Origin of the sequence: Catenulispora sp. GAS73 (genome assembly GCF_041262085.1) — a bacterium.
Classification (GTDB): domain Bacteria; phylum Actinomycetota; class Actinomycetes; order Streptomycetales; family Catenulisporaceae; genus Catenulispora.
The window spans coordinates 1-112,613 of sequence record NZ_JBGCCM010000002.1 but is presented as its reverse complement, the minus strand read 5'-3'; the positions used below and the strand labels follow the sequence as shown (position 1 = coordinate 112,613).

Genomic DNA, 112,613 nt, shown 5'->3' with positions numbered 1-112,613 from the left:
GACCGTCCAGGAGAAGCTGGTCGAGCCCGAGGCGGGGGTGGAGTCGCTGGCGGTGACCGTCGCCGAGCCGCTGGTCGCGGTGGTCGGGGTGCCGGAGATCAGGCCGGTCGAGGAGATCGACAGGCCGGCGGGCAGGCCGGTGGCCGAGTAGGTCAGGGTCTTGCCGGCCGAGGAGCTGGCCGAGACCTGCAGGCTGACCGCGGTGCCGACGGTCCAGGACTGCGACGGGATCGAGCTCACGGTGATGGTGTCGGTACCGCCGCCGCCGTGGTTGATGATCGCGTGCGACAGGTCGCATTCGTTGGTGTCGTTGGACCACGACGCCTGCTCGGGGTACGTGCCGTAGGAGCCGAAGGAGACGTTGCCCGCGCCGCCGGCGGTGCCGGGGGAGAGCCATGCGCACTCGTCGGAGTTCTCCTGGCCGTTGTAGGACGAGCCGGTGTTGTTGGTCCAGCCGCCCGCCGGGTTCTGGTCCGACATCATCTCGTGCCACTCGTGGCCCATGGTGATGGTGTAGCCGTCGAGAGTCCCGGGGGAGTTCACGAAGCCCACGCCGCAGCCGGCGCCGGAGTCCATGTTGTACGGCTGGTTGGAGAACGCGATGTCGCCGTAGGGCGAGCTCACGGCGCCGCCGGTGAGGGTGGAGTCACCGTTGTAGTCGTGCCAGGCGCAGTACTGCCCCTGGTAGTTGTCCGGGTTGGTACCGGTGGGGGACAGGATCACGTAGTAGGCGTCGCGGTTGGCTGCGGCGGTGGTGTTGCCGAAGTGCGCGGCGGCGTTGACCGCTTCCTGGCCCAGCTGGTGGCCACTCGCCGCGCTGGGAGAGGCGCCGGAGTTGTCTTCCCACACGCCGGCGAGCACGCCGCCGGCCTGGTAGCTGATGTACTGCGAGGCGGGCAGGTTGGTCGGGCAGGCGACCGCGCCGGTGGCCACACCCGCGCCGTCACACCACTGCGTCAGGTCCGCGGACCACGTCTCGCTGTTGGTGCCGATGCCCTTGAACATCTGCTGCGCGACCGAGGCGCCGCCGTCGGGGTCACCGGAGAACTTGGCGTTGCCGTTGGAGTCGGTGCTCTGGGTTCCCCACTGGCTGCCGTAGAAAACCAGGTAGACCTTGCTCTTGCTGCCGCTCTGCACACCGATTCCGTCGATGCCGCCGCCATAGGACAGCGTCTCCGGGCCGGTCGCGGCCTGCGGCGAGGCGTGCTGGGTCGCCCACGCCTTCATCTTCTGGTTCTGCTGGACGGTCGGGACGGCGCCGTGGCGGTACGGGTGGCCGTACTGCGGCGAGTAGGGGTTGGCCACGGCCGAGCCGTGAGCCTGCGTGGACGGCGAGGCCATGGCGGCCGCGGTCCCGGCGACGCCGAGCGCGGCGCACGCGGTGATGGCGAACGCGATGCGCGCCGTCTTGCGGCGCACGGCGTTCTTGGAGGGCTGGGACACTTCGGTGTCTCCTCGATCTCGGATGGTGCACTGGCGATGTGGGTGGCGCAGTGGAGCCGAAATCAGGGCACACGCCATCGGTGGCGCAAGGGGTGTCGCGAACCGATGTGTGGGCCGGGCGGAAGCGGGGTGCGCTTGGTGTGTTGTGGGCGAGAAGTGAGGAATCGCTTCACCACCTGACCGGGAAAGGTAAGCCCGACAGGCGGTGTCGTCAACGGGTATCGATGGTGACCCCCTCGTGGCGCCCGTCGCCGTGTTTCGCGGAGATGTCCGAGCCTTGGCCGGTTCCGGTCGCCGATCGAAGCCGGATGTAGCAGAACCTTGACTCTCTGCGATGTCGTATCTAGCATCCGCCGTGCCCGCTGAGAAGCAGCACCGCGCAGACCGTGGCCGGCCCGATGACCATGGCGCAGATCGAAGGCATGTACACCGTCGGCGGCGGCCTCGCGATGCGCGGCGGCCCGATCCGGGCGACCACCGGGCCGGTCTACGCCGCGCCCCAGCACGCGAGGGCGCCGGCGCTCAGGGCTCTGATGTAGGGCCCTCGGCGACGCCTGCTCAGGCAGGCTGAAGGGCGGGCCGTGTCCATCACTGCCGACGATGGACACGGCCCGCTCGGGTCGGGACACGACAGGCGGTCAACGGCGGCGGTTGCTCGCGGCGCGGCGCGCGGCCAGATCGGCCTGAGGATCCCGCGGCGAATCCTCGGCGATCGCTGTGAGTACCCGAGTGACGAGCCGCACACGCTCCAGCCAGAGAAGGGGACTTCCTGAGGACTGGTACAGCTGTTCGACTCAATGGTCCGGCGATGTCGTGTAAGAGTTCGGATACGCACGGGCGGGACCGGGAGGGCGCGGGCAGTGCTTTTAGGACGCGATCAAGAGTCCGCTCGGGTCGAGGAGGCGCTGGATCGGGCGTGCTCCGGCAGCGGTGAGATCCTGCTGCTGCGCGGCGATCCGGGCATCGGCAAGAGCGTGCTGCTGGCGCGGACGGTCGAGGGGGCCGCGGAGCGGATGCTCGTGCTGCAGGCCTGCGGTTTCGAGACCGATGCCGAGATCGGTTACAGCGTCCTGGCCGATCTGTGCCGGCCGCTGGACGCCGAGATCGCCGAGTTGCCGGAGCTGCTGCGCGAGGCGCTTCAGACGGCGACCGGCGCCGCCGTGGGCAGCGGCGAGGGCAGCAGCGCGTTCGCCGTCGGGCGGGCGCTGACGGTTCTGCTGCAGAACGTGGCCGCGCACCAGCCGGTGCTCATCGCCCTGGACGACGGGCACTGGGCCGACGAGGCCTCGGCCTACGCGCTGGCGTTCGCGGCGCGCCGGCTCGGGGACGCCGCGACCGCCGTGCTCATCACGCTGCGCAACGGCGAGCCGAGCGTCTTCGACGGCTTGGACGCGCCGTCGGTGGAGCTGTCGCCGCTGGAGCGCAAGGCGGCCGAGGCGCTGATCGGCTCGGAGGCGGTGCGCCGGGTCGGGCCGCGGATGGCCGAGCACATCCACCGCGCCGCGCAGGGCAATCCGCTGGCGCTGCTGGAGCTGGCCGACGCGGCGTTGAGCGGGCGGCTGGACCCGGACGACGACCAGGTCGTGCCGTCCGGGCCGCGGCTGGAGCACGCCTTCGCCACCCGCCTGCGGCGGCTGCCCGAGCGCTGTACCAGGGCCCTGATGGTGGTGGCGACCAGCTTCACCGGCGGCCTGGCCGAGACCGCCGGGGCCATGGCGCGGCTCGGGATGTCGGAGTTCGACCTGGACATGGCGCGGATGGAGCACCTGCTGTGGGAGGACGGGGACCGCTGGCAGATGCGGCACCCGGTGTTCCGCTCCGTCGCCTACCAGCACTACCCGGCCGCCGAGCGGCGCCGGGCGCACCGGGCCTTCGCCGACTGGCTGGCCGACAACGGCGGCGGGGTCGGCGGGACGTTCCTGGCCGACCAGCGGGCCTGGCACGCGGCCGCCGCGGCGCTGCCCGGGGACGAGGCGGCGGCCACGGCGGCGGCGCTGCTGGCCGAGGCCGCCGACGCGGCGCGCTCCCGGGGCGCCTTGGCGGCGGCCCGCCGGGCGTACCTGCGGGCCCGGGAGCTCAGCGCGGAGCCGGAGACCATGGCCGCGATGTCGATCGGCGCTGCCGAGTGCCTGCAGGTGTCCGGCGATGTGGAGACCGCGCAGGCGCTGGCGCGTGAGGCGTTGCGGTACTCGGGTTCGCCGGCGGTGGCCAACGCGGCCAACCGGGTTCTGCACCAGATCACGTTGGCCCGGGCCGGCGCGCAGGAGGTGCTGGAGCTGTTCGAGGCCGACGCCGACGCGTTGGGCGCGCACGAGGCCGACCTCGCCGCGTCGTACCTCGGCGCGGCGGCGGCCACCGCGATCACCGCGACCCGGCTGTACGACACGCTGCGGCTCAGCGCGAAGGGCGTCGCGCTGACTCCTTCGGGCGTGGGCACGGGCGCCGCCGCGGCCCGCACGATCAGCGCTTTCGGGCTGGTCGGCAACGGCTGCGCTCCCGAGGCGGCGCGCGTCATGGCGGACTACTTCCCGGCGTTCCGCGAGGTCGATCCGTGGCGTCAGAGCTTTGAGACGGTCGGCGTCACCGGGATGGTGCTGGTCTGGCTGGGGATGATCGGGCAGGCCGGGGAGTACCTGACCCGCACCGCGCGCCTGCTGCGCCAGGCCGGCGCCGAGGAGCATCTGCCGCTGCTGCTGATCCCGCAGATCCTGCTGGCCATCCGCAAGGGCGACCTCGCCGCCGCGCACGAGGCGGCCGAGGAGTCCCGACGTCTCGGCGGCGAACTCGGCCAGCGCCAGGTCGCCCCGCTGGCCGTGGCCCTGGCGGCGCGCCTGGCCGCGCTGCGCGGCAGCTTCACCCGCGCCCTGGACCTCGCGACCACGACCGAGCAGCTGACCGAGGCGACCGGCGCGAGCTTCTACCGGGACATCGCGAACACCGCCGTGGGCTCCGCCGACCTGGCACAGGGCCGGCACGAGGCGGCGGCGGCCGTCCTGGCCGGCGTCCGCGAGCGCCTGCACGCCGGCGGGATGGTCGAGCACAGCTTGTTCATGCCGACGTTCGGCGACTACATCGAAGCATTGATACGGCTGGGGGCCGAGGACCGGGTCCGCACCGAGGTGACCGAGGAGCTGCCGCGCGCGGAAGGCGGAGGGCTGCCGGCGTCGCTGGCGGTCGTCTACCGATGCCAGGCGCAGGCCCTGCCACCGGCGAAAGCAGGGCCCTGGTTCGACCGGGCGCTGGCCGCGCACGCGGACTCCGTCGACGCCTTCGAGCAGGCGCGGACCCAGCTTGCGTACGGTCGTTTCCTGCGCGAGGGCACGGAATCGGGCGCGGCCGGCCGCCAGCTGTCGGCGGCGGCCACGGCCTTCGCCGCGATGGGTGCCGATCCATGGCTGGAGGAGACGGAGACCGAGCTGGACTTGCTGGTCCTGCCAGGCGAGCTCTCGGGCACGAAGCTGGCCAGGCAGGAACGGCGCGTCATGCGGCTCGCGGCGGAGGGCGCGACGAACGGCCAGATCTCGGAGGCGCTGGGGATCGCGCCGCACATCGTGGACCAGTACCTGGAGCAGGTGCTGGACAAGTTGGGCGTGCGGCAGCGGTGGGAGTTGGCCGCGCTGCTGCAGAAGGGGCTGGGAGGGTAGGGCTGAGCGCGAAATGCTCGTCGCGCTCAGCCAAAACCGCCGTGGTCCTCGGGGCAGCGGCTACTTCGCCTGCATCGTCAGCAGATCGAACTCGTTGCCCTCCGGGTCGGCGAACGTGGTCCACTTCGCGCCGGGGAACGCGATCTCGTTGAGTGGCTTGGCGCCGAGGGCGGTCAGGCGCCCGTGCTCCGCGTCGTAGTTCTCCGTGAGGAGGTCGAGGTGGAGGCGGTTCTTGGCGGCCTTGGGTTCGGGCACCTTGCTGAAGAACAGCAGCGGGCCTTTCGCCGGGTCGGTCGCTTCGACCACCACGTTCTCGGGGGTCGGGCCGGGGCTGACGGGGCGGTCGAGGACGTTGCCCCAGAACTCCGCGAGGGAGGCGGGGTCGGTGCAGTCGATGCTCAGGGCGAAGACGCCGAGGCCGGCCGTCGGGGCTTGTGCGTTCATGGCTGGTTCCTTCCGATGGGGCTGTGGTCACGTCGGCGCCGTGGCCGACTGCCTTCACCCTCAGCGGTGCCCTTGAGGGAGGGTCAACCGCGGCTCGTGCGCTTGCCCCTCCCCTTGGGGGAGGGGTGAATACTGGCCCAATGCCTGTCGCGCTGACCATCGGCGATTTCTCCCGAGCCACCCAGCTGAGCGTCAAGACGCTCCGCCATTACCACCGCGTCGGTCTTCTGGCGCCCGCCGACGTCGACGCGGACACCGGCTACCGCTGGTACACCACCGACCAGATCCAGACCGCGCAGGTCATCCGCCGCTTCCGGGACCTGGACATGCCGCTGGGCCAGATCCACGCAGTGCTGGCCGCCCCCGACCTCGGCACGCGCAGCGAGCTCATCGCCGCGCACATGGCGAGCCTCGAACAGAGCCTGGCGCGCACGCAGTCCGCGGTGGCGTCGCTGCGCGACCTGCTCGCCGGTCCGTCCGGCGTCGGCCCGGTCGGGCAGCGCACGGTCGGCGCGACGATGACGGCCGCCATCACCGCCGTCGTCACGATGGCGGACCTGGTCCCGTGGTACCAGGGCGCGCTCGGCGAACTGCACGCCACGCTCGACGCCCGGGGCATGCGGCCGGTCGGTCCGGCGGGCGGGCTGTTCGCCGGGGAGCTGTTCGCCGACGAGCGCGGGGAGGCCACCGTCTTCGTGCCGACCGCGACCGAGGTCCCGCGTCTGGGACGCGTCGAACCCGTCGTCGTGCCGGCCGCCGAGCTCGCGGTCATCGAGCACCGCGGTTCGCTCGCCGACGTCGACCGGGCCTACGGCGCACTGGCCGCGCACGTGGCGAACCACGAGCTGCGGCTGGACGGCCCCATCCGCGAGTACTACCTGGTCGGCCGGCAGGACACCGCTGACGAGAACGCGTGGCGCACCGACGTCTGCTGGCCGGTGTTCAGCACGGGTGTGGCAAACGGAACAGCGACGAGCTCCGGGAGTTAACATAACGTTTGGCGTATGGCTGATCAGCAGGCGAACTTGTTCGGGGATATTGCCCCTGTGAGTGGAGAACCGACCGACCCGCAGCCCACCGATTCCTATGACGCCGCCGACGGCCCCGAGCAGCAGCACGCCTGGAACCTCGCCGACGTGACCGACACAGGCGGTCTGCGCATCGAGGAGGCGGACGACGACGACCCGATCCTCATAGGCGCCGACGGCGTGCCGGTGGACACCTGGCGCCAGGACTACCCGTACCGCGAACGCCTGGACCGTCTCGTGTACGAGCACGACAAGCGGCTGTTGCAGATCGAGCTCCTGAAGCTGCAGAACTGGATCAAGGACACCGGCGGCCGCCTGGTGATCCTGTTCGAGGGCCGGGACGCGGCGGGCAAGGGCGGCACGATCAAGCGCTTCACCGAGCACCTCAACCCGCGCGGCGCGAGGGTCGTCGCCCTGGAGAAGCCCACCGAGCGCGAGCGCACCCAGTGGTACTTCCAGCGCTACGTGACCCATCTGCCGGCGGCCGGCGAGATCGTGATGTTCGACCGCTCGTGGTACAACCGCGCCGGCGTCGAGCGCGTCATGGGTTTCTGCGACCCGGCCGAGTACCTGGAGTTCATGCGCCAGGCGCCGGAGTTCGAGCGGATGCTGGTCCGCGACGGCATCACGCTGGTGAAGTTCTGGTTCTCCGTCTCGCAGGCCGAGCAGCGAACCAGGTTCCTGATCCGCCAGGTCGACCCGGTCCGCCAGTGGAAGCTGAGCCCGATGGACCTCGCCTCGCTGGAGCGCTGGCAACAGTACACGGACGCGAAGGAGGCGATGTTCTTCTACACCGACACCGCCGACGCGCCCTGGACCGTGATCAAGAGCAACGACAAGAAACGCGCCCGGCTCGCGGCGATGCAGCACGTGCTCTCGCTGTTCCCGTACGCCAACAAGGACACCGAGATCGCCCAGACGCCCGACCCACAGATTCTCGGCTCGGCCGCGCTGCTGTCCGAACGGAGCACCGACGCCGATCCGCACCGGGTGCTGCCGCGCCTGTCCAAGGCCTGAATCCGGCAGTTCATCGGCTGGTCATCGGTCGTTTTTCTCAACTATGAGCAATAGTACCGGCGCGTAGTGCTGATGAGAGCCGAGTCACAATCGAACGCTCTAGCGACGGGAATCGCCGTCCTGTCACGATCACCACTTCAGGGATCCGGCTCCTCCACGAGCGGCGTCCGGGGCGAGTGGGGACTCGACCACCTCGGAGGCCGGACGGGGTCGGTTGGCGTGGGGCTGTCCTCGGGACGGCCCCACGTTTGTTTCGCGTGCGTCCTCGGGCCCGCCGCACCGGTCACCGCAGAAAGCCCTCGTAGTTGTGCTGCTGAAGCTGAGACTCGATCTGCTTCACCGTCTCCAGGCCGACCCCGACCATGATCAGGATCGTGGTGCCGCCGAACGGGAACGACGCGCTCGCGTGCAGCCGGTCGAGCGCGATCATCGGGATCGCCGCGATCACCGCCAGGTAGAGCGCGCCGGGCCACATGATGCGCGTCGAGGTGTAGCGCAGGTACTCGACCGTCGGCCGGCCGGCGCGGATGCCGGGGACGAAGCCGCCGTACTTCTTCATGTTGTCGGCGATCTCCACGGCGTCGAACGTGATCGACATGTAGAAGAACGCGAAGCCGAGGATCAGCAGGAGGTAGCTGAGCGTGTAGGTCAGCGGGTATCCGTGGATCGTCGTGGTGAACTGCTTGTTGATCCAGCCCTGCCAGCCCTTCGTCGCGGTCGAGCCGCCGGTCAGGCCGACCAGCATCACCGGCATCTGCAGCACCGACGAGGCGAAGATGACCGGCACGACGCCCGGCTGGTTCAGCTTCAGCGGGATGTACGTCGACGAGCCGCCGTACGCGCGTCGGCCGATCATGCGCTTGGAGTACTGGACCGGGATCCGGCGCTGGCCCTGCTCGACGAACACGACCGCGGCCACGGTCACCACGCCCACCGCCAGCACGCCGCAGAACACCGGCCAGCCGTCCAGGGTGTGCGAGGCCAGCTTGATCGCCCACAGCGAGCCGGGGAACCTCGCGGCGATCGAGGTGAACATCAGGACCGACATCCCGTTGCCGACGCCGCGGTCGGTGACCAGTTCCCCGAGCCACATCAACAGCGACGTGGCGGCCGTCATGATGATGACCATCACGACCGTGCCCTCCCACGTCACCGTGGGGTAGAAGACGGCGGTGCTGCCGCACTTGCTGCCCAGCAGGTAGCCGGGGTTGTTGCGGGCCGCCGTCAACGTCATCGTCGATTCCAGGACCGACAGGCCGATCGTCAGGTAGCGCGTGTACTGCGTGATCTTCGCCTGCCCGGCCTGGCCCTCCTGCTTCAGCGCCTCCAGTCGCGGGATCACGACGGTGAGCAGCTGCAGGATGATCGACGCCGTGATGTACGGCGTGATACCGAGCGCGAAGATGGACAGTTGCAGGAGCGCGCCGCCGGAGAACAGGTTGAGCAGGCTGAAGGCCTGGCTGCTCGTGCCCGATTGGGCTGACGCTCCGGTGCAGGCGGCCAGCGCCCTGGTGTTCACGCCGGGCAGCGGGATGTGGGCGCCGAAGCGGTAGACGGCCATGATGGCCAGTGTGAACAGTAGCTTTCTTCGCAAATCGGGCGTCCGGAACGCGCGGAAGAACGCGGTGAGCATCGACGGCCCTCCGTGGGAGATGAAGATCCAGGTCTTTTTGGGCAGCTTGAACGGATCGGGCGGCGCGAACGGTTTTACGCGGGCCCGGTCCTACAGGTCCGGCGCTACAGCCAGGCGGCCTTCCGGAGGACGGTCAACGTGCCGCGGTGCGCCGTGCGCCAGTTCGCGACGGCGTTCGCCATGGAAGCCGTGACGGTGGATGTGGGCGCGGTGGTCGTGTCAGGCGCCGTGGAGGTTGTGGAGGTTGTGGAGGTCGCGCCGGGCCCCGAAGGCGTCCGGAGTTCGGGCAGATCAGGGCCCGTATTCCCCCCGTACGTGCCGCTGCCCGGGATGTTCGTGGGCCGCGCCGACGCGCCCGATTCGTTCAGCGCGTAGGCGGTTCCCAGCCCGATCGCCGCCGCGGCGGCTGCCGACCCGACGGCCTTGCCGACCATCCGGTGCCGCCGGACCCGCTGCCCGCGATCGAGCGCGCGGCGGGTCATCGCGTCGATGTCGGGGCGGCACTCGGCTGCGGTGGCGTCGAAGGCCGCGCGCACCGTTCCCGTGCCGTCGGCGGCGGTCTCGAAGATGTCGGTGGACACTGGTGGGCCGTCCTTCCTTCTGTTGCGTCTGCTGGGGTCGGGGTGGCGGTTAGGGCGTGTTTGAGAAGTCGGGTGGGTAGTGTCCCGCAGCTGGTGAGCAGGTCGAGCGCGACGGCTCAGCGGCAAGTCTGGCAAGACGGACGGCCTGCCTCATCCTGGTTGGCTGTGGCTGGTCGTCCGGCGCCGCCAGGCGCCGCCGATCAGTCGTCGCGCCCCGCCCGACTTCTCAAATACGCCCTAGCCGGGGAGCCGTTCGGGGAACACCTCGCCGAGCGCGAGGCGCAGCCGGCCGAGGGCCCGCGAGGATTGCGTGCGGACGGAAGCGGAGCTGATGCCCAGGACCGCCGCGACGTCCTCGACGCTGAGGTCCTCCCAATACCGGAGCACGACCACGGCCCGGTCCTTGGCGGACAGGTTCGCGAGCTCCGCGAGCAGGGTCAGCCGCACCGCGGAGTCGACGTCCTCGATGACGCCCTCCGGCGGATCGGCGATCGGCTGCTCCGTCGAGCGCTTCCGGCGGCGCTGGCTGATGAAGGTGCGGGTGAGGACGGTCTGCGCGTAGGCGGCGGGGTGCTCGACCTTGCTGACCCGGCGCCAGGCCAGGTACACCTTGACGAGCGTGTCCTGGGTGAGGTCTTCGGCCAGGTGCCAGTCGCCGCAGGCCAGGAAGTACGCGGTACGGAAGAGTCGGGCCCCGTGTGCGGCAGTGAACTCTTGGAAGGCCTGCCGGTCATCCTTCATCTCCCCTTGCCCTCATCGCCCGTGCTGGTTGACGTCCACATAACGTTCAACGCGCGAGGGCGGGCGCCTTGTGACAGCTTTCGGCGAGGAATTCCGCGGCGGGTGGGAGGTGGCGTCGCGACTAACTTCTTTCGCCGTTTTTGCTGGTTAGACTGGGAGGCCAGGACAGAGCGACCGGCGAAGACGCGCGAGGAGGTTGGAACGTGTCGATGGCGACCATGCCGATGGCGGAGCCCACCGATGAGCAATTGTTGCTGAACCTGCTCAACACGACGCCCGTGGTGGACGGGCAGGAGCGGGACGAACTCGGCGACTTCGCGTCGGCGCGGGGATGGCTCGCGGCGAACGGGCAGAAGGCGACGAAGCAGGAGTGGCAGGGGCTGCTGGAGGTGCGGCCGGTCCTGCAGGCGATCGTTCGTGGCGAACGGAGCCCGACGGCGCTTGCGGCGTTCCTGGACGGGGTCGGCTATCGGCCGCGTGCCACGGTGGACGGTCTCGACTGGGATCTGCACGCTCCCGAGGGGCGCGTCGCGGCGGCGAAGGCCGTGATCGCGTGGGACGCACTGCGGGTTTCGAGCCCGGGCCGGCTTCGGGCCTGTGCGAATGCTGAGTGCCAGCTGTTCCTGATCGATCGGAGCAAGCCGAACAGTGCGAAGTGGTGCTCGATGGCCGTGTGCGGCAACCGGATGAAGGCGCGTCGGCATTACCACCGGGCTGGTGAGACGGCTTAGGCGTGTCGCGCGCCCCGCGTCTCCGCGCCTAACCCTTAAAATCGTCTTGACAGGTTAGGTCGAGCGCGGTTGACTGAGACACGTCACCGACCAGCGGTCAAGGAGATGCGAAATGAGCAACGGAGTGGACTACCGGTCTGCCCAGGTCGACGGTCTGAAGGTCTTCTACCGTGAGGCGGGTCCGGCGGGTCCGGCGGGTCCGGCGGATGCGCCGGTTGTGCTGCTGCTGCACGGTTTCCCGACCGCCGGCCACATGTTCCGGGACCTGATCCCGGCCCTGGCCGAGCGCTACCGGGTCATCGCCCCGGACCTGCCGGGCTTCGGCCAGTCCGGGATGCCGAGCCGGGAGGAGTTCGAGTACTCCTTCGCGCACATAGCGGAGGTCATCGACCGGTTCACCGAGGAGATCGGCCTCGACCGGTACGCGATCTACGTGTTCGACTACGGCGCGCCGACCGGCTTCCGTCTGGCGACCCTGCACCCGGAGCGGGTCACGGCGATCATCTCGCAGAACGGCAACGCGTACGAAGAGGGCCTGAGCGACGGCTGGACGCCGATCCGCGCCTACTGGGAGGACAGGTCGCAGGCCAACCGGGAGGCGCTGCGCACCTTCCTGTCGCCGGAGATGGTGGCGTGGCAGTACACGCACGGCACCCCCGAGACCGCGACGGTTTCCCCGGACGGATACAGCCTCGACAGCTTCTACCTCGCGCGCCCCGGTGCCGACGAGGTCCAGCTGGACCTGATGGGCGACTACAAGTCGAACGTGGAGCTGTACCCGGCCTTCCAGGAGTACTTCCGCAAGTACACGCCGCCGTTGCTCGCCGCGTGGGGCCGCAACGACCCCTTCTTCCTGCCGGCCGGCGCCGAGGCCTACCGCCGCGACAACCCGAATGCCACGGTGCGCTTCTTCGACACCGGGCACTTCGCACTTGAGACGCATGCCGACGAGATTGCCGAGGCGATCCTCGACTTCCTGGGGAACGCAGGGCTCTGAGGTACTTAGGGGTCAGTCATGACCAGCGAGGCTGCAGGTGCGGTGCGGTGCGGTGCGGTGCGGTGCGGAGGCGTACTCTGCGGCTCGTGATCCTCGAAGCCGCATATCTGCTGCCGGCCGCGGTGTGGACCGGCTCCATGACCTACAGCCTCGCCGTCGTGCAGCCGCGGAGTGCGCGGTTCTTCCGCGACGACGATCAGCTGGAGGAGTTCCTGACGGTCCTCGCGCACGGGAACCGTTGGCGCGTACTGGCGATGGCGGGGGTGTTGATCGCGAGTGCCACGGCGATCATCGTCGCGTGTCCGTGGGCCGGGGCGCGGGTGGTCTATGGCATCGCGCTCGCGTTGGACGTGGCTGCGACCGCCGTGTTCGTGCACGTGTCGTGGCGGCACTGGCCGGCGCGCGTCTTCGCGCTTCCGGAGGAGCGGCCGGACTTCCGGCGGCGGCTGCGGATGAGTGCGCGGGCGATCTGGCTGCTGGTCGGGGCCGGGTTCGTGCTCACGCTGACGGCGAGCGTGGGGCGCGGCTAGGTGCGGGTGGTCATCGCGGGATCGAGCGGGCTGATCGGCGGCGCCTTGTGTGCGGCTTATCGCGAGGACGGTCACGACGTGGTCCGGCTGGTCCGCCGACCGACGCAGGCTCCTGATGAGGTGCGGTGGGACAGTGAGCGTCCGGATCCCCGCCTCGTCGCCGGCGCCGACGCAGTCATCAACCTGGCCGGCGCCCCGCTCGGCGACCGCCGCTGGAACGCCCGCTACCGCGACCTGATCGCCTCCAGCCGCATCGACACGGCGACCGCGCTGGCCACGATGACGGCACGCGCCGCCACGAAGCCGACCGTCCTGATCTCGATGTCAGGCATCAGGTACTACGGCGTCGACCGCGGCGACGAAGAACTCACCGAGGCGAGCACGCCGGGGACCGACGGCTTCCTGCCGCGTGTCACGTCGCGGTGGGAGGCCGCCACCCGGCCGGCCGCCAAAGCCGGCGTGCGCGTCTGCCACCTGCGGACCGCTCTCGTGTTGTCGGCCACCGGCGGCCTGCTACCGCGTCTGCTGACACCGTTCCGCTACGGCCTCGGCACCACCCTCGGATCGGGCCGGGCGTATTGGAGCTTCCTGACACTCCATGACACCGTCGCGGCCATCCGCTTCCTGGCCGAGCATCCGCAGACCGAAGGCCCCTACAACCTCTCGACACCGGCCCCGACCCGCGCGGCCGATTTCACGAACGCCCTGGCATCGGCGCTCGGCAGATCGGCATGGCTACGCCTACCGGTCTGGGCATTGCGCATCGGCGTCGGACAGATGGGGCCGGAAGTGCTGGGCAGCCTGCGGGTCCTGCCGGAGCGGTTGACCGCAGCCGGGTTCCGGTTCCGTGACGCCGACATCGAGTCCGCGGTGAGCGCGGCGCTTCGGGAACGCCTGAACTCCGCGTAGCCGCCGACATCCAGCGCACCCGCACCCGAGCCCGAGTGCGCTGGCCGCGATGCCGCGCCGCGCCGCCCGAATCGCCCGCGCCGCGCTGCCTACACCCGCCCATACCTCACCGCCCGCACCGCGCCCGCAGCAGCCGCGCCGCGCCCGTGCCGCGGTCGCACTTCACCACACCGCGCCGCGCACACCGCACCGCTCACCCCCGCGCCTCGGCATCCAGCACCGTCCGGATCAGCGCCGCGCGGCTCGACACCCCCAGCTTCCGGTAGATCTGCCCGAGGTGGGCATCGACCGTCCGTCTGCTCAGGAACAGCCGCTCGGCGATCTGCACGCTCGTGACCCCCGTGCTCGCCAGGGCCGCGATCTCGCGCTCGCGGGTCGTGAGCGCCGCGAGCGCGTCGGTCGCCTCGCGCTGGACGCTTCGTTCGGCGGCCTTCTCGGCGAGGCGGGTGCGCTGCTTCGTCGTCTCGTCGACCAACAGTGTCGCCTCGCACTGCTCGGCCAGTGTCGTCGCGCGGTCGAGCCAGTCTCGCGCCTGCCGGTGGTGTCCGAGCGCCGCCGCCAGTGTGGCCGCCTCCGACAGGGTGCGGCAGACCTCGATGCGCTCGCCGCTCGCGGTGAAGCCCTCGACGGCCTGTTGGGCGCTGGCGAGGGCGGCTTTGAGGTCGTCGCGCAGCCACTGGGCTCGCATGCGCGCGCGGAAGGCGAAGGCGCGGGTGCTCGCCGAGGGCAGTTGTTCGAGGGAGGCCTCGGCCAGTGCGGCCCAGCGGTCGGCTGCTAGGGGGTCCTTCTCGCGCAGCGCAATCTCAGACAGGGCGTCGCAGGAGCGCGTCCTGCGGGCCGCTATCAGGTTGGGGAGGTCCGGGCCGCCCGCCGCCTCCAGCAGGAGCCTGCCGGCCCGCGACGTGTCCCCCGCGAGTAGGACGATCTCGGCCCGGCGGCAGCGGACCACGACCGCCCACACCGTCGTGCGGGTCTCGGTCCACGCCGCGGCCTGGTCGGCCCAGGCCAGGGCCCGCCGCTGCGCGTCGTCCTCGTTCGTCCACACCAAGGCCGAGGCGCGGATGATCGCGAGGATCGCCTTGGTCGCCGGGTTCTCGGCGTTCTCGACGTACAGGTCTGCCTCGTCGAGGGTGGCCAGGGCCCGCTTCACGCTGCCGGCGCGGGCCTGCGTGTCCGCCAGCGTCTTCAGGATCATCGGCAGGATGTACGTCTGCCCGCTGCGCCGCGACAGTGCCGCGCCACGGATCAGGTGGCGCTCGCCGTCGGCCAGGCGGGACAGCATCGTCTCGCTGAAGCCGAGCTGGTAGACGGCCTCCAGGTTCCGTAGCAGTGCGGCGTCGGAGGCCGCGTCGACGAGTTCGGCGGCTTGCGTGATCGCCACTTCGGCCGCGTCCAGTTCGTCCGAGGACAGCAGTGCCATCGCCGCCTGGGCCTGGGCCAGGGCCTCGCCGACGGTGTCGTGGACGCCGTGGGCCAATGCGGCGGCGACTTCGGCGTGCTGCCGCGCCCGCACGTAGTCGGCCTGGTCCAGGGCGTTGTCGGCCTGCATGCTGTGCAGCGCGGCGGCGGCTGAGTCGTCGTCCGGCACGGACGCCAGGCCCGAGCGCAGGATCGCGGCCGACTCGGACAGCTGCCCGAGTTGGCGTTCCAGGCGGCCGGCGACGGCCACCGCGGTCACGTCGCCGGTCGGGTTGCCGACGATCGCGGGCAGCGTGTGCAGCAGGTTGCGGCCTTCGGACGCCTGTCCGGTCAACAGTTGCGCGCGAGCCAGCAGGACCTGCGCTTCACGCTGCTCTGGGGAGTTCTCCTGCAACTGTGGGAGCGCCGCCTGCAGGTACCGCGCCGCGTCGGCGGGAGCCGTGTGGATGGTCAGGCGGGCCGCGGCCAGCAGGGTGGCCGTGTGCTCCGGGCGGCTCGGGTCGGCCGCGCGGGTCAGGTGGTGGGCCCGCCGGGCGATCGGCGCGGCCTGGCTGGCCAGCACGCTCTCGGCGCGCAGGTGGATGGTGATGCGCGAGCCGGGGTCGATCCGCCGGTACACGACCTCGCTCACGGCCGGATGGCGCACGGCGAACCGCGCGATCGTGCCGGTCGGCCGCACGATGTCCAGCCGGGTCAGTGAGTCCAGCGCGTCCAGGGCTTCGTCGGCCGACAGCCCGGCGACCGCCGCGATCAGCTGCGGGTGGGCCGGCTCGCCGAGCACGGCCAGGGTCTGCAACGTCGTCAGCGCGGTGTGGTCCAGCTCGGCGAGTTCGCCGACGACCGCGCGGGCGGCGTCCGCGTGCGGGTCGCCGTCGGCGCTCAGGATCCTGAGGTACTGCGGGTTGCCGCCGGACGCCTCGTGGACGGTGGCGAGGCGGGGGATGTCGCCGACCAGCGCCCGGGCTTCGTCGCGGGAGAGCGGGCCGAGCTCCCACACGTCGAGCAGGTCGGCGGCCACGGCGCGGGAGACGGCGGCGGCGACCGCGGGAGCGAGCTGGCGGCGGCGGTAGGCCAGCAGCAACAGCATCGGGGCGTCGGTCGCCGCCCGGATGAGGCGTTCCAGGGCCGGCAGGTCGTCGGAGGCTATGCGGTGCAGCTCGTCCGCCACCGCGACGACGGGGCTGCCCGGCGGCGTGACGCCCGCACCCATGGCCACGATGACGTCCCCGAAAGCCGGCCCCAGGACCTGGATCCCGGCCGCCCGGGCCCGTGCCGCCAGGTGCGTGACCAGCGTGCTCTTCCCGATCCCGGGCTCCCCGGCCACGGCGATCGCCCGCCCACGCCCCGCCTGCAGCCGCATCAGGGCACTGTCCAACGCGCTGACTTCGGCGGCTCGGCCGATCACCTGCCGTGGGCGGTCGGCGGCGCCGCGATCTGGGGGTGTCGGCATAAAGCCTCCTGGAGCGATCCGCAGCGAATCCATACCAGCGATCCGCCGGTCACCATATGTCAGCAGTCTTAGTGAAACGGCTGGCTCGGGAGTCGGGTTCACCAGCATGTGACCCATATAGTCCGGGGCCCGCCGGGGACGATATCAGTGCTCTTCGCACAACTACCTACAGCAGGGCTACGGTGATGTCCCGTATTTGTACCGATGCGCTGTCGGCCAATACCGCATTCACTTGGTGTGCGCGGTCGAGGCCACCTCAGGCGACGGCCCGGTGTACTACTCAGAATCAGCCACTGGATGTGCTCCATACCCCCACACCACGCTCGGTGCCTGAGAGGGCGGATTGTCATCATCAGCCCTCTGAAGTCCGTCGGTGCCCGCCTGTCCGGACCCGAGGAGTCTGACATGCCCGTGTATGAAGACGCCGACACATCCACAATCGCCGCGCCGAAGACCTTAACGGCGGCCGGGTGATCATGACTGCCGCCACCGATGCCGCGCAGGCCCGGTGGTTCCGTGACCAGAACCGGCGCGCGGGCGGGATCAGGCTGTTCTGCCTGCCGCCGGCGGGGGCCGGGGCCTCGACGTTCCGCGGCTGGCCGGAGCTGATCGGGCCCGGGATCCAGGTGACCGCGATCCAGCTCCCGGGGCGTGAGGACCGTATTCGGGAGCCCGCGTACGATCGCCTGGACGGCCTGCTCGACGAGCTGGTGCCGGTCCTGGCCGGCGCCCTGGACGGGCCGTACGCGCTGTTCGGGCACAGCATGGGCGCCCTGATCGCCTACGAGGCGGCGCGCCGCCTGGTCGCGCAGGGTGCTCCGGCGCCGGTCCACCTGTTCGCCTCGGCCCACGGCGCACCGCACGCGCCCTACCGGCGCAGCTATGTCAGCAGCCTGCCGGACCCGGAGTTCAAGCGCGCCATGAGGTCCCTGAACGGGATTCCGAAGGCGGCGGTGCAGGAGACGGCTTTTCTCAGCCTGCTGCTACCGACCCTGCGCGCCGACTTCCAGCTGTGCGAGACCTACGAATACGTCGACGGCGCCCCGCTGCCCTGCCGGCTGACCGCCCTGGTCGGCGCCGACGACGACGTCTCCCCGATGGACCTGGCGCTGTGGCGGGAACTCAACACCGGGCCGTTCCGGATCCGGGTGATCGACGGCGACGTCACCTTCGTCACGAAGCACCGGCGGCAGGTCGCCGAGGTGGTCCGGGCCGGGCTGGCGGGGGAGTTCTGAGGGCGCGGATCATCCGCATCGGCCTCTTGCCGATCTGAACGCGAACGCCGCATCATGGGTGCGGGCCGGCCGACGCCAGAGTCGGACGGCCCGAGGGGACCGGCGCACCGACGAGTTCGAGCGGACCGCTACCCGGCAGCCCACACCAAGGATGTGCCGATGTCCTCCGTTCCACAGCAATCCGGCGTGCTCGCTCCCAGGCTCGACCTCGGCGGCACGACCCCGTACGACGACTACATCCGGGCGTCCGTCCTGTCCGGCCTCCAGCAGACCCGCACCGAGGACCCCGGCGAGATGGCGTTCATCGTCACCAGCCAGGTCATGGAGCTCTGGTTCACGCTCCTGGTCCACGAGTGGCAGACCGCGTCGGCGGCCCTGCGCGACGACGACCTCCCCACCGCACTGGCGGCCCTGCGCCGCAGCCTGGACGAACTGGCCGCCCTGAACGCCTCCTGGCAGCCCCTGGCCCAGCTCACCCCGACGCAGTTCAACGCCTACCGCGCAGCGCTGGGCGACGGCTCGGGCTTCCAATCCGCGACGTACCGGCGCCTGGAGTTCCTCCTCGGCGAGCGGTCCTCCTCGATGCTCGTCCCGCACACCGGCACCCCGCAGATGCACGCCGAACTCCAGAAGGCGCTGCACGAACCGAGTCTCTACGACGAGGTCCTGCACCTCCTGCACCGCCGCGGCCACCCGATCCCGCACACAGTCCTGGACCGCGACCTCACCCGCCGCTACGAGGGTGACCCAGCCGTCGAGCAGGTCTGGGCCGAGATCTACGCCGCGCCCGACCGCGAGCCGGACCTGGTCCGCCTCGGCGAAGCGCTCACCGACGTCGCCGAGGCGATGTGGCGCTGGCGCGGCGACCACCTGATGGCGACCCGGCGAGCGATGGGAGCGAAGGTCGGGACCGGCGGCTCGGCCGGGGTTGCGTGGCTGGCTAAGCGCGCTGAGACGTTGGTCTTCCCCGAGTTGTGGACGGCCCGCAGCAGGGTGTGAGCTTGCGCGCTGTTGGGGAGCATGTCGCGATTCACGGCGTGAAACGCAGCGTGAGCACGAGCCCGCCCTCATCGCGAGGGCGGGCGGTCAGCTCCGCGCTGTGGGCCACGGCGATCGAGCGTGCGATCGACAGGCCCAGGCCGTGCCCGGTGGCCGCGGTGCGGTCGGGGCCGTGTCGCCGGAACGGCTCGAACAGGTCGGGGATCTTCTCGGGCGACACCTGCGGGCCGGTGTTGGTGACGGTCAGCGTCGAGTCGGCGGCGTCGAGGCGGACGTCGACCCGGCCGCCGGGGCGGTTGTACTGGACCGCGTTCCGCGTCAGGTTCGTCAGCAGCTGGCGCAGCAGCACCGGGTCGCCGTGCACGACCGGCGGCGGGGAGACGTCCGCGTCGACCTCGACGCGCACGTCGTTCGTCGTCGCCAGGGGCGCCAGGTCGCCGGCCACGACGCGGGCCACGGCGGCGAGGTCCACTGGCTCGGTCGACTCCAGTCCGCGATCGCTGCGGGCCAGCAGGAGCAGGGCATTGATCAGGCGCTCGGCCTCGTGGTTGGCGGCGAGCATGTCGTCGCGGACCTCGGCGAGTTCGTCGGGCAGCGGGTCGGCGAAGCCCACTTGAAGACATGTGCGCTGCACGGCGAGCGGCGTCTTGAGTTCGTGTGAGGCGTTGGCGACGAAGCGGCGCTGGCTCTCGAAGGCCTTCTCCAGCCGGTCGAGCATGGTGTCGAAGGTGTCGGCGAGCCGGTGCAGCTCGTCGTCGGGCCCGGTGAGCGACAGCCGCTGGTCCAGGTTCTGCTCGCCGATCTGCCGCGCCGCCGCGGTGATCGTGGCGACCGGACGCAGCGCCCGGCCGGCCATCCGCCAGCCGAGCAGCCCGGCGACCACCGCCATCACCACGAGGCCGATCCCCGACCAGAACACCATCTCGCGCAGGGCGGTGTCCTGGACGGCCTGCACGGTCTGGTCGATCTTCTGGATCAGCGCCGCGCCTTCGGTCCCCGGCGACGTCCGGTGGGCCGATCCGGTTGGTAGGGCGGGGGAAGAGGGAGAGAATGGCCCCGTGTCGTAGTCCGGCGCGGTGACGTAGGTGATCCCCATCCCCTGGACGTGCTGCACCGTGCCATGCCGCGCGAGCACCACGACGAACGTGAGCAGGGCGCTCCCGACCAGCAGGAAGAGCCCTGCGAAGGACGTGGCCAGGCGTACGCGGAAGGGCATGCGGCTTATCAGGGTTCGGGGGTCGAAGGGCACCTTGAAGCGCATCGTGAAGCGCTCGTCGCGGCGCACGCTTCGAAGCCGAAGCCGAAAGCTCAGTCGCACAATCGGTACCCACCCTGCCGATCAGCGACGATCACACTAGGATCGCCAAGCTTCCCCCGTAGCCGGCTGACGGTGGCCCGCACCGCACCGGTGCGGGGATCGAGGTACTCGTCCCAGACCGTCCGCACCAGTTCGTCATGCTGCACAGCGGCCCCGCGCGCCGCCAACAGCAGCCGCAACACCGCGAACTCCTTCGGCGTCAGCTCCAGCTGCCGACCCTCCACCGACACCTCGTGCCGCGTGTCGTCCAAGGTGATGCTCCCGGACCGCAACACGGTCGCGGCCGGCCGGTGCGCCCGCCGGCTCAACGCCCGCACCCGCGCGACCAGCTCGCCGAAGTCGAAGGGCTTGGCCAGGTAGTCGTCCGCGCCGAGCGTGGTGAGGCCGTAGACCTTGTCGGACAGCGTCCCGGCCGCCGTCAGCATCAGGATCTGCGGCGGGTCGACCAGCTCGCGCAGCCGCCGGCACACCTCGTCGCCGCTGAGCACCGGCAGGTCGCGGTCCAGGATCAGCACGTCGTAAGCGGTCAGCAGGCACATCCGCTCGGCCTCGTCGCCGGCCGGCGCGATGTCCACGGCCATCGCCTCGCGGCGCAGTCCGGTGGCGATCGTGCGCGCCAGGACGCGGTGGTCCTCGGCCACCAGGACTCTCATGGCTCCATGAAACCATGATCATGATGACAGCCGGATAAGAATGTCGCGACACGTTCGGCCTGGTAGAGGCACTATGCGGCGCCACGAGGTCACGACAGTGCCGATTCTTATGCTCCTGTAACAGGTTTACTCAGCCGTACGCGTCGCGCTGCTTGCATCGGCCCATGAACTTCGTCAAGCGAGCCGGCATGAGCCTGGTCGTCAGAGCCTCCAGGACCGTCGCCCTCCTGGCGATCTTCGCCGTCATCTGCACCTTGCTCCTCGGCGGCTTCCTGTTGCGCAGCGGTGCGGCGCGCCAGGAAGCGGCCGCGCAACGCGACATCGGCGTCGACGTGACCGTCCGCAAGCCCGCCGGATTCACGCCGGAACTGGCCGACCGGCTCGGCGCGTCCGGCGTGGTGCACCGCTACAACCCGGAGATCGTCGTCCGGGCCGGCGCGCGCAACATCACGCCCTTGAACTCGGGGCCGCTGACCGTCAACGGAGTCCGGGACCTGGGGCTGCTCCTACCCTTCTCCTACGGATCGATGAAGATCCTCCAAGGGCGGGGAATCCGCCCCGAGGACGCCGGCCGCGACATCGCAGTGATCGAACATCGCTTGGCCGACAAGGACCACCTCGCGATCGGCGACACCGTTCAGCTGCGCTCCACAGACGGCGAGCACACGGTGCCGGTCACCGTCGTCGGCGTCTTCCAGGACCCCACGCCGGACCCGGTGGCGCCGTCGCCGACGCCGGAACTGCCCGGCAACGCGCTGTATGTGCCGCATGCCACCACGCAGAAGCTCAGTACCGCACCGCTGAACGTGACCGAGGCGGTCTACCGGATCGGCTCGCCCGACCAGGCCGAGCAGCTGAACGCGGACGCCGACCGGCTGTTGGGCGCCGGCACTTTCAGCATGCAGGTCAACGACAAGGCCTACCGCGACCAGGTTCGTCCGATCCAGCGCGTCGGCGCCTTCGCGGGGCTGATCGTCTGGGTGATCGCGGTGGCCGGGGCGCTGGTCCTAGGCCTCATCGTCATGCTTCAGATCCGCGAGCGGCGCGCCGAACTCGGGGTGCTGCTGTCGATGGGCGAGAAGAAGTGGAAGCTCATCGGCCAGCACGTCGTGGAGATGACGGCCGTGGCGCTGCCGGCCGTGGGTCTGGCCGCGTTGGCCGGCGCGCTCGCCGGGCCGTCCGTGGGGAAGGCGCTGCTCGGCCACCAATCCGGTGCTGCCGCGTCCTCGGTGCGGGTCGAGCCGGCCGCCGTCGCGGAGGTCGCGGCGCTCGGGCTCGGCATCTGCCTGGTCTCCACGGTCGTCCCGGGCATCGGGATCCTCCGGCTGCATCCCCGCTCCATCCTCACCGACATCGAATAGCGAACACCGAATAGCGAACACCGAATAGCGAACGCCGAAAAGTGAACATCGAACAGCGAACCGGGAGAACCGACGTCCCATGAACTTCGTCAAACGCGCCGGGCTCAGCCTGTGGGCCCGCAAGAGCCGCACGCTGATCACCCTGGCCACCTTCCTCGCCATCTCCGTGATGGTGCTGGCCGGCGTCCTGATCGATCACGCGACGGCCCACGCCGAGCAGAGCGTGAAGCGTTCCGTCGGGGCCGAGGTGGACCTCGCCATGGACCTGAGCAAGCTCGGTGCCGGGAGCGGATCCCTTCAGGCGCCCCAGATCGACGCGGCGACCGTCGACAAGATCGGCGCTCTGCCCCAGGTACAGAAGTACACCTACTCGACGTCGGATCGCGCGTTCCTGGCCGGTGGCGCGAGCTTGGCCGACGGCGGGCCTCCGGCTCCCATGGGACCCGGCGGGACCGTCTATCAGGCTGTCCTGAACAGCTCCGTCCTGCCGGACTTCCGCAGCGGCATGTTCACGCTCTTGTCCGGTGCGCACATCACGCCCGCCGACAAGGACAAGAAGCAGGTGCTGATCGAGGAGCGGCTCGCGGCGAAGAACCATCTCAAGGTCGGCGACAAGCTCACGCTGACCGGCAACGACGAGAAGACCACGGCCACGTTCACCGTCGGCGGGATCTACCGCGATCCGCGCGCGGCGAGTGAGACAGACCCCGATTACTACATCAGCTGGGCGAACATGGTCTACGGGACGTTCGGCGGCCTCGACGCGCTCGACGCTGGGAGCGGCGGGCTGCCGCAGGTGAGCACGGCGACCTTCATCCTGAACGACGCCGACGCGCAGAACGCGTTCAAGAACGCGGCCAAGCAGGCCGCCGGCTCCGCTCTCGACGCCTTCAAGCTGGACGTCAACTCCAAGGCCATCCAGCAGATGACGGGCCCGTTGGGCAGCATCCGGACGACCGCGACGCTGGCCATGTGGCTGATGGGCATCGCCGGGGCGGCGGTGCTGGCGCTGGTCGCGAACCTCGCCGTCAAGCAGCGTCGCAAGGAGTACGGCGTGCTGCTGGCCATGGGGGAGAAGAAGACCAAGCTGGTCTGGCAGCAGGTGCTGGAGATCGCCGCGGTCGCGATCCTCGCCGTCGGTCTCAGTTCCCTGATCGCACCGAGTCTGACGCAGAGCGCGGGGCAGTGGTTGTTGGGCCGGGACGCCTCTGCGGCGAAGCAGAAGATCGACGCCTGGAAGCCGCCGCCGCCCGGCAGCACCGGGCTCGGCGAGGGCATCGACCCGAACGCCAAGCCGGTCGCGAACGCCGATCCCATCGACAAGATCACGGTGGCGCTCGATCCGGCGGACCTCATCGCGGTCGGCGGCGTCGGGCTGGGGATCGGGCTGCTCGCCACCGCGATCCCGGCGACCGCCGTGCTGCGCCTCAGTCCCCGCACCATCCTCACGAAGGGCAAGTGAAACCGTCATGAGCGAAACCGCTATGAGCGACGTCAGCACCCCAACGCCGGTCCTGCGCCTGGTGGGCGTCAGCCACACCTACTCCGACCAGCGCCGCCGGAGCGCGGTCCTGAACGGGATCAGCTATTCCTTCGAGCGCGGCACGTTCTACACGATCCTGGGCCCCTCCGGCAGCGGCAAGACGACGCTGCTCAGCCTGGCCAGCGGCCTGGACACGCCGACCAAGGGCACCATCAGCTTCGACGGCCGGGACCTGAAGGAGCTGGGCCTGGGCCGCTATCGCAACCGGCACGCCGCCACTGTGTTCCAGCAGTACAACCTGCTCACCTACATGACCGCGCTGCAGAACGTCACCGCAGCCATGGAGATCACCGGCGTGAAGCCCGCGTCCGGCAGCCGCCGGGCCCGGGCGTTGGAGCTGCTGGAGCGGATCGGCCTGGACAAGGCGACGGCCACGCGCAACGTCCTGCGGCTGTCCGGCGGGCAGCAGCAGCGCGTCGCCATCGCCCGAGCGCTGGCCTGTGACGTCGACATCCTCTTCGCGGACGAACCCACGGGGAACCTCGACGAGGACACCGCTCAGGGCATCATCGACACCTTCCGCGAGCTGGCCCACGAGCAGGGCAAGTGCGTGGTCGTGGTGACGCACTCGCAGCACCTCGCGGCGCAGTCCGACCGGATCCTGGTCCTGCGCAAGGGCAAGCTCTCGGAGCAGGCGAAGGCTCGATGAGCCGCCGGCGGCGACGGACGTGGCGACGGACGGTGACGTCAACGTTCTACGACCGTGACTGGTTAGCATGGCTGAGGGGTCAGTGAGCAGAGGAAGGACCTATCAGGTGGAAACGCGAGTCCTGGGCCGTACCGGCCGACAGGTCGGAGTCATCGGTCTCGGCGCCTGGCAGCTGGGCGCGGACTGGGGTGAGGTGGCCGAGGACGACGCGCTGGCCACGCTCGCCGCGGCGGTGGACGGCGGGGTGTCCTTCCTGGACACCGCCGACGTCTACGGCGACGGCCGCAGCGAGCAGCTGATCGGCACGTTCCTCAAAGCGCGGCCGGGCGAGGGCATCACGGTCGCCACGAAGATGGGGCGCCGGGTGCCGCAGGTGCCGGAGGCCTACACGCTGGACAACTTCCGCGCCTGGAACGACCGGTCCCGCAAGAACCTCGGCGTCGACACCCTCGACCTGGTGCAGCTGCACTGCCCGCCGACGGCCGTGTACTCCAGCGACGAGGTCTTCGACGCGCTGGACACGCTGGTCGCGGAGAAGCGGATCGCGGCGTACGGGGTGAGCGTCGAGACGCGCGCCGAGGCGCTGACGGCGATCGCGCGGCCCGGGGTGGCGAGCGTGCAGATCATCCTGAACATGCTGCGGCTGGGGCCGCTCGCGGACGTGCTGCCCGCCGCGCGGGAGGCCGGCGTGGGCATCATCGCCCGCGTGCCGCTGGCGAGTGGGCTGCTGTCCGGGAAGTACGATGAGCACACCACGTTCGCCGAGAACGACCACCGGAACTACAACCGGCACGGCGAGGCCTTCGACGTCGGCGAGACGTTCTCAGGGGTCGACTTCGCGACCGGGCTGGAGGCGGTGCGGCGGCTGGCGCCGCTGGTCCCGGCGGGGGTCGCGATGGCGCAGTTCGCTCTGCGGTGGATCGTGGACCAGCCGGGGGTGAGCGTGGTCATTCCGGGTGCCCGCAACCCGAAGCAGGCGGCCGGGAACGCTGCCGCGGCTGAGTTGGCGCCGTTGACGGAGACGCAGCTCGCGGCGGTGCAGGAGGTCTATGACGAGCTGATCGCTCCGCAGATCGGGCAGCGGTGGTGAGCTGAGCTGGGTTGCGCCGGCCTCGGCTGCGTTGAGCTGATAGTGATGTCGGTTGTGGCGACAGCTGTCGCCACAACCGACATTTCGTCTTTCACCCGCCGAGCGTGCTCACCATGTTCATGATGCTCTCGATCTGCGCGCCGCCGTGGATCGGGTAGTTGGTCGCCCCGAGGTAGCCCCACCAGTCCCAGCATCCGTAAGGGTTGGTCGCGCCGCTGGTGGCCTGCGGATAGAGGACGATCATGTTGTTCGTGTCGGCGTACTGGTCGAGGTTCGCGCGGTCGACGAACGCGGTGCCGACGGTGTCGTAGCCCTGTTCACAACCGTGCAGAGCGACCAGGAGGCGGCACGCGGAGCCGACTGCGCAGGACTTGGGAACGTAGGCGAATCCCGCTCCCGACATGTCCAAGGCGGCGGCCGAACCGCCGACGGCATAGGCGTTCTGGTCGAACCGGGTCAGGGTTCCGGTCAGCGGGCCGGTGTTCTCGGCGTGGACGGACCCGAGCAGGGCGGTCAGCAGATCGTGCTCGGGATCGGTGCCGCAGTTGTTGAGGTACGGCGCGGCGGTGGCTCCGCACGCTTCGGTGCCGTATGGCGTCACCCAAGCATGGCCGGCGCCGTTGCCGGTGACGGAGGTGACGTGCGCGCCGAAGTCGGACCAGAAGCGCGCGCCGTCTCTGCTCACGGACGCGGCGATAGCAGTGTCCTGCGAGCCGTGGTACACCCACACCGGCCGCCCGGAGAGGTTCTCGATCGGGTCGATCCATCCGTAGGCGGACCACAGCGAAGCGTCGGACTCCAGCGTGCCGAGGTAGTCCGGATAGGTGTTGGCCGCGCAGCCGTACAGCGCCTGAGCGGCGTTGTTCTGGGCGCAGTAGTAGGGCCCGGCACCGAAGACCGCGGTGCCGCGGACCCGGCTGGAGTAGGCCACCTGCAACTGCCCGGCCATGTAGCCGCCGGAGGAGATCCCGGCTACGTAGACCCCTGAGATCTGGTACCCGGCCAGGCCGCCGGCCGTGGGGCTCACGGTGTAGGGCCCGCTGGTCGCCGATGCCTCGGTGATCGGCACGGCCATCGCTGCGAACAGTGTCAGGGTCCATACCGCGGCCCAGCGCCGTGTGGCTCGCATCGCTGCAATCCCCTCTGCCTTACCTTGCCGATGTTTCGGGGAACGTAGCTGAGGCGGAGAGGGCCGGCCATGTGAGTGGACACCATAACGACGGTGGCCGGTGTGGGATGGGCTTATGTGTAGCTCACTCGACTTCGGCGAGGATCGCGGCGAGGGTCTTCACGGCTGAATCAGCGTCCTGTCCCTCGGCGTGCACGGTCACCGTGCCGCCGATCTTGGCACCGAGGCTCATCACGGCCAGCACGCCGGTGGGGTTGATCGACTTGCCGCCGTACTCGATGTGGATGGTGCTGGTGAACTTCGCAGCCTCCTGGGCCAGGCGGCCGGCGGGGCGGGCGTGCAGAGTCGCCGGCAACGTGACCACTGCCGACACACCTCGGGGATGGCCGGTCTCGGCGGGGTCCGAGGCCGGAGTCGCGGCTGCGTGCTCGAAGTCCTCCACCTTGACGATGCCCCGCGCCTGCCGCGCCGCCTCGGCGACGGCCGCCAGGTCCGCGCCGGCCGCGGCCGTCACGGCGGCGGCCACCGCGCCCTCCACGAACGGAGCGTCCACCAGCAGTACGTCGGCGCGCGGATGGTCCTCCAGCACGGCCAGCGTGGTGAGCACCGAGCTGCCCAGGTCCGGCAGCACGATCACGCCCGCGCCCCGGTCGGCCTCGGCGATCGCGGCCACGATCCGGTCGTAGCTGGTGCCGATTCCGCCGTCCTCGGTGCCGCCGGCCACCGCCACCGGCACCCGGTCCGAGCCGATCTGGGCCAGCAGGTCGCGCAGGCCCGACGCCAGTTGGGCACTGTGCGAAACGAGTACGATGCCGATGGACTGGTTCATGAACAGTGATGCTAAATCTCGGAACGCTGTTCAGCAATACTGAATTCACCTCCGAACGCAGGCGAGAACGAAGACGAGGGATCGACACATGGTGCAGTCGGTGCAGCGTGCGGTGCGCGTCCTGCGGGAGCTCGCCGCCGGTGGCCCGCGCCTGGGCGTGACCGAGCTGGCCGAGCGGGTCGGCGTCGCCAAGCCCACCGTGCACGCACTGCTGCGCACGCTTGAGGGCGAGGGCCTGGTGGTCCAGGACTCCGAGACCGGCCGCTACCAGCTCGGCCCCGGCCTGTTGCTGCTGGGCAACGCCTACCTGGACACGCAGGAGCTGCGGGCGCGTTCGCTGAGCTGGGCCGACACTCTCGCCACCCGAGCGGATGAGGCCGTGTGGGTGACGGTGCTGACCGGAGACCATGTCTTCGTCGTGCACCACGCGTTCCGGCCCGAAGGCGTCGTGCAGATCCTTGAGGTGGGTGCCAGCATCCCGTGGAGCACGTGCGCGCTGGGCAAGGCCACCGTCGCGTTCCTGCCGCCGGACCAGCGCAAGGCCCTGCTGGACGGCGAGCTGCCGGCGCTGACCGGCTCCAGCATCACCGATCCGGACGTGCTGTCCCGGCAGCTCGACGAGGTCGGGCGCACCGGCCACGCGCTGGAGAACCAGGAGTCGGCGCTCGGTGACGCCGGGATCGCCGCGCCGGTCTTCGACCGCAACGGTGTCGCCGGCGCGATCGGCATCATCGGCCCGGTCGAGCGGGTCCTGGACGACGGCGCGCGCCAGGACCACATCGTCGCCGTGCGCGAGATCGCGCGGCAGATCTCGCGGGAGCTCGGCGCCGGCCGGGGGAGCGCCCGCGTCGCGAGGCCCTGATGGGGCCGCACGGCGCCGCCTCCGGCCGCGCGCGATCTCTTGACACCGCCGATCCCTCGGGTTAGCTTCCGAACATCGTTCAGTGATGACGAACATGAGTCGGCCATGTGAATTTCCGCTCGCGACGAGATTCGGGTCTCCGCCAGAGCGGAATTACTCGCAGGTAGGCGCGCGGTCGCCCCTCCGCTTCGTCCGTCGCAGTGCCTCTAAAGGAGTCCCGGCATGAAGAAGCTGATCAACACTCCAGATTCCGTCCTCAGCGACGCGCTCGCCGGGATCGCGGCAGCCCATTCCGGACTGAAGGTCGACCCGCAGGCCCGCGTCATCACCCGCGCCGGCGGGCCCTCGGTCGGCCGGGTCGCTCTCATCTCCGGTGGCGGCTCAGGACACGAACCCCTGCACGGCGGCTTCGTCGGCACCGGCATGCTGCACGCCGCCTGCCCCGGGGAAGTGTTCACCTCGCCGGTCCCGGACCAGATGGTCGCGGCCGCCCAGGCCGTCGACGGCGGCGCCGGCGTGGTGTTCATCGTGAAGAACTACACCGGCGACGTACTGAACTTCGAGATGGCCGCGGACCTCGTCGGGGACGACGGCATCGAGGTGGCCACCGTCCTGGTCGACGACGACGTCGCGGTCAAGGACTCCACCTGGACCGCCGGCCGGCGCGGCACCGGTGCGACGGTGTTCGTCGAGAAGATCGCCGGGGCGCTCGCCGAGCAGGGCGCCGACCTGGCGCAGGTCGCCGAGGTGGGGCGGCGCGTGAACGCGGCCTCGCGCAGCTTCGCCGTCGCGCTGACCGCCTGCACCCCGCCGGCCGCCGGCAAGCCCGGCTTCGACCTGGCCGAGGACGAGATGGAGGTCGGCGTCGGGATCCACGGCGAGCCCGGCCGCAGCCGCGAGAAGCTGGAGCCGGCCTCGGCGATCGTCGCCAGGTGCCTCGACGCCATCTTCGCCGACCAGCCGCTGGCCGCCAGCGACGAGACCATCGTCATGGTCAACGGCCTCGGCGGCACGCCGCTGATCGAGCTGTACATCGCCTACGCCGAGGTCGCGAAGTACTTCGCCGAGCGCGGCGTGCGCATCGCGCGCAACCTGGTCGGCAACTACATCACCAGCCTGGAGATGGCGGGCGTTTCGGTGACGGTGTGCAAGGCCGACGAGCAGATGCTTGCCTTGTGGGACGCGCCCGTGAACACCCCGGCGCTGCGCTGGGGCGCCTGAGCGCCCTAGATGGACCAACGAAGGAGTCGACCGGTGGACATCCATCAGACCCGGACCTGGGTCCAGGCCATAGCCGCGGCGATGGACCAGAACAGAGACCACCTGACACAGCTGGACTCGGCCATCGGCGACGCCGACCACGGCGTGAACATGCAGCGCGGCTTCACCGCCGTCGGCGCCGCCCTGGACGGCTTCCAGGCGGCCGGCGTCGGTGAAGTGCTCGTCAAGACGGGGACCACGCTGATCTCCAGCGTCGGCGGCGCCGCCGGACCGCTCTACGGGACGTTCTTCCGTGCCACCGGCAAGCAGCTGTCCGGGCCGACCGCCGACGCCGAGCAGTTGGCCGCGGCGTTCGACGCCGGGCTCGCCGGCGTGCAGAAGCTCGGCGCCGCGGTGCCCGGCGACAAGACCATGGTCGACGCCCTGGTGCCGGCGCTGGCCGCGTTCGGCGAGTCGGCGCGCGCCGGGGAGAGCGAGGCCGTCGCGGCGGAGAAGGCCGCGGTAGCCGCCGAGACCGGCGCGCAGGACACCACGCCCTTGCAAGCCCGCAAGGGCCGCGCGTCGTATCTCGGCGCCCGCAGCATCGGACACCAGGATCCCGGCGCGACCTCCACCGCGCTCGTCTTCCGGGCCCTGGCGGAGGTGCTGAAGTCGTGAGCCGGGCGACGTTCGTCGGACAGTCGGCTTCCTCCGGCACGGCTCTGGGTCTGCTGCACCATACGGAGCTGCCGCCTGCCGTCGTTTCGGCGCCGCGCCGTCCGGGCCAGGACCCTGTCGCAGAGGTCACCGACGCGTTCGACGCCGTCGCCGAGCAGCTGGCCGAACTCTCGCAGACGCTGCGGGACTCCGGGCAGACCGACCTGGCCGACATCGTCGAAGTCAACGGCTATATCGCGCAGGACCAGGAGTTGCGCGGCGCGGCTTTGCAACATGCGCGGACCGAGCAGTCTCCTTCGCAGGCCGTCGTCCTTGCCGTCGACGAGTACGCCGCGCTGCTCGCCGCCCTGGACGATCCGACGCTGGCCGAACGTGCCGCCGACGTGCGCCAGGTCGGCCGCCGCGTCCTGGCGCACCTGGCCGGCGTCACGTCCGCCGCGCCCGACGGCCCGGTGGTGCTGGTCGCGCAGGAGATCGGCGCCGCGGACCTGCTGGAGCACGGCGACCTGGTCGCCGCCGCCTCCGTCGTCGGCGGCCCCAACTCCCACGCCTCGATCATCGCGCGCTCGCTGGGGATCCCGCTGATCCTCGGTGTCAGTCCGGCGGTGCTGGACCATCCCGACGGCGCCGAGGTACTCATCGACGCGGATCGCTCGACGATCACTGTGGATCCCGATCCGGCGGAGCGACAGGCGGCCGTCGTGGTGATCGACGCGGCACGCCGGCGGCGCGAGATCCTGGCCGCCGAGCGCGACCTCCCGTCTCAGACCCTTGACGGGCATCCGGTCGCGCTGCGGGCCAATGTCGCCAGCTCCGTCGAGGCCAAGGCGGCGAACGCCGCCAACGCGGACGGCGTGGGCCTGCTGCGCACGGAGATGCCGTTCCTGGACGCGCAGAAGTGGCCGACAGAGGATCAGCATGCTGCCGTCCTGGCGCCGATCCTGGGCAAGCTGGCCGGACAACCGGTGACCGTGCGCACGCTGGACTTCGCCGACGACAAGTTCCCGCCGTTCCTCGCCGACCAGGCCGTCGACGGACACCTGGGCCGCGGTCTGCCGCACATGCTCGCCGACCCGCTGGCTTTCACGCATCAGTTCCGGGCGATCCTCAGGACCGGAGCGGCTTGCGATCTGCGCATCATGATTCCGATGGTGGCCACGGTCGAGGAGCTGGCGGCGTGTGCACAGATCCTCGCTGCGGTCGCCGCGGATGTCGGGGCGGCGCCGCCGCCGATCGGTGCCATGATCGAGCTGCCCGGGGCCGTCGATATCGCCGACGCGCTGGCTGAGCAGGCGGCGTTCTTCTCCATCGGAAGCAACGATCTGACCAGTCAGATCCTGCGGCTGGACCGGCGTGACCCGGCGGTGTCCCCGGTTCTGGCGGCTCACCCCAAGGTGCTGCAGGCCATCGCGCGCACCGTCCAGGCCGCGCATCGGCGGCGTTTGAAGGTCTCTGTGTGCGGCGATGCCGGGGCCCATCCGCTCGTCATCCCGTTGTTGATCGGTCTCGGCGTCGACGTGCTGTCTGTTGCTCCTGCCGCGCTGGACGAGACGCGGGTGCGCATCCGCCGTCTTGATGCCAGGGTGTGCGCCGACGTCGCTGCCGAGGCGCTGGCCTGCGAGACGCTGGAGAGCGTGCAGGGCATTGTGCGCCGGCGTTGCTGGCCGGCCATGCCCTGAAGCCGGGCCCGGGCCCTGAAGCTGGAACGATCGAGCAGCGGCACCGTGCGACACGGAGCACCATCGAGCACCATCGAGCAGTACACGGGAGGATTTTTCATGGCGTCGAAGCACCCTGATCCCGACCTCGCCCCGACCGCGGCCTTCGGGCTCGGTCTGGCGGCGGTGGGACGCCCGGGGTACATCAACCTGGGCCGCGGCGAGGACCTGCCCGCCGACCGCACGGTCGAGGCGATGCGTTCCCGCGCGCACGAGGTGCTGGACGCGGCCTACGCGGCCGGGATCCGCTACTTCGACGCCGCTCGTTCCTACGGCCGGGCCGAGGAGTTCCTCGCCGAATGGCTGCGTCTGCACCCTGATATCGACGATGTCTCCATCGGCAGCAAGTGGGGCTACACCTACACCGCCGACTGGCGGGTGGACGCGCCGGTGCACGAAGTGAAGGACCACAGCATCGCGGTGTTCACCCGGCAGATCGGCGAGACGCGGGCCCTGCTGGGGGACCGGCTGAACTTGTATCAGATCCACTCGCTCACGCCGGAGAGCCCGGCCCTGACCGATCAGGGCCTGCATCGCAGGCTGGCCGCGTTGGCGGCTCAGGGCGTGCGGATCGGCGTGTCGACAAGCGGGCCGCAGCAGGCGGACGCCATTCGCGCGGCGATGGGGATCACGGTCGGCGGCAGTCGGCTCTTCGAGTCCGTCCAGGCCACCTACAACCTGCTGGAGACGTCGGCCGGTCCGGCTCTGGCCGAGGCCCACGAGGCGGGCTGGACCGTCATCATCAAGGAGGCGCTGGCGAACGGCCGTCTCACCGATGCTCACCTGGCCGAGCAGGACCAGGACGACTCGGTGGCGTCCGAGATCGCGGCGAAGGTCGGCGTCGGCGTCGATGCGGTGGCGCTGGCCGCGGTCGCTGCCGAGCCGTGGGCCGACATCGTGTTGTCGGGTGCTGCGACCGTGGCGCAGTTGGAGAGCAACGTGGCTGCGGCGCAGGTTCGGCTGGAGGCCGACCAGCGTGAGCAGTTGGCCACGTTGGCCATGCCCGCGCAGGAGTACTGGGCGCAGCGGTCCCGGATGGCGTGGACGTAGGCGCGATCAGGTCACCAGGGCTGCGGCACGTCGTCCTCCGGCGTGCTGGTGCCGAGGAGCTTCGCCTTGGCGATGCCGAACTCCTCGGCGGTCAGCATGCCTTGCGTGTGCAGGGCGGCCAGCTTCTGGAGCTGTTCTACGAGCCCTGATGCTTCAGGTGTCGCGATGGCCGTGACCAGGAGATCTCGGAACGCCGCCGCGTCCTGCTTCGTGCATCCGTTGACCGTGAACGGGTCCTTGCCCTTGCGGGGCGTCCCGCCGCCGGCGACCACCACGGTCACCGCGGCGAGGACCATCCCGTTCTTCACGTTCACACCCGCGACCGCCCCGAGGGGGATCTGGGCTTCGCCTCGGCCCGCGTTCGAGAGCCAGGTGTGCGTGATGGTCACGTTCCGGCCGTCGAAGGTGATCGTGCCGTCCGTGCCCTCGATACGGGTCGCGCCCGGCGGCAGCGGATCCTTCTTACCCATGATGTTCCCCCTCCACCTGTGGTGTTGGGGACGTTACAGGGTCTTGCCCTCCTCAGCCGAGCGCCGGGCCAGTTCCAGGACTTCGAGCGCGGCCAGCGAGTCGCGGGGGTTGACCGGCGCCGGTGCGCCCTCGCGTAGCGCTGAGACGACGCCGGCGTAGAAGGCCGGGTAGTCGCCGGGCAGCGACGGGTACCGGTGTGCCTCCTCGGTCGTGCCGAGCAGGCCCCACTCGTCCTCGGCCGGTTCGCCCCAGCCGGGGCCGGGGCGCTCGCCGGCGCGCAGTGCCGCCTCCTGGGGGTCCAGGCCCTGGACGGTATAAGCGCTCTGATCTCCGAGGATGCGCAGGCGCGGGCCGGGTTGGGCGCACACGGCGCTCATCCACAGGTGCGAGTGGACGCCGTTTTCGTGGGTCAGGGCGATGAAGGCGTCGTCGTCGACGGCCGCGCCGGGGCGGCGGGTGTCGACTTCGGCGTAGACGTGGGCGGCCGGGCCGAACAGGTGTAGCGCCTGGTCGACCAGGTGGCTGCCGAGGTCGTTGAGGACGCCGCCGGCCTTGGCCGGGTCCGCGGACTCGCGCCAGCCGGTCGCGACCTGCGGGCGCCAGCGCTCGAAACGCGACTCGTAGCGGTGGACGTTGCCCAGCTTGCCGTCGGCGATCAGGTGCTTCGCGGTGCGGAAGTCGCTGTCCCAGCGCCGGTTCTGGAAGACGGTCAGCATCAGGCCGCGCGCCTCGGCGAGCTCGATCAGGGCGCGGGCTTCGGCGGCGGTGGGAGCCAGGGGCTTGTCGACGACGACCGGCAGGCCGGCTTCCAGCGCGGCGCGGGCGGAGGGGCTGTGCGTGTCGTTGGGGGAAGCGACGACGACCAGGTCGAGCTTCGAAGGATCGGCGAGGAGTTCGTCGACACTGGCGACAGCCTGCGCCTCCGGGTGGTCGCGGCTCAGCTGCTCGCGCCGTTCGGGGTTGGCGGTCACCACGTTCTGCAGTGTCAGGCCGGGCGTGGTGGCGATGAGGGGGGCGTGGAAGGCGCGCCCGGCCAGGCCGTAGCCGATCAGGCCGACGCGCAGGGGAGTCTCGGCAGCGCTCATGGGGTGAGTTAAGCAACACTGTTGGCAAAGTGCAAAACGGGGTCGCACAATGGGACGCATGGACAGACGGCAGGCCGGGACCAACCTCGCGGGGTTGCGCGATCACAACACCGCGCTGGTGCTGCGCCTGCTGCGTGCTGCCGCTGCCGCTACCGCTACCGGGGAGGGCGACGAGAGTGGGGATGCGGCAGGGAGCGGGCTCGGGACCGGCAGCAGCCGCGTACAGCTCGCCGCCGAGACCGGGCTCACGCCGCAGGCGATCAGCAAGATCACCGCTCGGCTGCTGGACGAGGGCCTGATCGTGGAGACCGGACGCGCCGAGTCCACCGGCGGCAAACCGCGCACGTTGCTGGCCGTACGTCCCGAGGCCGCGTACACCGTCGGCGTCGAATTGGACCGCCGGCACAGCACGATCCTGCTGATGGACCTGGCCGGGCAGCGGCGACGACGGGAGTCCCTGATGTTCGGCCTGGCGAGCGGGACACCCGAGCGGGTGGCCGCCGGGCTCGCCGAGCGGGTGCAGGACCTCGTTCGCACGGCTCCCGGCGGAGGAAGGGTTCTCGGCGTCGGGATCGGCTGTCGCGGGCCGCTGGACTACGAAACCGGGGTGCTGCACCGTCCTGCCGGATTGCCCGGCTGGGACGGGTATCCGTTGTGCGATGTCATCACCGGGTTGCTGGATCTGCCGACGGCGGCGTCGCCGACGGTGCTGCTCGACAAGGACACCAACACCGCCGCGTTGGCTGCTCCCGCGCCTGGGCCCGGCAACACCGCGTACCTGCATCTTGCCGACGGTCTCGGCGCCGGATTGCAGTTGAACGGCGCCATCTATCGCGGGACGCGGACCAATGCCGGGGAGTTCGGCCATCAGGTCATCCAGCCCGATGGTCCGGTCTGCACCTGCGGTTCTCGCGGTTGTCTGGAGGCGTTGTGCCTGGCCGCGCTCGCCGCCGACGATCCGGGCACCGCCGCACGCTGGCTCGGTCTCGGCGCGGCGAATCTCGTCCGGTTGCTCGACATCGACCGGATTCTCCTTGGCGGGCACCAGATCTTCGCCGCACCGGAGGTCTACCTGAGTGCCGTCGCCGAGCAGATCGCCGAACACCTGCCCGATCCCGCGTGGCAGGAGGTGCGGGTGTCGCTGACTCCCGCCGGGGCCGACGCGGTCGCGGTCGGGGCCGCGCGACTCGCGCTGGACACCGCGCTGGATGCGCCGGTGAGCTGATCAGCCCCCTGTCGCTGTGACAGGGGGCTGATGTGGGCGAGGCCGTGGTGCTGAAGGGACGCGACGCCGGCGTGCGCGCCGCGGTCGGCGGCGTCAGCGGACGACCTCGAAGATGTTCTTCTGGATGCCGTTGCTGTAGACCTCGCTGTCGACCAGCTTCAGCTTCTGGGCGTTCTTGTCGGTGCTGCTGAACAGGCGCTGGCCGGCGCCGAGCAGCAACGGGAACACCAGCAGGTTGTACTGGTCGATCAGGCCGGCGTCGGACAGGGCGTGGTTGAGCTCGACGCTGCCGTGGACGATGATCGGGCCGCCCTCGGTCTGCTTCAGCGCGGCGACCTCGTCGAGCGAGCGCAGGATCGTGGTCGGGCCCCAGTCGTCGACCAGGTCGTCCTCGGTCAGCGTGGTCGAGACGACGTACTTCGGCAGGTCCTTGTAGTGCCCGAACTCCTTCATGCCCGGCCACACCGGACTGAAGAGCTCGTAGCTGTTCCGGCCCAAGAGGATCGCGGTGGACTCCATCTGCTCGGAGCCCTTGATCGCGTAGGCCTCGGGGACGAAGTCGACCTGCTTGAAGGTCCAGCCGGCGTTCCGGTAGTCGCTCTGGCCGCCGGGGTCCTCCACGACGCCGTCGAGAGAGATGAAGGCTGTGCTGATCAGGGTACGCATGTCAGGCTCCTTGGGTGGTGTCTTGGATCGTGTCTGGAACGGGGTTCTGGATGGTGTCGGACAGCCACTGCTGCCAGGATTTCTCGGCCTCGGCCGGGTCGGCGGCCGGCGCGAACAGGTGGTGGAACATCAGGGCCACGCCTGAGCCGTGGTGGAACGTGTAGAGCGCGTCGGTGCTGCGGAGGGCGAAGCGCTCGCTGTCGGCCCAGACGACTTCGCCGTCGAGGACCGGTAGGCCGTCCGGTCCGCCTCGGGCCCGGGCTCCGGTGGCGATCGGGGCGGTCAGCGAGAGCGCGTCGGCGAGCTGCGCCCGGACCTGCTCGGGCGTGCGGCCGGCGGCCGGTGCCATGGCGAAGACCGGGACTGCGGTGCGGCCGGGGAAGTGCGCCAGGTACTCGTGCAGGGTGTGGAGGTGGAAGGGCCAGCCGCGGCGCAGGGCGTCGTACTCGTCCTGCCAGTCGTCGCCGAGCAGGCCGCTGTGCACGACGCGCAGCACGGTGCTGCCGCCTTCCCGGCCCTCGATCAGGTACTCGAAGGCCATGAACCGGCCGTCGGCGCCGGGGGAGGTGCGCAGGGCCAGGCGCTTGCCGGGGTCGTAGGCGGTGACCAGGGACTCCTCGCGGTGGCCGCCGGTGTCCATCGAGGCGGTGCCGCCCTCGCGGGCCTCGATCTCGTTGCGGCCCATGAACCAGGAGTCGACTCCCGGTCCGGTGGCGATCGCCTCCCAGACCTGCTCGGGGGTGGCCGGCAGGGTGGTTTCGAGGGCGATCTCGAAGGGGTGGGTCATCGCGGATCCTCCTGTCCTGCTTCGGGTCCTGCTTCAGGGTCGGGCAGTTGTGTGGTCTCGGCAGCCGGCTGTGGTCCGTGCGGGGTGGCCTCGGGGCTGTCCTGGCTGCCCGGGCCGTCGGGCCGGGCCGTGGGGATCGGGTGCAGTCCGACGACCAGGCGGTGGTCCCGGCCGCGCGCGGCGTGCTCGTCGTGGTAGCGGCTGACCAGCGTGGTCACGGCCTGCGTCAGCTCCTCGGCGAACGCCGCGCGGTCGGCCGCGGAGGCGAAGCGCACCTGCGCGTCCACCGCGAACGTGGCGACCGGCTTCCCGGCCCGCGCCGACCCGGTGAGCAGCGTGCCGACCTCCTGGATCAGGCGCGAGCCCAACGCCAGCAGCCAGCGCGCGGACAGCCGGTCCGGCGCCCGGTCGGGATCCGGACTCACGGCGGCCATCGTCACGGGGGAGATCACGTACGAGGCCGCGGTGGCGCCGTACACGCGCTCGGCGACGTTGCCCTTGCGCCGCTCCTCGACGAGCTCGACCAGACCGTGCCGCTCAAGCTCTTTCAGGTGGTAGTTGACCTTCTGCCGGGGCAGCCCCAGCCGGCCCGCCAGCATGGCGGCCGAACCCGGCTCGGCCAGCGCGGCCAGGATCCGGGACCGGATCGGGTCCAGGGAGGCCTCGGCTGCGGCGGGTTCCTCGATAACGGCTACGTCGAGCATGAGTCCAGCATCCAACCGACGATAATTTTTGTCAAGACAAGAAAAGTTGTCGGTAAAGTTCGGGCGGTACCGTGGCGCCATGCCCTTCACGATGAGCAACGGCGTCCGGCTGGCTTATGACGAAGCGGGTACCGGCCCGGCTGTGGTGCTGACGCACGGGGGCCTGGGCGATCGCCGTATGTGGGAGCACCAGTTCCGGGCGCTGGCCGAGCGTTGTCGCGTCGTCCGCTAGGACCTGCGCGGGCTCGGCGAGTCGGACGACGCGCGGGGCGAATTCGCACGCTGCGACGACCTGCTCGGCCTGCTGGACGCGCTCGGCATCGAGCAGGCCGTGCTCGTCGGCAACTCCATCGGGGGCGCGCACTCGATCGAGGCCGCGGTGGCGGCGCCGGGGTGCGTGCGCGGGCTGGCGCTGATCTGCTCGGGGCTCACCGAGTACGACTGGCCGGCGGAGATGACCGCCGAGGTCGGGGACCTCATCGCGCAAGCCGTCCCGGCCGAGCGCATGGCGCGGTACTGGGAGCGGACGGCCGACTACGTGGACCCCGCAGACGTCGCGGCGGTCGCCGAGGTGAACGTGCAGTACATGGTCGCCGGGCCGAAGCGCGGTCTGGAGGACCTGGCTCCGGAGGTTCGGTCGCTGGCGTTGGAGATGTGCCGCCGCAACTTCCTGCGCGATTGGAGCGTCCCGCAGTACCAGGAACGCTTTCTGCAGCCGCCGATCATCGACCGGCTGCGCGACATCGCGGTGCCGACGCTGATCGTCAACGGCATTCACGATCCCTCGGCCATCCAGGAGATCGCCGACTTGATGATGGTGCGGATTCCCGACGCCGAGCGCGTCGATCTCGACGCGGGGCACCTGCCTCCGATCGAGCGGCCCGAGGAGACGACGCGGGCGCTGCTGGAGTTCGTCGCGCGGCTTTCGTAGACAGGGCTTCGCGCGACACACCACGGTCGGGTGACGTTCCCGGGGCCCGGGCCGGCGAGCCGGTATTCATGGCTCATGATCAACAACCGTGTAAGGTCCCTGTTAGGCGTCGCCGCTCTGGCGTTGTCGCTCACCGTTGTCCCGCAGGTGGCAGGCCCGGCGCGGGCCGCCGCGTCGACGGCCGCCGCGTCGACGGCCGCCGAGCCGGCAGTGGCGGTCAGCTGTCCCGTCCCCGCGGACCACCTCTACGACGCCGCAGAGCGCACCGTGCAACTGGAGCGGATCGCCCCGGTGCCGTCCTGGCGCTCCAACTGCGACGAGCTCTACCGCTCCGACGGCCGCGGGCCCGACGTCGTCTTCGCCGAAGGCTTCCGCCCCAAGGACGTCGTCACCGGTCAGTACGACCTGGCCTCGTACGTGGCGAACAACCAGCCCTCGCCGTTCGTCAGCACCTCCTACGACCACGATCTCTACAAGAAGTGGAAGTCGGGCTGGAACTACTACCTCGACGCCCCCGGCGGCATCGACGTGAACGCCACGATCGGCTACCAGCACAAGTACGCCTCGCAGATGGAGGTCGCCTTCCCCGGCGGCGTCGACACCAAGTTCATCGTCGGCGTCTGCCCGGTCGACAGGGCCACCAAGTCCGAGATCCTCACCGCGTGCGAGCGCAATCCGAACTATGTGCCCTGGCGCGGGGTTGCGGCGTACTTCCCCGTATAGGACCCGCCTTGCCACCCCGGCTCCGACAACGCATCATCGGTAGGCCCAGATGCAGATCCACGTCGTGTGCCGGGAGGCCGGATGAGCGTGTCCGACACGGCCGTGCCGTGGCCGCTGGTCGGGCGTGAGCTGGAGCTGGCCTCCTTCGACGCGGTGTGGGCCGCGCGGCGCTGTCAGGGCGTGGTGGTCCACGGGCCGGCCGGGATCGGGAAGTCCCGGCTGGCGCGGGAGTGCCTGCCGCGGGCGGTGCGGGCCGGATTCGAGGCCGGGCAGGCCACCGCCTCGGCGCCGGCGGCCGCGGTGCCTCTCGGGGCCATCGCGCATCTGATCCCGCCGGGGCTGGATCTGGTGGATCCGGTGCGGGGTTTCGCGGCGGTGGCCCGGGCGTTGTCGGGGCCGGGCGGTCGGCGCCGGTGGGTGCTGCTCGTCGACGATCTGCAGTGGCTCGACGCGGCCTCGGCCGTGTTGCTGCGGCAGCTGATGGACGCCGGGGTCGTGCGGCTGATCGGCACGGTGCGCAGCGGCGAGCCGGTCGGCGACGCGGTCGGGGCGCTGTGTGGCGGCGACGCCGTCCACCGGATCGATCTGGAGCCGTTCGACGTCCGGGCCACCGAGCAGGCGCTGCAAGCCGCGCTCGGCGGCCCGGTGGTGCGGCGTACCGTCGAGGACCTGCACGAGGCCTCCGGCGGCAACGTCCTCTTCCTCCGGGAGTTGGTGCTCGGCGCGCTCGCCGTCGGGACTCTCGCGTATGACGGCGAGATCTGGGAGCAGAACGGCCGATTCGCCGCCGGCACGCGCCGCTTGTCGGAGATGATCGACGCCCGGCTGTCCGCCGCCCCGGACCGCGCACGGCCCGCGCTGGAGCTGTTGGCGCTCTGCGAACCGGTGCCGGTGGCCGACGTCCTCGCGACTACTGATCTCGACACGCTGACCGCGTTGGAGGAATCCGGGCTGGTGCGCGTCGTCACCTGTCGTCGCCGGACGACCGTCGTGCTCGCGCATCCCTTATACGGCGAGGCGCTGCGGCGGCGCATCCCGTCGCTCCGCCGCACCAAACTGCTCCTGGACCAGGTCGGCCGCACCACGGCCGCCGGTGCGCGGCGTGCCGACGACACCCGGCGGATGGCCGCCTGGCAGCTGGCCGCCACCGGCACCGCCGACCCGGCGCTGCTCGTCGAGGCCGCGGCGCTGGCCCGCTACGCCCACGACTACGCGCAGGCGAAAACCCTCCTGGAATCGCTGCACGAGAAAGACCAGACCACTGCGACGCGGCTGGCGCTCGGCGAGGCGCTGTTCGAACTCGGCGCCCCGGTCGGCGCCGAAGCCGTGCTGGCGGCGGCCTACGCCGGGGCGCGCGGGGACCAGGAGAAGCTGTCCGTCGCGGTGGTCCGCTCCTGGAACCTCTTCTGGGGCGCGGGACGGACGCCGGAGGCGCTCGCGCTGATCGCCGACGCCGTCGGGGGCATGGCCGGGGCGGAGGGTCGCAGAATGCTGCGGTACCACGCGGCGTCGATCCGGATCTCCGACGGCGACCCCTCGGCGCTCGCGCTGCTGGACGACATGGGCGACGAGGCCGGGGACGCCGCCGACCCGACCGGCTGGCTGACGGCGGCCATGATGAAGTCGATGGCGCTGACGATGCGCGGGCGCGCTATGGACGGCGTCGTATGGGCCGAGCAGGCCTACCGGGCCCATCTCGCCATCGCCGATCGGGCGCTGTATCCGCACCCTGCGGCGCAGCTCATCTCGCTGTCCGTGGTGCTGCGGGACGTCGGGCGGTTCACCGAGGCGCGGGCGAACGGGGAGCGGGCTCATTCCGAGCTCGCGACGTCGGCCACGCAGCTGACGCGGACGTGGATCGCCTTCAGCCGAGGGCAGGTCGAGCTCAGCTGCGGACATCCGGCGAGCGCGCGGCGCTGGTTCGCCGAGACGGTGCGGCGGGCGCGGTCGCAGGGCCAGATCAGGCCTCTGAATCCGGGCCTCAACGGGCTGGCGATCGCGGCGGCGCAGCGGGGCGACGTCGCCGCGGCTGAGCAGGCTGCCGAACGTGCGCGGCAGTATCCGCCGTTCGGCCTCTATGCGGAGTTCGGTGCCTTGGCACAGGCCTGGCTGCGGATCGCGCGTGGCGATCTGGGCGCTGCGCGTGCGGTGCTGGACGAGGCGGCGGAGCGGTCGCGGGCCGCCGGGAACATCAGCATGGAGGTCTGGCTGCTGACGGACCTGGTCCGGATCGGCGGCGCGTCGGCGGCCCTCGGGCGGTTGGCCGAGATGGCCGAGACGGCGCAGGGGGATTTGGTGCCGGCGGTTCTGGATCTGGCGCGGGGGCTCGCGGAGGACGATCCGGAGCGGTTGTTGGCCGTGGCGGAAACGATGGCTGGTATGGGGGCTGATTTGTACGCGGCCGAGGCGGCGAGTGCGGCGGCTGCGGCGTTCCGCCGGGTCGGGCGGCCGCGGCGGGCTCCGGTGGCGGCGCGGTTGGCGGTGGAGTCGGCGGCGTTGTGCGAGGGGGCGCGGACGCCGTTGTCGGCGGCGGAGGCGGCGGCGCCTTTGACTGCGCGGCAGCGGGACATCGCGGTGCTGGCTGCGGCGGGGGTGGCGAGTAAGGACATTGCGGCGCGGTTGCAGCTGTCGGTGCGGACTGTGGAGAACCATCTGCAGAACGCGTATTCGCGGCTGGGCGTGACGACTCGGGCCGAGTTGGCTGACGCGCTCGGGGCGTAGGCGTGTAGCGCTTGTTGGTGAGTGGCGGCTGCCCGGTTGAGTACCGATTACTCAAGCGCGGTGATCAGGGCGGTGGTCGAGTGGATCCGTCTGGCGCTCCGACGGGGCGGAAGGAGGTGACCACTGTGGCCACGAAGAAGGACATCGTCTGGAACTGACGACGCGTGTGGCGTTCGTCTTCGCTGGGCCGCGGTGCTTTTCGGCGCCGCGGCCCAGCTTTTTCGTGTGCTCAGTAGCCCGGCCGCTGGGGATATTGCTGGTGGGGCGGCTGCTGGCCCTGCTGCTGGACGGCGAGGATCGCGGCGACCTGCTGGGCCTGCTTCGTCGGCATCATGGTCGCGACCATCGAGCCGTCGGTGAAGTGGAGTTCGGCGCGCGGGGTGCGGCCGTGGAGCGCGGCGTCCTTGGTGCCCTCGGTGCGCACGCCCGCGATGGCGGTGCGCGGCACGGCGTGGACCAGGCGCATCGAGGAGCCGCCGGCGCGCCCGGCGCGGAAGATGAGGTAGCGCCGGTCGGTGAGGACACCCCAGGAACCGGGGCCGTAGTCCTCGCGGGTGGCGCGCGAGTAGCGGATGAACCAGCCGGCCGTGCTGTCCCAGCCACCGAGGAAGACGGGGCCGGCCAGCTTGCGGTTGAGGGCCTCGGTGCCCTTCTCAGCGAGGCGCTCGTTCATCGCGTCGAGGGGATTGAGGGCCCACTTCAGACCCTTGTTGATCTTCTTGTCGGCGCGGTTGACGCTGCCGAGCACCCGATGCTGGCCCTCGATGGCGATCATCAGCTCGCGCGGAGTCTCGGGGATGGTGTCATCGAGCTTGAGGATGAAGCCGTAGTAGACGGTCTCACCCGGTTCGAGGAACGGCGTCGCGCCCTCGACGAGCCGGTCGCGCGGCGCGACCAGGTTCGGCGGGGGCGGGAAGCTGGCCGCCGGGGCTTGGGGCTGCGGGATGTAGGCGGGCGGGGGAGCGGCCGGTGGGGCTTGGTAGGGCGCCGGCTGCTGCTGCCAGGCCGGATTCGGGGCGGCGGAGGGTGCTTGCGGTGCAGGCTGCTGCCAGGCATTCGCCGCGGCGGGAGGCGCGGGGTACTGCGGCGCGGGCGCGGCGGGACCCGCCGGATATTGGGGCGCGGCGGGCTGCTGCTGCCAGGGGTTGGGCGCGGGCTGCTGGGGCGCGGGCGCCTCGGGGAGCGCGGCGGCGGGCTGCTGCCAGGCCGGGCTCGGGGCGGGGGGAGGCGCCGGATATTGCGGCGCGGCGGGCTGCTGCTGCCAGGGGTTCGGTGCGGCTTGCGGCGCGGGATGTGGGGGCGCGGGCGCCTCGGGATGTCCGGCGGCGGGTTGCTGCCAGGGGTTCTGCGCGGCTGGCGGTGCCGGATATTGCGGCGCGGCGGCCGGTTGCTGCCAGGGATTCGGCGCGGCTTGCGGCGCGGGTTGGTGGGGCGCGGGCGTCTCGGGGTGCCCGGCGGCGGGTTGCTGCCAGGGGTTCGGTGCGGCCGGCGGTGCCGGATATTGCGGTGCGGGCGGCGCCGGCGGATAAGGCTGCTGGTTCCCTGGCGGCGCCTGGTACCCCGGCTGCTGGTTCCCGGCCTGGTACTGGTTCACCGGGTGCGCGGGATACGGCGGCGCGTCGTTGGGCGGCTGCCACTGCGGTGCGGGCTGGCCGTACTGCGGCTCGGGTTGGTTCATGCGTCCCCCCATGGCTACGGATACCGGTGGCCGGCTCGTGCCCGCGCGAGTGTCGGCCTGCTGTCGGTGTTGTGTGCCAAGGGTAGAGCGCGTCGCGGGGGACCGGTCACTCGCTCTGACCGAATGCCCTGATCTCCTCGATTTGCTCCCGCGTCAGCTGCGTCGGGGTCTCGCCTCGTGCCAGCTTCGCGGCGTGCACCCGGCGCCGGATGCCGTTGAGGATCTCGGGGTTGGCCAGCGCCGTGGTGTCGCCGACGTCTGTGAAGTTGGAGATCGCCGCCAGGACGCAGCGTGCGATCTTGCCTGAGCGATTCATCGGCAGGGCAGAAACGATCCACACGTTCTTCGGCATGGCGACGCGGTAGATCTCGCGCTCGATCGCGCGGTCATCGCTCCCGGGACTCAGCACCACGTACACCTCGGCCGAACGCCCGCGCGTTTCGTCGTGCACCGGCACCGCCGCAGCCTCCGCGACCCCCGCCACTGCCAGCGCCGCCGACTCCAGCTCCTCGGGGGAGGCTGCCCCTGTCGCAGTGTCCTTCTTCGTCCACGCGCGCACGCGTACCCGCGCACGCGGTGCGGGACGGACCGCCCCCGCGGCCCGTCCCGGTGTCCGCAATCCGCGCCCGGCGGCCCGACCGCTCATCGCGGCCAGGTCGGCAGCACCGTCTTGCCGTGCGTGGCGTTCACCACCGCGGCGGACGACGCGTACCAGGCGACCGCCGCCGTGACGATGCCGAACCACCCGCCGACCTTGGTCATCGAGTCCGGTGCCGGGTCGTTCATGAACGCGCCGATCGCCAGGAACAGGAAGGTCAGGGTCAGCAGCACGAACACGCCCAGCACCGCGAGGTTCGTCTTCAGCGCCGCGAGGGTCATGTACGCGGTGAAGATGCACCACGCCAGCAGGTACAGCCCGATCGCCTGGTGGATGTCGCCGGCGTTGGCGGGCGTCAGCTTGACCAGCGCCCAGTAACTGAGCCAGAACGCGCCGAAGGAGGCGAACGCGGTCGCACCGAAGGTGTTGCCGCGCTTGAACTCCCACATACCGGCCAGGAGCTGTGCGGTACCGCCGTAGAACAGCGCCAGCGCCAGGACGACGTTGACCGCCCCGCTCTCCTTGATGATGTTCGCGTTCACGAAACTGAGCACGAACGTGGTCATGGCGAAGCCGGCGAGTCCGAGAGGGGCCGGATCGGCGACGCTGAAACCGGAGGACGCCGTTGGTGCCGGGGTCGGTGGTGTCGGTGGCACCGTCCGGCCAGTGGAGGTCGTCTCGCTCATTTCGCGACTCCTTCCCGCGGAGGAAAGGGCAGACATTTCCGCTCAGACCAGGATAGAACGGTTGCCAACGAAAGAGTAGAGCGAAGCGCGGCGGCAGGGGCTGGAGAGGCTGGTCTGGCACTGAGCCGACCCGTGGGTGACGGCTACGCGCTGACGCGCTGCTCGACGATCCACGCCCGAGTGGCCGAGCGGTCCAGGAAACGTGCCTCGTCCTCGGCGACGCCGGAGCCTTCGGCGAGGACGAGCGCGAGCCAGGTCCGTAGTAGTCCGGCGTCGGAGCTTGGCGAATGGTTAGACCCTGTCACTCTTCCTATTGACTCTCACGGTCATAGCGTTATAGCTTCTAACTACAGCGACATCAGCTAACTGACGTGCTGAAGCAGCCGCCGATCAAGGAGTCACGCCATGACCGCCGCCGACACCACTTCCAACGCCACTTCCAGCGCCACTGCCGACAACGCCCGCACCCGCCGCCGTCCCACCCGCCTGCGCACCGCACTGCTCGCCCTCCCGCTGGCCGCCACCGCACTGCTCGGCGGCCTGGCGGCGCCCGCCCAAGCCGCCACAGCTCAAGCCGCCACAGCCCAGACGGCCACCGCGCAGCGCCCGCTGACCTGCCAGGGCCAGGGCATCGACCCGAGCGCGCAGCTGCACTACCAGACCCAGATCTTCATCAAGGCGCCGCTGAGCACCGTCTGGCGCGTGCACACCGACGTCGCGGCGTGGCCGCAGTGGCAGCGCGCGGTGAGCGGCATGAAGCCCCTGACACCGGGCCCGCTGCACCCGGGATCGCAGTTCCGCTGGACCACGCCGGCCCCGGCCACCGCCTCCACGCCGGCCACCACCCTGGTCGTCACTTCCACGGTGCAGAACGTCCGGCCGGGCCAGTGCATCCGCTGGATGGGCCCGGCGATCGGCGACGGACTGCGCATCGACCGCGGCACGCATGTCTGGAACTTCATCAAGGTCCCCGGCGGCGTGATCGTCCGCACCGAGGAGAGCTGGACCGGCGCACAGATCGAGGCCGACCCGGCCACCGCGATCCGCTACCTGGCGCCGGGCCTGGACGAGTGGCTGGCCGACCTCAAGGCGCGCGCCGAGGCCCAGAGCTGCGAGCACTGAACGCCGGACGCCACGGAAACCGGGTCGGCCCGCGTCGCACAGACGCGGGCCGACTCAGGATTCTTCAGCGCGTGCCTACAGCAACTCGGGCTGCTCCCACGCATCGCCCAGCACATGCTCGGCCAGGAACGCCCGCACCGCCTCGTACCAGAGCTTTGATTCCTGCGGCCGCATGATCCAGTGGTTCTCGTCGGGGAAATACAGCAGCTTCGCCTCCTTGCCCCGCCGCTGCAGGTCCTGCCACTGCCACAGCGCGTTCGCCACCGGCACGCGGTAGTCGTTGTTGCCGTGGGTGATCAGTATCGGAGTGCTGACATTGTCCGCGTACAGATGCGGCGACCAGCGCAGGCTGTGCTCCGGCCGCAGCATGACGTCGCCGTACGCCTGCCGGAAGATCCACGGGACGTCGGAAACCGTGCGCAGCTGCGCGTTCCAGACGCCGGCGTGCGAGATCAGGGCTTTGAAACGGTCGGTCTGTGTCGCGATCCAGTTGGTCAGATAACCGCCGAACGAGGCGCCCATGGCCGCCGTGCGCGTGCCGTCGATGTCCGGCCGCTCCAGGACCGCGTCGGTGGCGGCCATGATGTCGTGGAACGGGTTTCCGCTGCCCTCGCCCTTGCCGCGGTTGATGAAGGCCTGGCCGTAGCCGGTGGACAGCGAGTAGTCCGGCAGCAGGACGGCGTAGCCGCGCTGCACCATCACCCACGGGTTGGCCCGCCAGCTCCACGAGTTGCTGCTCATCAGCGGGCCGCCGTGGATCCACACGATCAGCGGCGACGGGCCGTCGGCGTGATCCGGCAGGACCAGGCGGGAGTGGATGACGGTGCCGTCCTCGGCGGTCGCCGTCACCTCTTCGACCCGACCCGGCAGCTGCACGGTGTCCCCGGGTGCCGACAGCGGGAACGGTTCCTGGTCCACGGCGGACGTGTCCAGGCGGACCGGACGCGGGGTGGCGTCGGTGGCGCTGCGCATCGCGAACAGGGTGCGGCCGTCGGGGGTGACGCGCAGGCTGCTGTACGCGGCGCGGTCGCCGGTGAGCCGGGTGACCTCGCCGGTCGCCACGTCCACCTTGAACACCGGCGAGCGGCCCAGCTGGTCGGCGGTGAAGTAGAGGGCTGATGAGTCCGGCGCCCACAGCAGGCCCTGCGGCCACAGGTCCAGGTCCTCGGCGAGCGGCTCGCCGGTGCCGACGGTGCTCTCGGCGCCCTCGACGCCTGCGCTGCTCTCGGCGCCTTCGGTCAGCGACTGAAGGTAGATGGTGGGCTTGCCGGTCGCCTCGAAGGTGTCGGCCGGGGTGCGCAGGTACGCGACGATCGTGTCGTCGGGGGAGATGGCCGGGTTGCTGTGTTCGTGCCCTGCGTTGCCGGCGAACAGTGTCGTCGTCGAGGTGGCGACGTCGAGCAGCCGGAGTTCGGCGACGTGCTCGCTGGCCGGGAGCGTCGTCACGATGCCGTAGACGATCTTCGATCCGTCGGTGGTCACCGCGAACGAGTCCACGACCGGGCCGAGGTCCCCGCTCACGTCGCGGAGCTCCACCCGTCCGTCCGGGCCGGGGGCGTCGGCGACGAACAACCGGGTGCCGGCCGGGCCCAGTTGCGAATCCCACTCCCGGATCCGCGCCGAGGTGTGCAGGATCGCGGTGACGTTCGCGTCCTTGCGGGCCTTACGGCGGGCCGCGTCGTCGGCGAGGTCCTTCGCCTCCGGCATGACCCGCGCCGTGAGCACGATGCGGCCGGTCTCCCGCGCGATCGCGACGCCGCCGATCCCGGCCGGCGGTGCGGCCAGCAGCCGGGCCTCGCCGCCGCGCGCCGGCAGCAGCCACAGGCCTTGGCCCTCGCCGGAGTCGTCGCCGTCCTTCGCGTCCGGGTCGGCGCGCTTGGCGGCGAACAGGAGCGAGCCGTCGGGGAGGAAGGCCGGGGACGACTCGCCGGCCGCCGAGCGCGTGAGGCGGAACGGGGCGCCGCCGTCGCGGTCGACCTCCCAGATCGAGGAGACGTACTTCTTGCCGTCCGGGGACAGGTTCTGCACACCGACCACGAGCCGGCTGCCGTCCGGGGCCAGCGCCAGGCCGCTGACCCGGGGGATCTCGATGAACTTCGCGAGGTTTTCGAAGGGGTTCTCGTCGTCGGCCCTCTGCGTGGCTTCGGGTTCCGTGGTGTGCTCAGTCATTCCCGTCACAGTAGTTCTGTAAGGGGGTGTGGGCACCGGCATTGTTACTCTGCGGCGCATGAGGCCTACCGCACTGTTGCGAGCGAGTGAAGACGGCGACACCGAGCTGGTGCGCAAACTGCTGCAGGAACACGCGGACATCGATGTCGGTATGCGGCATCGCGGATCCGGGAGGACGCCGCTCCTCGAAGCGATCGTCGGCGGGCATCCCGACACGGCCGCGGTGCTGGTCGCCGCGCACGCCGACGTCGAAGCACGGGACACAGCCGTGGGATACACGGCGTTGGCCTGGGCCGCGTACAACGACCTCGGGTCGGTGGTGCGTCTGCTGGTCGAGCACGGTGCCGAGCTGAACAGCCGGAGCGGCGCCTACGAAGAGACGCCGCTCATGGTCGCTGCTCGGCAGGGGCATGCGGAGACCGTCCGGGTGCTGCTGGAGCTCGGCGCGCAGGCCGATCTCGTGGACAGCCTTGGGATGACCGCGCTCTCGACGCGTCGCCTGGGAAACAGCGGCGAGATCGAGTCAGAGGAAGTTCGTGCTCTGTTGATCGAAGCTGGTGCCGCGGTCGCCGCTGCGATTCCGGAGCCTCTGGTGTTGCCGTGGCCGTCCGTCGTTCCGGGCGAACCCGGGTATGCCGATCCTGTCGCGGTGGTCCGGGGTTTCATCGTCGAGCTGGGGCAATGGGAGCGGGAGGCGCTCGCCGAGGACACCGCGGAGACCGGCGCCGTCCCTCGTGCCCTGGCTCAGCTGTTCCAGGAGCGCGACGAGCTCGCGGCGGTCTACCTCACCGAACGTGTTCGGACGTACCGGTCCCACTCGATCGGTACGCCGCTCTCCTTCGACGAGCGCGAGACCCTGCACGGGGTCGAGTATCCGAAGCCTGCGAAATGTGAACTGCTTGTTCGCGATCCCGTCGATCATCCCCTGCGCTCCGAGCGGATCTACACCGCTGTCAAGAAGCGCGGCGAATGGCGGCTCGACTCGATGAAGAGCCGTCCGCTGGGAACCGCCACGTGGGGGCGGCGACTGCTCTGAGGCGGCTGAGGCGGGCGCGGCGTGGCGGCGCGATCGCCGGGCGATCGCACGGTGAACTGCTTGTTTCCAGGTCTGTACACCGGTATTACCGATTGGTAACTTACTCCGAGTCAGGTCTGTGACCCACTTCACCCGCCAAGGAGTGCCATGCGCAGAAGACCAGTCCGACGTTTCGCCGCCACCACCGCCGTGGTGGCCCTCGCGGCGGCCGGGATCGGTACGGCCACGGCCACGACGTCCTCGGCCGCCGCGTCCGACTCGTTCTACAGCTACAGCGGTTCGGCGCCGTTGGCGTCGTACGCTCCGGGCACCGTCCTGGACACGCGGACGTTGCAGTACCACGTCGTCGGCATCCCGACGCCGGTCACCGCGATCCAGATCCTGTTCCGCACCACCGACGCGCAGGGCCGGCCGAGCGCCGGCGTGACGTCGGTGATCCGGAGCATCACCGGGGACAGCGGCAAAGCCGTGTCGTACCAGTCGTTCTACGACTCGCTGAACCCGGCGGACAGCCCGTCGCGGGCCATCGCCGGCGATCTGACGCTCGGCGGCGTCATCCCCAACGCCGAGGCGCTGTTCGTCGCGCCGCTGGTGCTCCAGGGCTACAACGTCGTCATCCCCGACACCGAGGGCCAGACCGCCGACTTCGCGGCCGGGCCGGAGTACGGCACCACGACGCTGGACTCGATCCGCGCGGCCACGAGCAGCGCGGCCGGGACCGGGATGAACGCGAGCACGAAGTTCGGGCTGGAGGGGTACTCCGGCGGCGCGATCGCGACCGGCTGGGCCGCGGCGCTCGCCCCGTCGTACGCGCCCGAGGTCGACCAGAACCTGGTCGGCTTCGCGGAGGGCGGCCTGCTGGTCGACCCGGCGCACAACCTGAAGTACGTCGCGGGCTCGCTGGTGTGGTCCGGCGTCATCCCGATGGCGATCATCGGCGTCGCGCGCTCGTACGGGATCGACTTCAGCAAGTACCTGACGCCGTACGGGATGCAGGTCTACAACCAGCTGCTTCAGGGCTCGATCGTGAACGCCCTGGGGCGCTACCCGGGGCTGACGTGGCAGCAGATGGCCAAGCCGCAGTACGCGAACCCGGACTCGGTGCCCGAGTTCGTCACCGCGGTGAACAAGATCAACCTCGGCTCCGCGGGCACCCCGACCATCCCGGGCTACATCGCGCAGGGCGACGGTGGCGTGCTGGAGGGCACGTTCTCGAACCCGCGGGGCATCGGCACCGGCGACGGCGTGATGGTCGCCGGCGACGTGCGGGCGCTGGCGCGCCAGTACTGCGCGACCGGTGACGGCTCGATCAAGTACGACCAGTTCGACCTGCTGAGCCACACCGGCACGGCCGTGCCGTGGGCGCCGCTGGCGCTGGGGTGGCTGGACGACCGCTTCGCGGGCCGGACGGCGCCTTCGGACTGCGGGTGGATCGGCGCGGGGAACTCTTTGACGCCGGAGCAGACGGTCCCGGCTTCTTGAGCGGTGGCGTTTTGCCGGTGAGGCTGCATCCCGCGGGCTGGTGAGTTCGCGGGATGCGGCCGCTCAAGCGGCGCAAGCCCCTCAGGAACCGCCCTGATTCAGCCCGGCCAGGTACTGGTTGTAAGCCGTCAGCTCGGCGTCGTTGTCCCGATCCGCGGCCCGGTCCTGCCGCACGGCTGCCCGCGTGTCGGCCCGCCGCCACTGCATGAACAGCACCAGCAGCACCAGCACGCTCGGGATCTCCGAGAACGCCCACGCGATCGCGCCCGCCGCGTGTTCGTCGGACAGCGGCGTGCCCGACCACGTGGCCGGGTGGTGCGTGAACACCGTCGTGGTCAGCGAACTCTCCATCATCACCGCGATGCCGAAGAACGCGTGGAACGGCATGCCGCCGAACAACTCCAGGATGCCCAGCACCGGGTTCGGCCGGCGCGGGCCGGGGTCGACGCCGAGGATCGGGTAGAAGAACAGCAGCCCGACGCCGAGGAAGTGGACCAGCATCAGGTCGTGGGTCCACCAGGTGCTCATCAGCGTCGTGAACAGCGACGTGAAGTAGAGGCCGTAGAGGCTCCCGACGAACAGCGGCAGCGTGAACCACGGTGCCGTGAGCACCTTCGCCGCGCGCGAGTGCAGGACGTGCACCAGCACCTCGCGTGCGCCGAGGCGGCCGTGGGGGGCGGCGGGAAGGGTGCGCAGGGCGAGGGTGATCGGGGCTCCGAGCAGGAGCAGGACCGGGCTCACCATCGACAGCACCATGTGCTGGACCATGTGGATGCTCATCAGCTGCATGCCGTAGCCGCCGATGCCGGTCGCGGTCACCTCGATGATGGTGGCGATGCCGAGCAGGAACGCCACGGTGCGTCCCGGCTGCCAGTGGTTGCCGCGCCGATGCATGCGCCATACCCCGAGCACGTACAGCAGCCCCGCCAGCAGGCACGCGGCGGGCAGCACCGGGATCGGCTGCGGGTGCCATGCCAGCAGCCTGCTCAGCGTGACCGGAGCCTCGGGCATCCAGCCGGGGCCGCTCATCCCGTCGCCCATGGGCGTGCTCCTTGTGCTCCTCGTGACTGGCCGGTGACCGGGGAGTGGCGGCGGTTCGGTCGTCGGCGGCCCGGTTCGGCCCCATGGTCCCATACCCCGGATCGATCTCTGCGGGCGGTGTTGTCCAGGGCTGCGGCGGTTGTCACAGAAGCACGCCATAAAAGGGCACTGTTCCGGTCGTCCGCCGGTTCGGCCGGCACCCGGCGGGGCACTGGAGACGGTGTGGGGATCCGGTGCGATGATGTGTGCGCCATGGAGCTCCGGAGTCTCGCCCCGAACGCGCGGGCCGTCGTTTTCGCGACGGTCTGCACCTTTTTGGCGGTGGCGGCGCACCGGTTGATGTCCGCGACGGACATCCCGTTCGCCGCCGAGGCCTTCGGCGCGGTGGCGGTGTTCTGCTTCGCACGGATCGCCGCGGCGCTCGGGGAGCGCGGGCTGGCCTCGATCGGGCTGCTGGTCGGCGGCTCGCAGATCGGGCTGCACCTGCTGTTCCAGGCGGTGCAGGACTCGGCCGGCCACGCGGCGTCGTCAGCGGTGTCGACGTCGGTGACGTCGGTGACGGCGTCGGGATCGATGCCTGGTATGAGTGATATGCCGGGAATGGCCGACGCGGTGTCCGGCGTATCGGCACACGGCACGATGGCCGGGATGAGCACCGGCATGACCTCCGGTATGACGATCGCCCACATCCTCGCCGCCGCGGTGACGGCTTGGTGGCTCCGCCGAGGCGAGGCCGCGCTGTTCGCGGTCGTCGAGCGGGCGCGCGTTGTCGTGGGCGCGTCGTGGCGGTGGGTGGCGTGGTGCCTGCTCGGGACGCGGCCGGTTTGTTCGGCGCCGCGAGCGATACGCGCTGTCGGCCCCGATGTCCGACGTCCGGCCGTGGTGCGGGCGTTGCAGTTCGCGGTGATCAGGAGAGGTCCGCCGGCGGCGGTCTGTCAGTAGCCCTCACTCGCACGAGCGGGTGATATCGGCGTGCCACGACGGCCCGCCGACGTTCTGACCTTCCTTTCCCGTCATCATCTGGAGACTTCACCATGTCCAAGCTCCTTCGCGGGGCGGCGCTGGCCGGCGCCGTCCTCACCATGCTGGCGATCGCCGGCCCGGCCTCCGCGCACGTCACCATCGGACCCGACACCTCCCCCAAGGGCGGCAGCGACGTCGAGCTGACCTTCCGCGTCCCCAACGAGGAGGCGCAGGCGAACACCACGCAGGTCGAGGTCGACTTCCCGACCGACAAGCCGATCACCGGCGTGCTGCCCGAGCCGACGCCGGGCTGGACCGTCAAGGTCGACAATCTCACCCTGACCACCCCGATCAAGACCGACGACGGCACCGTTACCCAGGTCGTGCAGCGGATCACGTGGAGCGGCGGGCAGCTCGCCCCCGGGCAGTACCAGGGCTTCCGGGTGATGCTCGGCAGCCTGCCGGACAACGCGGACAGCCTGACGTTCAAGGCCCTGCAGACCTACTCCAACGGCGACGTCGTCCGCTGGATCGACGTCCGGCAGCCCGGCCAGCCCGAGCCCGACCACCCGGCACCGGTGCTGACCCTGACCGCGGCCGCGCCCGACGGGGGCTCGTCGGCGCCGTCCTCGCCGGGTTCGCAGCCGACCGCGAGCGCCACGGTGTCCGCGCCGTCGTCCTCGACCGGCACGACCACGACCACCGCCGCGGCCAAGACCAGCGACTCCACGGCCCGCGGCCTCGGAATCGCCGGCATCGTGGTCGGTGTGCTGGGCCTGGGGGCGGGCGCGTTCGGGATCAGCGCGGCTCGGCGTAAGGGAGCCGGGACGACCGAATGATGCGTCGTCTCGCGTATGTGGCCGCGTTGGTCCTCACGGTGCTCGTCGCCGTGGCGCCCAACGCGTCCGCGCACGCCACCGTGGTCTCGACGTCCCCGGGCGACGGACAAGTAGTCGCCACCGCGCCGGGTGCGGTCTCCGTGCGCTTCGACGAGCCGGTCCAGATGCAGTTCGGGGCGCTGCGGGTGTTCTCGCCGTCCGGGGCCCGCGTGGACGAGGGCGGCCCGACGCATCCGGCGGGGCACTCGGACACCGTCGAGGTGGCGCTGACCCCGAACCTGGCCCGGGGCACCTACACCGTGGCCTGGCACGTGATCTCGGCGGACTCGCATCCGGTGTCGGGCGCGTTCACGTTCAGCGTCGGGGCCTCGTCGGCGACCTCGGTGTCCCAGGACACGCTGAACGCGGCCGGGAGCAAGGTGGTCGGCGTCCTGTACGGGATCGCGCGAGGCGTCGCTTTCGGCGGCTTCGCGCTGGTGGTGGGGGCGACCGGGTTCCTGCTCTGCTGCTGGCCGGCGGGAGCCGGGTCGCGGCGGGTCCGGACTCTGATCGGCGCGGGCTGGGCGGCGCTGGTGGTCGCCACCCTCGCCGTGCTCGGGTTGCAGGGTCCTTACGACGGCGGCTTCGGGCTGGGCCGGGTCTTCGACACGGCCGTGCTGCGGACCACCGTCGGGACCCGGCTCGGCACGGCGCTGGCGGTCCGGCTGGTCTTGCTCGGCGTGGTCGGGACCGGCCTGGCGATGCTGCTGCCCAGGGTGGAGCAGGCGTCGGTCAGGGTGCGGATCGCGGCCACCGCCGTCGGCGCGGCGTTGGCGGCCGGGCTCGCCGCGACGTGGGCCGCCGCCGACCACGCCGGCGTCGGCTCGCAGGTCGCGCTGGCGCTGCCGCTCGACATCCTGCACGTGACGGCGATGGGGGTCTGGCTCGGCGGATTGGTCGTGGTCGTCACGGCGCTGCTGCGTCCGGGCGGTTCGGGCGGTTCGGGAAGCTCGGGAAGTTCGGGCGGTTCGGGCGGTCCCGAGGTCGCGGTGATGGCCGGTGCCGTGCGGCGGTTCTCGGCCATCGCGCTGGGCTGCATCGGGATGCTGGTCGCCAGCGGCACGTACCAGGCCTGGCGCCAGGTCGGGACGTTGGGAGCGCTGACCGGCACGGTCTACGGCAGGCTGCTGCTGCTCAAGCTGCTCGGTGTCGGGCTGCTGATCGCCCTGGGCTACCTGGCCCGGGTGTGGATCGCGCATTACCTGGCCGGCGCGGCGCGTCCCGACGAGGTGGCCATCCGCCAGCTGCGTCGCTCGACCGGTCTGGAGGTCGTGCTCGCCGCCGGGGTGCTGGGCATCACGGCGATGCTGGTGAACGCTCCGCCGGCGCGCACCGCGTTCGAGGCGCCGGTCTCGACGACGGTCGCCTTCGACACCGGCGGCTCCAACGGCAAGGGCGGCGTGCAGATCTTCGTCTCACCGGCGAAGGCGGGCAGCGATCTCGTGCACATCGAGGTCGTCAATCCGGCCGGGGAGCCGGAGATCGTGCCGGAGCTGACGGCGACCATGTCGTTGCCCGCGCGGCAGGTCGGGCCGCTGCCATTGGGCCTGAGCGGCGTTGGGACGTCGCACTACTACGGGAACGTGACGATTCCGCTGGCGGGGAAGTGGCAGCTGGCGGTGACGGTGCGGACCAGCGACATCGACGAGACGACAGTCACGGTTCCGATCACGATCCGCTGAGACCGCTGAGATCGCGGCGGCGACGGTCCGGTGTCAGCTTCCTGCGATGCCGACCATCGCCGCCATCGCCACCGTCATCAGCAGCGCTCCGAGATGCGGGACGGTGACTAGCATCTGCGGGGCCCTGGAGGCGGCGCCGTGCCGGTGGCGCGCGTCGATCAGCCGTCGGCCGTGTACGAGCGCGCACGCCGCGAGCACCGCCGCGACCCCGAGCGGTACCCAGGTCGGCGGATGCGTGGGGTCGGCGAGCATGTAGGCCATCGCGCCCAAGCCGGCGGCGATCGCCGCGTTCTGGCAGCGGTGCTGCGCGGCGCTTCGCCGGAGCGTGGTGCGGCCGAGGTAGGCGACGGCCAGGACGGCGTAGCCCGCGGCGGCGGCGTGCAACGTCCCGACGGAGACCCCTGGGAACACCATAAGCGTCATGCCGACACCCATCACCGCGTGCCCGGCATCCGTCGGCCGGTCGGTGTCGGGCAGCCGCGTCGGCGACAGCAGCCGCAGCACATGCACGACCGTCGCGCTCCAGAACAAGGCGATCTCGGCCAGCGCCAGCAACGTCGACCCGCCGTTGGTGCCCGAGCCCATGTCCATACCCGGCATCCCCCACCGCCCCCTTCCACGCGCCGCAGACCCGAGACTTCGCCACCCAGAGCCTTCCCGAGAGGGCCGGGGATAGTCCATGGCGAATGCGGCGAAATCGGCGAATGCCTCGCGATCGGCGGGCAAACCGGCGGCATTGCCGGGCATGGCAGGGCCCGGACCGTCCGAGTAGACGATCCGGGCCCACTTTTTGCCGATCTGCGTACTCGGCGGTGCTCAGCCCTTGCCGTCGTGCCGCGCGGCGGCCTTGGCGGCGAGTCCGGCGAACCAGTCGTTGTCCGCCTGGGAGAAGGCGGGCCTGTTCGGATCCATGGCCGACAGGTCGACCCGCAGGATGTCGTCTCCGAAACGGATGTAGATCGTCTGTCGGCCTTGGCCGTACCAGTTCTCGATGAACGCGTCATCGCCGGTCCCGGTCGGTAGCAGCGATAGCGTGTCGCGGCTGTAGGCGTTACCGGCGGTGTCGCAGCCATTGGTCACGTGCTGCCGCAGGTCGGCCATCCAGCTCGGGCCCGACCCCGGTTTCATGACATTCACCCCGGCGGTCACGTCGACCGGGATGCCGCTGGGCGTCTTTCCGGCGTAGCTGTAGATGGGCTGCGGGGTGGTCACGGGGTTCTGCTCGTTGGTGCAGCCGTTGTCCACTACCAGATCGGTCGTCGTGCCATGGAATCCCGCCGGGTCGGCCCTCCACCCGGAGCCGAAGTCGGACGCCTGGAGCATGGTCGTCGGCGTGGTGGTCACCGACGGCTGCGCCAGGGGCGGCGTCAGGCTGGAGTCGGACAGCGCGGCGATCAGCTTGTCGGCGGTGACCGGGTTCCCGGAAAGGACGCGCTGGGGATCGGGCTGGGGCGGCGCCGTCGATACTCCCGGGGTCGGCACCTCCATGACGTCGGCGTAGTTGTGCCACTCCACCACCACTTCGCCGCCGGTGCCGGGGAACCTGCGGGCGACGTCGGTGACGACGAAGCGGCCGTAGGACTTGGTCGAACTGAGCAGAGTGGAACCGTCGGGCAGAGTCGATTTCGTGCACGGGCCCCACTGGGCCGCGTCCATCCAGCCGTCGCCCGAGGTCTTGACGGGGTGCAGCAGGTCCGTGTTGATGTCGCCGTCCGTGACGCAGCTCGCCTGGCCGCCCGCTGGTCTTTCGTTGGTGGAGTCCACGTACGACACGAGCAGCGTGCCGTACGGGGCCGTCGCCTTGGCGGGCTGCAGTGCCGACGCCGGCAACCCGCTCTCCGTCCACAGGACGGTGCCGTTAAGTCCGGCCATGTCCTGCGCCATCGGGTCGGTGTCCGGTACCAGCCGGACGCGGCCGGCGATCGGGGCCGTCTTGGCGAGGTGTTCGAGGCTGGGATCCAGCGTGCTCAGCAGCCGCATGGTGTCGCGCGCCGTCGTGGTCGAGACGGCGATGTAGTAGTTCTTGAAGAAGCCGCCGGCGGAGCCCTTGCCGTCCTTGGTGGAGAAGCCGTCGAAGCTCGCGTAGTCGAGGACCTTGGAAGGGTCCGCGACCGCCGCCGCGGTCTTCGTCGGAGACGCGACGCTCTGGCCGGGAGTCGGCTCGGGCGCCTTGCGGTCCGCGCCGCCGGCCACGCCGATCCCTACGGCGGCCACCGCCGCGGCGGTGGCGAGCACGCTCCCGGACGCCGCCAGAGCCCTGACGCGGTTCCGGCGCTGTCCGGTGCGCATCATCTCGGTGTGGTCGGCGAACCAGACCGGCTCCTCGCCCTGCCGCGAACGCTCGAACAGCTCGCGGGCCCAATCCTGGTCGGTGTTCATGAGCACCCCTTGATAGCTGTGACGTCGTCGAAGACCGGGGCGTCGGAGGCTTTGCGATCACCGACCACCGTGCGCAGCGCCGCCAGCCCGCGCGCGGTCTGGCTCTTCACCGTGCCGGTCGAGCAGCCGAGCACCCGGGCCGTCTCCTCGACGTCCAGGTCTTCCCAGTAGCGCAGGACCAGCACGGCCCGCTGGCCCGGCGAGATCCGCCGCAGCGCGCCGACCAGCAGGTCGCGGTCGTCCGACGGGACGGCGGAGGCGTCCGGGACGTCCGGCGGGGCGGAGGTCGGCCACTCCCGGCGGAACCAGCCGCGCCGCTTCTCGTCGATGCAGGCGTGCAGCAGGGTCTTGCGAAGGTAGGCGTCCAGGTTGTCGCCGCGGTTGACCTTGCTCCACGCGCAGTAGAGCTTGACGAACGTCGTCTGGACCAGGTCCTCGGCCTGATGCCAGTCGCCGCACATGAGGTACGCCGTTCGTCTCAGCGCGTGCGAGCGCCCGGCCACCAGCTCGCCGAACTCCTTCTCGTCGGGTCCGCGCATCCGTTCCGCCCCTCATCCCGTTGGTGTCCTGCGGGTCGTGCCGTGGTCGTGGCGTGGTCGTGCTGTGTTCTGACCACCCACTCCACGGATTCCGGGGGCTGTCCGGTTGTCGCCGGGGCCGAAAATCTTCTATCGGCGGCGCAGATACTCGTCGATCACCGCTTGGACCGCTTCGCGGGCCCGGTCGTAGGTGACGCCGCGGTCCGCGAGCAGCTGCGCTGCCGGGTCGTCGGGCGTGTGGGCGAGGGCCAGCAGCAGGTGTTCGGTGCCGATGTAGTTGTGGTTCAGCTTCAGGGCCTGGACGAGCGCGGTCTCCAGAAGCCGGCGTGCCGGGGTGCCGAGGGGCGTCGAGACCAGGCGCGGCGGTGCGGGCGTCTGTGTTCCTTGCAGCACGGTTCCTTGCAGGGCATGGCGAATCCCGGCTGTGTCGACCTCCAGGCGCTCCAGCGCCTGGACGGCCAGGGTGTCTTCGTCGTCGAGCATCGCGAGCAGCACGTGTCCGGGTTCGACGACGCCGCTGCCGAGCCGGGTGGCGTGCTGTTCGGCGCGGACGAGGGTGGCCCGGGTGCGGTCGGTGAGGCGGTCCAGGGCGCCGGTCGCGATCAGGTCGCCGACGGTCAGCTGGAACCGTGCCGGCGCGTAGCGCTGCTGCGCCGCCTGCCGGCTGATGCCCAGGTGGCCGCCGATGTCGGCCCAGGAGTTGCCGCGGGCGCGGGCCTGCTCGACGTAGTAGCCGACCAGGCGGGCGCCGAGGGCGGTGAGCTCGTCGGCGATCTCCTCGGCGGCGGCGAGGCGGTGCAGGTCGCCGGGGTCGCTGTCGGCAGCGGTACGGGCGTCCAGCTCGGCGATCAGGGAGGAGAGGTCGGGCAGCTCGGGCACCCGACCTATTCTGGCAGTCAACCATCTCCTTGACGAGTAGGCGAGTGTCAACTAAAACATTGACGCATGAACGTGACGCATTTGGCCGAAGCCCTCGACGCCCTCGTCCCGGAGATCCTCACCCTGTGCAAGGCCCCTGGCATGTCCATCGCCCTCGGGGTGGAGGGTGAGGTCGTCTGGGCCAAGGGCTACGGCTACGCCGACCTGGCCACCGGCCATCCGATGACGCCCACGACCGTCGGCCCCACCGGGTCCGACGCGAAGCCCTACACCGCGACCGCGGTCCTGCAACTGGTCGACCGAGGCCTGATCGGGCTCGACGATCCGATCAACGACCACCTCGGCGACCTGCACGTCACCAACCCTCACGGCGAGCGCGAGATAACCCTGCGGGATCTGCTGACCCATCGCAGCGGGCTCGGTTCGGATCTCGGCTTCTGCGACCTGGAGCCGCCGACGGCGTTGGGGGACCTGCTCAAGAAGATCCTCGCCGAGGGCCGGACCGACGCCTACCAGGGCAGTCTTCTGCCGCTGTGGGCGACGCCGGTCGGGACGCACTACCAGTACAGCAATGTCGGCATCGGGTTGGTCGGGTACCTGGTCGAACGGCTGAACCCGGACGGCGTCTCGTTCTCCGAGTGGGTGCGACGCCGTCTGTTCACGCCGCTGGCCATGACCTCGACCTGCTTCCCGCCGGCCCAGCACCCCGACCACGTCCCCGCCGACCTGCTCGCCCGGCGCTCGACCGGGTACGCCACGCTCGACGGGTTCCAGTTCCGGCTGCCGCAGATCCACGCCGGCGTCTATCCGGCGGGGACGGCGTTGACCACGCCGTCCGACCATGCGCGGTTCCTGTTGGCGATGGCCGGCGGGGGACGGCTCGGGGACGTCAGGATCCTGAGGCCGGAGACCGCGACGGCGATGGTGAGCCCGCAGGCCGGTCGCGGTCCTGATCCCGACAGCGCGGTCGGGTTCGTGTGGAACGTCTTCCAGCACGGCAGCCCCGGCTACCACGTCGGCCACGGCGGCGAGTACATGTGGGGCTGGAACCAGGTCTCGCGGTTCTGGCCGGAGCGGCGGATCGCGGTGACGGCTTCGGTCAACCAGTGGGACCTCGGCGATCAGGGGTCGTCGGAGCGTCCGAGCCATCTGGCCGGGCGGCTGATGCTGGGAGTGGTCAGCGCGTGGGTCGAGGGCGGGGATCCCAGGCCGCTGCGCAGCCCGGCCGCCGCGCGGAGCTATGTCGCCGGGCTGCTCGTCGGCGACCGGTTGACGACGCGGATCGGCGTCAGGGTCGCGCCGGGGGATCTCGATGCGCGGGGCGTCGTCGAGGGCATCGTGGAGGGGAGCGTCGTGGCCGAGGGCACGCCGTGGGACCCGGAGGCGTTCAGCGCGGCGGTGCGGGACGTGGCCGCGACCGACGGGACGATTTCCGGGTTGCTGAAGTTGACCCGGCGGCAGATGCCGGGACATCACCTGGACTTGGTCAAGCGGCAACTCGGCGTTCCGTTCCTCGTCAGCTCCGTCCCCGGTAAATAGCCTGATGGACGGGTGATGACGAGGTTCGAAGGTGCGCCCGGTTAGGCTCGGGTGTCACAGACGAACGGAAGCGGGGCCCGATGGACAGTCTTGCCACGAGGATCGGCGATCTCGTCGAAGGCGGTGTCGGGCGGCGGGTGTTTCCCGGCGCGGTGTGGGCCGTCGGCGGCCCGGACGGGGTGCTGGCGCGGGGTGCGACCGGGCTGCTGGACCCGGCGGACGCGGCGCGGCCGATGCGTGCGGACACGTTGTTCGACCTGGCGAGCCTGACGAAGGTCATCGCGGTCTGGGCAGCGGTCGGGACGCTGTGGGAGAACGAGCAGATCGACCTCGACGACCCGCTGGCCAAGCACCTCCCGGACGCGGCCGGGTTCCCGCTCGGGGGCGTCACGATCCGCCAGTTCCTGACGCACACGTCCGGCGTCCCGCTCCGCGCGAACCTGCGTGCGTCGTACGGGATGGATCCGGAGGCGGTGCGCCTCGGCGTGCTGCGGGAGGCGCTGCGCCGACCGGCCGGCGAGGCCGTCGAGTACACGGACCGCTCGGCGCTGATCCTGGGGTACCTGGTCGAGCAGCTGGCCGATCGGCGTCTGGACGACGTCGCCCGCGACACGGTGTGGACGCCGCTGGGCATGTCGGCGACGCGCTACGGCCCGGTTCCGGACGAGCTCGTCCAGCAGTGCGCCCCGACGGAGTTCGACGAGGAGACCGGCACGCACGTCCGCGGCTCAGTGCACGACTTCTCGGGACGCCTGCTCGGAATCTGCGGCATCTCCGGGACCTTCTCGCATGCCACGGACCTGGGCCACTTCCTGCGCTACCTGCTCAATCCCGAGGCGGCCGTCGGCCCCGTCGGCTTCGGCCGGCGCTGGATCCGCGAATCGCTGCGCCTGCACACCGCCGCCCTGGACCCGGCGCGCGGGCTGTTCTGGCAGCCCTCGCCTAAGACGGTGACCGGCGAGGAGGACATCTGGCTGCACTACGGCTTCACCGGCACCGGGATGTGGGTGTCGCAGGAGCGCGAGCGCTGGGCGGTGTTGCTGACGAACAAGGTGTACTACAGCCGCGATCGCGGGCCGATCGCGGAGGTGCGGAACGAGTTCCGGCGGCTTGTGTTCAGCGGTAGCTGATCACAAAGCCGTCGCCCCCGGCACCACCAGCCCCGTCTCGTAGGCCGTCACCACCAATTGCGCCCGGTCCCGCGCGCCGAGCTTGGTCAGCAGGCGGCTGACATGCGTCTTCGCGGTCAGCGGCGACAGGTGCAGCGTGGCGGCGATCTCGTCGTTGGACAGGCCGGTGCCGACCAGGGCCAGGACTTCGCGTTCGCGCTGGGTGATCGCGGTCAGGGGGTCGGTGGTCGGTGCCGGGCGGGTGCGGGGGCGGCTGACCACGTCGGCTATCAGGCGGCGGGTGACGCTGGGGGACAGGAGGGCGTCGCCTCGGGCGACGACGCGGATCGCTTGGAGGAGTTCGCCGGGGTCGGTGTCCTTCAGGAGGAAGCCGGAGGCGCCGGCTCGGAGTGCGTCGTAGATGTACTCGTCGGCTTCGAAGGTGGTCAGGATCAGGACCTTGATGCCGGCCAGGTCTTCGTCGGCGCTGATGCGGCGCGTGGCCTCCAGGCCGTCGACGCCGGGCATGCGGATGTCCATCAGCACCACGTCCGCGCGGGTCTCGGCGGCCAGGCGCACGGCCTGCGCGCCGTCCGTGGCCTCGGCCGCGACCTCCATGTCGGCGGCGGAGTCGATCAGCATCCGCAGACCCACGCGGATCAGCGCCTGGTCGTCGGCCAGCAGCACGCGGATCATGCGGTCTCCTTCCCCAGGGGCAGGCGGGCCCGGACCAGGAAGCCGCCGACCGGGCCCGGGTGGGCCTGCAGCGTGCCGCCGGTGGCCAGGGCGCGCTCGCGCATGCCGATCAGGCCGTGGCCGCTTCCGTGGAGGGTGTCGCTGCCGGTGCTTTCGGTCCCGACGCTGGTACCGCGACCGGCACCGGCACCGGCACCGGCACCGACGCCGTCGTCGGTGACGCAGACGTCCAAGTCCTCGTCACCGTAACGGATCCGCACCGTCGCGTTCGCCGGCCCGGCGTGCCGCAGAGTGTTGGTCAGCGACTCCTGCACGATGCGATACGCGGCCAACTCCACGGCGGCCGGCAGCCGGCAGCGCTCGCCGGTGATCTCGACGGTGACCGGGAGCCCCGAAGCGCGCACCGTGTCGAGCAGCGCCGGCAGGCCGTCCAGGTCGGGCGTCGGAGCGGTCGGCGCCGAGGGCTCCGCGTCGTCGGCCTGGCGCAGCACGGCCAGGATCGCCCGCAGCTCGCGCAGGCCGTTCTTGCTCGCGTCGCGGATCGTGCTGAGCGCGGTGGCGACCGGCTCGGGAAGGTCGGGGGAGTCGCGGGAGACGTGGACGGCCACCCCGGCCTGGAGGTTGATGGTCGACATGGTGTGCGCGACCACGTCGTGCAGCTCCCGGGCTATCCGCAGCCGCTCGGCGTCGACGCGGCGCCGAGCCTCGTCCTCCCGGCTGCGCTCGGCGTCCTCGGCACGCTGCCGGATCGCGTCCACATACGCACGCTGATTCGCCACCGCGAGCCCGGCGAAGAACGCGACCGCCACCTCCCCGGGAATGAGGACGAACGATCCCCCGATCGCCCCGAACGGATTGTGGGCCGCGGTGACGACCGCCAGCGTGGTGAAGGTGACGCCGGTCGCGATCAGCGCCGTGCGCACCGCGCGGACGCTGCCGCCCGGCGTCGTCGGCCGCCACGCGATCACCACCACGGTGTAGAGCGCGCACATCGGATTGAGCAGCGCGGCGCCGTTCTCATAGCCGAAGGCCGTGTAAGTCAGGGTGCAGACGAGCGTCGCGGTCAGCGTGGCCAGAGGGTTCCGGTAGCGCCAGAACAAGGCGACGGAAGCGGCGCCGACCAGGAAGTAGGCCGCGACCGGAGCGACGGCCCAGCCCGGGAGACTGTCGCCGCGGGTCGGGTGGGACTCGCCGATCGACCCCAGCACGGTGAGCGTGAGCAGGACGGCCGCGTACAGCAGGTCGGCGAAGAACGGGAACCGCCGTCTCTGCAACGTCACGTAGACGAACATGGCCACGGCCGCAGCATAGGCGCTGGTCGCCGGCGGGACATCGGCTTGCGGTAGGTCGGGGACGTACTGCTGGGGCAGTACGCGCCCGGCAGTACACATCCTGTGGAGGACCCGGGATACGGCGTCGGCAGGCTGCGGATTCGCATCTCCAGCCGGACGTTTGCGGGCCCGCCCGAAGCCAGACTCCGGTAACGGGAACCGATGGCGCCCTGCGCCCGATCCGAGGAGTCATGATGCGCGGCATCACCACGCTCGTCCTGCGTCACAAGCTGGTCGTGGCCCTGTGCTGGCTGGCGATGGCCGTCGCCGGCTTCGCCACCCTGGGCTCGACCGTGAACCGGCTGACGACCGACTTCGCGCTGCCCGGGCAGCCCGGATACGTCGCCGACCAGAAGATCAGTGCTCTGTATCACGACGGCGGCGACACGCTGCCGACCCTGATGACCCTGACGGTGCCACCAGATGTCGGGACAAGCGCTGCATCCCAACAGGCGCACCAGATCTTCGCCGCCGCGGCCGCCGCCGTCCCGAACACCCGGCTCGCGGACGCGCAGACCACCGGCGACGCGAAGTTCACCACCGCCGACGGCCGGACCACCTTCGCGTTCCTGTTCACGCCGCCGGAGAAGGGATTCGGCACCGACACGACGACGCCCCGGCTCAGGGCGGCCGCCTCAAGCACCGCCCCGGCGGGCTGGCAGATCGGCGTGACCGGCGCCAACCAACTGGCGTCGGGCAACGGATCCAGCAAGGGCAACGGCGTCCTGGTCGAGGTGCTGCTGGGTTCGCTCGGCGCGCTGGCGGTGCTGGCGTACGTGTTCGGCAGCCTGCTGGCGTTCCTGCCGCTGCTGATGGCCGGCGTGGCGATCCCGAGCACCTTCCTGCTGATCAACGGCCTGAGCCGGATCACCTCGGTGAGCTCGCTGGTGGAGTTCCTGGTCGCGCTGATCGGGCTCGGCGTGGCGATCGACTACTCGCTGCTGGTGGTGACGCGGTGGCGGGAGGAGCGGGACAACGGCGCCGACAACGACAGCGCGGTCGAGCGCGCGATGGAGCACGCGGGACGCTCGGTGGTGTTCTCCGGGCTGACGGTGGCGCTCAGCCTGCTGGCGATGCTGGTCGTGCCGGTCCCGGTGCTGCGGAACATGGCCGTCGCGGGATTCTTCATCCCGCTGGTGTCGATCGGCGTGGCGGTGACGCTGCTGCCGGTGCTGCTGGCCGCCGCCGGAACGCGCATCGACCGGCCGCGCTGGCGCCGGGAGACGCACGCGAGCGGGCCGTGGAGCGCGTGGGCGCGGTTCGTGCTGCGGCATCGCAAGAGCGCCGCGGTGGTCGGGGCCGGGGTGTTGGTGGCGCTGGTGGTGCCGCTGACGTCGATGCGGTTGGGGGAGCCGCCGTCGGCCGCGTCGGCGCAGCGCGGTGCGGCGCACGACGTGCTGGTCCGGCTCACGGACGGCGGGGTGCCGTCCGGGGCGCTGGCGCCGATCGAGGTGCTGACCACGCCGGACGCCGCCGCGTCGGTGGCCGCGCGGATGGCTTCGGTGCCGGGCGTGTACACGGCTTATGCGGCCTCCTCGTTCCAGGCCGGCGGGACCGCGATCGTGGACGTGGTGACCGTGCACGAGCCGTCGACGACCGCGGGCAACGCCGAGATCTCGGCGGTCCAGGACGCGGCGCGGCCGCTGCCCGGCGTGCTCGGCGTCGGCGGCTCCGGCCCTACGCAGAACGACTTCGTCCACGCCGTCTACGGCAGCTTCCCGTTGATGCTCGCGGTGATCTCGCTGCTGACGCTGGTGCTGCTGACGCGCGCGTTCCGGTCGGTGGTGCTGGCGGCGAAGGCGGTGCTGTTCAACCTGCTTTCGGTCGGCGCCGCCTACGGCGTGATGGTGCTGGTCTGGCAGGACGGCCGCGGCAGCCACGCGCTGTGGGGCGTCCCGGCGACCGGCTCGGTGACGGTGTGGGTGCCGATCATGGTGTTCGCGTTCCTGTTCGGGCTGTCGATGGACTACGAGGTCTTCATCCTCACCCGCATGCGCGAGGAGTACGACGCCACCGGCGACACCGACCGCGCGGTGGTCACCGGGATCGGCCGCACGGGGCGGCTGGTGACGAGCGCGGCGCTGATCCTGTTCCTGTCGTTCCTGTCGATGTCGACGACCCCGACGGTGGACGTGAAGGTCCTGGCGACCGGCCTCGGCGCGGGCATCCTGCTGGACGCGGTGGTCGTCCGGGCCCTGCTGGTCCCGGCCCTGGTCGGGGTCCTGGGCCGGTGGAACTGGTGGCTGCCGGGCTGGGCCGCGCCGCTGCTGCGGGTCGCGCCGTCGCCGGTGCGGCCGGCGGAGCGGGAGCGGGCTGCGGCCGGAGCGGTGGCTGCCGGCTGATCACGCGCTGGACCCGGTGTGACAGGCACGGCTGGGGCGGCCCCGCTGCGAGGCGCGGGGGCCGCCCGCGGCGTGTCGATCAAAGCTACAGAGGCCGCACGTTGTAGTTCGCGGCGAACAGGTTCGTCGGGTCGTACTGGCGCTTGACTGCCGCGAGCCGCTTGTAGGTGTCGGTGGGGTAGGCGGCGTTCACGTCCGAGTCGGCGGCGGTGGTGTTGAAGTTCGAGTACGTGCCGCTGACGTGCGGGGCCAGTCGTTCCCAGACGGCGTCCAGGGTCGGCAGCGCCGCCTCGATCGCCGGGGCCGGGCCGATCGCGGCGGTGCCGATCATCAGCTCCGCGCGGCGGTGTGCGAAGGCGGTGGCGTCGTCGGCCACTCGGGCCAGTGCGCCGCCGATGCTGCGGATGGTGAGGAACGGCGCGCCGGGGGCGGCCCCGACCTCGGTCATGATGCGCAGTGCGGCGTCCACGCCGGCGCGTTCGACGAAGGCGTTCTGCGTGTGGAAGCGGATTCCCGGCGGCGGGGCCTGTCCTTCCTCAAGGGTGTCCCCGTACGCCTTGAGGGTGACGTCGTCCTCGATCACCGTACCGAGCGCCCGGATCGGATCGAGGGCGGCGTTCGCGTCGTCCTCGAAGTCCCCGTCGTAGGCCACGAAGATCTCCACCGGGGCCTCGGGGCCGCCGGCGAAAGGGTTGGCGAAGGCGGCGACCGCGGTCAGCGCCTCAGGTGCGGTGCGCATGTACTCGGCCCAGCCGTGGATCACCTTCGCGGCCTCCGCGCCCGGGAAGGTGATGCGTCCGTGGAAGACGTCGGTGGTCGGATGCGCGGCGAACTCGAAGGCGGTCACGATCCCGAAGTTCCCGCCGCCGCCCCGGACCGCCCAGAACAGCTCGGGGTTCTCGTCCTCGTCGGCGGCGACGACCGCGCCGTCGGCCGTCACCACCTCGACCCGGACCAGGCTGTCCAGCGCCAGGCCGTACTTGCGCACCTTCCAGCCGATGCCGCCGGACAGTGTCAGCCCGCCGACGCCGACGCCCTTGGTGTCGCCGGAGGAGATCGCGAGACCGTGCGGCGCCAAGGCGGTCGCCGCCTGGCCCCACGTCGCGCCGCCGCCGATGCGCACCACGTGCCAGCCGCCGTCGACGACCTCGACGCCGGCCAGCGCGCTCAGGTCGATGACGACGCCGCCGTCATTGGTGCCGAAGCCGGAGAAGGAGTGGCCGCCGCCCCGGACGGCGAGCGGGAGGCCGGACGCCGCGGCGTACTTCACGGCCGCCTGGACGCCGCCGACGCTGCTCGGCCGGAGGATGACGGCCGGGGTGCCGGTGGCCAGGAGGGTGTCGGCCTTTGCGGCGTATTCGGGGTGTCCGGGGTCGATGATGTCGCCGCTGAAGTCGCGGCTGAGGGTGGTCAGCGTCGTGGTCATGCCCGCCTCCTGTGGTGCTCGGTTCGTCTCTCGTTCTGAGGTCGAACACGAGACGCTGGAGGTCGACAGGGTGTGACTCCGCGACTATGTGACCTGGGTCACAGGGATCTGCTGGAGGGTCGCCGCCGTCCGTTCAGTCCAGCTCGATGGTGAAGTCCCACACCGCGACCACGTGTCCGTCCTCGCGCAGGGTGACCTGTGCCGCGCCGGAGGAGAACGTGCCGCGCACGACCAGATCCGCTGTGCCGCCGGCGGTCGCAGAAGCCTGAGCCGGTCCGACGGCTGTCAGCTTGATGTCGGTGCCGTGGTCGTCGCGCGAGGACAGGTCGGCGGTCGCGGCCTTCAGCGTGCCGGTCGTGGCCGCGAGGCGCAGCGTGACGGTGCCGGCCACCTGCGTGGGCATCTTCGCCGGGAGCGGCGTCGGCAGGTCCTCGGTGGGGCCGAGCGCGGTGATCACGCCGGTGCCGGAGGGGAGCGTGACGGCCACCGGGGAGCCGACCGCGACCAGCTGCGGGTGCGACTCGTCGGCCGACGGAGTCAGCTGGGTCTTCGGGGCGCTGGGGATCGGGACGGCGCCGAGCTTGTTGACGACGTCCTGCGCCGAGGAGTCCGACGAGCCCGATCCGCTGGAGCAGCCGGCGGCGAGCAGCGCGACCGGGACGGCGGTCAGGGCGATGGCCGACGCGATGGCGAGGCGGCGCACGCCGGACCGGCCGAAGCCGGTCCGGCGCGGGGCCGCGGTCTGCGGGGTGTTCACGGGAGGTACCCGATCACCTTTCGTGGAGAAGGCCTTCGGCTCCTCCGGCGGGCGCCGAGCCCGCCGGAGGAGGAACAGGGTGTCAGCGCGCGTAGACGCTGCCGGCCGGGATCTCCGCACGGCCGACGTCGGTCACGCCGGCCACGGCCGGGTACGTGATCGAGCCGGACGGAGCCGGGGGCAGGGCGCGGCCGGACGGGTTGTTGTAGACGTCGCCGCCGAACGGGCGCAGGCCGTCGGCCGCGGCATAGCCGAGGTGGCCCTTGCCGTCGGTGCCGCCGTGGCGGACGCCGAACAGGTCCTCCATGCTGCGCAGCCAGCTGTAGTGGTTGTATGGCTGGGCGCTCACCGAACCCGGCTTGATGAAGCGGGAGATCATCACCGCGCCGGTGATGCCGCCGCCGGGCGTGGTGTCCTGGCCGAAGGCCTGGTCGCCGGGCTGCGCGGTGTTCGGTCCGGGCAGCTCGTCACAGCACGCGACGACCGACTGCGCGGTGTCGGTCGGGGTGTTCAGGCCCGAGGCCGCCGGGTTGCCGGTGTAGTCGCCGATGGAGTTCCCGTACATCTTGTAGGGCGGGAACGCCTCGTCGAAGACGATCTGGATCAGGCCGTCCTTCTGGAACGCCGGGGAAGCCATGATCTCGGGGATCGTCTTCTCCAGGAACAGGTCCGAGGCGTACAGGCCGCCCTGGTGGTTGTTCGGGTCGCCGGACAGGTTGTCGCCCTTGCAGGTCGCGTCGTGCGCGTCCGAGCAGTTGTCCGGGGAGATCCAGGAGAAGGCCGGGGTGGTCTTGATGGACTTCAGGTCCTGCGCCAGGCTGTTCTCGGCCGGGTGGCCGGGAGCGGCGGCCAGGCCGTCCAGCGGCACGACGTTCTTGCAGTCCTGGGAGTTGTCGGTCAGGGAGTGGAACCACGGCGCCGGGTTGTGCTTGGGCACGTACTGGTCGGCCGCGGTCGCGCCGCCCGGGTCCGGGACGCCGGCGCCCGACGGGTCGCCCGGAGCGCCGCACGCGTAGGCGTTCTCGCGGGTCGGGGTGTTGCCCATCTCCTGCGCGTAGACCTTCCACGGCACGTGCTTGTCGTCGAGCTGGTTGAACAGCGTCTTGACCGACGACGGGTACACGCAGCCGGAGGTCGCGTCGACCTGGCCGTCCGCCTCGCGGGTGCCGGGCGAGACGTTCTTGTAGGTCGGGCAGTCGCTCTGGTTGTCCGGCGCCGGGGCCTGGCCGGAGACCAGGCTGACGTAGTTGTCCAGGCTGAAGTGGCCGGTGCCGTAGTACTGCGTCAGCAGCTCGCCGTAGGAAGGCAGCGTCTTCCACAGGTAGCTGTTCTGGTTCAGACCGGAGAACGTGGCCTCGTAGGACTTGTTCTCCAGGATGATGGTCCAGACGTGGCCGATCTTCGGCGTCTTGCCGTGGTCGGACTCGGCCTGCGCGGATCCGCTCGTGGTCACCACCATCGCGGCGGTGGCGCCGAGTGCGAGCAGTCCGGCGGCAACCTGCTTTCTCATGTGACGCAGCGTTCGTGGGCGTCGCCCGGGAAGTCTCATGCGGTCCCCTCGGTACCGTCCGTCCCGCGCCCGGATCGGCGCGGATGCCATGCGGAGCCAACACCTCGGAGTCGGACTGGGCCGGTGAGGGAGTTGGCCTGAGGTTTGCGGCAAGGTGAACATCGCCCCGCGAATGGTATTCGAGCCCTGGTGAAGGCGGTAGCCCAAACGTGCGAATCGGGCGATTCCTCGACATCTGCGGGCCGCGCCGCGTTATGCTCCGTCCTGTCGGATTAAGGACGCTGAGAGGCGTGGGCACGCGTTGGGTGGTCCTTTGACACGATGGGTCCGGGCAGGCGGCGTGGGCACGCGCCGGCCGGCCGACACCGGGCGCGCCCTTTTCCTGCTGGTGCTGCCCGGGATCTGGGTCGCCGCGGTGCTGATCATGCAGGTTCTGCTCCCGGCCCGGATCCAACTCGCGCCCCTGCTGGCCGCCGCCCCCGCGATCGCCTGCGCCGGCACCGGCCGCCGGCAGTGCGTGTGGCTGGCGGGCCTGTGCGCCTTCGTGGCTTTGCTGCCGGCGACCCCGGGCAACGGCTCCGGCGGCGAGGCGCAGCGGATCGGCACGTTCGCGGCGATCCTGACCGTGGTGGCCGTCAGCTACGTGATCTCGGTCCGCAGGCAGCGGATGATAGGCGAACTGAACCAGGTGCGCGCGGTCGCCGAGGTGGCGCAGCGGGTGTTGCTGCGGCCGCCGCGACCGGCCGTCGGCGACGTGCTGGTGGCCGCGCGCAGTGCGTCGGCTTCGGCGGGCGCCTCGGTCGGCGGGGACTTCTACGACATCGTCGACACCCCGTACGGCGTGCGCGCGATCATCGGCGACGTCCGGGGCAGCGGCCTCGGCGCGGTCGAGGTGGCCGCGGTCCTGCTCGGCTCGTTCCGCGAGGCCGCCTACGACGAACCCGATCTGCGCGACCTGGTGCAGCGATTAGAGGTCAGCCTGCGCCGCTTCCTCGGCGACGCGGACGCCGCCGCGGCGCACGTCCCGCTGGCCGACGGCGCGAGGCTGTGGGAGACCTCGAACTCGCTCGCGGTGGCGCCGCCCCGCACGGTGGTGGACGTCCGCGAGGAGTTCGCCAGCGTCGCGGTGGTCTCGATCCGCCCGGACGGCTGGCTGGAGCACGTGAGCTGCGGCCACGCCCCGCCCCTGCTGGTGCGCTGCGGCGCGGTGTCGACGGTACAGGGCCAGTCGGTGGGACTGCCGCTGGGGCTCAGCGCCCTGGCCCCCGGCGCGGACGACCGCGCCCGGCTGGTGGTGACCGCCTTCGACAGCGGCGACTCGCTGCTGCTCTACACCGACGGCGTCACGGACTCCGGCGGACCGGATGTGGAACCGCTGCCCCTGACACAGATCCTGGAGGACCTGGCGGACGCCGGGCCGGAGTATGTGCTGTCGGCGATCGAGGCCGAGGTGACCGTGCGGGCTCGCGGGGCGCGGGCTCGGGATCTGGCGATGTTGTTGGTGCACCGGCCTTGAGGGGTTGAGGTCTACTCCCCCTCCACAGGCAATACCGAGTACCCCGGAGCCCGCAGCCCGTCCAAGAACAGCTGTAAATACCGCCGCGAACTCCGCCGCACGGTGACATACCCCGGCAGCGGCCGCGTCAGCTGCGCGACGGCCACGATGATGTCGGCGAGATCCACGTCCGGCCGCAGCATCCCCGCCCGCCGGGCTCGCGCGAGCATCGTTTCGACCAGTTCGTTCAGTCGGGTTTCCAGAGCCTTGACGTCCGGGTCGCCCGGGTCGTAGGCGCCGTCGAGCATCATGCACATCGCGCCGATGCGCTCGTCGGCGGCGGCGAGGACGAAGCGGCTCAGCGCGTCGAAGGGGTCGTCGCCCAGGGCCAGTGCGGATTCGGCGCGGTCGGCGGTGCGCTTCAGCACGCTGCGGACCACCGCGAGCACCAGTGCGTCGCGGTCCGGGAAGTGGCGGTAGACGGTCGCGTTGCCGATGCCGGCGCGGCGCGCCACCTCGTCGATCGGGACCTGCCAGCCGACCTCGGTGAACAGGTCGCGGGCGGCGGCGACGATGCGTTCGCGGTTGCGTAGGGCGTCGACGCGGGGTGCTCGGGCGCGCGGTGTGCGGCGTGGGGTGGCGGCCACGACGTCCACGGGTTCCTCCTGGGCGGTCGGGCTGGGCGGTCGGGCTGGGTGGTTGGGCTGAATGGTCGGGCCGAGTGGTCGGGTCCTGGTGGGAGATTGGAGCCGCCGCGCACGAGACACGGAGGGGGTGCGTACTCGGGCGCGGCGGCCGTTTTCCAAGGATCTACCTGCGGAGGGATCCTCGTCGGGGACCAGGTCCCCTGTGCAGGGTAACGCATCTTCCGGGGAAATGTTCCCCGGAAAATACGATACTTAGCGTTGCTTATTATGTGCCGGAAGGGGGTGCCGGAATATACCCCTAGGGGTATACTCCGCGGCGATGATCCCCGATTCGGCGACGCACGCCGGAAGGAGCGCCGAAGTGCAGGTCGAGCCTGAGACTGTTTCCGACGTGACCAAGCGGCTGCGTCGCGCCGAGGGCCAGATCCGCGGCGTCATCGCGATGCTGGAGTCCGGGCGGGACTGCTCGGAGATCGTGACGCAGCTCGCCGCCGTGTCCCGGGCGCTGGACCGCGCCGGCTTCAAGGTGATCGCCGGCGGACTGCGGCAGTGCCTGGAGACCGCCGACGCCGAAGAGCGCGCGACGAACGTGGCGCAGATGGAGAAGCTGTTCCTGTCGCTGGCTTGAGCGCCGCGCAACTTCGACCATCGGGTAAACGACCATCGCGCCGAGCCGCCGATCCCCGTAGGCTCAGTGCGTGACCGAGCCAGGACGGGTGATCGGGGGACGCTACCGACTGGTGGATCGGTTGGGTTCCGGAGCGTTCGGACAAGTGTGGCGCGCCTACGACATGCACCTCGGGGTGGACGTCGCGGTGAAGCAGGTCCTGCTGCCGATGGAGGGCAAGGGACCGCAGGCCGCCGAACGCGTCGCGCGCGCCGCCCGCGAGGCGCGCAACACCGCGCGGTTACGCGACTGCCCCAACATCGTGACCGTGCACGACGTCCACATCGAGAACGGCGCGCCGTGGATCGTCATGCAGCTGGTGAAGGGCGAGAGCCTGGCCGAGCGGCTGGCGCACCGCGGCCCGCTCACCGAGAACGACGCCGTGGCCCTGGCCCGCGACCTGTTGCGGGCGCTGGCCGCCGCCCACGCCGCCGGGATCGTGCACCGGGACGTGAAGCCGGGCAACGTCCTGCTGGCCTCCGACGGCACCGCGCTGCTCGCGGACTTCGGCATCGCCGTCCGCTTCGACGACCAGCGCGTCACGCGGACCGGGACCTTCATCGGCTCGCCCGGCTACGTCGCGCCCGAGCGCGTGATCTCCCAGGACGCCGGCGCGATCGGCGACCTGTTCTCCCTCGGCGCCACGCTTTACGAGGCCGTGGAAGGCGTTCCGGCGTTCCGGGCCGACATCATCGGCTCCGTGGTGGCCGGGCAGCCGGCGCCGCTGCGCCTGGGCGGACGGCTGACCGCGCTGATCACCCGGCTGCTGGACAAGGACCCCTCGACCCGGCCGGACGTCGCCGCGGCGCTCGCGCTGGTCGGCGACTGGACGCCGCCGCCGACCGTGCAGGCCTCCGGGCTGCTGCCCTCGCTCACGCAGGACGTGCAGCTCGGCGTGGAGTGGGTCGAGCACTTCGCGTTCGTCAACGAGCGTCTGCGCAACGACGACGTCGCGGCCAGCCGGGGCGCGCGCACGGCCAACGCGCCGGAGGCGATCCGCAGCATCCGGACCGAGATCGGCGTCAACCAGAACGAGTTCCTGGCGGCCGGCCGGCGCGAGGTGCACGCCGTCGTCCGGGTCCGGACCGCGGATTCCGGGACCGGCGCTCCGACGCACGCCGCCGCTACGGCCGCGGCGCGGCGTGCCGACCGCAGCTACTCCGCCAAGCCGGCAGCCGTGGCCAGCGCCGACGGGCCGCCGTCGGTGGTCTTCATCGCCGACTGCTCGCGCTCGCTGGCCGAGCCGGGCCGGTTGGCAGGTGTCAAAGCCGCTCTGCGCACCGGGATCGACGAGCTGCCGGACGGCGCGCGGTTCGCGGTGATCGCCGGGCGCGCCGCCAGCCAGGCCGTCTACCCCGAGGACGGCGGCACCGAGGCGGTGACGGCTGCTACGCGCGCGGCGGCGAAGGCGGCGGTGGACCGGCTCACGGCGTACGGGGGTCGCGAGATCGGCCTGTGGCTCAGCCGCGCGGCCCGCATGTTCGCGCTCGGCTCCGGGCCGGTGCGGCACGCGATCCTCATCGTGAACGGCCGGGACGAAGGGCTGCATCCGTCGCGGCTGGCGATGACCGCGCGCGCCTGCACCGGCCTGTTCACGGCCGACTGCCTGGGTCTGGGCGACGACTGGGACGTCCACGAGATGCGCCTGGTCTCCGAGCAGCTGTCCGGGACGATGGCGCTGGTCGCCGAGCCGGAGGCACTGCCCTCGGCGGTGCGCGACGCGACGGTCGGGGCGGCGGCGAAGCGGGTCGCGGACGTCGAACTCAGCCTGTGGACGCCGAGCGGCGCCGTGATCCGCTACGTGAAGCAGGTCGATCCGGTGCTGCGCGACCTGACGGACAACCGGATCCCCGGCGACGCCGTCCGCACGGTCGGCTTCCCCACCGGCGCGTGGGGCGAGGAGACGCGGGAGTTCCACATCTGCGTCGAGGTGGCGCCCGGCGAGCTCGGGCAGGAGAAGCTGGCGGCGCGCGTGCAGCTCACCGCGCGCGGGCCGGAGGCCGTGGAGGTTCTCGGCGAGGGCAAGATCCGCGCTGTGTGGGTCGACGACGAGACGCTGGTGATGCGCGTCGTGTCGAAGGTCGGCCCCTACAGCGGGCAGCCGGGGCAGTCCGGGCCGGCCGAGGCCGATCTGTGGGTGGACCCCGAGATCGGGGACCTGGAGCGGGAGCTCGCGGGCCTGGCCGACGAGCTGTCGCAGGCCGAGGCGGAACTCGCGGAGGTCCGCAACCTGCTCGCGGTGTTCGGCCGCGCGCACGCGCGCATGTTCGCGCCGCTGCTGGCCGAACTCGACGAGATCGAGGCCCGCATCGCCGAGGTGCACGCGGCGCGCAGCGGCCGCGCGGACGACCAGCGCGACGCGGAGACGGCGCGCGAGCGCGCGCAGCAGTCGGCCCGCCAGGCGGACGAGGAGAAGGTCCGCGCCACCCGCGCCGACCCCCCGCGCCCGGCCCCGACCGGCGAAGCCAAGCGCATGTACCGCAAACTCGCCCGCCGCTGCCACCCCGACCTGGCCGACGACGAGGCGGACCGGCAGCGCCGCGAGGTCTTCATGGTGCGCGTGAACGACGCCTACACCCGCGGCGACATCGGCCTGCTGGCGCAGCTGTCGCGGGAGTGGGACGCGGAGGGCCCGGAGGGCACCACGGCGCCGCCGAAGGACCCCGGCGAGCGCCGGAAGCTCAAGGACCACCTGCTGCAGGCGCTGTCCTCGGTGCACAACCGCTTGGACCGCATCCGCGAGGAGTTGGCCTCCGCCCGCGAGTCGGAGCTCGGCCGCATCGTGTTCGCACCGGGCCAGGACGCCGGGATGCCGGCCGCGATGCGGCGGCTGGACTCGATGGCGGACAAGCTGAAGGCGCTCGTCGATGAGCGGCGGCGGGTGCTGGACGGGTTGCTGGACAGCGCCGGGGTCGGGGACGAGGCCGGGCGCTAGGCGGCCGGCGGCGGGAACACCGGGCATGGCGACGCGTGGCGAACTGGTCCGCCGGGTATCGCCTGACGCCTGACCGCGATTAGCGATCTCTGTTATCAGGAAGCAGAGACGATGGGTATGATCCGCGCCAAGCGATCAACACCGCCGAGGGGCCGGGTCCGGCCGGGATGGGGAGGCGACATGTCTGACGAGGCGAAGTGGACGACGCCGGAAGTGGACACTGAAGTCGCCACTCCGGCGCGCATGTACGACTACTACTTGGGCGGCAAGGACAACTTCGCCGCCGACCGCGAGGCCGCCGAGAAGGTCCTGAAGAACATGCCGAAGGTGCGGGCCTTCGCGCGCGCCAACCGGGCCTTCCTGGGGCGTGCGGTGCGGGGGATCGCGGCGGAGGGGGTTTCGCAGTTCCTTGACGTCGGCATCGGGCTCCCGGGGCCCGGCGGGACGGTCGCGTCGGCGTTGGCGGCCCGGCCGGACGCCCGCATCGTCGGGGTCGACAACGACCCGATCGTGCTGGCCCACGCGCGCGCGAGGCCCGTGGACGCCGGGATCGGGGCGGCGACGATCGTCAAGGGCGATCTGCGCGATCCGGCCGCGATACTGGCCGATCCGCAGGTGCGCGGGGTGCTCGACTTCGAGCAGCCGATCGGCGTGCTGCTGATCGCGGTGCTGCACTTCGTGAGCGACGACGAGGATCCGTACGGCATCGTCAGCACCCTGATGGACGCGGTTCCGGCGGGCAGCTTCCTGGCCCTGACGCACGTGACCGGCGACTTCGACCAGGAGCGCCTGGCGGTGTCGGCGAAGGCGTACGAGAAGTCGACGGCGAAGCTGACCGTCCGCAGCGCCAAGGAGACCGCCGCGTTCTTCGACGGCCTGGACCTGCTCGACCCCGGCGTCGTGCTGCTGCCCCGGTGGCGGCCGGACGGTCCGGTGCCCAGGGACGCCGACGACATCTGGATGTACGGGGCACTCGGGCGCAAGAAGTAGAGCCGAGGTCACCCGCCGGTTGCTTGGGGGCCCCGCGTTGACCAAGGTGGAGGCATCTTTCCCGGAACGGAGCCAGCATGACCGAGCCCGCCAGAGCCGCCGCCGCCGATCTTTTGCGCGGGCTGGAGGATCTCCTCCCAGGACTGCGCGACCTCTACAAGGACCTCCATGAGCATCCCGAGCTCTCCTTTCAGGAGGTCCGCACCGCGGGCATCGTCGCTGAGCGGCTGCGCGCGGCGGGGTGGGACGTCACCGAAGGTCTCGGTGGCACCGAGAAGATCGCCGGTACCGGCGTCGTGGGCGTGCTCGACGGTGGCCTGAACGGCTCAGCCGAAGCCCCGGTGATCCTCCTCCGCGCTGACATGGACGCTCTCCCGGTCCGCGAGGAGACCGGCCTCCCCTACGCCTCCACCGTCACCGCCACGGAGCTCGACGGCACCGAGGTCCCCGTGATGCACGCCTGCGGCCACGACGTCCACGTCACGTGCCTGCTCGGCGTCACCGACCTGCTGGCCGCCAACCGCGACTCCTGGGGCGGCACCGTGGTCGCCGTCTTCCAGCCGGCCGAGGAGGTCGGCGGCGCGCCGAAGATGATCGAGGACGGCTTCCCCGACCGCTTCCCCCGCCCGGAGGTCTGCCTGGGCCAGCACGTCGGCCCGGCGCCGGCCGGGCTGGTCGGCACCCGACCCGGCGCGGTCATGAGCTCCTGCGACACGCTGCGCGTCAAGATCTTCGGCCGCGGCGGGCACGGCTCGATGCCCGAGGCCACCATCGACCCGGTGGTCATCGCCGCCGCGATCGTCATGCGGTTGCAGACGATCGTGTCCCGCGAGATCGCCGCGAGCCGGTCGGCCGTCGTGACCGTCGGGTCCATCCACGCCGGAACCCGCGGCAACGTCATCCCCGACGACGCCGAACTCGTCATCACCGTCCGCACCACCGCGCCGGCGGTGCGGGAGAAGGTGCTGGCCGCGATCACCCGCGTGGTGAACGCCGAGGCCGCCGCGTCCGGGGCGGAGCGGCTGCCGGAGATCACGCCGCTGGACGAGCTGCCGCTGCTGGTGAACGACCAGGCGGCGACCGACGTGGTGCTGGACGCCTTCCGCGGGCTGCTCGGTCCGGACCGGGTGTTCGTGCTGCCGAGCACGCTGGCCGGCAGCGAGGACTTCGGGCACTTCGGCACCACGCTCGGCGTGCCGTCCGTGTTCTGGTACTTCGGCGGCCTGGACCTCGCCGACTTCACCGAGCAGGACCTCCTCTCGCTGTTGGAGGACGGCGTTCCGGCCACGCTGCCCAGCAACCACTCGCCGAAGTTCGCCCCGGCGATCGACCCGACGCTGGAGGTCGGGGTGCGGCTGATGGTGGCCGCCGCGAGCGCGTGGCTGGCGGGCACGCCGGCGGCAGGATAGGCGTTAGGCCTGTGGAACGGGGCCTTCTGGAAGGGAGCGCTGCATGGGTGTCGGTGGGTGGCTGCGCAAGAGCACGGACCGGTTTCTGAGCCGGTTCGAGGATCCGCTGGAGCAGTTCGAACTGGCCCGGCGGCGGCAGCTGGATCTGCTGGGCGACCTGGAGCACCGGCTGCTGCTGGTGCAGCCCGGCTCCCTGGAGGAGGCGAACTTGCTCAAGGCCAAGTCCGATCTGGAGGGGCGGATCTCGGAGTTCCAGGGCATCATCGCGCGGTTGAAGGCTTCGAAGTCCGCCGGCGCCTCGGCCTCGGCGGCGGACCGGCTGGAGGAGGAGATGGCGCGGCTGGCGGAGGACGCCCGGCGCTGGGGCTGAGCAGCCCCGACCCTTGAATACAGGGGTAAAGCTGGGGTCGATGGAAATGCCGTCAAAGGCCTGAGGTGTTAGGTTTCCCATCATGCAGGCATCAGCGCAAATCGGCGTCACCGGACTCGCCGTCATGGGCCGCAACCTGGCGCGGAACTTCGCCCGGCACGGCTACACCGTCGCCCTCCACAACCGGACGGCCGCTCGTACCCACGCTCTCGTCGAGGAGTTCGGGAGCGAGGGGACCTTCGTCCCGACCGAGAGCGCCGAGGAGTTCGTCGCGGCGCTTGAGAAACCCCGGCGCCTGATGATCATGGTGAAGGCCGGGGAGGCCACCGACGCCGTGATCGACGAGTTCGCCCCGCTGCTGGAGCCCGGCGACATGATCATCGACGGCGGCAACGCGCACTTCCTGGACACCCGGCGCCGGGAGAAGGCGCTGCGCGAGCAGGGCATCCACTTCGTCGGCTCCGGCGTCTCCGGAGGCGAGGAGGGCGCGCTGCACGGCCCCTCGGTCATGCCCGGCGGCTCCGCGGAGTCCTACGCCGTGCTCGGGCCGATGCTGGAGGCGATCAGCGCCAAGGTGGACGGCGAGCCGTGCTGCACGCACATCGGCACCGACGGCGCCGGGCACTTCGTGAAGATGGTGCACAACGGCATTGAGTACGCCGACATGCAGCTCATCGCCGAGGCCTACGACCTGCTGCGGCACGTCGCGGACTACACCCCGGCGCAGATCGCGGACGTCTTCCGGGTCTGGAACAAGGGCAGGCTGAACTCCTACCTGATCGAGATCACGGCCGAGATCCTGGCGCACACCGACGCCGGGACCGACAAGCCGTTCGTGGACATCGTGCGCGACGCCGCCGAGCAGAAGGGCACCGGCCGCTGGACCGTGCAGACCGCGCTGGACCTCGGCTCGCCGGTGACCGCGATCGCGCAGGCGACGTTCGCCCGCGTGGCCTCCAGCCGGACCGCGCTGCGCGAGGCGTACCGGACGCTGCACGGCGGCACCGAGCACCCGCTGCGGCCGCACGAGGCCGAGCGCTACGTCGCCACCGTCGAGCACGCGCTCTACGCGTCCAAGGTCATCGCCTACGACCAGGGCTGGACGATGATCAAGGACGCCGCCGAGGAGTTCGGCTGGGACATCGACCTGGGGAGCGTCGCGGCGATCTGGCGCGGCGGCTGCATCATCCGCGCGGCGTTCCTGGACCGGATCCGGGCCGCGTACAACACCGACGCGTCGCTGCCGAGCCTGCTGTCCGAGCCGGAGTTCGCCGACGAGATCTCCAAGGCCCAGGTGCCGTGGCGGGAGGTCATCGCCGCCGCGACGCGCCGGGGGATCCCGGTCCCGGCGTTCTCGGCGGCGCTGGCGTACTACGACACGCTGCGCGCCGAGCGGCTGCCGGCCGCCCTGATTCAGGGGCAGCGGGACTTCTTCGGGGCGCACACGTACCACCGGACCGACCGCGAGGGCGCTTTCCACACGCTGTGGGCGGAGCCGGGGCGGCCTGAGGTCGAGGCCTGATTCGTTCCCGACGCGGCGTGGGGTGAGCTCCGGCTCGCCGCACGCCGTTTCGCGCTGTTTCACGGCGTTTCCGGCCAGTTCCGCAGAGTCATGTCCAGCGCCTCGAACGCGGCGTTCCAGGAGGCGTCGGCGGTGCGCGGGTTGTGGAGGTAGGAGCCAGCCGCCTCCAGCGTGACGAACCCCAGGATCGTGGCGCCCAGCAGCCGGACCGCGTCGGTCTCGGCGGGTTCGCCCAGGGCGTAGCCGCGGAGCAGGGCGCGGGTCAGGTCGGAGTGCCGGCGCGCGGCGTCGGCGGCGGGGGAGTCGAGGGGCAGGGGCATCCGCGCGGCGGCGAACCGGCCGGGGTACTTCTTGGCGTAGTCGCGGTAGGCGGCGGCGAAGGCCAGCAGCGCGTCGCGTCCGGAACGGCCCGCCAACGCCTCGGAGAGCCGCTCGGCGAGTTCGCCCAGAGCCCGGCCCGCGACCCGGACCCGCAGGTCGTTGGCGTTGCGGATATGGGAGTACAGGCTCGGTTCGCGCACTCCGAACCGGCGCGCCACGACCCCGATGGTGACGTTCTCGAAGCCGATCTCGTCGGCCAGTTCGGCCGCGGCGGTCACGAGGACGTCGGGGGACAGTCCGGCGCGCGCCATCGATCTCCTTCATTGGTTAATGATTTGCCTAACCCACTTAGGCAAGCTTACCGTACCGGCCATGGAACCGATCACCGAGCGCGAGATCCGCACCAGCTTCGTCAACTGCTCCAAGGGTGAGGCCCAGCGGCTCGGGCTGCCCACCGATTTCGCCGACAAGCCGTGGGCCGACCTGGACTTCCTGGGCTGGCGTGACCCGGGCGCCCCGGAGCGCGCCTATCTGGTCGTCCAGCACGAGGGCCGCACGGTCGGCATCTCGCTGCGCGCCTCCGGCGGCTCGGCGCGCGGGTTCGGGGCCCGCAGCATGTGCTCGATCTGCCTGACCACCCGCACCGGCGGCGGCGTCGTGCTGATGACCGCCCGCCGGACCGGCGAGTCCGGTCGCAACGGGAACTCGGTCGGCCAGTATCTGTGCTCTGATCTGCAGTGTTCGTTGTTCCTGCGTGGGATCAAGGGCTCCGCGAACGGGCACGACCTGGACGAGTCGGTGGACTTGGAGGGCCGGATCGCCCGCGCCGACGCGAACCTGCACGCGTTCTTGAAGCGGATCTTCACGGAGTAGCGGCGTGGAGATCGGTCCCGCAAGGCGCACGCAATCCCGGCGCAACCGCCCCGATCTACTTTCGCAACAGGCTGACGTCCTACCGCGCGGCCTCTTTCGCGAACCGGCGCCGGCGTCCCCCCTCCGGCGCCGGTTCGACCTCGACGGCACGCGGCCGGTCAGATCAGCGCCTCGATCAGCCGGCGGCTGACGATCAGCGCTTGGTAGAGTCCCTGCTCCGGTGAGGTGCCGGAGGCCTGGTGCAGCACGACGCCCAGGACGAGGTGTTCCTCGCCGTTCACCGTGCGGTCCGCGGCCCACATCAGGGCGCCGCCGGCCGGGGTGCTGGAGCCGGTCTTGCCGCCGATGACCCCGTCGGAGCCGAGCAGGGAGTCGGTGTTGGGCAGGACCGTCGGGTCGTTCGGGACCTGGGTCGTGGGCTCGCCGGTCAGGGTGAGCAGGGTGGGGTCGGTCAGCGCGCTCTCGGCGAGCAGCAGTTGGTCGGCCGCGGTGCTGCGGGTCGTGGCGTCCAGGCCGCTGGGGTCGGTGTACGTGGTGTTCCGCATGCCCAACTCGGCCGCCGCGTTGTTCATCCGGTCCACGAAGGCCACCTGGTCGCCGGCGTCCCAGCGGGCCAGCAGCCGAGCGACGTTGTTCGCCGACGGGATGAGCATCAGCTCCAGCAGGGACCGCTCGCTGATCCGCTGGCCGGCGCGCACCGGCGCGGAGCTCTCGTCGCGCGAGTAGGACTCCGACTCCGCCTGCTGGTCGACGGTGATGTCCGGTCCGTTCTGGCCGTCCGTCAGCGGATGGTCCTTGAGGATGACGTAAGCGGTCATCACCTTGGCCACGCTGGCGATAGGCACCGGGGTCTGGTCCCCGCAGGTGCCGAGGTTCCCGATGCCCTGCGCCCACAGCGCGGTCTCGCCGTCCTGCGGCCACGGCAGGGCGATGGCCAGGGCGCGGTAGGCCGGGGGGACGATCTTGAGAACGGGCTGTGGCGGGGAGCCACCCCGGGTGGCGTAGACGGCCGCGATCGTGCCGCCGCCGAGGGCCAGTACGGTGCCGACGGCGATGAGGGCGGTGCGCAGACGCGGACGCCGCCGACGCCGGGGCTTCTCGGCCGACGCTGATGGCGTCCCGGCCGACTTCTCGGCGGGCTCAGCAGGAGCGGGCTTGGCGGGCTCGGCGGCCTTCGCTGTCGCCTTCGTAGCCACCTTCTCAGTGGGCTCCTCGGCGCGCTGCGCGGGCGGCTTCTCTAATCGGCCGGGCGCAGCCTCGGATCCCGGCGCCGACTCCACCGCTGGCGCCGCCGCCTCGGACCGCTCGGACTCCGGCTCGGCCGCCGGGATCTCAGGGCGCTCCGATGCCGCCTGCTCTTCCAGTTCTGGATTGGGCACCCATCGAAGCTAGCGGAGCCCCCGCGTCGAACGCGATCTCGAACCGAAGGTTGTGACAGAACCGCGGGACATCACTCGGGTCCGGCTAGGCCAGGAAACTCGTCAGCACCGCCGCGGCGGCCCGCAGTTCCGCCGCCTTGTCCGCGTGGCCCGAGCCCTCGTAGACCTCCGCGGCGTGCTCGCGCTCGGCGATCTCCGCGCGCACGATCGCCGCGACGTCCGCCTCGCTCAGCTCACGGCGCGCCGCCTCGGCCGCGCCGATCCCGACCGCGCTGGCCTCGATGGCACCGGCAGCCGGCACCACGGCCACGTCCACGGCTTCGGCGTTCTCGATCGCGGCGAGAGTGGCGCGCAGCGTCGAGGCGGTGGCACGGTCGCGGGCCTTCATCGCGGCCGGGAGCGCGGCGCGGAGGCGGTCGCGCAAGGGATTCGGGTCGGTCATGGGATGACCGTAGGTGTGCCAGCCTCCGGTGATCAAACGCTTATACCGAACCATTCGGCCAACATCGCGACTGTTCGCTTGGAGTCCGTGTGATGCAACCCGACGATGCCGAGGCGCGCGGCACCCTGCAGGTTGTGCTCCAGGTCGTCGATCATCACGCACTCCGCCGGCTCGACCCCCAGCCGCGTGCACGCGATCTCGTAGATCGCACGCGACGGCTTGCGCACCCCGACCTCGCCGGAGATCACCGACGTGTCGGCCAGCTCGGTCAGGTCGTACCCGGCATAGGCGTCGTCGCCGAGCGAGTTGGAGACGATCGCCACCGGCACGCCGGCGGCGCGCAGCGCGCGCATGGCGGCGATCATCTCCTCGTCCGGCCTCAGCAGCGCCTGGAACGAGTCGACGAACCCCGGCGCCGGCACGACGATGCCGCGCGGCGCCAACAGCTCGGCGATCCCGCGCTCGAAGTCCGCCTGGTCGATCCGGCCGCATTCGTGCTCCACCAGCAGCGCACCGGCCGCCGGCTCGGCCCGGAACAGCGTCCCGAACAACGTCGGATCACCCGACACCGACACCGAATACGTTTCGAAGGCCTCGAAGACGCTCGATGTCAGCACCCCGCCGAAGTCGGTGAGCACTGCCCGGGGTGTGGTGCTCATGCCGACTCCAAGGGTGCGAACTGCGGGGGACGACGCTCCAGGTAGCTGTGCACGCCTTCTGCCGCGTCGGGATGGCGGAACGACTCGTGCATCAGCTTGTCCGCCAGTGCGATCGCCGTCGGCAGGTCCGAATCCATCGCCTGGTACACCTGCTGCTTCATCAAGGCCATCGACCGCGGCGAGCAGTTCTCGGCGAGGTCGGCCGCGTAGGCCAGAGTCTCGGCGACCAGGGACTTGGCGGGCAGGACCATGGTGACCAGGCCCATGGCGTACGCCTCCTCACCGAGTACCACCCGAGCCGACATCAGCAGGTCCAGCGCCCTGCTCTGCCCGACCAGGCGCGGCAGCAGCCAGGCGATCCCGTACTCGGCGATCAGGCCGCGCCGGGCGAAGGCCGTCGTGAACTTGGCTTTGTGTGTCGTGAACCGCAGATCGCAGTACAGCGCCTGCACCAGCCCGAGCCCGGCCGCCGGTCCGTTGATCGCGGCGATCAGGGGTTTGCGAAAGGACAATGGCCGCTCGCGGGGCCGGCGCTCAGCCTGCGCCTGAGCTTGCGCGACGGCGTCCGGATCGACCGTGCCGAGCTGCGACAGGTCCTCCATGTCGGCCCCGGCGCAGAACCCGCGTCCCGCGCCGGTGACCACCACGACCCGTACGTCGTCGTCGGCCTCCGCCTCGTCGAGCAGCGTGAAGTACCGCTCCTCCAGCGGGATGTTCCACGCGTTCAGGCGCTCCGGCCGGTTGAGGGTGAGCAGCAGGACCGCGCCGTGCCGCTCGGCCAGGACCAGCTCGGGTGCCTCAGTGCTTTGCGTCATTGCCGCCTCTGCCTTCTTCTCAACAGGCCGGATCGGTGGGGCGCCTCAGTCCTTCGGTCCGCCGGCCGCGTAGATCACCTGGCCGGAGACGAACCCGGCGTCCTCGCGCACCAGGAACGAGGCCACGGCCGCGATGTCCTCGGGCTTGCCGGAGCGGCCGACCGGGATCTGGCTGATCGCCACCTCGCGGAAGACGTCGAAGTCGACGCCCATCCGGGCCGCGGTGGCCTTGGTCATGTCGGTCTCGATGAAGCCCGGCGCGATCGCGTTGGCGGTGACGCCGAACTTGCCGAGCTCGATCGCCAGCGTCTTGGTGAAGCCCTGCATGCCGGCCTTCGCCGCGGCGTAGTTCGCCTGGCCCCGGTTGCCCAGCGCCGAAGTGCTGGACAGGTTCACGATGCGGCCGAACCCGGCGTCCACCATGTGCTTCTGGGCGGCCCGCGACATCAGGAACGCGCCGCGCAGGTGGACGTTCATCACCGCGTCCCAGTCCCCGACGGTCATCTTGAACAGCAGGTTGTCGCGCAGGATCCCGGCGTTGTTCACCAGGATCGTGGGCGCGCCGAGTTCGGCGGCGATCCGGGTGACCGCGGCGGCCACCTGCTCCTCGTCGGACACGTCGCAGCCCACGGCCAGGGCCTTGCCGCCGGCTTTGGTGATCGCCGCGACGGTGTCCGCGCACGCGGTCTCGTCCAGGTCGACGACGGCGACCGCGTGCCCGTCGGCGGCCAGCCGGGCGGCGACGGCCGCGCCGATGCCGCGGGCGGCTCCGGTGACGATCGCGGTGCGCGGGGTGTCGTGCTCGGCGGCGGTGGTCTGGTCGGTCATGGCAGAGTCCTCAGCGCTTCGGTGATCAGGGCGTCGATCATGTCGGTGGTCGGGGCGGACGAGGCGGCGCGGTTGCGCGGCTCGTCCAGGACGCGCCGCAGCACGCCCTCGGCGATGATGGCGATCTTCCACAGGCCCAGCGCGTGCCAGAACCCGAGCGCGGAGCCGTCCCGGCCGCTGGCGTCGAGGTAGGCGGCGGCCAGCTCGTCGCGGCTAGGGAAGCCCGGCATCATCGAGTGGCTGAGCAGGCCCGCGCCGGCCTCGCCGGCCGCCGGCCAGTACGCCAGCAGCGTGCCGACGTCGGCCAGCGGGTCGCCGAGCGTGCACAGCTCCCAGTCCAGCACCGCGGTGACGGCGCCGTCGTGCGGCGAGACGATCACGTTGCGCATGTGGAAGTCGCCGTGTACCAGCGTGAGCTCGCGCTGCTCGGGGATCGCCGCAGCCAGGCGGGCGGTCAGCGTGTCCAGATCGGCGGACTCGCGGGTCTTCGAGTGCTGCCACTGCGTCGTCCAGCGCTTCAGCTGGCGCTCGGCGTAAGGCTTGTGGCTGGCCAGGTCGACCAGTCCGGTTTTGTCCAGATCGACCGCGTGCACCGGCGCCAGGGCGCGGGCGATCGACAGACCGACGGCGTGCCGGGTCGGCTCGTCGACGCCGGCGACGACCTCCTTGCGGTCCAGGACCAGGCCGTCGACGAACTCCATCAGGACCATCGGGACGCCGTCCGCGTCCCACACGCCGAACACCTGCGGGACCGGGACGTCAGAGTCCTGCAGCGCGGTGAGGATGCGCGCCTCGCGGGCCACGTCGTGCGCCGAGGCCAGCAGGTGGCCCAGCGGCGGGCGGCGCAGGATCCAGCGCCGCTCGGGGCGTCCGCTCGCGTCGGTGACGGCGTAGGTCAGGTTCGACTGGCCCACGCCGACCCGGGTCAGCGTCAGCGGGAGCTCGTGCTCGATCCCTGATTCGCGCAGCCAGCCGGAGACCAGTGCCGGCAGTTCCTCCAACGCCGGCCCGGTGGAAGTCTCAGCCGCCTCGGATGCTTCAGACACCGGCCTGCCCCAGCAGCGCGCCGCCGTCGATGACCAGCGTCTCGCCGGTGATCCAGGCCGCGGCGTCGGAGGCCAGGAAGGCGACGGCCGAGGACACGTCCTCCGGCTCGCCGATGCGGCCCAGCGGGTAGGAGCCGGCGACCTCCGCCTCGCGCTCGAACAGGGCCGCGGCCAGCTTGGTGCGGACCACCGCCGGCGCGACGCCGTTGACCCGCACCTTCGGCGCCAGCTCCAGCGCCAGCTGCTTGGTGACGTGGATCAGCGCGGCCTTGCTGGCGTTGTAGACGCCGAGGTTCGGCGCGACGTGGATGCCGCCGATCGAGGCGGTGTTCACCACCGAGCCGCCGTGCTCGCCCATCCACGCCTTCACCGCCAGCGAGGTCCACAGGATCGGGCCCCACAGGTTGGTGTCGAGTGTCTTGGCGAATCGGCTCTTCTCGATGTCGATCAGCGGCCCGTAGGCCGGGTTGGTGCCGGCGTTGTTGACCAGGATGTCCAGGCTGCCGAAGCGCTCGATCGCGAAGGCCACGCAGGCGCGCGCCGCGTCCTCGTCGGTGGCGTGCGCCTGGAAGCCGACCGCGGTGCCGGGTCCTTCGACCTGCTTGGCGGCTTCCTCGGCGTTCTCCTTGGTGCGCGAGGTGAGGACGACGTTCGCGCCGCCGGCGGCCAGCGTCTGCGCGATCGCCAGGCCGATGCCGCGCGAGGCGCCGGTGACGATGGCCGTGCGGCCGTTCAGCGAGGGGATGAGGGGGCTGGTCATGAGCTGAGGGGACTCCTGTATATCAGTGCTTGTACTTGGCGAGTTCGATCCGGGCGATGGAGCGCTTGTGGACCTCGTCCGGCCCGTCGGCCAGCCGCAGCGTCCGCAGGTGGGCCCAGGCCCAGGCCAGCGGGAAGTCGTCGGTGACGCCGGCGCCGCCGTGCACCTGGATCGCGCGGTCGATGACGCGCAGCGCCATCTCGGGGGCCGCGACCTTGATGGCGGCGATCTCGGTGCGCGCGGCCTTGTTGCCGACCGTGTCCATCATCCACGCGGCCTTCAACGTCAGCAGGCGCGTCTGCTCGATGTCGATCCGGGACTCGGCGATCCAGTCCTGGATGTTGGCGCGCTCGGCGAGCGGCCGGCCGAAGGTGACGCGCTCGGAGGCGCGGCGGCACATCAGCTCCAGCGCGCGCTCGGCCATGCCGACGGTGCGCATGCAGTGGTGGATCCGGCCCGGGCCCAGGCGGGCCTGGCTGATCGCGAAGCCCTCGCCCTCGCCCTTGAGCAGGTCCTCGGCCGGGACGAAGACGTCCTCGAAGGTGATCTCGGCGTGCCCCTCGCGGTCCTGGTAGCCGAAGACCGGCAGCGAGCGCACGATCGTGACGCCCGGCGCGTCCAGCGGCACCACCATCATCGACTGCTGACGGTGCGGCTCGGCCTCCGGGTCGGTCTTGCCCATGACGATCAGCACACGGCAGTTCTGGTGCATGGCGTTGGACGTGAACCACTTGCGGCCGTTGAGCACGTAGCCGCCGCGCGCGTCGTCACGGACCATGCGCATCTCGATGTTGGTCGCGTCCGAGGAGGCCACCGCCGGCTCGGTCATCGCGAACCCGGACCGGATCTCGCCGTCCAGCAGCGGCTTGAGCCACTTCTCCTTGTGCGCCTCGGACCCGAAGAGCGTGAGCACTTCCATGTTGCCGGTGTCGGGGGCGGCGCAGTTGGTGGCCTCCGGCGCGAGGTGGCTGCGGCCCATGATCTCGGCCAGCGGCGCGTACTCGAAGTTGGTGAGCCCGGGGCCCCATTCGGGGTGCGGGTGGAAGAGGTTCCACAGCCCGCGCTTCCTGGCCTCGGTCTTCAGCTCCTCGATGACCGCGGGCTGGTGATGAGGGTTCCCGGAGGCGCGCATCTGCTCCTCGTAGACCTCTTCGGCGGGGTAGACCTGCTCGTCCATGAAGGCGAGGAGATCGTCCTGGTAGCGCTTCGCGCGGTCGGAGACAACGAACATGGTTCCGGTATAGTTGAGGTCGGCGTCAAGTTCAAGTAGGGAGACGGCGTTTCGGCATGGTGAAGTCTGAGGTTCGCGTCACACCCCGCAGCGCACGGGGGATCCGCACACGGAACGCGCTGGTCGCGGCGGCGCGCGTGGTGTTCGAGCGCGACGGGTACCTGGACGCCCGGTTGGCCGACATCTCGGCCGAGGCCGGCGTCGCCTCGGGCTCGCTCTACACCTATTTCGAGGGCAAAGAGGAGATCTTCCAGGCGGTCGCCGAGCAGGTGACCGAGGAGATGGTGCACCCGCACCTGCGCGCCCGCACCGGGGTCACGGACCCGCGCGAGCTGATCGACCTCGCCAACCGCGAGTACCTGCGCGCGTACAAGAAGAACGCCAAGCTGATGGGCCTGTTCGAGCAGGTGTCGCACATCGACGAGGAGTTCCGCGCGGTGCGGATCGAGCGCGCGAACGCCTTCGTGCAGCGCAACGCGAAGATGATCCGGACGCTGCAGGACGCCGGGGCCGCCGACCCGGAGCTGGATCCGCTGCTGACGGCGCACGCGTTGTCGGGGATGGTGTCGCGGATGGCGTTCGTGGCGTACGTGCAGAAGGTGCCGATGCCGTTCGAGAAGCTGGTGGAGACGTTGAACCGGATCTGGATCAAGGCGTTGAGCCTGCCGGCTGTGGGCGGCTCCGAATAGGGTCCAGGCCATGGGCTACAACACCGACTTCCAGGGTGCGGTCACGGTCGTGCCGCCGCTGAACCGGCATGAGATCGCTTATCTGCGGCGCTTCGCGGGGACCCGGCGCATGGACCGGGATCTCGGTCCGTACTACTGCGGTACGGGACATGCCGGCCAGGACGAGGAGCCGGACATCCGCGACTACAACAAGCCGGGGTTCGACCAGCCCGGGCTGTGGTGCAAGTGGGAGCCGACGGACGACGGCGGCCGGATCCAGTGGAACCAGGCCGAGAAGTTCTATGACGGCGAGTTGTGGATGGCGTACGTGGTGAGGACCTTCCTCATGCCCGACGCACTCCTCGCCGAAGAGCTGGAGTCCCGTGTCGAAGGGCGCTACTACGCCCCCGAATTCGCCCACTTCACGTTCAACCACCTGGTGAACGGCGTCATCGACGCGGAGGGCGAGGAGGAGGACGACGTCTGGCAGCTCATCGTCAGCGACAACGTGGTCACCACGCGCGCCGACGGCGATGAATCCGCTCCGATCACCGACACCGCGTGGGGCGCGTATCTGCGAGCGGAGGCCGAGCTCACCGCTTCCGATGAGCTCTGACCCGCCCTCGTCGTCAACTGCCCGGCGCGTTCAGCTCGCCGGCAGGTCCACCAACTCCGCGAGACGCCGCCGGTGCCGCGAAGGAGCCCCGAGCGCGAGCGACGTGCTCTTCGCGCGCTTCAGATACAGGTGCGCGGGGTGCTCCCAGGTGAAGCCGATGCCGCCGTGCATCTGCACGCACTCCTCCGCGGCCTGCACCGCGACCGCCGAACAGTGCGCCTGCGCCACCGCGACCGCGATCGCCTGCTCCTCGCCGGTGGCCGACACCGCGTGCCGCGCGACCGCGCGGGCCTGTGCGATCTGGACCCACAGCTGCGCCAGCCGGTGCTTGAGGCCCTGATATGACCCGACCGCGCGCCCGAACTGGTGCCGTGTCTTCACGTACTCGACCGTCGTCGCCAGGCACCGTTCGGCCAGCCCCAGCTGTTCGGAGGCGAGGATCGCCGCCGCGCTGAGCAGCGCGCTCTGGAGCGCGCCGTAGCGCGTCGTGAGCAGCATGCCGGGGGTGTCGTCGAACTCGATGTCGCACAGTACGCGCGTCATGTCCAGCGACGTCACCGCCGTGCGCTGCGCGTCCGAGGACTGCACGACGTAGATCGAGCCGTCCGCCGGGACCAGCAGGACATCGGCCGGCAGCGCGTCCGCGACGCTCGTGACCCGGCCGGTGAGCCGGGCTTCGTGCGGATGCTCGCGGGGCGGCCACGGCGTGACCGAGACCCGGCCCTTGTACGTCGTGTCCGGCGAGCGCGTGAACGGGATCGCGACGGCGACGGTCTGCTCGCCGTCGGCGATCCGGCGGAGTAGTTCATCGGCCGCGGCGGCGGTGCCGTTGCCGGCGTCATGGACGCCCAGCAAGAGCGCCGTGGCCGTCAGGTTGCCCAGGAACGGCACCGGCGCGACCGCCTTGCCCAGCTCCTCGGCGACCACCGCGGCCTCGCGCAGCGAAGCGCCGGCGCCGCCGAGTGCTTCGGGGATCAGCAGTCCCGCCGCGCCGATCCCGGTCCCGAGCGCCTTCCACAGCTCCGCGTCGTACGGCTCCGCCGACTCGGTCCGCGCCAGCACCGAGGCCCACGGCGCGCGGTCGGCGAGCAGGTCGGCGACTGCGGTGCGCAGCTCTTCTTCGGGCTCTGAGTAGAGCAGTTCCTCGCTCACCGGGGGAGGTCCTTCCACGCGACGTCCTTGTCCACCCGGATCTCGCCGGGCAGGCCCAGGACGCGTTCGGCGATGATGTTCAGCAGGATCTCCGAGGTGCCGCCCTCGATTGAGTTGCCCTTGGCCCGCAGGTAGCGGTAGCCGGGGGAGCGGCCGACGAAGTCGACGGTGTCGGGCCGGCGCATGGTCCAGTCGTCGTAGCGCAGGCCCTCCTCGCCGAGCAGTTCCAGCTCCAGGCCGGAGATCTGCTGGTTGAGCGTGGCGAAGGCGTACTTCGCCGCCGAGCCCTCGGGGCCGGGCTGGCCGGCTGCGAGCTGCGCGGACAGGCGCATCGCGGTCAGGCGCGCGGCTTCGGCAGCGACCCACAGGGCCATCAGCCGGTCGTGCAGCGAGGAGTCGCGGACTCCGGGATTCTCCCGCCAGCGCTGGGCCAGCACGCCGATCATCCCCGACTCGCGCGGCGAGGATCCGCCGCCGATCGCCACGCGCTCGTTCATCAGCGTGGTCTGCGCGACCTTCCAGCCCTCGCCCACCGCGCCGAGGCGCTGGCTGTCGGGGATGCGGACGTCGGTGAGGAAGACCTCGTTGAACTCCGCCTCGCCGGTGAGCTGCCGCAGCGGCCGGACCTCGACGCCGGGCGCGGTCATGTCCAGCACGAAGTAGGTCATGCCCTGGTGCTTGGGGACGTCCGGATCGGTGCGGGTGACCAGGATCGCCCAGCGCGCCTCGTGCGCCATGGACGTCCAGACCTTCTGGCCGTTGACGATCCAGTCGTCGCTGTCGCCCTCGCGGACGGCGCGGGTGGCCAGCGCGGCGAGGTCGGATCCGGCGCCGGGCTCGGAGAACAGCTGGCACCAGACCTCCTCCCCGCACCACAGCGGCCGCAGCCAGCGTTGCTTCTGCTCGTCGCTGCCGAAGGCGAGGATGGTCGGCGCGGCCATCCCCAACCCGATGCCGATGCGGCGGGGGTCGTTGTCGGGCGCGCCGGCCGCGGCGAACGCTTTCTCGGCGACCGGCTGCAGGTCACGCGGCAGGCCCAGGCCGCCGAGGCCTTCGGGATAGTGGAGCCAGGCCAGCCCGGCGTCGAAGCGGGCTCGGAGGAAGTCCTGTTTGCTGGTGGTGCGGGGATCGTGGGCGGCCAGGAAGTCCTGGACGCGGTTCTCAAGGTCGTGCTGGGTGATCAATGGCGGCACCCTTGCTTTCCAACCGGTCGGTAACTGTCCGCTCAGTATTCTCCCGGCGAGGGTGGTGTCAACAGGGGTGATCGAATTCGGTGCTCGGGCTCAGCCTCATGATCAGCACTCGTGATCGGCCCACCACGCCTTCGCGGCGGCGAGCAGATGGTGGCGGACCTCGGCCACGTGCGGGTTGGCCGAACCGCCGGGCCTGCGGACCAGGTACGCGGTGTTCAGGGGTGCTTCGTCGGGCTCGTGGAGCAGGGTCAGGGCTCCGTTGTCGAGCTCGGCGCGGCACAGGTATTTCGGCAGGACCGTCCAGCCGGCCCCGGCCATCACGGCGGTGCGGATGCCGCGCAGGTCCGGGATCGTGGTCAGCTGCGCCGGGGCGGTCAGGCGCTCGTTGAAGACGTAGCGCCAGTAGCGGCGGATTATCGGGAGGTCGGCGTCGTAGGCGATCAGCGGGACGTCGGCCAATGCCGCCGGGAGCGCCGCGCCCTTCAGCCGTTCGGCCCACAGCGGTGCCGCCACGAGGACGAACTCCTCGTCGGCGAAGGGTTCTGAGACCAGGCCCCGGGAGTTCGGGCGGCGGGTGGAGATCACCAGGTCATGCCGGCCGGCGCGGAGCTCGTCGAGCAGGTCGTCGGTCAGGCCGGTGGTGACGCGGAGCTGGACGCCGGCGGCGATCAGCGGGGCGACCAGCCCCATGCCGACCGCGCCCAGGAACTCCGCCGGGCCGGCGAGATGGACCGGTTCGACGGCCGGGGTGTCGGCGTCGTCGCTGAGGCCGGACAGGCGGTCCAGCGGGGAGGCGACCTGCGCGGCGAGGTCGTCGGCGTAGGGGAGCGGGACCACACCGCGGGCTCGGCGCTCGAACAGTTCGCGGCCCAGGCGGGTCTCCAGCGCGCGGATCTGTGTGGTGACCGTCGACTGGGACAGGCCGAGCAGGTGCGCCGCGGCGGTGAAGGAACCGGAGCGGTGCACCGCGAGGAAGGTGCGCAGTTGGTTGAGGTCCAGTGGTTCGGCCATGCGCCGAGGCTACCTCGATCCATCGGAAAATCGATAGTCGCTATCGGAGTGCCCATTGGTCTCGATAGGTTCATGAGGTTTACTGTCTTGGCATGGCAAAGATCCTGATGGTTCTGACCGGTGCCGACTCCTGGACGCTGAAGGACGGCACGAAGCATCCGACCGGCTTCTGGGCCGAGGAGGCCGTGGTGCCCTACCAGGTGCTGAAGGCCGCCGGGCACGAGGTGACGGTCGCGACCCCCGGCGGCGTGGTCCCCACCGCGGACGCCGGCAGCCTGTCCGCGCAGGTCAACGGCGGCGAGGACGGCGCGCGGCAGATGTCCGACGCCGTCGCGGCGATGACCGAGCTGCGCAGCCCGCTCACGCTGGCCGACGTCTCGGTCGACGATTACGACGCCGTGTTCTATCCCGGCGGCCACGGCCCGATGGAGGACCTGGCCGAGGACGCCGACTCCGGTCGCGTGCTGAGCACGGCCCTGGCCTCCGGCAAGCCGCTCGCGGTGGTCTGCCACGGCCCGGCGGCGCTTCTCGCGGCGCACACGGCCGACGGCACCTCGGCGTTCGCCGGCTACCGCGTCGCCGCGTTCACGAACGAGGAGGAGGTCCAAGGGGGCCTCGCCGACAAGGCGAAGTGGCTGCTGGAGGACCGCCTGCTCGCCGACGGCGTGGTGGTCGACAAGGCCGCGCCGTGGACGCCGCACGTGGTCGTGGACCGGAACCTGATCACCGGGCAGAACCCGATGTCCTCCGCGCCGTTGGCGGCCGAGCTGCTGAAGGCGCTCGGCTGACGGTTGGCCGGAGATCTGGCCGCCCGATGGCTTGGCGGCCGGTCGACCGGCCGCCTGCCGGCCGGTCGGCGAGACTGCTTGATTCGCTGGGCCGGTGTGCTGGCCGGCCGATCGGTTGGCGAGTCTGGCTGGCGAGTCCGACTGGTCGGCCGGCTGAGTCGCCAGCCGGCTCGCTGAAGGCGCTCGGTTGAGCTCGCACTTGAGCTTGCGCCGGTTTGTCCCGGCGTCCGGCGCGGTCGAGCAGTGGCAGCGCCGACGGCCGTCGGCGACGATGAGCAAGCCGGACTCATCCGCTCGCGCTCATCTTCTTGTATCCCTCACCCCTCACTCTCTTGGAGCAACCCGTGTCCGTCACCAGCCGTGAATGGCAGCTGATCGCCCGCCCGGTCGGCGAGCCGAAAGCCTCCGACTTCCGCCTCCTCCAGGCCGAGGTCGCCGATCCCGGGCCGGGGCAGATCCTGGTGCGGAACACGTGGCTGTCCGTCGACCCCTACATGCGGGGCCGGATGAACGACGTCCCGTCCTACATCCCGCCGTTCCAGCTGAACGAGCCGATGACCGGCGGCGCGGTCGGCGTCGTGGTCGCGGCCGGGGACGGCTCGGCCGTGCCGGTCGGCGCGACCGTCGCGCACTTCGAGGGCTGGCGCGAGTACGCGCTGCTGGACGCGTCCGCGGTGCAGCAGCTCGACGTCTCGGTGGCGCCGCCGCAGGCCTACCTCGGCGTGCTCGGCATCACCGGCCTGACCGCCTACGTCGGCCTCACCGAGATCGCGCCGGTCAAGGAGGGCGACGTCGTCTTCGTCTCCGGCGCGGCCGGGGCCGTCGGCTCCATCGCCGGGCAGATCGCCAAGAAGCTCGGGGCGTCGAAGGTCGTCGGCTCGGCCGGCGGCCCGGAGAAGGTGCGCCGGCTCAAGGACGACTTCGGCTACGACGCCGCGATCGACTACCGCGAGGGGGAGCTGCGCAAGCAGCTGAAGGAGGCCGCGCCCGACGGCATCGACGTGTACTTCGACAACGTCGGCGGCGACACCCTCGACGCGGCGCTGACGCGGATGAACCTGTTCGGGCGCATCGCGCTGTGCGGCGCGATCTCCGTCTACAACGCCGAATCCACGCCGGCCGGGCCGCGGCACCTGACGAACGCCATCGGCAAGAGCCTGACGCTGCGCGGCTTCACCATCGGGCACCACATGAAGGCGTTCCCGGAGTACATCGGCAAGGCCGCCGGGTGGCTCGCCGACGGTTCGCTGCACGTCGACGAGACCGTCGTCGACGGGATCGACAACGGCTTGAACGCCTGGTTCGGCCTGATGAGCGGTGCCAACACCGGCAAGATGCTGGTGCGGCTGACCGAGGACTGAGGTCCGTTCCCGCCCCGGCCGCTGATCCGAACGGTCGCCTCGACCTCCCGCCCGGCGCCCGGGTGGGATAGGGAGGACGCATGCGTATCGTGATTGCGGGCGGTCATGGACAGATCGCCCTGTTGCTGGAAGCACGCCTGAGTGCCGACGGACACACCGTGCAGGGGCTGCTGCGCCGCCCCGACGGCTCCGACGATCTGGTGGCCGCCGGGGCCGAGCCGGTCGTGTTCGATCTGGAGAGCGCCACCGCCGAATCGCTGGCCGAGGTCATCCGCGGCGCCGACGCCGTGGTGTTCGCGGCCGGCGCCGGCGGCGGGAGCACGGCCGAGCGGAAGTACACCGTCGATCTCGGCGGCTCGGTGCTGCTGGCCGACGCCGCCGAGCTGGCCGGGGTGCGGCGCTTCGTGCAGATCTCCTCGATGGGGGCCGGGGCGCCCGCGGCGCCCGGCTCCGACGCGACCTGGGTGGCCTACCTGGACGCCAAGACCAAGGCCGAGGACGACCTGCGGCCCCGCGACCTGGACTGGACCATCATCCGGCCCGGCGGCCTGCTGAACACGCCGGGCCTGGGACTGGTCCACCTCGTTCCGCACACCGGCCGCGGCACGGTCCCGCGTATCGACGTCGCGGACGTCCTCGCCGAGATCCTCGAACAGCGTGCGGCCGTCCACCAGACCCTCGAACTGGTGTCCGGGTCCACCCCGATTTTTCAAGCCGTCGAAGCCTGGAAGGGATGAAGAAATGCAATACATCACTTTGAATGACGGCGCGCGCATCCCGCAGTTGGGTTTCGGCGTCTGGCAGGTGCCCGACGCCGGGGCTCAGGCCGCGGTCGCGACCGCCCTCGACGTCGGCTACCGGCACCTGGACACCGCGGCCGCCTACGAGAACGAGGCCGGCGTGGGCCGCGGCATCCGGGATTCCGGCGTCCCCCGCGAGGACATCTACCTGACCACCAAGCTCTGGAACGGCGACCACGGCTACGACGCCGCGCTGCGCGCCTTCGACCAGAGCCTGGAGCGCCTTGGCACCGACTACGTGGACCTGTATTTGATTCACTGGCCGGTGCCCGAACAGGATTTGTATATCGAGACCTGGCGCGCCCTGGAGAAAATCAACTCCGACGGCCGGGCCCGCAGCATCGGCGTCTGCAACTTCACCGCCGAGACGCTGGAGCGCCTGGTCGAGGAGTCGTCCAAGACCCCGGCGATCAACCAGATCGAGCTGCACCCCTACTTCCCGCAGCCGGCGATGCGTCAGCTGGACGAGAAGCTGGGCATCGTCACCGAGGACTGGAGCCCGCTCGGCCAGGGCGGCGACCTGCTCAAGGAGCCGGTCCTGGCGCGCATCGCCCGGGCGAAGGGCAAGACCCCCGCGCAGGTCGTGCTGCGCTGGCACCTGCAGCTCGGCGACGTGGTGATTCCGAAGTCCGTCACGCCGTCGCGGATCAAGGAGAACTTCGAGGTCTTCGACTTCGAGCTCACCGAGGCCGAGATGGAGGAGATCACGATGCTGCGGCGGGACGACGGCCGGATCGGGCCGGACCCGGCGCATTTCAACTACGTGGGGTAGATGCGGCTGCGGTTCGTCGGCCCTCCCGCTGTGTGGGGAGGGCCGACGAGGTGGTCGTGCTGTGTCAGTCGTCGTGCTGTGTCAGTCGGCTGTCAGTAGGAGTAGGGCGCGCAATTCGCGCGTCTTCTCGTGCCAGGGGCTGTCGGATCCGTCGACCCCGCTCCATTCGTCGGCGAGCTCGCTGTCGTCGGCCATGGTGCGGTCGATCGCTGCGATCGCCAGCGGCAACAGGTCGGTGGTGAGGGGCGGGAGCGGCTGTTTCGGGCCGTAGCCGGCTGCTACGAGGCGCGCGCCGCCGTCCGACAGTTCGCGGGCTACCAGCGCGGCTGCGGCTATCGCGTACGCGCCGACGTCGCCTTCCAGGTATCCGTCGCAGTCCGCGGCTTCGCGAAGCGCCTCGCGGATGGCGGCGGCGCGGTCTTCCCGCGGGAGGTCGTCGAGGCGGCCGGAGAAGTCGGCGGCGTCGTCGTTGTCGAATGGTCCGGCGTCCCAGAAGCCCATGGCGGTGTCCTCAGTCCCCTGTTCTCAGGTCTCAGTTCTCGGTGTCTTCGTCGAACTCTTCGTCGTCGTCCTCGCCGGTGTAGGCGTTCAGCGCTTCGCGGGAGCGGGCCAGGACGCTGATCCACGCGCCGTCGGCGGCGTGCGCGAGGAGGTCGTCGCCGACGTAGTACGTGGTCTTGTACCAGTCGGGCTGGATACGGGGGAGGGCGGTGAGGCCGTCTTCCTCGACGGCTTCGGGGCCGAGTTGAGCCCAGCACTTCTCCATGCCGTCGACCTCCGTGAGTACCGTCTCGGACATCAGGGCTTCGACGAGGGCGAGCGAGAGCTTTTCGGTCCACGGGATCCACTCCTCCTCGGTCTTGTCGAGGAGGTCGGCGCGGTAGTAGGTCGGCGGGTCGTCCTGGTCCAGGTCCTCGATGAGGACGCCCCACCAGCAGACGCCCTGGTTCTCGTCGCGGAAGACCAGGGCGCCTTCGTACGTCTCCAGGTCTTCCGGCGTGCTCAGCGGGTCCTGGTTGCGGGTCAGGTCGTCGCGGCGGCCGAAGAGCTTGAGGCCCTCGCGCAGCGCCGCCGGGAGCGGGAGGCCGAGGGCGGCTGCGGCGGCGTCGAGGTCGGCGTCGTCGTAGCCGTCGCCGTCGGCGAGGGGGCGCTCGGACCAGTCGGCGGCCAGGACCTCGGCCACGTGCCAGGCGGCGGCGCGGTCGCCGGGGGCGGCCACGGCGGCGTGGAGGGCCGCGGATATGCGGGCGGCGGCTGTTTCGGGGGCCGCGTGCGCATCGGTGTCGGTCATGGGGCCACACCGTAGCGGCGGGCACCGTCAACTTGCGCGACCATGGCTCATATGGAGAACGACGGGCTCGCGGTCGCGGTGATCGGGCTGGGCGGCATCGCCCGGGGTGCGTACCTGCCGGTGCTGGGGATGCGTGCGGACCTGCGGCTTCGGCTGATGACGCGGGACCGGGCCCGCCTCGACGCGCTCGGGGCGGCGTATCACGTGGCGCCGGAGTGCCGGTTCACGGAGTTGGAGGCGCTGCTCGGCGATCCGCCGCAGGCGGCGTTCGTGCACGTCGCGACAGTCGCGCACGCGGAGGTCTTGACCCGCCTGCTGGACGCCGGGGTCCCGACGTATGTCGACAAACCGCTGGCCGACACCCTCACCGAGTCGCGGGCCCTGGTCGAGCACGCCGAGCGCACCGGCACCCCGCTGATGGTCGGCTTCAACCGGCGCCACGCACCGGCGTACGTCGAGGCGGCACGGGCCCCGCGCGAGACCGTGATCCTGCAGAAGAACGAGGCCGACGCGCCGGGGGTGGTGCGCGACATCGTGTTCGACGACTTCATCCATGTGGCGGACACGCTGCGCTTCCTCGCCCCGGGCGACGTCTCGGACGTGACGGTCTCCGGCCGCGTCGAGGACGGGATGCTGGAGCATGTGGCGCTGACCCTCTCCGGCCCCGGTTTCACCTGCTTCGGGGCGATGAACCGCCGCGCGGGCGTGAAGGCGGAGCGCCTCCAGTTGATCGGCGACGGCCACCGCCGCGACATCCACGACCTGGTCGAGGGCCCGACCGGCTGGGCCCCGGTGGGGCGGGTGAAAGGCATCGAGCAGATATGCGAGCACTTCCTCGCGGCGGTGCGTGGCGAGACGCAGTACCCGGACCTTCAGGACGCGCTGGCCACGCATGAGCTCTGCGAGCAGGTGGTCGAGCGGCTGGCCGAGTGAGCGGCCGGGGCTGGCCGAGGGGCCGGACGGGTGACGCCGGCTGCGTCGGCGGGGGCCGGGGCGGGAAGACAGGTAGCTGATGAGCGACCAGGGCGAGGCGGGTGAGGGCGGCGGGCCGGTTGGGGATGACGGCCGCGCTGATGCCGGCCGCGCCGATGCCGGGCGCGCTGGTGCCGGGCGCGGCGAGTCGAGCAACCGGGCTGCCCGCATCGCCGTAGCCGTCCTCGGCCCGGTCCTCCTCACCACCGCGTACTTCACCGTCCCCTTCGACCCGATCGGCCCCAAGCACCGCGTCCTGGCCTGGCTGATCCTCGCGGGCCTGCTCGCGCTGCTGGCCGTCGGCATGGTGGTCACCACCGATCGGGCGCTGACCGATCAGGCCGGCCGCTATCGGCACCCGGGTGTCGGCATCGTGTTGCTGTCGTGGGCTGCGATCCTGGTCTTCGCGGCCAGTTACTGGGCGATGGCCGCGCGGCACGGCCAGTTCGTCGGGCTCGTCACGCGCCTGGACGCCCTCTACTTCACCGGGATCACCATGGCGACCGTCGGGTATGGCGACATTCATCCGAGTGGGCAGTTGGCGCGCGGGGTGGTGCTCGTGCAGCTCATCTACACATTCGCGTTCCTGGTCGGCGGGGTCGCGGCGGTGCGGACGCGAGCGCGGGCCAACCTGGTGCGCCGGACGGGCGGGTAGGTCCGATGCTCAACTGGCTCAGCAATCTGCCGCCCGCGCTCATCTACGTCGTCGTCGCGCTGCTGGTCTTCGCCGAGGACGCGCTGTTCGTCGGCTTCGTGCTGCCCGGGGAGACCGCGGCGGTGATCGGCGGGGTGCTGGCGAACCGCGGCACGGTCAACATCTGGCTGCTGGCGTTCCTGGTGGTCTGCGCGGCGATCGCGGGCGACAGCGTCGGCTACGAGGTCGGGCGCCACTTCGGCGAGCGCCTGCTGAACACGCGGCCGCTGCGGCGCCACAAGGTCAAGATCGACAATGCACGCGCCCTGATCCGGCGGCGAGGGCCGGAGGCGGTGTTCCTGGGGCGCTTCGTGTCCTTCTTCCGGGCATTGATGCCGCCGCTGGCAGCGATGTCGCGCATCCCGTACCGCAAGTTCCTGCTCTTCAACGCGCTCGGCGGCCTGGTGTGGGGCGTCGGTTTCACCCTGTTGGGCTACTTCGCCGGCGCCGCCTACTCGCGGGTCGAGCACGTCGTGGGGCGGATCCTCGCCGGAGTGGTGGCGGTGATCATCATCATCGGGCTGATCATGTGGCGGCTTCGGCGCGGCCGGGTCGAACGCGCCGAGGAGGCGGCCGGGGACGCCGAAACCCCGGCCGCCCCCGGCGACGACGTCACCCGCTGACCAACCCCCCGTCCCGCGCGGCCTCCATCATGAGCTCGGCGGTGCCCGGCTACTGGGACGCCGCCACTGCGAGAAGTAGCCGAGCTCGTTCTGAGACCTCTGCGATACGCGCCGCATCGTCGCCGTCATCGCCGTCGCCGTCATCGGCGCCGACGGCCAGCAGGCTCGCGAGCACACGATGCGCCAGACAGGCTGAGCAGGTTGGCGGTGGTGAAGTCGCCGTGGACGAACTCCGTGCTGGGCAGGGCCGGGACCGGATGCGGTACGAGGGCGAGGACAGGCGGGGTCGGATAGCCGGCGGCGCGCAGTGCGGCGGTGGCTGAGCGGCATCTCATTAAGCCTGCCGGGGTCAGCCGCCCTCCCCATGACAACCGGCGGCAGCGCCCCGACCTGTCCGTCCGGTTGCGGTACGCCGAATTCGAGTGGCGCCGCGCGATCCGGTCGGCGGCGGCTGGTAGAAAGGCTCGCATCGAAGCCAGCCACCGGGAGGGGTCCACGTGATCGACAGCGAGTGTGACGCGCTGGTGCGGTGGGGCGGGCTGCCCGTCCGCACCGTGCCCGGCAAGGGCTTCGAGGAGATGGCCGACTGGCCCGGTGACGTCGAGATCACGGCCGAGGCCGGCGCGTCGGCGTGGCGCGTCGCGGTCGCCGGGTTCGACGGCGTCGGCTACGCCGAACTCTTCGACGCGTTCCTGCGCGACGTCGACACCAGCGCGATCAGCGCGTTCGTCATCGGCAACTGGGTCACCAGCGACGCGATGGAGCTCACCTCGGCCGACGCGTTCGCGCCGCTGATCGCCGCCGCCGACCGGTTCCCGAACCTGCGGCACCTGTTCGTCGCCGACATCGCGTCCTGGCAGTGGGAGATCTCCTGGATCAAGCAGAGTGACCTGACGCCGCTGCTGCGCGCCTTCCCGGACCTGCGGACGTTCGCCGTGCGGGGCAGCGATGACCTGGAGTGGGAACAGCGTGCGTACCCGGAACTCAGGGAGCTGACGTTCCAGAACGGCGGCCTGCCGCCGGAGGTGGTGCGTGCGGTCGGCGGCTCGGAGTTCCCCCAGCTGACGGACCTGGAGCTGTACCTCGGCACCGAGGAGTACTTCGGCGGCGCGGAAGCCCACGACCTCGCCGACCTCCTGGCCGGCACCGGCTTCCCGGAGCTGCGCTACCTCGGCCTGCGCGACGCCGAGAACGCCGACGAGATCGCTGCCGCCGTCGCGCACGCCCCGATCGTGGCCCGCCTGGAGGTCCTGGACCTGTCGCTCGGGGCCCTCGGCGACGAGGGCGCGGCCGCACTGCTCGCCGGCCAGCCGCTGACGCACCTCAAGAAGCTGGACCTGCACCACCACTTCATCTCCGAGCCTATGCAGGAGCGGCTGCGCGAGGCACTGCCCGGCGTGGAGGTGGACCTGTCGGACCCGCAGGAACCGGACGACTGGGACGACGATGAGGAGCACCGGTTCGTCTCCGTGGCCGAGTAGTCGGACGTGGGATCCGCGTGGCGGATTGAGTGCCGGGCCGACGGCGAGGGCGCGCCGCCGCTCGCGTTCGAGGAGGTCTTCGAGCGCTTTCTCGGCACGGTGGACACGACGCAGGTGACGGCGCTGGTCTTCGGCCGCTGGGGCGAGGACATGGGCGAGGATATGGTCGAGGACGCCTTCGCCGACAGCCACCACCCGGCCCGGTCGCTCGTCGCGGCGGCGGACCGGTTCCCGGCGCTGCGCTCGGTGTTCTTCGGTGACGTCGCCGAGGACATCTCCGAGGACATCGTGTACATCGAGCACGGCGATCTCACGCCGGTCCTGCGCGCGTTTCCAAGGCTGGAAGAGCTCTGGGTCCGTGGGACACCGGACCTGTCGCAGAAGCTGGCCCGGTACTTCGAGCCGCTGCGACACACCGGACTGCGTCGGCTGGTGCTGCAATCGGGCGGGCTCCATCCCGACGTGATCCGGGCGATCAGCGCGTGCGACTTCCCGGAGCTGCGGCACCTGGAGCTGTACCTGGGGCACCCCGACTGGTGCGGCTGGACGAAGCCGGAAGACCTCGCCTGGCTGCTGGCCGGGGAGAGCTTCCCGAAGCTGGACCACCTGGGTCTGCGCAACTCGCTGATCCAGGACGAGATCGCGGCGGCCGTCGCTCAGGCCCCGGTCGTGGCCGGGCTGCGGGTGCTGGACCTGTCGTTGGGCGCGCTCGGGGACGAGGGCGCGGTGGCGTTGCTGCACGGTCAGCCGCTGGGACACCTCAGCGTGCTGGACCTGCACCACCACTACGTCTCCGAGGCGGTGCAAGATCGGCTGCGCGCGGCGTGGCCGGGGGTGGACGTCGACCTGTCCTGGCGCCGGACGGTCGACGAATCGGGTCGCAGGTACGTCGGAATCGGAGCGTGAGCATGTCGTTCGTGGAGTATCTGGACGAGTTCGGCGGGTTGCCGGTCGTCGCGTTCGCGCCGCATCCGGACGCGCCGGCGCCGCAGGACGAGGCGAAGTCGGCGTGGCGGATCGACTGCTACTACGACGACGATTACGGGGACTGGGACTCGGACTGGTTCTCGTTCGAGGAGATCTGGGAGCGGTTCCTGACGCGGGCCGACACGTCTCAGGTGACGGCCCTGACCATCGGGATGTGGGCCGACTACGTGGACGCGGAGGGTTACTATCCGGTGGCCGAGATCCTGGCGGCGAGCGCGGGACGGTTTCCGGCGCTGCGCTCGCTGTTCCTCGGCGACATCTTCGAAGGCGGCGACGGCGGTTCGGACACCGCTTACATCGACCATCGCGACCTCACCCCGATCCTGCGCGCGTATCCGGCACTGGAGGAACTGTGGGTGCGGGGCCGGCCGTTGCGGGACGGCGTGCCGCACTTCGAGCCGCTGCGTCACAGTGCTCTGCGACGGCTGGTCTTCGAGTCCGGCGGTCTGCCCGCGGCGGCGATACGGGCGGTCGGCGAGTGCGACTTCCCGGCGTTGCAGCACCTTGAGTTCTACTTCGGGGAGCCCAACTACGGCGGCGACGCGACTCCGGCGGACGTGGAGTGGCTGCTCGGCGGCGGGCACTGCCCGAACCTGACGCATCTGGGCCTTCGCGACTCGGTGCTCCAGGACGCGATCGCGGCTGAGGCGGCTTACGCGCCGATCGTCTCCCGGCTGAAGACGCTGGACCTGTCGCTGGGGACGTTGGGCGACGACGGCGCGGCGGCGCTGCTCGCCGGCCAGCCGCTGGGGCACCTGGCGAAGCTCGACCTGCACCATCACTACGTCTCCGAGGCGATGCGAGACCGGCTGCGGACCGCGTGGCCGGGCGTCGACGTCGACCTTTCCGCTCCCCAGACCGACGACCGAGGACGCCGCTACATAGCGGTGGCGGAGTGATCATGGCCTTCTACCATCACCTGAGCGAGTTCGCCGGCCGGCCGGTCGTCGACTTCCCCGCCGACCCCGCGCTGCCGACGCCGGCCGCGGCCGCCGATCCCGGCGGCGTGGCGTGGCGCCTCGACTGCAACAAGGACGGCGAGTACTTCGACCGGGACTTCCCCGAGCTGCTCGCGGCGTTCCTGGACCGGGTGCCGAGCGCCGGGGTCGAGGCGCTGGTCACCGGCCAGTGGCTGGAGTGGGGCGAGGACGACTGCACGGTCGCCGACGACCTGGTCGCGGTCGCCGACCGGCTGCCGCGGCTGCGGGCGCTGTTCTTCAACGACCTGGTCGACGAGCAGAGCCAGCCGTCGTGGATCTACGTACCGGACCTCGGCCCGGTGTTGGAGGCGTACCCGAACCTGGCCGAACTCTGGGTCCGCGGCACGCCGGAGGGCAACGCCCGGGCCGAAGGCCCCGATCCGCTGATCGCACCGCTGAAGCACTCCGGCCTGCGCACGCTGGTACTCCAGTCCGGCGGCCTGCCCGCCGGCACGATCCGCGCCCTGGCCGAATGCGACCTCCCCGAGCTGACGCACCTGGAGATCTACCTCGGCGACCCGAACTACGGCGGCGACGCGACCCTGGAAGACCTCGCCCCGCTGCTCGAAGCGGGCCGCTTCCCCCGCCTGCGCCACCTGGGCCTGCGGGACGCGCTGATCCAGGACGACATCGCCGCCGCGGTGGCGCGAGCACCGGTCGTGGCGCAGCTGCAGTCGCTGGACCTCTCCCTCGGGACGCTCGGCGACGAGGGCGCGGCGGCGCTACTCGCCGGGCAGCCGCTGGACCACCTGCGGAGGCTGGACCTCAGTCACCACTACATCTCGCCCGAGATGCAGGCACGGGTGCGGCAGGCGTGGCCGGGCGTGGAGATCGACCTGTCCGACGGGCAGGGCTCGGGCCGCCGCCGCCGGTACATCGCGGTGGCGGAATGACGGGGGTGGGGTCGCGGCCGGGTTGGGGATCGGGTTCGGGTTCGCTGGAGGTCTCGCACGGCGCGCGCGAGTCGAGAGACCCGCGCGAGCTGGCCGGCCGGGACGACGCGCACGACCTGGCCGGTCCGGACAGCTTGAGCGGCGTGGCTGCTCCGAGTGGCTTGCGCGGATTGGTCGGATCGGATGGCTCGCGCATGCTGGCTGGTACGCGGGACCCGCGCGACTTGCGCGAAGCTGCCGCTCCGAGTGGCTTGCGCGGATTGGTCGGATCGGATGGCTCGCGCATGCTGGCTGGCACGCGCGATCCGCGTGACTTGCGCGAAGCTGCCGCTCCAAGCGGCTTGCGCGACCCGGCCGGCCCGGATGGCTCGCGCGGCATGGCCGGCCCGCACAACCCGGCACTCCCGCTGCGCTTCGCGGTCGTCGGCAATCCGGACAACCGGCGTGTGAAGCTCTTCGCGGAAGCCGTCCGTGCCGAGGGCTTGCCCGAGCCGCGCATCGTGCCGTGGCTCGATGTGCTGCGTGGCGCAGCCTCCTTCCGTTCCGGTGAGCTGGTCCGGGTCGACTCCCCGGGCGAGGATGCCGAGGTGACTCGGCTGCTGCGCGGCTCTGACCAGCCGGTCGACATGTATCGCGCCGAGGGCACGCGCGAGTGGTATCAGGGCTTTACCGCCGCGCTGGCGGAGCTGGAGCACAACATCGACGACGCCGGCGCGGCACGCCTGTTCACCCAGCAGGGTGTGGCGACAGCCTTCGACAAGCAGGCCACACATGCCTTGCTGGCCGCTACCGGTGTCAGCGTGCCGCCTGCCGCCGCGACCGACGGTTCGGAGTCGGCGTTCATCAAGATCCGGCACGGTTCCTCGGCGTCCGGCGTCGTGGCGCTGACCGTGCGGGGTGCGAGGCGTCGTGCCGTGACCTCGGCCGAGCTGGTGCGCACCGCGTCCGGCATCGAGCTCTACAACTCGCTGAAGGTCCGCACCTACCTTCGGGACGCGGACATTGACGACGTCCTCGCCGCCCTGGCACCCGACGGTCTGCACGCCGAGCGCTGGGTCCGCAAGCTGAGCATCGGCGGCCGGGACTGCGACCTGCGCGTCGTCACCGTCGGCGGCCGGGCGACGCACGCGGTCGTCCGCACCAGCACCTCCCCGATGACCAACCTCCACCTCGGCGGCCAGCGCGGCGACCTGACGACGTTCCAGGCCCTGGTCGGGGAGAAGCGCTGGCTGACGGTCCTCGACCTCGTGGAGTCGGCGGCAGCCTGCTTCCCCGGCGTGCACTGCCTCGGGATCGACGTGCTGCCGGGCGCCGACGGGCTCGACTACATCGGCGAGGTCAACGCCTACGGCGACCTCCTGCCGAACCTCATGGGACTTCCGGGCACCCCCGGGGAAGGTGTCGGCACCTACGGCGCCCAAGTACGTTCACTGATAGGCCACCACGCACCATGAACACGACCCAGACCCCGAACATGAACGCCGTCGTCGGGAGTCACGATCTCCTGTTCGTCACTCTCGACACCCTCCGCTACGACGTCGCCGTCGAGGAGTTGACAGCCGGCCGGCTGCCGAACCTGGCACGCGTGCTCCCGAAAGGCTGGGAGCGCCGCCACACGCCGGGCTCGTTCACCTTCGCCGCGCACTCCGCGTTCTTCGCCGGCTTCCTCCCGACGCCGGAGGCGCCCGGCCGCCATCCGCGCCTGTTCGCGGCCCGCTTCGGCGGCAGCGAGACCACGGCGTCGGACACGTGGGTCTTCGACGAGCCGGACCTGGTCGCCGGACTGCGCAAAGCCGGATACCGCACGGTCTGCGTCGGGGGAGTGGGCTTCTTCAACCCCGAGAGCCGGCTCGGGCAGGTCCTGCCGGGCTACTTCGACGAGGCGCACTGGTCGGCGGCGACCGGCGTGACCGATCCGGACTCGTTCGGGAACCAGGTCGAGGTCGTGGAGCAGGTGGTCGCGGCGCAGCCGGACGACCAGCCGCTGTTCCTGTTCGTGAACGTCCCGGCGCTGCACCAGCCGAACTGGTTCTACCTCGACGGCGCGACCAAGGAAGCCGGCGACACCCGAGCCTCGCAGGCGGCGGCTTTGCGTTACGTGGACACGCACATCGGCCGCCTGTTCACGCTGATGGCAGCACGCCGCCCCTGCTTCACCATCGTCTGCTCCGACCACGGCACCGCCTACGGCGAGGACGGCCACGTCGGGCACCGCATCGGCCACGACGTCGTCTGGACGGTGCCCTACGCGGATTTCGTGCTGCCGAAGGGATATGTGGGCTGATGCTGGACCGTCCCTATGAGTCCTACGTGTATGCCTATCCGCATAAGACCGCGTATCGCCCCCTCGCGCCGAGGCCGCTACTGTCCGACGTCTGGCGAGGCGAGGACCGCGACGCGTTGTCCTTTTATACGCACGTCCCGTTCTGCGAAGTCCGGTGCGGCTTCTGCAACCTGTTCACGCGGACCGGCGCGCCTGAATCGCTGACCACCGCGTATCTGGACGCCCTGGAACGCCAAGCCATCGCGGTCCGCGCGGCGTTGGACGAGTCCGGTCCGGAGCCCCGCTTCGCCAACGCGGCCATCGGCGGCGGCACGCCGACGTATCTGAACCCTGACGAGCTCTCGCGGCTCTTCGACATCGCCGAGAAGGTGATGGGTGTCGGCCTCGGGACTGTTCCGTTATCGGTCGAGGCCTCGCCGGCCACCGCCACCCCGGACCGGCTCGCGGTACTCGCCGAGCGCGGGACCACGCGGCTGAGTCTGGGAGTGCAGAGCTTCGACGACGTCGAGGCGCGATCGGTGGTGCGTCCGCAGAAGGCGGCGGACGTCTTCGCGGCGCTGGACGCCGTCCGGGCCGCGGACATCCCGGTCCTGAACATCGACCTGATTTACGGCATCGACGGCCAGACGCGCGAATCCTGGCAGGCTTCGCTTCAGACGGCGCTGCTCTGGAGGCCGGAGGAGATCTACCTCTACCCGCTCTACGTCAGGCCACTGACAGGCCTCGGTCGAATGAACGCCGGTGCCGACGCCGCGTGGGACGCGCAGCGGTTGGACCTCTATCGCCGTGGCCGCGACCTCCTGCTGGAGAGCGGTTATGAGCAAGTGTCCATGCGGATGTTCCGTCGTCTGGACGCGCCGGTCGTGGAAGGCGGCGAGGACTACGCCTGCCAAACGGACGGCATGATCGGGCTGGGCTGCGGCGCCAGGTCGTACACCGGTTCGCTGCACTACTCGTTCGACTACGCGGTGTCGGCGTCGGAGGTGCGCGGAATCATCGACGAGTACGTCGCCACCGGCGACTTCAGCCGTGCGGAGGTCGGCTACCGCCTCGACGAGGAGGAGCGGGCTCGCAGGTTCCTTATCCAGTCGCTGCTCCAAGCCGACGGCATGGCGCGCGGTGACGCGGATGAGCGTTTCGGCGCGGAGCTGGAAATGCTGAGCGCTCGCGGCTTCCTAGAGCCGGCGGCGGGTGGTCGGCTGCGGCTCAGCGCCGAGGGCCTGGCCTGGTCGGACTCCGTCGGGCCGATGTTCTTCTCCGAGCCGGTGCGCGAGGCGATGCGCGCCTATGAGCTGAAGTAGGGCCCTGATGGACCTTTCGATTCTCTATCGCGGCCCGCTGGCCAGTTGCGACTACGACTGCGGCTACTGCCCGTTCGCCAAGCGTCGAGATTCGCCGGAGACGCTGCGCGCCGATCGCGCGGCGTTGGAACGGTTCGTGGCGTGGGTGAGCACGCAGACCGAGGACCGAATCAACGTCCTGTTCACGCCGTGGGGCGAAGGGCTGACGCGGAGCTGGTACCGGCGTGCTCTGGTCGAGCTCAGCCGCCTCGATCACGTCGGCGAGGTGGCGATTCAGACCAATCTGAGCTCCCGGACGGAGTGGACCGCCGACGCCGATCTGGACTCGCTCGCGCTGTGGTGCACGTACCACCCCGACCAGGTTCCGTACGAGCGGTTCCTCGCGCGGTGCCAGGAGGTGCGGGACGGTGGCGTCCGGTTCAGCGTGGGGATCGTCGGGCTGCCTGAGCACCTGGATGCGGCTCGGCGCCTGCGGGCCGATCTGCCGCAGGACATCTACCTGTGGGTCAACGCGGCCGAAGGCCACACCTACACCGACGATGAAGCCGAGCCCTGGGCCGAGATCGATCCGCTGTTCCCGGTCTCACGCTTCCCGCATCCGTCGCAGGGGCACGCTTGCCGCGCGGGGGAGTCGGTCGTCTCGGTCAACGGCGACGGCGAGGTCTACCGCTGCCACTTCGTGTCGCGGACCGATCCCACGGAACGCCTGGGGAATCTGTACGACGGCTCGTATCGCAAAGCCCTGCGTCCGCGACTCTGTCCCCTGACACAGTGCGACTGCCACATCGGCTACGTGCACATGCCGGAACTAGATCTTTACAACACATTCGCCGGCGGGGTCCTGTCCAGGATCCCCGCCATCCCCGCCGGCGCCGACGCCTCATCGGTCACGTTTGTCGGAGCGGTTGGTACTCGTCCTCGGTGAGGCCGAAGGTCCAGGCGACGCCGGCCTTCGCGGTCCGCGTGTCCGGCGGCACGCGCAGGAAGTAGATGTTGAAGGTGCCGTCCGGCTCCGGCGAGGAGTTCACCACCTCGACCATGACGATGGCCTCGTCGGAGCCCATCTCGACGCGCCAGAGCTTGCCGGCTTCGTCCTCCTGGAGCGGCGTCGCGCCGGACTCCTTCAGGAAGCGCTCGGGCGTGTAGTGCTCGACCATCATCCGGCGCAGTTCGGCGTTCTCCTCCGCGCGGATGGTCTCCGGCGTGGTGGCGGCCAGGCGCCGCCCGAACTCCGGGGTCAGCAGCGTGCCGCGCCAGGAGTGCAGAGCGAAGCCGTCGGAGTAAGCCAGGGCCGGGCCGTCGCCGTGGTGCAGGCGGTCCTGGTCGTCCAAGCGCAGGGCGAGGGGACGCTCGGTGAGGACGACGGCGTTCTCGAACGGCCACCACCAGCCCGCCGACCGGGCCATCCGGCCCAGGTCCTCGGCCATGCCCGCGGCCTCGTAGAGCGGGAGCCAGGCGGCGTCGAACTGGCCGTGGACCGCGTGGGTCAGGGCGACGCGCAGCGCGGCGCGGCGCGCGGCGTCCTCAGGCTCCTCGGACGCGTCGTGCTCTTCGACGCCGGTGGCGATGCGCGTGATCAGGGTGCTCATCAGCGGGGCGAGCTCGCCGCAGGCGGCCTGCCAGACCCGGCCGAACTCGCGCGGGCCGAGGCGTTCGGCGAGCTGGGCCCGCCCCCGGGACCAGGCCAGGTCCCGGACCCGGTCGCGCGCCGGGGCGCCGAGGCGGCCGGCCTGCTCGACGACCAGCTTCGCGGCCTCCAGCGGGGAGCGGCACCAGATGATCTCCGGCGGCGCGACGTCGGGCAGCGCGTCGGCGTACAACTTGAGGACGGTCTGCTCGGTGAGCTCCCGGTCCACGGCCTCGGTGGACAGGGCGATCGCGCGCCAGGCCTCACGCGCGGCGACGGCGACCGCGACGATCGCGTCGGCGGTCAGGTCGGGCTGCGGGGTCTCGGTGGTCGCAGAGGTCTGCATCAGTCCGCCACCACCCGGAACGAGCGCAGGGCGCGCGGCTCGTACTCCCGCTGGCGCACCACCTTGAACCAGCCCTCGGGCAGTGGGATGGTGCCGTGCTCCTCGTGCACGACCTTGCCGCCGAGCGGCAGGAAGACGAAGGCCGGCTCGCTCTCGCTCGGGGCGGGGTAGAAGTCGCCCTCGTCACGGGTGGCGACCAGCGCGTGCGCATGGCCGGTGCTCTCCCCGAGCGCCAGGACCATCGACTCACGCGGGCGGCGGTGCTTCGGTCCGGCGGTCCGGACGTCCTCCGGTACGGCGTTCTCCGCGACCGGCACGATGAGCACGTCTCCTTGGCGGTACACGGCCCCTCCTTCTTCCGTGGCTCCAGTGGCAACGGGCTTCACGCTAGAGGGCGGTACCGACAGTGCGGCTCTTGACGGCGCCTGGTTCTGGCGCTTGATTGATGGCCGACGGCGATCCTGCCACCCGGGGTCGACGCGAGGGGCCCGCGTCCGATCGGTGCGGCGTCCGGCTCGCGCCACCCGTGTCCTCGTCACTGCGCAGTAGGTGCCACATCCCTAGCGTCAGGAGGACCATCGAGTGACACGTATCGCTCTCGCGAAGAGCCCCGCGCGGCGGTTGCTGATCGCGGCCACCGCGGCCGCGGCCGGAGCCGCCTTCGCCATGTCCGGGTCGGTGTCCGCCGGCGCGGCCGGGTATCCGGTCGTCCGGCCGAGCGCCCAGGACTCGGTCCAGGTCGCCACCGGCGTCCTACCGCCGACGCAGGCGGCGTGCAACGCGGTCGGACGCCGGTGCTTCACACCGGCGTCGATGCAGAACTCGTATGACATCAGCCCCCTGCTGGCCGGGGGGAACGACGGCCACGGCCGGACCATCGCGATCATCGACTCGTTCGGCTACGACACCGTCGCCAGCGACCTGGAGAACTTCAGCAAGCAGTTCGGCCTACCGCTGATGTGCGGAATGCCGGGCGTCACCTGCGCTCCCGGGATGCCGACCTTCGAGTGGGACCAGTGGGACGGCAAACGGCCGGTCAAGCAGCCGCCCTCCGGCTCCCACGGGACCAACCAGCAGGCCAGCAACGCGTGGGCCGAGGAGGTCGCACTGGACACGCAGTGGGCGCACGCCACCGCCCCCGGCGCGAACATCATCCTGATGAGCACCAGCGTCGCCGAGACCCAGGGCGTGCAGGGGCTGCCGCAGATGATGAACGCCGAGCAGTACCTGGTGGACAACCACCTGGCGGACGTGGTCTCGCAGTCGTTCAGCACGGCGGAGCCCGCATTCCACGGCGCGGCGTCGATCGATCACCTGCGGCACGCGTACGTCAGCGGAACGGCGGCCGGGGTCACATTCCTGTCCTCCTCCGGCGACAACGGCACGGCGAACAACGCGAAGACGCCGATCAAGAACCCGGCGGCGCTGGACTACCCGAGCGTCGGCTGGCCGGCATCCGACCCGCTGGTGACCGCAGTCGGCGGCACGTACCTCTGCACCGACGCCGCCACCGGCACAACGGTAGACAGCACCAGTCCCGGCGGACTGTGCGGCAAGTTCCCGGGCCAGCGCGACGTCGGCTGGACCTTCTCAGGCGGCGGCTACAGCTCGATCTTCGCCCGGCCCTCGTACCAGGACACACTGCCAACCGGCTCCACCCCGATCGGCACGATGCGCGGCGTCCCGGACATCGCCTATCAGGCCTCCGCCGGCACCGGCGTCCTGATCTACGACACCGCCCCCGGCGACAACGGCGGCTCAGACGTCAACGACGGCAGCTGGTTCGTCATCGGCGGAACCAGCTCCTCATGCCCGCAGTGGGCCGGACTCGTCGCGATCGCGGACCAGATGGCCGGCCACGACCTCGGCCTGATCCAACCGAAGCTGTACAGCCTGGCCTCCGGCGCAGGCTACGGCACGTACTTCTTCGACGTGACGACCGGAAACAACACGGCGTCGCCCACCGTACCGGGCTACCCGGCGACCACCGGCTGGGACCCGGTGACCGGCCTGGGCACCCCAGACGCAGCGAAGCTGGTGCCGGCATTGGGGGAGTAGCGATGCTGAGGCTGTAGCCGTAGCGCACGCGAGCAGGCAACCAACAGACGTGGCGTCCCCCTGGTCCGGCGACGCCACGTTTTTGCCGCCCCAGACCAGCCGACCACGTGCTTCGTCGTGTCCGACCGGACCATGCGGGGTGTTGGTTCTGGGCCCCTCGCCGCGTCGGCGGGCTCTGCCAACCTGCCCGGGCCGCAAGGTCGCGTAGTTAAGGGTTGGGTGTTGGTGTCAATAGCGTCGTGAGCTGGGTTTTCGCCAGTTGTGGTGGCATGTGAAACGAGACCTCTGAT

The 112,613-nt window shown here is 70.9% G+C and carries 106 protein-coding genes (1 of these 106 running past the window's edge); 59 read left to right on the top strand and 47 right to left on the bottom strand.

What is annotated here, in order from left to right; translation table 11 throughout:
* On the bottom strand, positions 1 to 1,443 hold the 5' portion of the coding sequence (locus tag ABH935_RS03015; RefSeq protein ID WP_370376216.1) for a putative Ig domain-containing protein. Its footprint begins 459 nt before the window's first position; 1,443 of the gene's 1,902 nt are visible here — the first part of the coding sequence; the start codon lies at positions 1,441 to 1,443; its stop codon lies off the left edge, out of view.
* A 386-nt stretch (positions 1,444 to 1,829) separates the two neighbouring features.
* On the opposite strand from ABH935_RS03015, the gene ABH935_RS03010 reads away from it, so the two are divergent.
* A complete protein-coding gene (locus tag ABH935_RS03010; RefSeq protein WP_370376215.1) occupies positions 1,830 to 1,982 on the top strand; it encodes a hypothetical protein in 153 nt (50 codons plus the stop codon).
* A 321-nt stretch (positions 1,983 to 2,303) separates the two neighbouring features.
* On the top strand, positions 2,304 to 5,087 hold the full coding sequence (locus ABH935_RS03005) for an AAA family ATPase (protein ID WP_370376214.1): 2,784 nt from the start codon (positions 2,304 to 2,306) through the stop codon (positions 5,085 to 5,087).
* 60 nt (positions 5,088 to 5,147) lie between these two features.
* Here ABH935_RS03005 and ABH935_RS03000 read toward each other — a convergent pair whose 3' ends face one another.
* Positions 5,148 to 5,531, bottom strand: a complete 384-nt coding sequence (locus ABH935_RS03000) for a VOC family protein (protein ID WP_370376213.1) — start codon at positions 5,529 to 5,531, stop codon at positions 5,148 to 5,150.
* 140 nt (positions 5,532 to 5,671) lie between these two features.
* Between ABH935_RS03000 and ABH935_RS02995 the strand changes: the two genes are divergently transcribed.
* Positions 5,672 to 6,520: a MerR family transcriptional regulator gene (locus ABH935_RS02995; RefSeq protein WP_370376212.1), complete on the top strand. Its 849-nt coding sequence runs from the start codon at positions 5,672 to 5,674 to the stop codon at positions 6,518 to 6,520.
* Between the two features lie 147 nt (positions 6,521 to 6,667).
* Complete coding sequence (gene ppk2 / locus ABH935_RS02990) at positions 6,668 to 7,576, top strand: polyphosphate kinase 2 (protein ID WP_370376556.1); 909 nt, start codon at positions 6,668 to 6,670, stop codon at positions 7,574 to 7,576.
* Between the two features lie 283 nt (positions 7,577 to 7,859).
* Here ppk2 and secY read toward each other — a convergent pair whose 3' ends face one another.
* The 3 genes from secY to ABH935_RS02975 form a co-directional block, all read right to left on the bottom strand.
* Positions 7,860 to 9,209, bottom strand: a complete 1,350-nt coding sequence (secY, locus tag ABH935_RS02985) for a preprotein translocase subunit SecY (RefSeq protein WP_370376211.1) — start codon at positions 9,207 to 9,209, stop codon at positions 7,860 to 7,862.
* 104 nt (positions 9,210 to 9,313) lie between these two features.
* A complete protein-coding gene (locus ABH935_RS02980) occupies positions 9,314 to 9,790 on the bottom strand; it encodes a hypothetical protein (RefSeq protein ID WP_370376210.1) in 477 nt (158 codons plus the stop codon).
* Positions 9,791 to 10,027: 237 nt separating this feature from the next.
* A complete protein-coding gene (locus ABH935_RS02975) occupies positions 10,028 to 10,531 on the bottom strand; it encodes a SigE family RNA polymerase sigma factor (protein ID WP_370376209.1) in 504 nt (167 codons plus the stop codon).
* A 209-nt stretch (positions 10,532 to 10,740) separates the two neighbouring features.
* On the opposite strand from ABH935_RS02975, the gene ABH935_RS02970 reads away from it, so the two are divergent.
* From ABH935_RS02970 to ABH935_RS02955, 4 genes are all read left to right on the top strand, one after another.
* Entirely contained in the window at positions 10,741 to 11,262 is a 522-nt protein-coding gene (locus tag ABH935_RS02970) for a CGNR zinc finger domain-containing protein (protein ID WP_370376208.1), read from the top strand.
* Between the two features lie 112 nt (positions 11,263 to 11,374).
* Positions 11,375 to 12,259: an alpha/beta fold hydrolase gene (locus ABH935_RS02965; RefSeq protein ID WP_370376207.1), complete on the top strand. Its 885-nt coding sequence runs from the start codon at positions 11,375 to 11,377 to the stop codon at positions 12,257 to 12,259.
* Between the two features lie 86 nt (positions 12,260 to 12,345).
* On the top strand, positions 12,346 to 12,789 hold the full coding sequence (locus ABH935_RS02960) for a hypothetical protein (RefSeq protein ID WP_370376206.1): 444 nt from the start codon (positions 12,346 to 12,348) through the stop codon (positions 12,787 to 12,789).
* Positions 12,790 to 13,698, top strand: a complete 909-nt coding sequence (locus ABH935_RS02955) for a TIGR01777 family oxidoreductase (protein WP_370376205.1) — start codon at positions 12,790 to 12,792, stop codon at positions 13,696 to 13,698.
* Between the two features lie 193 nt (positions 13,699 to 13,891).
* Here the strand turns inward: ABH935_RS02955 and ABH935_RS02950 are convergent, their stop codons facing one another.
* Positions 13,892 to 16,567, bottom strand: a complete 2,676-nt coding sequence (locus ABH935_RS02950; protein ID WP_370376204.1) for a LuxR C-terminal-related transcriptional regulator — start codon at positions 16,565 to 16,567, stop codon at positions 13,892 to 13,894.
* 476 nt (positions 16,568 to 17,043) lie between these two features.
* Between ABH935_RS02950 and ABH935_RS02945 the strand changes: the two genes are divergently transcribed.
* Both ABH935_RS02945 and ABH935_RS02940 read left to right on the top strand, forming a co-directional pair.
* A complete protein-coding gene (locus tag ABH935_RS02945) occupies positions 17,044 to 17,802 on the top strand; it encodes a thioesterase II family protein (RefSeq protein WP_370376203.1) in 759 nt (252 codons plus the stop codon).
* 159 nt (positions 17,803 to 17,961) lie between these two features.
* On the top strand, positions 17,962 to 18,801 hold the full coding sequence (locus tag ABH935_RS02940) for a tryptophan 2,3-dioxygenase (protein ID WP_370376202.1): 840 nt from the start codon (positions 17,962 to 17,964) through the stop codon (positions 18,799 to 18,801).
* A gap of 31 nt (positions 18,802 to 18,832) precedes the next feature.
* Here ABH935_RS02940 and ABH935_RS02935 read toward each other — a convergent pair whose 3' ends face one another.
* On the bottom strand, positions 18,833 to 20,086 hold the full coding sequence (locus tag ABH935_RS02935; protein ID WP_370376201.1) for a sensor histidine kinase: 1,254 nt from the start codon (positions 20,084 to 20,086) through the stop codon (positions 18,833 to 18,835).
* A gap of 23 nt (positions 20,087 to 20,109) precedes the next feature.
* On the bottom strand, positions 20,110 to 20,772 hold the full coding sequence (locus ABH935_RS02930; RefSeq protein ID WP_370376200.1) for a response regulator transcription factor: 663 nt from the start codon (positions 20,770 to 20,772) through the stop codon (positions 20,110 to 20,112).
* A 164-nt stretch (positions 20,773 to 20,936) separates the two neighbouring features.
* Here ABH935_RS02930 and ABH935_RS02925 point away from each other — a divergent pair, with 164 nt between their 5' ends.
* The 4 genes from ABH935_RS02925 to ABH935_RS02910 all read left to right on the top strand — a co-directional run bounded on the left by ABH935_RS02925 (position 20,937) and on the right by ABH935_RS02910 (position 25,415).
* Positions 20,937 to 22,133, top strand: coding sequence for an ABC transporter permease (locus ABH935_RS02925; protein ID WP_370376199.1), 1,197 nt, complete (start codon positions 20,937 to 20,939; stop codon positions 22,131 to 22,133).
* Between the two features lie 79 nt (positions 22,134 to 22,212).
* A complete protein-coding gene (locus ABH935_RS02920; protein WP_370376198.1) occupies positions 22,213 to 23,595 on the top strand; it encodes an ABC transporter permease in 1,383 nt (460 codons plus the stop codon).
* A gap of 7 nt (positions 23,596 to 23,602) precedes the next feature.
* The gene (locus ABH935_RS02915) at positions 23,603 to 24,325 is read left to right on the top strand and encodes an ABC transporter ATP-binding protein (protein ID WP_370376197.1); all 723 of its coding nucleotides are present in this window, start codon (positions 23,603 to 23,605) and stop codon (positions 24,323 to 24,325) included.
* Between the two features lie 67 nt (positions 24,326 to 24,392).
* Positions 24,393 to 25,415, top strand: coding sequence for an aldo/keto reductase (locus ABH935_RS02910; protein ID WP_370376196.1), 1,023 nt, complete (start codon positions 24,393 to 24,395; stop codon positions 25,413 to 25,415).
* Positions 25,416 to 25,506: 91 nt separating this feature from the next.
* Here the strand turns inward: ABH935_RS02910 and ABH935_RS02905 are convergent, their stop codons facing one another.
* Together ABH935_RS02905 and dhaM are read right to left on the bottom strand one after the other, a co-directional pair.
* The gene (locus ABH935_RS02905; protein WP_370376195.1) at positions 25,507 to 26,544 is read right to left on the bottom strand and encodes a PHB depolymerase family esterase; all 1,038 of its coding nucleotides are present in this window, start codon (positions 26,542 to 26,544) and stop codon (positions 25,507 to 25,509) included.
* A gap of 124 nt (positions 26,545 to 26,668) precedes the next feature.
* On the bottom strand, positions 26,669 to 27,373 hold the full coding sequence (gene dhaM, locus ABH935_RS02900; RefSeq protein ID WP_370376194.1) for a dihydroxyacetone kinase phosphoryl donor subunit DhaM: 705 nt from the start codon (positions 27,371 to 27,373) through the stop codon (positions 26,669 to 26,671).
* Positions 27,374 to 27,461: 88 nt separating this feature from the next.
* Between dhaM and ABH935_RS02895 the strand changes: the two genes are divergently transcribed.
* The 5 genes from ABH935_RS02895 to ABH935_RS02875 all read left to right on the top strand — a co-directional run bounded on the left by ABH935_RS02895 (position 27,462) and on the right by ABH935_RS02875 (position 32,881).
* Positions 27,462 to 28,235, top strand: coding sequence for an IclR family transcriptional regulator (locus ABH935_RS02895; protein ID WP_370376193.1), 774 nt, complete (start codon positions 27,462 to 27,464; stop codon positions 28,233 to 28,235).
* Positions 28,236 to 28,457: 222 nt separating this feature from the next.
* The gene (dhaK, locus tag ABH935_RS02890; protein ID WP_370376192.1) at positions 28,458 to 29,456 is read left to right on the top strand and encodes a dihydroxyacetone kinase subunit DhaK; all 999 of its coding nucleotides are present in this window, start codon (positions 28,458 to 28,460) and stop codon (positions 29,454 to 29,456) included.
* A 33-nt stretch (positions 29,457 to 29,489) separates the two neighbouring features.
* Positions 29,490 to 30,113 (top strand): dihydroxyacetone kinase subunit DhaL, encoded by a 624-nt coding sequence (gene dhaL, locus ABH935_RS02885; protein WP_370376191.1) that lies wholly within the window; start codon positions 29,490 to 29,492, stop codon positions 30,111 to 30,113.
* Positions 30,110 to 31,792, top strand: a complete 1,683-nt coding sequence (locus ABH935_RS02880; RefSeq protein WP_370376190.1) for a phosphoenolpyruvate--protein phosphotransferase — start codon at positions 30,110 to 30,112, stop codon at positions 31,790 to 31,792. Before dhaL ends, ABH935_RS02880 begins: the two co-directional genes overlap by 4 nt.
* Positions 31,793 to 31,891: 99 nt before the next feature.
* Entirely contained in the window at positions 31,892 to 32,881 is a 990-nt protein-coding gene (locus ABH935_RS02875; RefSeq protein WP_370376189.1) for an aldo/keto reductase, read from the top strand.
* 11 nt (positions 32,882 to 32,892) lie between these two features.
* On the opposite strand, the gene ABH935_RS02870 is transcribed toward ABH935_RS02875, so the two are convergent.
* Both ABH935_RS02870 and ABH935_RS02865 read right to left on the bottom strand, forming a co-directional pair.
* A complete protein-coding gene (locus tag ABH935_RS02870) occupies positions 32,893 to 33,351 on the bottom strand; it encodes an SHOCT domain-containing protein (RefSeq protein WP_370376188.1) in 459 nt (152 codons plus the stop codon).
* A gap of 33 nt (positions 33,352 to 33,384) precedes the next feature.
* A complete protein-coding gene (locus tag ABH935_RS02865; protein WP_370376187.1) occupies positions 33,385 to 34,437 on the bottom strand; it encodes a Gfo/Idh/MocA family oxidoreductase in 1,053 nt (350 codons plus the stop codon).
* Positions 34,438 to 34,495: 58 nt separating this feature from the next.
* On the opposite strand from ABH935_RS02865, the gene ABH935_RS02860 reads away from it, so the two are divergent.
* A complete protein-coding gene (locus ABH935_RS02860) occupies positions 34,496 to 35,662 on the top strand; it encodes an ROK family protein (RefSeq protein WP_370376186.1) in 1,167 nt (388 codons plus the stop codon).
* 93 nt (positions 35,663 to 35,755) lie between these two features.
* On the opposite strand, the gene ABH935_RS02855 is transcribed toward ABH935_RS02860, so the two are convergent.
* From ABH935_RS02855 to ABH935_RS02845, 3 genes are read right to left on the bottom strand one after another with little or no spacing between them, the layout of a single operon-like run.
* The gene (locus tag ABH935_RS02855) at positions 35,756 to 36,328 is read right to left on the bottom strand and encodes a dihydrofolate reductase family protein (RefSeq protein WP_370376185.1); all 573 of its coding nucleotides are present in this window, start codon (positions 36,326 to 36,328) and stop codon (positions 35,756 to 35,758) included.
* Between the two features lies 1 nt (position 36,329).
* Complete coding sequence (locus ABH935_RS02850) at positions 36,330 to 37,115, bottom strand: SRPBCC domain-containing protein (protein ID WP_370376184.1); 786 nt, start codon at positions 37,113 to 37,115, stop codon at positions 36,330 to 36,332.
* Positions 37,112 to 37,819 carry an ArsR/SmtB family transcription factor gene (locus tag ABH935_RS02845; RefSeq protein ID WP_370376183.1) on the bottom strand — a complete coding sequence of 236 codons (708 nt, stop codon included), beginning with the start codon at positions 37,817 to 37,819 and terminating at the stop codon, positions 37,112 to 37,114. Before ABH935_RS02845 ends, ABH935_RS02850 begins: the two co-directional genes overlap by 4 nt.
* A gap of 79 nt (positions 37,820 to 37,898) precedes the next feature.
* On the opposite strand from ABH935_RS02845, the gene ABH935_RS02840 reads away from it, so the two are divergent.
* The 4 genes from ABH935_RS02840 (at position 37,899) to ABH935_RS02825 (ending at position 42,194) form a co-directional block, all read left to right on the top strand.
* Positions 37,899 to 38,051 carry an alpha/beta fold hydrolase gene (locus tag ABH935_RS02840; protein ID WP_370376182.1) on the top strand — a complete coding sequence of 51 codons (153 nt, stop codon included), beginning with the start codon at positions 37,899 to 37,901 and terminating at the stop codon, positions 38,049 to 38,051.
* Positions 38,052 to 38,054: 3 nt separating this feature from the next.
* Positions 38,055 to 38,750, top strand: coding sequence for an alpha/beta fold hydrolase (locus ABH935_RS02835; RefSeq protein WP_370376555.1), 696 nt, complete (start codon positions 38,055 to 38,057; stop codon positions 38,748 to 38,750).
* 75 nt (positions 38,751 to 38,825) lie between these two features.
* Positions 38,826 to 39,473, top strand: coding sequence for an ADP-ribosyltransferase (locus ABH935_RS02830; RefSeq protein ID WP_370376181.1), 648 nt, complete (start codon positions 38,826 to 38,828; stop codon positions 39,471 to 39,473).
* An 81-nt stretch (positions 39,474 to 39,554) separates the two neighbouring features.
* Positions 39,555 to 42,194: an AAA family ATPase gene (locus ABH935_RS02825; protein ID WP_370376180.1), complete on the top strand. Its 2,640-nt coding sequence runs from the start codon at positions 39,555 to 39,557 to the stop codon at positions 42,192 to 42,194.
* Positions 42,195 to 42,423: 229 nt separating this feature from the next.
* On the opposite strand, the gene ABH935_RS02820 is transcribed toward ABH935_RS02825, so the two are convergent.
* The 4 genes from ABH935_RS02820 to ABH935_RS02805 all read right to left on the bottom strand — a co-directional run bounded on the left by ABH935_RS02820 (position 42,424) and on the right by ABH935_RS02805 (position 45,461).
* Positions 42,424 to 43,872, bottom strand: coding sequence for a hypothetical protein (locus ABH935_RS02820; protein WP_370376179.1), 1,449 nt, complete (start codon positions 43,870 to 43,872; stop codon positions 42,424 to 42,426).
* A gap of 106 nt (positions 43,873 to 43,978) precedes the next feature.
* On the bottom strand, positions 43,979 to 44,431 hold the full coding sequence (locus ABH935_RS02815) for a hypothetical protein (RefSeq protein WP_370376178.1): 453 nt from the start codon (positions 44,429 to 44,431) through the stop codon (positions 43,979 to 43,981).
* An 83-nt stretch (positions 44,432 to 44,514) separates the two neighbouring features.
* On the bottom strand, positions 44,515 to 45,156 hold the full coding sequence (locus tag ABH935_RS02810) for an acetate uptake transporter (RefSeq protein ID WP_370376177.1): 642 nt from the start codon (positions 45,154 to 45,156) through the stop codon (positions 44,515 to 44,517).
* 143 nt (positions 45,157 to 45,299) lie between these two features.
* Positions 45,300 to 45,461 (bottom strand): hypothetical protein, encoded by a 162-nt coding sequence (locus tag ABH935_RS02805; RefSeq protein ID WP_370376176.1) that lies wholly within the window; start codon positions 45,459 to 45,461, stop codon positions 45,300 to 45,302.
* A gap of 100 nt (positions 45,462 to 45,561) precedes the next feature.
* Between ABH935_RS02805 and ABH935_RS02800 the strand changes: the two genes are divergently transcribed.
* Positions 45,562 to 46,278 (top strand): SRPBCC family protein, encoded by a 717-nt coding sequence (locus tag ABH935_RS02800; RefSeq protein ID WP_370376175.1) that lies wholly within the window; start codon positions 45,562 to 45,564, stop codon positions 46,276 to 46,278.
* 75 nt (positions 46,279 to 46,353) lie between these two features.
* On the opposite strand, the gene ABH935_RS02795 is transcribed toward ABH935_RS02800, so the two are convergent.
* A complete protein-coding gene (locus ABH935_RS02795; RefSeq protein WP_370376174.1) occupies positions 46,354 to 48,447 on the bottom strand; it encodes a prolyl oligopeptidase family serine peptidase in 2,094 nt (697 codons plus the stop codon).
* 28 nt (positions 48,448 to 48,475) lie between these two features.
* Between ABH935_RS02795 and ABH935_RS02790 the strand changes: the two genes are divergently transcribed.
* Positions 48,476 to 49,483 carry an ankyrin repeat domain-containing protein gene (locus ABH935_RS02790; RefSeq protein WP_370376173.1) on the top strand — a complete coding sequence of 336 codons (1,008 nt, stop codon included), beginning with the start codon at positions 48,476 to 48,478 and terminating at the stop codon, positions 49,481 to 49,483.
* 147 nt (positions 49,484 to 49,630) lie between these two features.
* Positions 49,631 to 50,965 (top strand): lipase family protein, encoded by a 1,335-nt coding sequence (locus ABH935_RS02785; RefSeq protein WP_370376172.1) that lies wholly within the window; start codon positions 49,631 to 49,633, stop codon positions 50,963 to 50,965.
* Between the two features lie 81 nt (positions 50,966 to 51,046).
* Here ABH935_RS02785 and ABH935_RS02780 read toward each other — a convergent pair whose 3' ends face one another.
* The gene (locus ABH935_RS02780; protein ID WP_370376171.1) at positions 51,047 to 52,006 is read right to left on the bottom strand and encodes a cytochrome c oxidase assembly protein; all 960 of its coding nucleotides are present in this window, start codon (positions 52,004 to 52,006) and stop codon (positions 51,047 to 51,049) included.
* A 252-nt stretch (positions 52,007 to 52,258) separates the two neighbouring features.
* Between ABH935_RS02780 and ABH935_RS02775 the strand changes: the two genes are divergently transcribed.
* From ABH935_RS02775 to ABH935_RS02765, 3 genes are all read left to right on the top strand, one after another.
* Positions 52,259 to 52,948, top strand: coding sequence for a hypothetical protein (locus ABH935_RS02775; RefSeq protein ID WP_370376170.1), 690 nt, complete (start codon positions 52,259 to 52,261; stop codon positions 52,946 to 52,948).
* Positions 52,949 to 53,040: 92 nt separating this feature from the next.
* Entirely contained in the window at positions 53,041 to 53,808 is a 768-nt protein-coding gene (locus ABH935_RS02770) for a YcnI family protein (RefSeq protein ID WP_370376169.1), read from the top strand.
* Positions 53,805 to 55,529 carry a copper resistance protein CopC gene (locus ABH935_RS02765; RefSeq protein ID WP_370376168.1) on the top strand — a complete coding sequence of 575 codons (1,725 nt, stop codon included), beginning with the start codon at positions 53,805 to 53,807 and terminating at the stop codon, positions 55,527 to 55,529. The genes ABH935_RS02770 and ABH935_RS02765 overlap by 4 nt, the downstream gene beginning before the upstream one ends.
* 33 nt (positions 55,530 to 55,562) lie before the next feature.
* Here the strand turns inward: ABH935_RS02765 and ABH935_RS02760 are convergent, their stop codons facing one another.
* From ABH935_RS02760 to ABH935_RS02745, 4 genes are all read right to left on the bottom strand, one after another.
* Positions 55,563 to 56,129, bottom strand: coding sequence for a DUF5134 domain-containing protein (locus tag ABH935_RS02760; protein WP_370376167.1), 567 nt, complete (start codon positions 56,127 to 56,129; stop codon positions 55,563 to 55,565).
* A 216-nt stretch (positions 56,130 to 56,345) separates the two neighbouring features.
* Complete coding sequence (locus tag ABH935_RS02755) at positions 56,346 to 57,908, bottom strand: hypothetical protein (protein WP_370376166.1); 1,563 nt, start codon at positions 57,906 to 57,908, stop codon at positions 56,346 to 56,348.
* Complete coding sequence (locus ABH935_RS02750; RefSeq protein WP_370376165.1) at positions 57,905 to 58,447, bottom strand: SigE family RNA polymerase sigma factor; 543 nt, start codon at positions 58,445 to 58,447, stop codon at positions 57,905 to 57,907. The genes ABH935_RS02755 and ABH935_RS02750 overlap by 4 nt, the downstream gene beginning before the upstream one ends.
* Positions 58,448 to 58,576: 129 nt before the next feature.
* Complete coding sequence (locus ABH935_RS02745) at positions 58,577 to 59,326, bottom strand: Clp protease N-terminal domain-containing protein (protein ID WP_370376164.1); 750 nt, start codon at positions 59,324 to 59,326, stop codon at positions 58,577 to 58,579.
* A 66-nt stretch (positions 59,327 to 59,392) separates the two neighbouring features.
* Between ABH935_RS02745 and ABH935_RS02740 the strand changes: the two genes are divergently transcribed.
* The gene (locus ABH935_RS02740; protein ID WP_370376163.1) at positions 59,393 to 60,865 is read left to right on the top strand and encodes a serine hydrolase domain-containing protein; all 1,473 of its coding nucleotides are present in this window, start codon (positions 59,393 to 59,395) and stop codon (positions 60,863 to 60,865) included.
* 80 nt (positions 60,866 to 60,945) lie between these two features.
* Positions 60,946 to 61,995 (top strand): serine hydrolase domain-containing protein, encoded by a 1,050-nt coding sequence (locus tag ABH935_RS02735; RefSeq protein ID WP_370376162.1) that lies wholly within the window; start codon positions 60,946 to 60,948, stop codon positions 61,993 to 61,995.
* Here the strand turns inward: ABH935_RS02735 and ABH935_RS02730 are convergent, their stop codons facing one another.
* The gene (locus ABH935_RS02730) at positions 61,996 to 62,670 is read right to left on the bottom strand and encodes a response regulator (protein WP_370376161.1); all 675 of its coding nucleotides are present in this window, start codon (positions 62,668 to 62,670) and stop codon (positions 61,996 to 61,998) included.
* On the bottom strand, positions 62,667 to 63,962 hold the full coding sequence (locus ABH935_RS02725) for a sensor histidine kinase (RefSeq protein ID WP_370376554.1): 1,296 nt from the start codon (positions 63,960 to 63,962) through the stop codon (positions 62,667 to 62,669). The genes ABH935_RS02730 and ABH935_RS02725 overlap by 4 nt, the downstream gene beginning before the upstream one ends.
* Before the next feature lie 230 nt (positions 63,963 to 64,192).
* On the opposite strand from ABH935_RS02725, the gene ABH935_RS02720 reads away from it, so the two are divergent.
* On the top strand, positions 64,193 to 66,343 hold the full coding sequence (locus ABH935_RS02720; protein WP_370376160.1) for an MMPL family transporter: 2,151 nt from the start codon (positions 64,193 to 64,195) through the stop codon (positions 66,341 to 66,343).
* An 85-nt stretch (positions 66,344 to 66,428) separates the two neighbouring features.
* Here the strand turns inward: ABH935_RS02720 and ABH935_RS02715 are convergent, their stop codons facing one another.
* The 3 genes from ABH935_RS02715 to ABH935_RS02705 all read right to left on the bottom strand — a co-directional run bounded on the left by ABH935_RS02715 (position 66,429) and on the right by ABH935_RS02705 (position 70,036).
* Positions 66,429 to 67,769, bottom strand: a complete 1,341-nt coding sequence (locus tag ABH935_RS02715; RefSeq protein WP_370376159.1) for an FAD-binding oxidoreductase — start codon at positions 67,767 to 67,769, stop codon at positions 66,429 to 66,431.
* A 133-nt stretch (positions 67,770 to 67,902) separates the two neighbouring features.
* Positions 67,903 to 68,526 carry a hypothetical protein gene (locus ABH935_RS02710; protein WP_370376158.1) on the bottom strand — a complete coding sequence of 208 codons (624 nt, stop codon included), beginning with the start codon at positions 68,524 to 68,526 and terminating at the stop codon, positions 67,903 to 67,905.
* A gap of 82 nt (positions 68,527 to 68,608) precedes the next feature.
* Complete coding sequence (locus ABH935_RS02705; RefSeq protein WP_370376157.1) at positions 68,609 to 70,036, bottom strand: alkaline phosphatase family protein; 1,428 nt, start codon at positions 70,034 to 70,036, stop codon at positions 68,609 to 68,611.
* 340 nt (positions 70,037 to 70,376) lie between these two features.
* Here ABH935_RS02705 and ABH935_RS02700 point away from each other — a divergent pair, with 340 nt between their 5' ends.
* Entirely contained in the window at positions 70,377 to 71,552 is a 1,176-nt protein-coding gene (locus ABH935_RS02700; protein WP_370376156.1) for a PP2C family protein-serine/threonine phosphatase, read from the top strand.
* Between the two features lie 11 nt (positions 71,553 to 71,563).
* Here ABH935_RS02700 and ABH935_RS02695 read toward each other — a convergent pair whose 3' ends face one another.
* Entirely contained in the window at positions 71,564 to 72,187 is a 624-nt protein-coding gene (locus ABH935_RS02695) for a TetR/AcrR family transcriptional regulator (RefSeq protein WP_370376155.1), read from the bottom strand.
* Between the two features lie 310 nt (positions 72,188 to 72,497).
* Here ABH935_RS02695 and ABH935_RS02690 point away from each other — a divergent pair, with 310 nt between their 5' ends.
* The 6 genes from ABH935_RS02690 (at position 72,498) to gndA (ending at position 80,071) form a co-directional block, all read left to right on the top strand.
* Positions 72,498 to 72,806: a metal-sensitive transcriptional regulator gene (locus tag ABH935_RS02690; RefSeq protein ID WP_370376154.1), complete on the top strand. Its 309-nt coding sequence runs from the start codon at positions 72,498 to 72,500 to the stop codon at positions 72,804 to 72,806.
* 70 nt (positions 72,807 to 72,876) lie between these two features.
* On the top strand, positions 72,877 to 75,780 hold the full coding sequence (locus ABH935_RS02685) for a protein kinase (protein ID WP_370376153.1): 2,904 nt from the start codon (positions 72,877 to 72,879) through the stop codon (positions 75,778 to 75,780).
* A gap of 180 nt (positions 75,781 to 75,960) precedes the next feature.
* Positions 75,961 to 76,770, top strand: coding sequence for an SAM-dependent methyltransferase (locus tag ABH935_RS02680; RefSeq protein ID WP_370376152.1), 810 nt, complete (start codon positions 75,961 to 75,963; stop codon positions 76,768 to 76,770).
* Positions 76,771 to 76,847: 77 nt separating this feature from the next.
* A complete protein-coding gene (locus tag ABH935_RS02675; RefSeq protein ID WP_370376151.1) occupies positions 76,848 to 78,179 on the top strand; it encodes an amidohydrolase in 1,332 nt (443 codons plus the stop codon).
* 43 nt (positions 78,180 to 78,222) lie between these two features.
* On the top strand, positions 78,223 to 78,549 hold the full coding sequence (locus ABH935_RS02670) for a hypothetical protein (protein WP_370376150.1): 327 nt from the start codon (positions 78,223 to 78,225) through the stop codon (positions 78,547 to 78,549).
* An 82-nt stretch (positions 78,550 to 78,631) separates the two neighbouring features.
* Positions 78,632 to 80,071 carry an NADP-dependent phosphogluconate dehydrogenase gene (gndA, locus tag ABH935_RS02665; RefSeq protein ID WP_370376149.1) on the top strand — a complete coding sequence of 480 codons (1,440 nt, stop codon included), beginning with the start codon at positions 78,632 to 78,634 and terminating at the stop codon, positions 80,069 to 80,071.
* Positions 80,072 to 80,130: 59 nt separating this feature from the next.
* Here the strand turns inward: gndA and ABH935_RS02660 are convergent, their stop codons facing one another.
* On the bottom strand, positions 80,131 to 80,703 hold the full coding sequence (locus tag ABH935_RS02660; protein ID WP_370376148.1) for a TetR/AcrR family transcriptional regulator: 573 nt from the start codon (positions 80,701 to 80,703) through the stop codon (positions 80,131 to 80,133).
* Between the two features lie 61 nt (positions 80,704 to 80,764).
* Between ABH935_RS02660 and ABH935_RS02655 the strand changes: the two genes are divergently transcribed.
* Entirely contained in the window at positions 80,765 to 81,265 is a 501-nt protein-coding gene (locus tag ABH935_RS02655) for an FBP domain-containing protein (protein ID WP_370376147.1), read from the top strand.
* A 158-nt stretch (positions 81,266 to 81,423) separates the two neighbouring features.
* On the opposite strand, the gene ABH935_RS02650 is transcribed toward ABH935_RS02655, so the two are convergent.
* The 8 genes from ABH935_RS02650 to ABH935_RS02615 form a co-directional block, all read right to left on the bottom strand.
* Complete coding sequence (locus ABH935_RS02650) at positions 81,424 to 82,644, bottom strand: D-alanyl-D-alanine carboxypeptidase family protein (RefSeq protein ID WP_370376146.1); 1,221 nt, start codon at positions 82,642 to 82,644, stop codon at positions 81,424 to 81,426.
* A gap of 85 nt (positions 82,645 to 82,729) precedes the next feature.
* Positions 82,730 to 83,086 (bottom strand): hypothetical protein, encoded by a 357-nt coding sequence (locus ABH935_RS02645; RefSeq protein ID WP_370376145.1) that lies wholly within the window; start codon positions 83,084 to 83,086, stop codon positions 82,730 to 82,732.
* A 32-nt stretch (positions 83,087 to 83,118) separates the two neighbouring features.
* Complete coding sequence (locus tag ABH935_RS02640; protein WP_370376144.1) at positions 83,119 to 83,745, bottom strand: HAD family hydrolase; 627 nt, start codon at positions 83,743 to 83,745, stop codon at positions 83,119 to 83,121.
* Positions 83,742 to 84,560 carry an enoyl-CoA hydratase-related protein gene (locus ABH935_RS02635; RefSeq protein WP_370376143.1) on the bottom strand — a complete coding sequence of 273 codons (819 nt, stop codon included), beginning with the start codon at positions 84,558 to 84,560 and terminating at the stop codon, positions 83,742 to 83,744. Before ABH935_RS02635 ends, ABH935_RS02640 begins: the two co-directional genes overlap by 4 nt.
* Before the next feature lie 45 nt (positions 84,561 to 84,605).
* Entirely contained in the window at positions 84,606 to 85,388 is a 783-nt protein-coding gene (fabG, locus tag ABH935_RS02630) for a 3-oxoacyl-ACP reductase FabG (protein WP_370376142.1), read from the bottom strand.
* Positions 85,385 to 86,389 (bottom strand): phosphotransferase family protein, encoded by a 1,005-nt coding sequence (locus tag ABH935_RS02625; protein ID WP_370376553.1) that lies wholly within the window; start codon positions 86,387 to 86,389, stop codon positions 85,385 to 85,387. Before ABH935_RS02625 ends, fabG begins: the two co-directional genes overlap by 4 nt.
* 37 nt (positions 86,390 to 86,426) lie before the next feature.
* Complete coding sequence (locus tag ABH935_RS02620; RefSeq protein WP_370376141.1) at positions 86,427 to 87,194, bottom strand: SDR family oxidoreductase; 768 nt, start codon at positions 87,192 to 87,194, stop codon at positions 86,427 to 86,429.
* Positions 87,195 to 87,216: 22 nt separating this feature from the next.
* The gene (locus tag ABH935_RS02615) at positions 87,217 to 88,425 is read right to left on the bottom strand and encodes an acyl-CoA dehydrogenase family protein (RefSeq protein ID WP_370376140.1); all 1,209 of its coding nucleotides are present in this window, start codon (positions 88,423 to 88,425) and stop codon (positions 87,217 to 87,219) included.
* A 56-nt stretch (positions 88,426 to 88,481) separates the two neighbouring features.
* Between ABH935_RS02615 and ABH935_RS02610 the strand changes: the two genes are divergently transcribed.
* A complete protein-coding gene (locus ABH935_RS02610; protein WP_370376139.1) occupies positions 88,482 to 89,114 on the top strand; it encodes a TetR/AcrR family transcriptional regulator in 633 nt (210 codons plus the stop codon).
* Positions 89,115 to 89,124: 10 nt separating this feature from the next.
* On the top strand, positions 89,125 to 89,709 hold the full coding sequence (locus tag ABH935_RS02605) for a hypothetical protein (protein WP_370376138.1): 585 nt from the start codon (positions 89,125 to 89,127) through the stop codon (positions 89,707 to 89,709).
* A gap of 30 nt (positions 89,710 to 89,739) precedes the next feature.
* On the opposite strand, the gene ABH935_RS02600 is transcribed toward ABH935_RS02605, so the two are convergent.
* From ABH935_RS02600 to ABH935_RS02590, 3 genes are all read right to left on the bottom strand, one after another.
* Positions 89,740 to 90,879: an acyl-CoA dehydrogenase family protein gene (locus tag ABH935_RS02600; protein ID WP_370376137.1), complete on the bottom strand. Its 1,140-nt coding sequence runs from the start codon at positions 90,877 to 90,879 to the stop codon at positions 89,740 to 89,742.
* Positions 90,858 to 92,045, bottom strand: coding sequence for an acyl-CoA dehydrogenase family protein (locus ABH935_RS02595; protein WP_370376136.1), 1,188 nt, complete (start codon positions 92,043 to 92,045; stop codon positions 90,858 to 90,860). Before ABH935_RS02595 ends, ABH935_RS02600 begins: the two co-directional genes overlap by 22 nt.
* A gap of 111 nt (positions 92,046 to 92,156) precedes the next feature.
* The gene (locus ABH935_RS02590; RefSeq protein WP_370376135.1) at positions 92,157 to 93,065 is read right to left on the bottom strand and encodes a LysR family transcriptional regulator; all 909 of its coding nucleotides are present in this window, start codon (positions 93,063 to 93,065) and stop codon (positions 92,157 to 92,159) included.
* A 92-nt stretch (positions 93,066 to 93,157) separates the two neighbouring features.
* On the opposite strand from ABH935_RS02590, the gene ABH935_RS02585 reads away from it, so the two are divergent.
* The 4 genes from ABH935_RS02585 (at position 93,158) to ABH935_RS02570 (ending at position 96,786) form a co-directional block, all read left to right on the top strand.
* Positions 93,158 to 93,853, top strand: coding sequence for a type 1 glutamine amidotransferase domain-containing protein (locus ABH935_RS02585; RefSeq protein WP_370376134.1), 696 nt, complete (start codon positions 93,158 to 93,160; stop codon positions 93,851 to 93,853).
* 344 nt (positions 93,854 to 94,197) lie between these two features.
* Complete coding sequence (locus ABH935_RS02580; RefSeq protein ID WP_370376133.1) at positions 94,198 to 95,214, top strand: NADP-dependent oxidoreductase; 1,017 nt, start codon at positions 94,198 to 94,200, stop codon at positions 95,212 to 95,214.
* Between the two features lie 80 nt (positions 95,215 to 95,294).
* On the top strand, positions 95,295 to 95,951 hold the full coding sequence (locus tag ABH935_RS02575; RefSeq protein ID WP_370376132.1) for an SDR family oxidoreductase: 657 nt from the start codon (positions 95,295 to 95,297) through the stop codon (positions 95,949 to 95,951).
* 4 nt (positions 95,952 to 95,955) lie between these two features.
* Positions 95,956 to 96,786 (top strand): aldo/keto reductase, encoded by an 831-nt coding sequence (locus ABH935_RS02570; RefSeq protein WP_370376131.1) that lies wholly within the window; start codon positions 95,956 to 95,958, stop codon positions 96,784 to 96,786.
* Between the two features lie 81 nt (positions 96,787 to 96,867).
* Here the strand turns inward: ABH935_RS02570 and ABH935_RS02565 are convergent, their stop codons facing one another.
* Together ABH935_RS02565 and ABH935_RS02560 are read right to left on the bottom strand one after the other, a co-directional pair.
* Positions 96,868 to 97,287, bottom strand: a complete 420-nt coding sequence (locus ABH935_RS02565) for a DUF4259 domain-containing protein (protein WP_370376130.1) — start codon at positions 97,285 to 97,287, stop codon at positions 96,868 to 96,870.
* 31 nt (positions 97,288 to 97,318) lie between these two features.
* Positions 97,319 to 98,077 carry an SMI1/KNR4 family protein gene (locus tag ABH935_RS02560; RefSeq protein WP_370376129.1) on the bottom strand — a complete coding sequence of 253 codons (759 nt, stop codon included), beginning with the start codon at positions 98,075 to 98,077 and terminating at the stop codon, positions 97,319 to 97,321.
* A gap of 51 nt (positions 98,078 to 98,128) precedes the next feature.
* Between ABH935_RS02560 and ABH935_RS02555 the strand changes: the two genes are divergently transcribed.
* From ABH935_RS02555 to ABH935_RS02505, 11 genes are all read left to right on the top strand, one after another.
* Entirely contained in the window at positions 98,129 to 99,010 is an 882-nt protein-coding gene (locus ABH935_RS02555) for a Gfo/Idh/MocA family protein (protein WP_370376128.1), read from the top strand.
* Positions 99,011 to 99,089: 79 nt separating this feature from the next.
* A complete protein-coding gene (locus tag ABH935_RS02550; protein WP_370376127.1) occupies positions 99,090 to 99,704 on the top strand; it encodes a potassium channel family protein in 615 nt (204 codons plus the stop codon).
* A 5-nt stretch (positions 99,705 to 99,709) separates the two neighbouring features.
* Positions 99,710 to 100,366, top strand: a complete 657-nt coding sequence (locus ABH935_RS02545) for a DedA family protein (protein WP_370376126.1) — start codon at positions 99,710 to 99,712, stop codon at positions 100,364 to 100,366.
* A 497-nt stretch (positions 100,367 to 100,863) separates the two neighbouring features.
* The gene (locus tag ABH935_RS02540; RefSeq protein ID WP_370376125.1) at positions 100,864 to 101,847 is read left to right on the top strand and encodes an STM4015 family protein; all 984 of its coding nucleotides are present in this window, start codon (positions 100,864 to 100,866) and stop codon (positions 101,845 to 101,847) included.
* A 6-nt stretch (positions 101,848 to 101,853) separates the two neighbouring features.
* Entirely contained in the window at positions 101,854 to 102,753 is a 900-nt protein-coding gene (locus ABH935_RS02535; RefSeq protein WP_370376124.1) for an STM4015 family protein, read from the top strand.
* Positions 102,754 to 102,755: 2 nt separating this feature from the next.
* Positions 102,756 to 103,733, top strand: coding sequence for an STM4015 family protein (locus ABH935_RS02530; protein WP_370376123.1), 978 nt, complete (start codon positions 102,756 to 102,758; stop codon positions 103,731 to 103,733).
* Between the two features lie 2 nt (positions 103,734 to 103,735).
* Entirely contained in the window at positions 103,736 to 104,707 is a 972-nt protein-coding gene (locus ABH935_RS02525; RefSeq protein WP_370376122.1) for an STM4015 family protein, read from the top strand.
* Positions 104,708 to 105,084: 377 nt separating this feature from the next.
* Positions 105,085 to 106,161, top strand: coding sequence for an STM4014 family protein (locus tag ABH935_RS02520; protein ID WP_370376552.1), 1,077 nt, complete (start codon positions 105,085 to 105,087; stop codon positions 106,159 to 106,161).
* 20 nt (positions 106,162 to 106,181) lie between these two features.
* A complete protein-coding gene (locus tag ABH935_RS02515) occupies positions 106,182 to 106,991 on the top strand; it encodes an STM4013/SEN3800 family hydrolase (protein ID WP_370376551.1) in 810 nt (269 codons plus the stop codon).
* On the top strand, positions 106,991 to 108,292 hold the full coding sequence (locus tag ABH935_RS02510) for an STM4012 family radical SAM protein (protein WP_370376121.1): 1,302 nt from the start codon (positions 106,991 to 106,993) through the stop codon (positions 108,290 to 108,292). The genes ABH935_RS02515 and ABH935_RS02510 overlap by 1 nt, the downstream gene beginning before the upstream one ends.
* A 7-nt stretch (positions 108,293 to 108,299) precedes the next feature.
* Entirely contained in the window at positions 108,300 to 109,217 is a 918-nt protein-coding gene (locus tag ABH935_RS02505) for an STM4011 family radical SAM protein (RefSeq protein ID WP_370376120.1), read from the top strand.
* Here the strand turns inward: ABH935_RS02505 and ABH935_RS02500 are convergent.
* On the bottom strand, positions 109,180 to 110,265 hold the full coding sequence (locus ABH935_RS02500; RefSeq protein ID WP_370376119.1) for a DUF6745 domain-containing protein: 1,086 nt from the start codon (positions 110,263 to 110,265) through the stop codon (positions 109,180 to 109,182). The two genes, ABH935_RS02505 and ABH935_RS02500, sit on opposite strands and share 38 nt — an antisense overlap.
* Positions 110,265 to 110,609, bottom strand: coding sequence for a hypothetical protein (locus ABH935_RS02495; RefSeq protein ID WP_370376118.1), 345 nt, complete (start codon positions 110,607 to 110,609; stop codon positions 110,265 to 110,267). Before ABH935_RS02495 ends, ABH935_RS02500 begins: the two co-directional genes overlap by 1 nt.
* Before the next feature lie 238 nt (positions 110,610 to 110,847).
* Between ABH935_RS02495 and ABH935_RS02490 the strand changes: the two genes are divergently transcribed.
* The gene (locus ABH935_RS02490) at positions 110,848 to 112,323 is read left to right on the top strand and encodes a hypothetical protein (protein WP_370376117.1); all 1,476 of its coding nucleotides are present in this window, start codon (positions 110,848 to 110,850) and stop codon (positions 112,321 to 112,323) included.
* Positions 112,324 to 112,613 lie beyond the last annotated feature (290 nt).

Coding starts and splice junctions, on each gene's coding strand:
- ABH935_RS02620 (WP_370376141.1), bottom strand. CDS start 87,194: ATGACCAGCCCCCTCATCCCCTCGCTGAACGGCCGCACGGCCATCGTC.
- ABH935_RS02760 (WP_370376167.1), bottom strand. CDS start 56,129: ATGCCGGGTATGGACATGGGCTCGGGCACCAACGGCGGGTCGACGTTG.
- dhaM (WP_370376194.1), bottom strand. CDS start 27,373: ATGAACCAGTCCATCGGCATCGTACTCGTTTCGCACAGTGCCCAACTG.
- ABH935_RS02510 (WP_370376121.1), top strand. CDS start 106,991: ATGCTGGACCGTCCCTATGAGTCCTACGTGTATGCCTATCCGCATAAG.
- ABH935_RS02565 (WP_370376130.1), bottom strand. CDS start 97,287: ATGGGCTTCTGGGACGCCGGACCATTCGACAACGACGACGCCGCCGAC.
- ABH935_RS02660 (WP_370376148.1), bottom strand. CDS start 80,703: ATGGCGCGCGCCGGACTGTCCCCCGACGTCCTCGTGACCGCCGCGGCC.
- ABH935_RS02895 (WP_370376193.1), top strand. CDS start 27,462: ATGGTGCAGTCGGTGCAGCGTGCGGTGCGCGTCCTGCGGGAGCTCGCC.
- ABH935_RS02740 (WP_370376163.1), top strand. CDS start 59,393: ATGAACGTGACGCATTTGGCCGAAGCCCTCGACGCCCTCGTCCCGGAG.
- ABH935_RS02505 (WP_370376120.1), top strand. CDS start 108,300: ATGGACCTTTCGATTCTCTATCGCGGCCCGCTGGCCAGTTGCGACTAC.
- ABH935_RS02550 (WP_370376127.1), top strand. CDS start 99,090: ATGAGCGACCAGGGCGAGGCGGGTGAGGGCGGCGGGCCGGTTGGGGAT.
- ABH935_RS02680 (WP_370376152.1), top strand. CDS start 75,961: ATGTCTGACGAGGCGAAGTGGACGACGCCGGAAGTGGACACTGAAGTC.
- ABH935_RS02910 (WP_370376196.1), top strand. CDS start 24,393: ATGGCTGAGGGGTCAGTGAGCAGAGGAAGGACCTATCAGGTGGAAACG.
- ABH935_RS02840 (WP_370376182.1), top strand. CDS start 37,899: ATGCCCTTCACGATGAGCAACGGCGTCCGGCTGGCTTATGACGAAGCG.
- ABH935_RS02645 (WP_370376145.1), bottom strand. CDS start 83,086: ATGACCGACCCGAATCCCTTGCGCGACCGCCTCCGCGCCGCGCTCCCG.
- ABH935_RS02870 (WP_370376188.1), bottom strand. CDS start 33,351: ATGGGTAAGAAGGATCCGCTGCCGCCGGGCGCGACCCGTATCGAGGGC.
- ABH935_RS02730 (WP_370376161.1), bottom strand. CDS start 62,670: ATGATCCGCGTGCTGCTGGCCGACGACCAGGCGCTGATCCGCGTGGGT.
- ABH935_RS02920 (WP_370376198.1), top strand. CDS start 22,213: ATGAACTTCGTCAAACGCGCCGGGCTCAGCCTGTGGGCCCGCAAGAGC.
- ABH935_RS02825 (WP_370376180.1), top strand. CDS start 39,555: ATGAGCGTGTCCGACACGGCCGTGCCGTGGCCGCTGGTCGGGCGTGAG.
- ABH935_RS02705 (WP_370376157.1), bottom strand. CDS start 70,036: ATGAGAAAGCAGGTTGCCGCCGGACTGCTCGCACTCGGCGCCACCGCC.
- ABH935_RS02610 (WP_370376139.1), top strand. CDS start 88,482: ATGGTGAAGTCTGAGGTTCGCGTCACACCCCGCAGCGCACGGGGGATC.
- ABH935_RS02975 (WP_370376209.1), bottom strand. CDS start 10,531: ATGAAGGATGACCGGCAGGCCTTCCAAGAGTTCACTGCCGCACACGGG.
- ABH935_RS02850 (WP_370376184.1), bottom strand. CDS start 37,115: ATGACCCACCCCTTCGAGATCGCCCTCGAAACCACCCTGCCGGCCACC.
- ABH935_RS02690 (WP_370376154.1), top strand. CDS start 72,498: ATGATCCCCGATTCGGCGACGCACGCCGGAAGGAGCGCCGAAGTGCAG.
- ABH935_RS02720 (WP_370376160.1), top strand. CDS start 64,193: ATGATGCGCGGCATCACCACGCTCGTCCTGCGTCACAAGCTGGTCGTG.
- ABH935_RS02675 (WP_370376151.1), top strand. CDS start 76,848: ATGACCGAGCCCGCCAGAGCCGCCGCCGCCGATCTTTTGCGCGGGCTG.
- ABH935_RS02810 (WP_370376177.1), bottom strand. CDS start 45,156: ATGAGCGAGACGACCTCCACTGGCCGGACGGTGCCACCGACACCACCG.
- ABH935_RS02970 (WP_370376208.1), top strand. CDS start 10,741: ATGGCGACCATGCCGATGGCGGAGCCCACCGATGAGCAATTGTTGCTG.
- ABH935_RS02765 (WP_370376168.1), top strand. CDS start 53,805: ATGATGCGTCGTCTCGCGTATGTGGCCGCGTTGGTCCTCACGGTGCTC.
- ABH935_RS02915 (WP_370376197.1), top strand. CDS start 23,603: ATGAGCGAAACCGCTATGAGCGACGTCAGCACCCCAACGCCGGTCCTG.
- ABH935_RS02640 (WP_370376144.1), bottom strand. CDS start 83,745: ATGAGCACCACACCCCGGGCAGTGCTCACCGACTTCGGCGGGGTGCTG.
- ABH935_RS02500 (WP_370376119.1), bottom strand. CDS start 110,265: ATGCAGACCTCTGCGACCACCGAGACCCCGCAGCCCGACCTGACCGCC.
- ABH935_RS02530 (WP_370376123.1), top strand. CDS start 102,756: ATGTCGTTCGTGGAGTATCTGGACGAGTTCGGCGGGTTGCCGGTCGTC.
- ABH935_RS02545 (WP_370376126.1), top strand. CDS start 99,710: ATGCTCAACTGGCTCAGCAATCTGCCGCCCGCGCTCATCTACGTCGTC.
- ABH935_RS02775 (WP_370376170.1), top strand. CDS start 52,259: ATGGAGCTCCGGAGTCTCGCCCCGAACGCGCGGGCCGTCGTTTTCGCG.
- ABH935_RS02930 (WP_370376200.1), bottom strand. CDS start 20,772: ATGAGAGTCCTGGTGGCCGAGGACCACCGCGTCCTGGCGCGCACGATC.
- ABH935_RS02735 (WP_370376162.1), top strand. CDS start 60,946: ATGGACAGTCTTGCCACGAGGATCGGCGATCTCGTCGAAGGCGGTGTC.
- ABH935_RS02615 (WP_370376140.1), bottom strand. CDS start 88,425: ATGTTCGTTGTCTCCGACCGCGCGAAGCGCTACCAGGACGATCTCCTC.
- ABH935_RS02755 (WP_370376166.1), bottom strand. CDS start 57,908: ATGAACACCGACCAGGATTGGGCCCGCGAGCTGTTCGAGCGTTCGCGG.
- ABH935_RS02780 (WP_370376171.1), bottom strand. CDS start 52,006: ATGGGCGACGGGATGAGCGGCCCCGGCTGGATGCCCGAGGCTCCGGTC.
- ABH935_RS02715 (WP_370376159.1), bottom strand. CDS start 67,769: ATGACCACGACGCTGACCACCCTCAGCCGCGACTTCAGCGGCGACATC.
- gndA (WP_370376149.1), top strand. CDS start 78,632: ATGCAGGCATCAGCGCAAATCGGCGTCACCGGACTCGCCGTCATGGGC.
- ABH935_RS02860 (WP_370376186.1), top strand. CDS start 34,496: ATGGACAGACGGCAGGCCGGGACCAACCTCGCGGGGTTGCGCGATCAC.
- ABH935_RS02515 (WP_370376551.1), top strand. CDS start 106,182: ATGAACGCCGTCGTCGGGAGTCACGATCTCCTGTTCGTCACTCTCGAC.
- ABH935_RS02525 (WP_370376122.1), top strand. CDS start 103,736: ATGGCCTTCTACCATCACCTGAGCGAGTTCGCCGGCCGGCCGGTCGTC.
- ABH935_RS02770 (WP_370376169.1), top strand. CDS start 53,041: ATGTCCAAGCTCCTTCGCGGGGCGGCGCTGGCCGGCGCCGTCCTCACC.
- ABH935_RS02560 (WP_370376129.1), bottom strand. CDS start 98,077: ATGACCGACACCGATGCGCACGCGGCCCCCGAAACAGCCGCCGCCCGC.
- secY (WP_370376211.1), bottom strand. CDS start 9,209: ATGCTCACCGCGTTCTTCCGCGCGTTCCGGACGCCCGATTTGCGAAGA.
- ABH935_RS02925 (WP_370376199.1), top strand. CDS start 20,937: ATGAACTTCGTCAAGCGAGCCGGCATGAGCCTGGTCGTCAGAGCCTCC.
- ABH935_RS02830 (WP_370376181.1), top strand. CDS start 38,826: ATGATCAACAACCGTGTAAGGTCCCTGTTAGGCGTCGCCGCTCTGGCG.
- ABH935_RS02995 (WP_370376212.1), top strand. CDS start 5,672: ATGCCTGTCGCGCTGACCATCGGCGATTTCTCCCGAGCCACCCAGCTG.
- ABH935_RS02555 (WP_370376128.1), top strand. CDS start 98,129: ATGGAGAACGACGGGCTCGCGGTCGCGGTGATCGGGCTGGGCGGCATC.
- ABH935_RS02655 (WP_370376147.1), top strand. CDS start 80,765: ATGGAACCGATCACCGAGCGCGAGATCCGCACCAGCTTCGTCAACTGC.
- ABH935_RS02635 (WP_370376143.1), bottom strand. CDS start 84,560: ATGACGCAAAGCACTGAGGCACCCGAGCTGGTCCTGGCCGAGCGGCAC.
- ABH935_RS02875 (WP_370376189.1), top strand. CDS start 31,892: ATGGCGTCGAAGCACCCTGATCCCGACCTCGCCCCGACCGCGGCCTTC.
- ABH935_RS02950 (WP_370376204.1), bottom strand. CDS start 16,567: ATGCCGACACCCCCAGATCGCGGCGCCGCCGACCGCCCACGGCAGGTG.
- ABH935_RS02605 (WP_370376138.1), top strand. CDS start 89,125: ATGGGCTACAACACCGACTTCCAGGGTGCGGTCACGGTCGTGCCGCCG.
- ABH935_RS02670 (WP_370376150.1), top strand. CDS start 78,223: ATGGGTGTCGGTGGGTGGCTGCGCAAGAGCACGGACCGGTTTCTGAGC.
- ABH935_RS02585 (WP_370376134.1), top strand. CDS start 93,158: ATGGCAAAGATCCTGATGGTTCTGACCGGTGCCGACTCCTGGACGCTG.
- ABH935_RS02945 (WP_370376203.1), top strand. CDS start 17,044: ATGACTGCCGCCACCGATGCCGCGCAGGCCCGGTGGTTCCGTGACCAG.
- ABH935_RS02820 (WP_370376179.1), bottom strand. CDS start 43,872: ATGAACCAACCCGAGCCGCAGTACGGCCAGCCCGCACCGCAGTGGCAG.
- ABH935_RS02865 (WP_370376187.1), bottom strand. CDS start 34,437: ATGAGCGCTGCCGAGACTCCCCTGCGCGTCGGCCTGATCGGCTACGGC.
- ABH935_RS02905 (WP_370376195.1), bottom strand. CDS start 26,544: ATGCGAGCCACACGGCGCTGGGCCGCGGTATGGACCCTGACACTGTTC.
- ABH935_RS02725 (WP_370376554.1), bottom strand. CDS start 63,962: ATGTTCGTCTACGTGACGTTGCAGAGACGGCGGTTCCCGTTCTTCGCC.
- ABH935_RS02520 (WP_370376552.1), top strand. CDS start 105,085: ATGGCCGGCCCGCACAACCCGGCACTCCCGCTGCGCTTCGCGGTCGTC.
- ABH935_RS02575 (WP_370376132.1), top strand. CDS start 95,295: ATGCGTATCGTGATTGCGGGCGGTCATGGACAGATCGCCCTGTTGCTG.
- fabG (WP_370376142.1), bottom strand. CDS start 85,388: ATGACCGACCAGACCACCGCCGCCGAGCACGACACCCCGCGCACCGCG.
- ABH935_RS02750 (WP_370376165.1), bottom strand. CDS start 58,447: ATGCGCGGACCCGACGAGAAGGAGTTCGGCGAGCTGGTGGCCGGGCGC.
- ABH935_RS02785 (WP_370376172.1), top strand. CDS start 49,631: ATGCGCAGAAGACCAGTCCGACGTTTCGCCGCCACCACCGCCGTGGTG.
- ABH935_RS02590 (WP_370376135.1), bottom strand. CDS start 93,065: ATGGCCGAACCACTGGACCTCAACCAACTGCGCACCTTCCTCGCGGTG.
- ABH935_RS02800 (WP_370376175.1), top strand. CDS start 45,562: ATGACCGCCGCCGACACCACTTCCAACGCCACTTCCAGCGCCACTGCC.
- ABH935_RS02570 (WP_370376131.1), top strand. CDS start 95,956: ATGCAATACATCACTTTGAATGACGGCGCGCGCATCCCGCAGTTGGGT.
- ABH935_RS02845 (WP_370376183.1), bottom strand. CDS start 37,819: ATGCTCGACGTAGCCGTTATCGAGGAACCCGCCGCAGCCGAGGCCTCC.
- ABH935_RS02940 (WP_370376202.1), top strand. CDS start 17,962: ATGTCCTCCGTTCCACAGCAATCCGGCGTGCTCGCTCCCAGGCTCGAC.
- ABH935_RS02855 (WP_370376185.1), bottom strand. CDS start 36,328: ATGCGTACCCTGATCAGCACAGCCTTCATCTCTCTCGACGGCGTCGTG.
- ABH935_RS02965 (WP_370376207.1), top strand. CDS start 11,375: ATGAGCAACGGAGTGGACTACCGGTCTGCCCAGGTCGACGGTCTGAAG.
- dhaK (WP_370376192.1), top strand. CDS start 28,458: ATGAAGAAGCTGATCAACACTCCAGATTCCGTCCTCAGCGACGCGCTC.
- ABH935_RS02795 (WP_370376174.1), bottom strand. CDS start 48,447: ATGACTGAGCACACCACGGAACCCGAAGCCACGCAGAGGGCCGACGAC.
- ABH935_RS03000 (WP_370376213.1), bottom strand. CDS start 5,531: ATGAACGCACAAGCCCCGACGGCCGGCCTCGGCGTCTTCGCCCTGAGC.